Source organism: Vibrio sp. TRT 29B02, assembly GCF_050113655.1.
In the GTDB taxonomy this organism is placed as follows: domain Bacteria; phylum Pseudomonadota; class Gammaproteobacteria; order Enterobacterales; family Vibrionaceae; genus Vibrio.
This window is the reverse complement of the sequence record NZ_JBNJOJ010000004.1, coordinates 57,672-173,014: the sequence shown is the minus strand read 5'-3', so window position 1 is coordinate 173,014 and position 115,343 is coordinate 57,672. Positions and strand designations below refer to the sequence as shown.

97 protein-coding genes, 2 tRNA genes, 1 other RNA gene and 1 other annotated feature (2 of these 101 cut by a window edge) are annotated in these 115,343 nt (G+C 45.5%); of the genes, 27 read left to right on the top strand and 73 right to left on the bottom strand.

Features of this window, described 5'->3' with window-relative positions:
* Together deoA and deoC are read right to left on the bottom strand one after the other, a co-directional pair.
* A protein-coding gene (deoA, locus tag ACQEXT_RS04345; RefSeq protein WP_426950768.1) for a thymidine phosphorylase crosses the window boundary here: on the bottom strand, positions 1 to 1,176 show its 5' portion. It extends 153 nt beyond the left edge of the window; only the first 1,176 of its 1,329 coding nucleotides appear in the window; the start codon lies at positions 1,174 to 1,176; the stop codon falls past the left edge of the window.
* Positions 1,177 to 1,269: 93 nt separating this feature from the next.
* Positions 1,270 to 2,046, bottom strand: coding sequence for a deoxyribose-phosphate aldolase (gene deoC / locus ACQEXT_RS04340; RefSeq protein WP_426950767.1), 777 nt, complete (start codon positions 2,044 to 2,046; stop codon positions 1,270 to 1,272).
* Positions 2,047 to 2,161: 115 nt separating this feature from the next.
* Here deoC and ACQEXT_RS04335 point away from each other — a divergent pair, with 115 nt between their 5' ends.
* The gene (locus ACQEXT_RS04335; protein WP_331418456.1) at positions 2,162 to 2,317 is read left to right on the top strand and encodes a hypothetical protein; all 156 of its coding nucleotides are present in this window, start codon (positions 2,162 to 2,164) and stop codon (positions 2,315 to 2,317) included.
* Here the strand turns inward: ACQEXT_RS04335 and ACQEXT_RS04330 are convergent.
* The 6 genes from ACQEXT_RS04330 to ACQEXT_RS04305 all read right to left on the bottom strand — a co-directional run bounded on the left by ACQEXT_RS04330 (position 2,310) and on the right by ACQEXT_RS04305 (position 7,574).
* Positions 2,310 to 2,480, bottom strand: coding sequence for a XapX domain-containing protein (locus ACQEXT_RS04330; RefSeq protein WP_138973512.1), 171 nt, complete (start codon positions 2,478 to 2,480; stop codon positions 2,310 to 2,312). The genes ACQEXT_RS04335 and ACQEXT_RS04330 overlap by 8 nt on opposite strands.
* A 372-nt stretch (positions 2,481 to 2,852) precedes the next feature.
* Positions 2,853 to 4,115: a NupC/NupG family nucleoside CNT transporter gene (locus ACQEXT_RS04325; protein WP_426950766.1), complete on the bottom strand. Its 1,263-nt coding sequence runs from the start codon at positions 4,113 to 4,115 to the stop codon at positions 2,853 to 2,855.
* A 203-nt stretch (positions 4,116 to 4,318) separates the two neighbouring features.
* Positions 4,319 to 5,092, bottom strand: coding sequence for a TatD family hydrolase (locus ACQEXT_RS04320; RefSeq protein WP_426950776.1), 774 nt, complete (start codon positions 5,090 to 5,092; stop codon positions 4,319 to 4,321).
* Positions 5,092 to 5,241 carry a DUF5363 family protein gene (locus ACQEXT_RS04315; RefSeq protein ID WP_331428432.1) on the bottom strand — a complete coding sequence of 50 codons (150 nt, stop codon included), beginning with the start codon at positions 5,239 to 5,241 and terminating at the stop codon, positions 5,092 to 5,094. Before ACQEXT_RS04315 ends, ACQEXT_RS04320 begins: the two co-directional genes overlap by 1 nt.
* A gap of 14 nt (positions 5,242 to 5,255) precedes the next feature.
* On the bottom strand, positions 5,256 to 6,029 hold the full coding sequence (gene yaaA, locus ACQEXT_RS04310) for a peroxide stress protein YaaA (protein WP_426950765.1): 774 nt from the start codon (positions 6,027 to 6,029) through the stop codon (positions 5,256 to 5,258).
* A 114-nt stretch (positions 6,030 to 6,143) separates the two neighbouring features.
* Entirely contained in the window at positions 6,144 to 7,574 is a 1,431-nt protein-coding gene (locus tag ACQEXT_RS04305; RefSeq protein WP_426950763.1) for an alanine/glycine:cation symporter family protein, read from the bottom strand.
* Positions 7,575 to 8,271: 697 nt separating this feature from the next.
* Between ACQEXT_RS04305 and ACQEXT_RS04300 the strand changes: the two genes are divergently transcribed.
* Entirely contained in the window at positions 8,272 to 8,454 is a 183-nt protein-coding gene (locus tag ACQEXT_RS04300; protein WP_269376620.1) for a DUF3545 family protein, read from the top strand.
* Between the two features lie 38 nt (positions 8,455 to 8,492).
* Here the strand turns inward: ACQEXT_RS04300 and ACQEXT_RS04295 are convergent, their stop codons facing one another.
* From ACQEXT_RS04295 to nfo, 3 genes are all read right to left on the bottom strand, one after another.
* Positions 8,493 to 9,044 carry a hemerythrin domain-containing protein gene (locus ACQEXT_RS04295; protein ID WP_138972498.1) on the bottom strand — a complete coding sequence of 184 codons (552 nt, stop codon included), beginning with the start codon at positions 9,042 to 9,044 and terminating at the stop codon, positions 8,493 to 8,495.
* 104 nt (positions 9,045 to 9,148) lie between these two features.
* On the bottom strand, positions 9,149 to 9,832 hold the full coding sequence (ung, locus tag ACQEXT_RS04290; protein WP_426950762.1) for a uracil-DNA glycosylase: 684 nt from the start codon (positions 9,830 to 9,832) through the stop codon (positions 9,149 to 9,151).
* 237 nt (positions 9,833 to 10,069) lie between these two features.
* Complete coding sequence (gene nfo / locus ACQEXT_RS04285) at positions 10,070 to 10,954, bottom strand: deoxyribonuclease IV (protein ID WP_426950774.1); 885 nt, start codon at positions 10,952 to 10,954, stop codon at positions 10,070 to 10,072.
* A gap of 328 nt (positions 10,955 to 11,282) precedes the next feature.
* On the opposite strand from nfo, the gene grcA reads away from it, so the two are divergent.
* Positions 11,283 to 11,660 (top strand): autonomous glycyl radical cofactor GrcA, encoded by a 378-nt coding sequence (gene grcA, locus ACQEXT_RS04280; RefSeq protein ID WP_138972501.1) that lies wholly within the window; start codon positions 11,283 to 11,285, stop codon positions 11,658 to 11,660.
* Positions 11,661 to 11,776: 116 nt separating this feature from the next.
* Positions 11,777 to 12,637, top strand: a complete 861-nt coding sequence (locus ACQEXT_RS04275; RefSeq protein WP_138972502.1) for a LysR family transcriptional regulator — start codon at positions 11,777 to 11,779, stop codon at positions 12,635 to 12,637.
* Here ACQEXT_RS04275 and ACQEXT_RS04270 read toward each other — a convergent pair.
* The 6 genes from ACQEXT_RS04270 to secA form a co-directional block, all read right to left on the bottom strand.
* Positions 12,573 to 13,352, bottom strand: a complete 780-nt coding sequence (locus tag ACQEXT_RS04270) for a TSUP family transporter (RefSeq protein WP_138972503.1) — start codon at positions 13,350 to 13,352, stop codon at positions 12,573 to 12,575. The genes ACQEXT_RS04275 and ACQEXT_RS04270 overlap by 65 nt on opposite strands.
* Positions 13,353 to 13,532: 180 nt before the next feature.
* Positions 13,533 to 16,766 (bottom strand): carbamoyl-phosphate synthase large subunit, encoded by a 3,234-nt coding sequence (gene carB / locus ACQEXT_RS04265; RefSeq protein ID WP_138972504.1) that lies wholly within the window; start codon positions 16,764 to 16,766, stop codon positions 13,533 to 13,535.
* A gap of 16 nt (positions 16,767 to 16,782) precedes the next feature.
* Positions 16,783 to 17,922 (bottom strand): glutamine-hydrolyzing carbamoyl-phosphate synthase small subunit, encoded by a 1,140-nt coding sequence (carA, locus tag ACQEXT_RS04260; RefSeq protein WP_138972505.1) that lies wholly within the window; start codon positions 17,920 to 17,922, stop codon positions 16,783 to 16,785.
* A 525-nt stretch (positions 17,923 to 18,447) separates the two neighbouring features.
* Positions 18,448 to 19,257, bottom strand: coding sequence for a 4-hydroxy-tetrahydrodipicolinate reductase (gene dapB, locus ACQEXT_RS04255; protein ID WP_138972506.1), 810 nt, complete (start codon positions 19,255 to 19,257; stop codon positions 18,448 to 18,450).
* Positions 19,258 to 19,353: 96 nt separating this feature from the next.
* Positions 19,354 to 19,752 (bottom strand): 8-oxo-dGTP diphosphatase MutT, encoded by a 399-nt coding sequence (gene mutT, locus ACQEXT_RS04250; RefSeq protein ID WP_426950760.1) that lies wholly within the window; start codon positions 19,750 to 19,752, stop codon positions 19,354 to 19,356.
* Between the two features lie 198 nt (positions 19,753 to 19,950).
* On the bottom strand, positions 19,951 to 22,677 hold the full coding sequence (gene secA / locus ACQEXT_RS04245) for a preprotein translocase subunit SecA (RefSeq protein ID WP_426950758.1): 2,727 nt from the start codon (positions 22,675 to 22,677) through the stop codon (positions 19,951 to 19,953).
* A gap of 319 nt (positions 22,678 to 22,996) precedes the next feature.
* Here secA and ACQEXT_RS04240 point away from each other — a divergent pair, with 319 nt between their 5' ends.
* Positions 22,997 to 23,449, top strand: coding sequence for a DUF721 domain-containing protein (locus ACQEXT_RS04240; RefSeq protein WP_426950757.1), 453 nt, complete (start codon positions 22,997 to 22,999; stop codon positions 23,447 to 23,449).
* A 57-nt stretch (positions 23,450 to 23,506) separates the two neighbouring features.
* On the opposite strand, the gene lpxC is transcribed toward ACQEXT_RS04240, so the two are convergent.
* From lpxC to rsmI, 16 genes are all read right to left on the bottom strand, one after another.
* A complete protein-coding gene (gene lpxC / locus ACQEXT_RS04235; RefSeq protein ID WP_138972510.1) occupies positions 23,507 to 24,424 on the bottom strand; it encodes a UDP-3-O-acyl-N-acetylglucosamine deacetylase in 918 nt (305 codons plus the stop codon).
* A 97-nt stretch (positions 24,425 to 24,521) separates the two neighbouring features.
* Entirely contained in the window at positions 24,522 to 25,757 is a 1,236-nt protein-coding gene (gene ftsZ / locus ACQEXT_RS04230; protein ID WP_331416232.1) for a cell division protein FtsZ, read from the bottom strand.
* 30 nt (positions 25,758 to 25,787) lie between these two features.
* Entirely contained in the window at positions 25,788 to 27,050 is a 1,263-nt protein-coding gene (gene ftsA, locus ACQEXT_RS04225) for a cell division protein FtsA (protein ID WP_138972512.1), read from the bottom strand.
* Entirely contained in the window at positions 27,043 to 27,825 is a 783-nt protein-coding gene (locus tag ACQEXT_RS04220; protein ID WP_331416231.1) for a cell division protein FtsQ/DivIB, read from the bottom strand. Before ACQEXT_RS04220 ends, ftsA begins: the two co-directional genes overlap by 8 nt.
* 183 nt (positions 27,826 to 28,008) lie before the next feature.
* Complete coding sequence (gene murC, locus ACQEXT_RS04215; RefSeq protein ID WP_426950756.1) at positions 28,009 to 29,469, bottom strand: UDP-N-acetylmuramate--L-alanine ligase; 1,461 nt, start codon at positions 29,467 to 29,469, stop codon at positions 28,009 to 28,011.
* A gap of 12 nt (positions 29,470 to 29,481) precedes the next feature.
* Positions 29,482 to 30,543 carry an undecaprenyldiphospho-muramoylpentapeptide beta-N-acetylglucosaminyltransferase gene (murG, locus tag ACQEXT_RS04210; RefSeq protein ID WP_426950754.1) on the bottom strand — a complete coding sequence of 354 codons (1,062 nt, stop codon included), beginning with the start codon at positions 30,541 to 30,543 and terminating at the stop codon, positions 29,482 to 29,484.
* A complete protein-coding gene (gene ftsW, locus ACQEXT_RS04205; RefSeq protein ID WP_138972516.1) occupies positions 30,530 to 31,729 on the bottom strand; it encodes a cell division protein FtsW in 1,200 nt (399 codons plus the stop codon). The genes murG and ftsW overlap by 14 nt, the downstream gene beginning before the upstream one ends.
* A gap of 15 nt (positions 31,730 to 31,744) precedes the next feature.
* Positions 31,745 to 33,070, bottom strand: a complete 1,326-nt coding sequence (murD, locus tag ACQEXT_RS04200; RefSeq protein WP_426950753.1) for a UDP-N-acetylmuramoyl-L-alanine--D-glutamate ligase — start codon at positions 33,068 to 33,070, stop codon at positions 31,745 to 31,747.
* 13 nt (positions 33,071 to 33,083) lie between these two features.
* On the bottom strand, positions 33,084 to 34,166 hold the full coding sequence (gene mraY / locus ACQEXT_RS04195; RefSeq protein ID WP_426950752.1) for a phospho-N-acetylmuramoyl-pentapeptide-transferase: 1,083 nt from the start codon (positions 34,164 to 34,166) through the stop codon (positions 33,084 to 33,086).
* On the bottom strand, positions 34,163 to 35,521 hold the full coding sequence (locus ACQEXT_RS04190) for a UDP-N-acetylmuramoyl-tripeptide--D-alanyl-D-alanine ligase (protein WP_426950751.1): 1,359 nt from the start codon (positions 35,519 to 35,521) through the stop codon (positions 34,163 to 34,165). The genes mraY and ACQEXT_RS04190 overlap by 4 nt, the downstream gene beginning before the upstream one ends.
* Positions 35,518 to 36,996: a UDP-N-acetylmuramoyl-L-alanyl-D-glutamate--2,6-diaminopimelate ligase gene (gene murE, locus ACQEXT_RS04185; protein ID WP_426950749.1), complete on the bottom strand. Its 1,479-nt coding sequence runs from the start codon at positions 36,994 to 36,996 to the stop codon at positions 35,518 to 35,520. Before murE ends, ACQEXT_RS04190 begins: the two co-directional genes overlap by 4 nt.
* Positions 36,997 to 37,056: 60 nt before the next feature.
* Positions 37,057 to 38,778 carry a penicillin-binding transpeptidase domain-containing protein gene (locus ACQEXT_RS04180; RefSeq protein WP_426950748.1) on the bottom strand — a complete coding sequence of 574 codons (1,722 nt, stop codon included), beginning with the start codon at positions 38,776 to 38,778 and terminating at the stop codon, positions 37,057 to 37,059.
* Positions 38,775 to 39,092, bottom strand: a complete 318-nt coding sequence (gene ftsL, locus ACQEXT_RS04175; protein WP_138972522.1) for a cell division protein FtsL — start codon at positions 39,090 to 39,092, stop codon at positions 38,775 to 38,777. Before ftsL ends, ACQEXT_RS04180 begins: the two co-directional genes overlap by 4 nt.
* A 6-nt stretch (positions 39,093 to 39,098) precedes the next feature.
* Positions 39,099 to 40,049, bottom strand: a complete 951-nt coding sequence (gene rsmH / locus ACQEXT_RS04170) for a 16S rRNA (cytosine(1402)-N(4))-methyltransferase RsmH (protein WP_138972523.1) — start codon at positions 40,047 to 40,049, stop codon at positions 39,099 to 39,101.
* A gap of 186 nt (positions 40,050 to 40,235) precedes the next feature.
* An RNA gene (gene rnpB / locus ACQEXT_RS04165) (RNase P RNA component class A) lies at positions 40,236 to 40,615 on the bottom strand.
* Between the two features lie 197 nt (positions 40,616 to 40,812).
* A complete protein-coding gene (gene rsmI, locus ACQEXT_RS04160; RefSeq protein ID WP_138972524.1) occupies positions 40,813 to 41,676 on the bottom strand; it encodes a 16S rRNA (cytidine(1402)-2'-O)-methyltransferase in 864 nt (287 codons plus the stop codon).
* A gap of 63 nt (positions 41,677 to 41,739) precedes the next feature.
* Here rsmI and ACQEXT_RS04155 point away from each other — a divergent pair, with 63 nt between their 5' ends.
* Genes ACQEXT_RS04155 through ACQEXT_RS04140 form a run of 4 tightly spaced genes read left to right on the top strand, consistent with a single transcriptional unit; the run spans position 41,740 to position 45,073 of the window.
* Complete coding sequence (locus ACQEXT_RS04155) at positions 41,740 to 43,554, top strand: penicillin-binding protein activator (RefSeq protein ID WP_426950746.1); 1,815 nt, start codon at positions 41,740 to 41,742, stop codon at positions 43,552 to 43,554.
* Positions 43,541 to 43,906, top strand: coding sequence for a YraN family protein (locus tag ACQEXT_RS04150; protein ID WP_426950745.1), 366 nt, complete (start codon positions 43,541 to 43,543; stop codon positions 43,904 to 43,906). The genes ACQEXT_RS04155 and ACQEXT_RS04150 overlap by 14 nt, the downstream gene beginning before the upstream one ends.
* A 3-nt stretch (positions 43,907 to 43,909) precedes the next feature.
* On the top strand, positions 43,910 to 44,500 hold the full coding sequence (locus tag ACQEXT_RS04145) for a phosphoheptose isomerase (protein ID WP_138972527.1): 591 nt from the start codon (positions 43,910 to 43,912) through the stop codon (positions 44,498 to 44,500).
* Positions 44,501 to 44,503: 3 nt separating this feature from the next.
* Positions 44,504 to 45,073, top strand: coding sequence for a BON domain-containing protein (locus tag ACQEXT_RS04140; protein WP_331416246.1), 570 nt, complete (start codon positions 44,504 to 44,506; stop codon positions 45,071 to 45,073).
* Between the two features lie 46 nt (positions 45,074 to 45,119).
* Here the strand turns inward: ACQEXT_RS04140 and sspB are convergent, their stop codons facing one another.
* From sspB to zapE, 8 genes are all read right to left on the bottom strand, one after another.
* A complete protein-coding gene (gene sspB / locus ACQEXT_RS04135) occupies positions 45,120 to 45,605 on the bottom strand; it encodes a ClpXP protease specificity-enhancing factor (RefSeq protein WP_138972528.1) in 486 nt (161 codons plus the stop codon).
* A gap of 11 nt (positions 45,606 to 45,616) precedes the next feature.
* Complete coding sequence (gene sspA, locus ACQEXT_RS04130; RefSeq protein ID WP_138972529.1) at positions 45,617 to 46,252, bottom strand: stringent starvation protein SspA; 636 nt, start codon at positions 46,250 to 46,252, stop codon at positions 45,617 to 45,619.
* 96 nt (positions 46,253 to 46,348) lie between these two features.
* Positions 46,349 to 47,086, bottom strand: a complete 738-nt coding sequence (locus ACQEXT_RS04125) for a cytochrome c1 (protein ID WP_138972530.1) — start codon at positions 47,084 to 47,086, stop codon at positions 46,349 to 46,351.
* A complete protein-coding gene (locus tag ACQEXT_RS04120) occupies positions 47,083 to 48,348 on the bottom strand; it encodes a cytochrome b (RefSeq protein ID WP_006877361.1) in 1,266 nt (421 codons plus the stop codon). Before ACQEXT_RS04120 ends, ACQEXT_RS04125 begins: the two co-directional genes overlap by 4 nt.
* Entirely contained in the window at positions 48,348 to 48,941 is a 594-nt protein-coding gene (gene petA / locus ACQEXT_RS04115) for a ubiquinol-cytochrome c reductase iron-sulfur subunit (RefSeq protein ID WP_138972531.1), read from the bottom strand. Before petA ends, ACQEXT_RS04120 begins: the two co-directional genes overlap by 1 nt.
* A 329-nt stretch (positions 48,942 to 49,270) precedes the next feature.
* Positions 49,271 to 49,663 carry a 30S ribosomal protein S9 gene (gene rpsI, locus ACQEXT_RS04110; protein WP_005436094.1) on the bottom strand — a complete coding sequence of 131 codons (393 nt, stop codon included), beginning with the start codon at positions 49,661 to 49,663 and terminating at the stop codon, positions 49,271 to 49,273.
* A 15-nt stretch (positions 49,664 to 49,678) separates the two neighbouring features.
* A complete protein-coding gene (gene rplM / locus ACQEXT_RS04105; protein ID WP_138972532.1) occupies positions 49,679 to 50,107 on the bottom strand; it encodes a 50S ribosomal protein L13 in 429 nt (142 codons plus the stop codon).
* Positions 50,108 to 50,356: 249 nt separating this feature from the next.
* Positions 50,357 to 51,463: a cell division protein ZapE gene (gene zapE, locus ACQEXT_RS04100; RefSeq protein ID WP_426950743.1), complete on the bottom strand. Its 1,107-nt coding sequence runs from the start codon at positions 51,461 to 51,463 to the stop codon at positions 50,357 to 50,359.
* Between the two features lie 152 nt (positions 51,464 to 51,615).
* Between zapE and zapG the strand changes: the two genes are divergently transcribed.
* From zapG to degS, 3 genes are all read left to right on the top strand, one after another.
* Complete coding sequence (zapG, locus tag ACQEXT_RS04095; protein ID WP_138972534.1) at positions 51,616 to 52,077, top strand: Z-ring associated protein ZapG; 462 nt, start codon at positions 51,616 to 51,618, stop codon at positions 52,075 to 52,077.
* A 128-nt stretch (positions 52,078 to 52,205) separates the two neighbouring features.
* On the top strand, positions 52,206 to 53,573 hold the full coding sequence (locus tag ACQEXT_RS04090; protein WP_426950742.1) for a DegQ family serine endoprotease: 1,368 nt from the start codon (positions 52,206 to 52,208) through the stop codon (positions 53,571 to 53,573).
* Between the two features lie 130 nt (positions 53,574 to 53,703).
* On the top strand, positions 53,704 to 54,768 hold the full coding sequence (gene degS / locus ACQEXT_RS04085; RefSeq protein ID WP_426950741.1) for an outer membrane-stress sensor serine endopeptidase DegS: 1,065 nt from the start codon (positions 53,704 to 53,706) through the stop codon (positions 54,766 to 54,768).
* A gap of 57 nt (positions 54,769 to 54,825) precedes the next feature.
* Here the strand turns inward: degS and parC are convergent, their stop codons facing one another.
* The 6 genes from parC to nudF all read right to left on the bottom strand — a co-directional run bounded on the left by parC (position 54,826) and on the right by nudF (position 61,744).
* Complete coding sequence (parC, locus tag ACQEXT_RS04080; protein ID WP_426950740.1) at positions 54,826 to 57,108, bottom strand: DNA topoisomerase IV subunit A; 2,283 nt, start codon at positions 57,106 to 57,108, stop codon at positions 54,826 to 54,828.
* A 3-nt stretch (positions 57,109 to 57,111) separates the two neighbouring features.
* On the bottom strand, positions 57,112 to 58,992 hold the full coding sequence (gene parE, locus ACQEXT_RS04075; protein ID WP_426950738.1) for a DNA topoisomerase IV subunit B: 1,881 nt from the start codon (positions 58,990 to 58,992) through the stop codon (positions 57,112 to 57,114).
* A 272-nt stretch (positions 58,993 to 59,264) separates the two neighbouring features.
* Positions 59,265 to 59,846, bottom strand: a complete 582-nt coding sequence (gene yqiA, locus ACQEXT_RS04070; protein WP_138972539.1) for an esterase YqiA — start codon at positions 59,844 to 59,846, stop codon at positions 59,265 to 59,267.
* Between the two features lie 9 nt (positions 59,847 to 59,855).
* Positions 59,856 to 60,677, bottom strand: a complete 822-nt coding sequence (gene cpdA, locus ACQEXT_RS04065) for a 3',5'-cyclic-AMP phosphodiesterase (protein WP_331427063.1) — start codon at positions 60,675 to 60,677, stop codon at positions 59,856 to 59,858.
* Positions 60,678 to 60,686: 9 nt separating this feature from the next.
* Positions 60,687 to 61,127, bottom strand: coding sequence for a DUF1249 family protein (locus ACQEXT_RS04060; RefSeq protein WP_138972541.1), 441 nt, complete (start codon positions 61,125 to 61,127; stop codon positions 60,687 to 60,689).
* The gene (gene nudF / locus ACQEXT_RS04055; protein ID WP_138972542.1) at positions 61,115 to 61,744 is read right to left on the bottom strand and encodes an ADP-ribose diphosphatase; all 630 of its coding nucleotides are present in this window, start codon (positions 61,742 to 61,744) and stop codon (positions 61,115 to 61,117) included. The genes ACQEXT_RS04060 and nudF overlap by 13 nt, the downstream gene beginning before the upstream one ends.
* Before the next feature lie 233 nt (positions 61,745 to 61,977).
* On the opposite strand from nudF, the gene tolC reads away from it, so the two are divergent.
* Complete coding sequence (tolC, locus tag ACQEXT_RS04050; RefSeq protein ID WP_426950736.1) at positions 61,978 to 63,306, top strand: outer membrane channel protein TolC; 1,329 nt, start codon at positions 61,978 to 61,980, stop codon at positions 63,304 to 63,306.
* 68 nt (positions 63,307 to 63,374) lie between these two features.
* Here tolC and ACQEXT_RS04045 read toward each other — a convergent pair whose 3' ends face one another.
* The 4 genes from ACQEXT_RS04045 to ACQEXT_RS04030 all read right to left on the bottom strand — a co-directional run bounded on the left by ACQEXT_RS04045 (position 63,375) and on the right by ACQEXT_RS04030 (position 69,022).
* Entirely contained in the window at positions 63,375 to 63,821 is a 447-nt protein-coding gene (locus ACQEXT_RS04045; RefSeq protein WP_269376574.1) for a hypothetical protein, read from the bottom strand.
* 5 nt (positions 63,822 to 63,826) lie between these two features.
* Positions 63,827 to 66,184, bottom strand: a complete 2,358-nt coding sequence (gene arcB, locus ACQEXT_RS04040) for an aerobic respiration two-component sensor histidine kinase ArcB (RefSeq protein ID WP_426950734.1) — start codon at positions 66,182 to 66,184, stop codon at positions 63,827 to 63,829.
* Between the two features lie 82 nt (positions 66,185 to 66,266).
* The gene (locus ACQEXT_RS04035) at positions 66,267 to 68,015 is read right to left on the bottom strand and encodes a diguanylate cyclase domain-containing protein (protein WP_426950733.1); all 1,749 of its coding nucleotides are present in this window, start codon (positions 68,013 to 68,015) and stop codon (positions 66,267 to 66,269) included.
* Positions 68,016 to 68,074: 59 nt separating this feature from the next.
* Entirely contained in the window at positions 68,075 to 69,022 is a 948-nt protein-coding gene (locus ACQEXT_RS04030) for a TIGR01212 family radical SAM protein (protein WP_331416207.1), read from the bottom strand.
* A gap of 531 nt (positions 69,023 to 69,553) precedes the next feature.
* On the opposite strand from ACQEXT_RS04030, the gene gltB (ACQEXT_RS04025) reads away from it, so the two are divergent.
* The 5 genes from gltB (ACQEXT_RS04025) to ACQEXT_RS04005 all read left to right on the top strand — a co-directional run bounded on the left by gltB (ACQEXT_RS04025) (position 69,554) and on the right by ACQEXT_RS04005 (position 82,419).
* Positions 69,554 to 74,101: a glutamate synthase large subunit gene (gltB, locus tag ACQEXT_RS04025; protein WP_426950731.1), complete on the top strand. Its 4,548-nt coding sequence runs from the start codon at positions 69,554 to 69,556 to the stop codon at positions 74,099 to 74,101.
* Positions 74,101 to 75,570, top strand: coding sequence for a glutamate synthase subunit beta (locus tag ACQEXT_RS04020; RefSeq protein WP_426950729.1), 1,470 nt, complete (start codon positions 74,101 to 74,103; stop codon positions 75,568 to 75,570). Before gltB (ACQEXT_RS04025) ends, ACQEXT_RS04020 begins: the two co-directional genes overlap by 1 nt.
* Positions 75,571 to 75,998: 428 nt before the next feature.
* Positions 75,999 to 80,462, top strand: coding sequence for a glutamate synthase large subunit (gene gltB / locus ACQEXT_RS04015; RefSeq protein ID WP_426950728.1), 4,464 nt, complete (start codon positions 75,999 to 76,001; stop codon positions 80,460 to 80,462).
* A 20-nt stretch (positions 80,463 to 80,482) separates the two neighbouring features.
* Positions 80,483 to 81,895 (top strand): FAD-dependent oxidoreductase, encoded by a 1,413-nt coding sequence (locus ACQEXT_RS04010; RefSeq protein WP_331427072.1) that lies wholly within the window; start codon positions 80,483 to 80,485, stop codon positions 81,893 to 81,895.
* A gap of 95 nt (positions 81,896 to 81,990) precedes the next feature.
* Positions 81,991 to 82,419 carry a DUF1499 domain-containing protein gene (locus ACQEXT_RS04005; RefSeq protein ID WP_331416202.1) on the top strand — a complete coding sequence of 143 codons (429 nt, stop codon included), beginning with the start codon at positions 81,991 to 81,993 and terminating at the stop codon, positions 82,417 to 82,419.
* Positions 82,420 to 82,480: 61 nt separating this feature from the next.
* Here the strand turns inward: ACQEXT_RS04005 and truB are convergent, their stop codons facing one another.
* The 10 genes from truB to ubiT all read right to left on the bottom strand — a co-directional run bounded on the left by truB (position 82,481) and on the right by ubiT (position 90,660).
* Positions 82,481 to 83,431 carry a tRNA pseudouridine(55) synthase TruB gene (gene truB / locus ACQEXT_RS04000; RefSeq protein ID WP_426950726.1) on the bottom strand — a complete coding sequence of 317 codons (951 nt, stop codon included), beginning with the start codon at positions 83,429 to 83,431 and terminating at the stop codon, positions 82,481 to 82,483.
* A complete protein-coding gene (gene rbfA / locus ACQEXT_RS03995) occupies positions 83,431 to 83,841 on the bottom strand; it encodes a 30S ribosome-binding factor RbfA (RefSeq protein WP_138972553.1) in 411 nt (136 codons plus the stop codon). The genes truB and rbfA overlap by 1 nt, the downstream gene beginning before the upstream one ends.
* A 113-nt stretch (positions 83,842 to 83,954) precedes the next feature.
* On the bottom strand, positions 83,955 to 86,642 hold the full coding sequence (gene infB / locus ACQEXT_RS03990; RefSeq protein WP_426950725.1) for a translation initiation factor IF-2: 2,688 nt from the start codon (positions 86,640 to 86,642) through the stop codon (positions 83,955 to 83,957).
* Positions 86,643 to 86,664: 22 nt separating this feature from the next.
* A complete protein-coding gene (gene nusA / locus ACQEXT_RS03985) occupies positions 86,665 to 88,152 on the bottom strand; it encodes a transcription termination factor NusA (protein ID WP_138972555.1) in 1,488 nt (495 codons plus the stop codon).
* Between the two features lie 24 nt (positions 88,153 to 88,176).
* Positions 88,177 to 88,632: a ribosome maturation factor RimP gene (gene rimP, locus ACQEXT_RS03980; RefSeq protein ID WP_269376563.1), complete on the bottom strand. Its 456-nt coding sequence runs from the start codon at positions 88,630 to 88,632 to the stop codon at positions 88,177 to 88,179.
* 206 nt (positions 88,633 to 88,838) lie between these two features.
* Positions 88,839 to 88,915 (bottom strand) — tRNA-Met (locus tag ACQEXT_RS03975).
* A 56-nt stretch (positions 88,916 to 88,971) separates the two neighbouring features.
* Positions 88,972 to 89,055 (bottom strand) — tRNA-Leu (locus ACQEXT_RS03970).
* A gap of 31 nt (positions 89,056 to 89,086) precedes the next feature.
* The gene (gene secG / locus ACQEXT_RS03965; protein ID WP_138972557.1) at positions 89,087 to 89,419 is read right to left on the bottom strand and encodes a preprotein translocase subunit SecG; all 333 of its coding nucleotides are present in this window, start codon (positions 89,417 to 89,419) and stop codon (positions 89,087 to 89,089) included.
* Between the two features lie 226 nt (positions 89,420 to 89,645).
* On the bottom strand, positions 89,646 to 90,149 hold the full coding sequence (locus tag ACQEXT_RS03960) for an N-acetyltransferase (protein ID WP_331416198.1): 504 nt from the start codon (positions 90,147 to 90,149) through the stop codon (positions 89,646 to 89,648).
* Positions 90,133 to 90,660, bottom strand: a complete 528-nt coding sequence (gene ubiT, locus ACQEXT_RS03955) for a ubiquinone anaerobic biosynthesis accessory factor UbiT (protein ID WP_138972559.1) — start codon at positions 90,658 to 90,660, stop codon at positions 90,133 to 90,135. The genes ACQEXT_RS03960 and ubiT overlap by 17 nt, the downstream gene beginning before the upstream one ends.
* Before the next feature lie 198 nt (positions 90,661 to 90,858).
* Here ubiT and ACQEXT_RS03950 point away from each other — a divergent pair, with 198 nt between their 5' ends.
* From ACQEXT_RS03950 to ACQEXT_RS03940, 3 genes are all read left to right on the top strand, one after another.
* Entirely contained in the window at positions 90,859 to 92,898 is a 2,040-nt protein-coding gene (locus ACQEXT_RS03950; protein ID WP_426950723.1) for a sensor domain-containing protein, read from the top strand.
* 114 nt (positions 92,899 to 93,012) lie between these two features.
* Positions 93,013 to 94,026, top strand: coding sequence for a ubiquinone anaerobic biosynthesis protein UbiU (ubiU, locus tag ACQEXT_RS03945; protein ID WP_331416196.1), 1,014 nt, complete (start codon positions 93,013 to 93,015; stop codon positions 94,024 to 94,026).
* Positions 94,027 to 94,046: 20 nt separating this feature from the next.
* A complete protein-coding gene (locus tag ACQEXT_RS03940) occupies positions 94,047 to 94,925 on the top strand; it encodes a U32 family peptidase (RefSeq protein ID WP_426950722.1) in 879 nt (292 codons plus the stop codon).
* A gap of 45 nt (positions 94,926 to 94,970) precedes the next feature.
* Here ACQEXT_RS03940 and ACQEXT_RS03935 read toward each other — a convergent pair whose 3' ends face one another.
* From ACQEXT_RS03935 to rpsO, 5 genes are all read right to left on the bottom strand, one after another.
* The gene (locus tag ACQEXT_RS03935) at positions 94,971 to 96,308 is read right to left on the bottom strand and encodes an MATE family efflux transporter (protein WP_426950721.1); all 1,338 of its coding nucleotides are present in this window, start codon (positions 96,306 to 96,308) and stop codon (positions 94,971 to 94,973) included.
* A 60-nt stretch (positions 96,309 to 96,368) separates the two neighbouring features.
* Positions 96,369 to 96,779, bottom strand: a complete 411-nt coding sequence (locus ACQEXT_RS03930) for a MarR family winged helix-turn-helix transcriptional regulator (protein ID WP_331416193.1) — start codon at positions 96,777 to 96,779, stop codon at positions 96,369 to 96,371.
* A gap of 109 nt (positions 96,780 to 96,888) precedes the next feature.
* Entirely contained in the window at positions 96,889 to 97,803 is a 915-nt protein-coding gene (nlpI, locus tag ACQEXT_RS03925; protein ID WP_426950719.1) for a lipoprotein NlpI, read from the bottom strand.
* Between the two features lie 120 nt (positions 97,804 to 97,923).
* Positions 97,924 to 100,056, bottom strand: coding sequence for a polyribonucleotide nucleotidyltransferase (gene pnp, locus ACQEXT_RS03920; RefSeq protein WP_426950717.1), 2,133 nt, complete (start codon positions 100,054 to 100,056; stop codon positions 97,924 to 97,926).
* A gap of 288 nt (positions 100,057 to 100,344) precedes the next feature.
* Positions 100,345 to 100,614: a 30S ribosomal protein S15 gene (gene rpsO, locus ACQEXT_RS03915; protein ID WP_005472830.1), complete on the bottom strand. Its 270-nt coding sequence runs from the start codon at positions 100,612 to 100,614 to the stop codon at positions 100,345 to 100,347.
* A 323-nt stretch (positions 100,615 to 100,937) separates the two neighbouring features.
* Between rpsO and mtnN the strand changes: the two genes are divergently transcribed.
* The 4 genes from mtnN to ACQEXT_RS03895 all read left to right on the top strand — a co-directional run bounded on the left by mtnN (position 100,938) and on the right by ACQEXT_RS03895 (position 104,117).
* Positions 100,938 to 101,633, top strand: a complete 696-nt coding sequence (gene mtnN, locus ACQEXT_RS03910; protein WP_138972566.1) for a 5'-methylthioadenosine/S-adenosylhomocysteine nucleosidase — start codon at positions 100,938 to 100,940, stop codon at positions 101,631 to 101,633.
* 14 nt (positions 101,634 to 101,647) lie between these two features.
* Complete coding sequence (locus ACQEXT_RS03905; RefSeq protein ID WP_138972567.1) at positions 101,648 to 102,601, top strand: cobalamin biosynthesis family protein; 954 nt, start codon at positions 101,648 to 101,650, stop codon at positions 102,599 to 102,601.
* Complete coding sequence (gene btuF / locus ACQEXT_RS03900) at positions 102,602 to 103,423, top strand: vitamin B12 ABC transporter substrate-binding protein BtuF (protein ID WP_426950716.1); 822 nt, start codon at positions 102,602 to 102,604, stop codon at positions 103,421 to 103,423.
* 73 nt (positions 103,424 to 103,496) lie between these two features.
* Positions 103,497 to 104,117, top strand: a complete 621-nt coding sequence (locus ACQEXT_RS03895) for a TRIC cation channel family protein (protein WP_426950714.1) — start codon at positions 103,497 to 103,499, stop codon at positions 104,115 to 104,117.
* A gap of 199 nt (positions 104,118 to 104,316) precedes the next feature.
* Here the strand turns inward: ACQEXT_RS03895 and thrC are convergent, their stop codons facing one another.
* Genes thrC through thrA form a run of 3 tightly spaced genes read right to left on the bottom strand, consistent with a single transcriptional unit; the run spans position 104,317 to position 109,029 of the window.
* Positions 104,317 to 105,600 carry a threonine synthase gene (thrC, locus tag ACQEXT_RS03890; RefSeq protein ID WP_331416188.1) on the bottom strand — a complete coding sequence of 428 codons (1,284 nt, stop codon included), beginning with the start codon at positions 105,598 to 105,600 and terminating at the stop codon, positions 104,317 to 104,319.
* Entirely contained in the window at positions 105,597 to 106,553 is a 957-nt protein-coding gene (gene thrB / locus ACQEXT_RS03885; RefSeq protein WP_138971879.1) for a homoserine kinase, read from the bottom strand. Before thrB ends, thrC begins: the two co-directional genes overlap by 4 nt.
* A 16-nt stretch (positions 106,554 to 106,569) precedes the next feature.
* Positions 106,570 to 109,029, bottom strand: a complete 2,460-nt coding sequence (gene thrA, locus ACQEXT_RS03880; RefSeq protein ID WP_331427092.1) for a bifunctional aspartate kinase/homoserine dehydrogenase I — start codon at positions 109,027 to 109,029, stop codon at positions 106,570 to 106,572.
* Between the two features lie 28 nt (positions 109,030 to 109,057).
* Positions 109,058 to 109,177, bottom strand: a sequence feature (Thr leader region).
* A gap of 284 nt (positions 109,178 to 109,461) precedes the next feature.
* Here thrA and ACQEXT_RS03875 point away from each other — a divergent pair.
* Positions 109,462 to 109,923, top strand: a complete 462-nt coding sequence (locus ACQEXT_RS03875; RefSeq protein ID WP_426950712.1) for a hypothetical protein — start codon at positions 109,462 to 109,464, stop codon at positions 109,921 to 109,923.
* Here the strand turns inward: ACQEXT_RS03875 and ACQEXT_RS03870 are convergent.
* Positions 109,920 to 110,405 (bottom strand): putative 4-hydroxy-4-methyl-2-oxoglutarate aldolase, encoded by a 486-nt coding sequence (locus tag ACQEXT_RS03870; protein WP_138971824.1) that lies wholly within the window; start codon positions 110,403 to 110,405, stop codon positions 109,920 to 109,922. The genes ACQEXT_RS03875 and ACQEXT_RS03870 overlap by 4 nt on opposite strands.
* A 33-nt stretch (positions 110,406 to 110,438) precedes the next feature.
* Positions 110,439 to 110,831: a DUF3293 domain-containing protein gene (locus ACQEXT_RS03865; protein ID WP_426950711.1), complete on the bottom strand. Its 393-nt coding sequence runs from the start codon at positions 110,829 to 110,831 to the stop codon at positions 110,439 to 110,441.
* Positions 110,832 to 111,156: 325 nt separating this feature from the next.
* On the opposite strand from ACQEXT_RS03865, the gene arcA reads away from it, so the two are divergent.
* Positions 111,157 to 111,873, top strand: coding sequence for a two-component system response regulator ArcA (gene arcA, locus ACQEXT_RS03860; RefSeq protein WP_138971825.1), 717 nt, complete (start codon positions 111,157 to 111,159; stop codon positions 111,871 to 111,873).
* A gap of 108 nt (positions 111,874 to 111,981) precedes the next feature.
* Here arcA and hldE read toward each other — a convergent pair whose 3' ends face one another.
* Both hldE and glnE read right to left on the bottom strand, forming a co-directional pair.
* Positions 111,982 to 113,412: a bifunctional D-glycero-beta-D-manno-heptose-7-phosphate kinase/D-glycero-beta-D-manno-heptose 1-phosphate adenylyltransferase HldE gene (gene hldE, locus ACQEXT_RS03855; RefSeq protein ID WP_138971826.1), complete on the bottom strand. Its 1,431-nt coding sequence runs from the start codon at positions 113,410 to 113,412 to the stop codon at positions 111,982 to 111,984.
* Positions 113,413 to 113,472: 60 nt separating this feature from the next.
* A protein-coding gene (gene glnE / locus ACQEXT_RS03850; RefSeq protein ID WP_426950709.1) for a bifunctional [glutamate--ammonia ligase]-adenylyl-L-tyrosine phosphorylase/[glutamate--ammonia-ligase] adenylyltransferase crosses the window boundary here: on the bottom strand, positions 113,473 to 115,343 show its 3' portion. It continues 970 nt past the right edge of the window; 1,871 of the gene's 2,841 nt are visible here — the last part of the coding sequence; the start codon falls outside the window, past its right edge — the gene reads right to left on this strand; it ends in the stop codon at positions 113,473 to 113,475.

Sequence of the window (115,343 nt, the reverse complement as noted above, 5' to 3'; positions counted from 1 at the left end):
TTGTTCGCCTAAACGAATAAAATGATCGAAACCGACAGCATAATCAATCGTATCAGTTGCAACTCGGCGTCCACCGCCCATCGCAACCACGGCCATACCAATTGCTCGAGTATCCATAGCAGAGACTACGCCCGATTGTTCCGCATAAACCGGCTTAATAATTTCTGCTTTATCTAGGTAGCTATCATAGTTTTCTACGAAGTCAGCAGGACCACCAAGACCAGCGACCATTTTACCGAAGCATTCCGCCGCTTTACCGTTATCAAGTACTTCCATCAGTTTAGCGCGTGCTTGTTCCGTATTGTCAGCGAGTTTAGCTAACACCAACATTTCAGCACATGACGCCATCGTCACTTCAAGAAGACGCGGGTTACGATACTCGCCAGTCAGGAACTGAACAGCTTCACGCACTTCTACTGCGTTACCAGCAGAGGAGGCTAGAACTTGGTTCATATCCGTTAAGATTGCCGTTGTCTTAGTACCCGCACCGTTTGCAACCGCTACAATAGATTTAGCTAATTCTTCAGATGCTTCATAAGTTGGCATAAAAGCGCCAGAACCCACTTTGACATCCATAACAAGCGACTCTAGACCAGCAGCAAGTTTCTTCGAAAGAATCGATGCTGTGATCAGAGAAATGTTGTCAACGGTTGCTGTGATATCGCGAGTGGCGTATACACGTTTATCGGCAGGAGCGAGATCACCCGTCTGGCCAATAATCGCCACACCAGCATCTTTAGTAACATCACCAAACACTTCATTGGTCGGCGTGATATTGTAGCCAGGAATCGATTCAAGCTTATCGAGAGTTCCCCCCGTATGACCAAGACCACGGCCTGAGATCATCGGAACGAAACCACCACATGCAGCAACCATAGGACCTAGCATAAGCGAGGTCACATCACCGACACCACCGGTTGAGTGTTTATCAACAATCGGGCCGCCAAACTCTTTGTCGCTCCAATCGATAACCATACCAGAGTCACGCATTGCACAAGTGAGTGCGATACGTTCTGGCATAGTCATTTCGTTGAAAAAGATAGCCATAGCAAACGCTGCGATCTGACCTTCAGATACAGTGTTCTTCGCTACACCTTGGATAAAGAAGTTAATTTCGTCGGCAGTAAGAATTTCGCCGTCGCGTTTTTTACGAATGATTTCTTGAGGTAAATACATTAGATCCTCCCATGCTTTTTTAGCAATGGTTGTAAGGTAAAGAGGTAATGGGGAGCAGCATCAATACTGCTCCACCTGACAGACTATTTAGAATTAGTAAGCTGCAGGATCTGCAGTTTCGTCTGTTACTTCTAATGTATTAAGTAGGTTCGTCAGCAAGCTTGACGCACCAAAACGGTAGTGACGAGCATCTACCCAGTTGTCACCAAGGATTTCGTCAGCCATTGCTAAGTATGCTTGCGCATCTTCCGCAGTACGCACACCACCCGCTGGTTTGAAACCAACAGTTTGTGCAACGCCCATGTCACGAATCACTTCTAACATCATGCGAGCGTACTCTGGAGTTGCATTTACTGGCACTTTACCCGTTGAAGTTTTAATGAAATCTGCACCCGCTTTGATACAAATTTCTGATGCTTTCTTGATAAGTGCTTCTTCTTTCAGCTCACCCGTTTCGATGATAACTTTTAGAAGGATATCGCCACACGCTTCTTTACATTGCTTAACCAGCTCGAAACCCACTTCTTCGTTACCCGCCATTAGGGCACGGTATGGGAATACTACGTCAACTTCATCAGCACCGTAAGCAACGGCGGCTTTTGTTTCAGCAACTGCGATTTCGATATCGTCATTACCGTGAGGGAAGTTTGTTACTGTTGCAATGCGAACGTCTGGCGTACCTTGCTCACGAAGCGTCTTCTTAGCAATAGGAATAAAGCGAGGGTAAATACAAATTGCAGCCGTGTTACCTACTGCTGATTTTGCGTCATGACATAGAGAAATAACTTTCGCATCAGTGTCATCATCATTCAGCGTAGTTAGGTCCATTAGTTTAAGTGCACATAGTGCTGCTGCTTTTAAATCGCTCATTTCTATCTCCGATCAATATTCAAAAAAGTTACTGCTCTGCATCGTTTGCAGAACTGCAGTCATTTATGAACGGACTTGGTTCCTTGAAGACTCGGCATATACAGCGAATTTTAATATGCCAATTGCTATCCTTGTCACCGCACAGTACCAGTTTGGTCTATGGCACAACAATCTACGATTGCGGTGTCTAACGTATATGGGCTTTAACCCAAGCAACGGTCAGTTGCTGCCAGCGCCAATCATACTCCTTGTATTAATTATCGCTAGCTAAAAAACCTTTCAATAATCCATTGATAGGCTACACCACCTAAGTACACTCCGACGATGCCCATAACGCCTGCCAAAACAGGTGGCGCAGGTACCGGAAGCTTGATGGCGGAAAACAGGACTCCAACGACAAAACCCGCTAAGGTTGCGAGGATAACTTCGTTCATAAGTTTAACCCTACTTTCTATAGATACCTACATTATAGCTATTTGTCGTAGAACTGTAGTGGCTCATAGAGCGCAAACGGTTTGTATCTCAAAAAAGATTCTGCTTAACGTTTGCTCAGTATCAAACACTGGCAAACTCAGCGAATCCCCTAGCCTAAATCAACCCTAGGCTTGTGGCTCATTCCGCTCATACCGTCGGTAATCACAGTGTGCCAAGGTCTATATTCTCCAGTACAGTGGTCGCGATACGCACTCGCTGATAGCTGATGCCTTTGACGCTTTCACTATGCCGAAAAATAAAAAAGCCCCGCAGTAACAGAGTTACTACGGGGCTTGATAAAACGGCGTCTATATAATCTTTCGCTTACTAAATTAGAAAGATAGGAAGAAGCCAGCGATTGTCGCTGCCATTAGGTTAGATAGCGTACCAGCACAAACCGCTTTAACACCCATACGAGCGATGTCGTGACGACGGTTTGGAGCTAGACCACCTAGACCACCTAGTAGGATCGCGATAGAAGAAAGGTTCGCGAAACCACATAGAGCAAATGCGATGATAGCTTGAGTCTTCTCAGACATTACTGCACCTGTTGCTGCAACAACTTGAGCATTCTCGCCAACATAAGGTACGAAGTTTAGGTAAGCTACGAATTCGTTAACAACCAGTTTCTGACCGATGAACGAACCAGCAACTGTTGCTTCAGCCCATGGCACACCGATTAGGAATGCTAGAGGAGCGAATAGCCAACCTAGAAGAAGTTCTAGAGTTAGGTTTTCCATACCGAACCAACCGCCAACGCCACCTAGGATACCGTTGATTAGAGCGATTAGACCGATGAATGCTAGTAGCATTGCACCTACGTTTAGAGCAAGTTGTAGACCAACTGATGCGCCGCCTGCTGCTGCGTCGATAACGTTAGCTGGCTTGTCCTCACCACCGTCGATGTCATCACCTAGATTCTCATCTGGCGTGTCAGTTTCAGGTTTAATGATTTTAGCGAATAGTAGACCACCAGGTGCTGCCATGAATGATGCTGCTACAAGGTACTCTAGAGGTACACCCATAGATGCGTAACCTGCTAGTACACCACCAGCAACAGACGCTAGACCACCACACATTACTGCAAATAGCTCAGACTGAGTCATTTTTGGTACAAACGGACGTACCACTAGAGGTGCTTCAGTTTGACCAACGAAGATGTTAGCTGCTGCAGACATTGACTCGGCACGTGAAGTACCTAGTGCTTTTTGTAGACCGCCACCAAGAATCTTGATAACCCATTGCATTACACCAATGTAGTAAAGTACAGAGATAAGCGCAGAGAAGAAGATTAGCGTTGGAAGTACTTGGAAAGCAAAGATGAAACCGATACCGTCAACAGAGAAGTTAACTAGGCTGCCGAATAGGAAACCAGTACCGTCTTTACCGTAGTCGATAACGTTCTGTACACCAGCAGAGAAGCCAGCTAGTAGGTCACGACCCCATGGTACGTAAAGAACGAAACCACCGATGATGAATTGGATAGCAAAAGCGCCACCCACAGTTCTTAGATTGATAGCTTTGCGGTTATCAGACAGTAGTAATGCAATTCCTAGCAATACTGCCATACCGACTAGGCTCATAAACAGGCTCATAGTTTATGACTTCCTTATATGTTATTTGTTGGCGTGTTACAAAATGGAGCTCAAAAGCGGGGCAATTATACTCATCCGTCCATTGATAAAGTAATGCCGTCCTCACAGTTTCTAATAAGATTCATCATGCGTTCACTCATTAACGTGAACAAGATCACCATTCAAGCGTTCTACAATCACCAAATGAACAATTTCTTTCGAAATTATTCACAAATGTTGAAGGCAAAATTGCTGTTTTTCCAAACGATTTCAGCAATCGTTTGCTCTGGCAATCCTTTCAAGCTTGCGAGACAGGACAATATTTCACCTAACATCTTAGGATGATTGTTCTTGCCTTGGTGCCCATTTAATGGCATGTCCGGAGAATCCGTTTCCAAGACGATATGTTCAACAGCCAACTGCGCAACAGCCTGCCTAGTTTTCATCGCTCTCGGATACGTAATAACGCCACCCACACCAATGTAAAAACCGCACTCGACAAATTGCATTGCTTGCTGATAGCTACCAGAAAAACCGTGCAATACACCGCCAAGCTTGAACTGCTTCTGCTTAAGAATCTGTAGCAAACGGTTATGCGTTTTGCGGCTATGTAAAATGAGAGGTAGCTTAAACTCGATAGCCAGTTCGACTTGCTGAACGAAAAGCCGCTCTTGCAGTTCCATGTCGACATCAATCATGGCATCTAAACCACACTCTCCTACCGCGACACATAAATCCTGTTGCCGTTCTAATAGTAGACGCAATTCGGTAACTTGATGCTCACTTTGCTGATTTAAAAATAAAGGGTGCATTCCAAGCGCGTAGTAGACACCGGTGTGGTGCTCTGCAAGAGATATCACTTTTTGCCAGTTAGACATGCCGATTGAAGGCAATAAGACGCGCTCGACTTGATGCCTTCGAGCCGTTTCTAAATGGTCAGCAAAGTGTTCAGAAAAGCACTCAAAATCAAGGTGGCAATGCGTATCAAAAAGGCGCATCATCGCTGCGCCTTTTTGGTAGTTTCTACTGAAGACTGTTCTGGTTCACTTCGGTAAGGAACACAGCTACGTTTATGCTCTGGTGTCAATCCCAATGACAAACACCACTGATCATACTTGGCTAACCATCGCTTAAACCAGTTCAACATTTCAGTGCCTTCTATTACTGTTCTTCTCGTTTGAAAACTAACTCTGTTGGTGTTGACTCATCTTCAACGAAGTAATAGCCCGCAGTGTCAAATTTCGTTAAATCAGCCACACTAGAGATACGTTGCTCAATAATATAACGCGCCATCATGCCCCGTGCTTTTTTGGCGTAAAAACTGATCACTTTATACTGGCCGTTTTTACAATCTTTAAAGACAGGCGTGATCACCTGCGCGTCCAACAACTTAGGTTTTACTGCTTTAAAATATTCATTTGATGCTAAGTTGATAAGTACATTGTCACCTTGGGCAGTAATCGCCTCATTGAGCTTATCGGTAATCACATTACCCCAAAACTGGTACAAATTGCTCCCTTTACCATTGGCGAGTTTGGTGCCCATCTCTAAACGGTAGGGTTGCATCAAATCAAGTGGTTTTAACAAACCATAGAGACCCGATAGCATACGCAGATGTTTTTGCGCGTATTCAAAGTCCTCTTCACTTAGTGACTCCGCATCCAATCCCGTGTACACATCCCCTTTAAACGCGAGAATTGCTTGGCGTGCGTTGTCAGTCGTGAACTCTTCACTCCACTCTTGAAAACGGCCTACATTCAAATCAGCAATCTTATCGCTGACCTTCATTAAGCTGGCGACATCTGCAGGAGTCAGCTTGCGACAAACATCAATTAACTCTTTGGAATATTCAACTAACTCCGGCTGAGTAAACTTCTCAATCGCCAGAGGAGATTCATAATCTAACGTTTTCGCAGGAGAAACGACAATTAACATGACTTTATACTCTATCCATTTATCTGTTTTATTGAGTTTAGGGTACAAAAAAAGCCATGCGATGTCTGCATGGCTTTTTGAATCGTTTTAATAGGCAAATCTGATAACTATCGATTAGCTCTTTTTGCTCTGATCCCAGATACCATCTTCAAGTTGAGACTTTAGCTCAGGGAAGTCGTTTGAATCAAACGTAGGAACTTTGCCTTCACCAAGTTGACGATTGTAATCTTTAGCAAGTTTGATCACGATGCCAGACAACAGAAGAATAGCAATCAAGTTGACTATCGCCATCAAGCCCATTGAAACATCAGCAAGCGACCACACAACAGGTAGAGAGGCGACTGCACCAAACATCACCATACCAAGCACGATAATACGGAAAATGCCAAGACCTGCTTTATGGTTGTGCTCTAAGAAAATCAAGTTAGTTTCAGCGTAAGAGTAGTTAGCAATAATAGAGGTAAAGGCGAAGAAGAAAATCGCTACCGCAACAAAGATACTACCCCAGTCACCGACCTGAGAACTCAACGCCGTTTGAGTTAGCTCGATACCGGTAATTTCACCGTGAGGAACATACTCACCAGACATCAGGATAATGGCAACTGTAGCTGAACAGATAACGATCGTGTCCATAAATACGCCCAACATCTGTACATAACCTTGAGAGGCTGGGTGTGGCGGATATGGTGTCGCGGATGCTGCAGCGTTAGGTGCTGAACCCATACCAGCTTCATTTGAAAATAGACCGCGTTTAACACCGTTAATCATCGCCTGAGCAATAGCATAGCCTAAACCACCTGCAGCCGCTTCCTGTAAGCCAAACGCGCTCTTAAAGATCAACGTCAGAACCGCTGGAAGCTTTTCGATGTTAATCACCATGACAAACATAGCAAGAAGTAGGTAAGCCAATGCCATAACTGGAACAATCAGTTCAGCGACACGAGCGATACGCTTGATACCACCAAAAATAACAATCGAAGATAGCAGGACAACCACAATACCAACGTAAGTATCATCCCAACCGAATGCATTATGCATTGCATTGGCAATAGAGTTGGCTTGTACCGCGTTGAAAACCAAACCAAACGCAATGATCAAGAATACCGAGAAGAGAACTCCCATCCAGCGCATACCTAGGCCTTTTTCCATGTAGTATGCTGGGCCACCGCGGTAGTTACCGTCATCATCTTTGGTTTTGTATAGCTGAGCTAGGGTACTTTCTGCAAACGAAGTTGCCATACCCAGCATTGCGATTAGCCACATCCAGAAGATAGCGCCAGGGCCACCAGCGGTTAGAGCAACGGCAACCCCCGCCATGTTACCCGTGCCAACACGCGCCGCTAAACTCGTACAAAGTGCTTGGAAAGATGAGATACCTGCTTTATCAGCTTTACGGCTGTTTTTCAGTACCGAGAACATGTGACCGAAGTGGCGAAACTGGATGAAGCCCAAGCGGACTGTAAAATAAATTCCCACACCGACCAGAAGATAAACAAGAATTGAACCCCAAAGCAGGTCATTCATTAAATTAATTAAGTCTGTCATAACATCCTCATATTGAGATTTCGCTGATCTCCGCTTCCCAGCCATCCATCTAACTGCCCCACTAAGTGTCAATATTGCTTAGCGTTGATATAGTTGTTCTATGCAGTTTAGATCTGTAAAACTCGCCTCATGCTTCCATTTTACGTATCAGCGTATTTTTTGACGGGCGGATAATGCAGCGAAGAAGAACAAAAATCAATATGCAAACAGATGTATTTATTTGTTATTTTTCACCATATAGTTACCAACAATTAACACATAACAATGCAATTAGCCCACAAAAGCAAAACAATTACTCTAAAAAATTACAACAACCAGCATATTCCGAAACATATTATTTTGATGAGCATGTCATCATTAAGATTCCTTACCACGCAAGGCATTGAGTTAATGTAATAAGGTATAAATCACCAAGACCTCTTCTGCTCATAGACACATAGCCAATTGACTCTCACCAAGATGAAGTGTTGTACAGCGAGTTAACAACCTAGCGATGGCAAATTAGCGCCAATTTGCCACCCAACCGAACAAAAAACAACCAATCACACCCTGTCAATTTGTGACTCGCTAGCACAATATCAGCAAAAACTTCATTGAAACGTAACAAATGAGAAACGAATCAAGGTTACGGTTGATTTAGATATGGTATTAAAAAATGCCCCCATTTAGAGGGACAAAAATCATAACGAGGTAGCTTATGGAAGGCTTAAACTTTGAAGAAATGTATGAACAGGATTTTCCAAAAGGACGAGTTGGCCGTTCAAAACCGGTTAAGCGTAAATGGCGAGAAATCGAAGCGATAAAAGATCGCCAGCGACTACAAAGAGAGTTAATGGATATGGATATCGGCTTTGATGATTTAGAGAAAGTTGAATTATAAAAAAGAGGCGTTTTCGCCTCTTTTTTTACTTTTTTATATTAAATGCATTCGTGTTCGGTTTGATGAACACGTTCGGCCAACTCTTTGTACTGCTCAGCAATCGTAGTGCCAAAGACAGGATCATCTTCACACACACTCCATTGCTGTTCTACAGCCTGCCAATCCTGTACCGTAAACTTATCGATCAGATAAGGGAATATCGACTTCTCTTCTATTTCTAGATGCGCTTTCTGTGAATCAAGAAAACCCTCGAGTTGCTCGATAAACATATCTTGTGGAATCACGGCGTCCTGCAACACCATATCGACAACACCAAGAAAATCATGGGTCTTCTTGGACAAGGTCTCGTGCTCTAACTCCAAATTATCAATTTGGTGGTGATGACCATAATGCTCTGTGTAGTAGTGATACAGAATGTCTTCTTTAGGGTGGTGAACTTTTTCTGAATGGTTAGCGAGGTAATCAACTAACTCTCTTAATACACGATAATTCACCGGGCGCTCACTTTTCAACTGCGTTAACTTATGACGTAGCAGAGCAAGTAAACGAACCATATAGCCATGCTCTCGACGTATCCTTTCAATCATCATAGCGACTCTCCTTAACACCTATATTTAATAAGTGTATAAGAGGACCGCTCTTCCCGCTTTGATCATGACCAAAATTTAGACAAACATCGAACAATAGGAGACGTTCAGTCCACTTGCAACGGCAAGCGCCATTCAATCGGCGTCAATCCTTGCTGAATCAATATCTGGTTTGCTTGTGAAAAATGGCGACAGCCAAAAAAGCCTCGATGAGCAGAAAGCGGAGAGGGATGCGGACCTGCCAAGACAAAATGCTTATTGCGATCAATAAATCGACCTTTTTTCTGCGCATGCGCTCCCCAGAGAAGGAAGACAACACCACTCTGATGTTGATTAACGGCTTCTATCACTCTGTCTGTGAACGTTTCCCATCCTGACTTAGCGTGAGAGTGTGCCTTTCCTTGCTCTACCGTTAATACAGTATTCAATAATAAGACACCTTGCTCAGCCCAGCTTTGCAAATAGCCATGGGTTGGCACTTCAAACCCTTCGATATCTTGTGCGAGTTCTTTATACATATTGACAAGTGAAGGCGGTGTTTTTACACCAGGAAGAACAGAAAAACATAATCCGTGAGCTTGATTGGGGCCATGGTAAGGATCTTGACCCAAAATCACCACTTTCACATCGCCAAATTCAGTCGATTTAAACGCGTTGAACACATCTTTTGCTGGAGGATAAACCACTTTGCCCAATGCCCTTTCACTTTCTACAAACGCTAAAGTCTGTTTAAAGTAATCTTGCTGTTTTTCAGCTCCGATAACATCGTGCCATGTGAGTTGAGACTTCATCCTCTATTCCTTCTACCTAAAACTTGCGCTTCAATTGTCGCAAAATAAGTAGAAGGAACAAAGATAAGATTACTGCTTCTGTGGTGTACGGTAGTGACCTTGTCCCGTAATGTGACGATTTGGCATAGGGTAACGAACAGGACGCGCAGCAGTATAAAAAGAAGAATAAGGCATAATGACCTCTCCATTGCATTGAACACAGAACAAGCCATGAAAAATTAATGCCAACATTTTCTTTTATTCAGTTTCATTTAATGCCTGATGATGAAACTCTCTTAATTTGGCGATTTCTTGCGACCAAATATCGGGGTCAATGGTCTCTAGAATCAAAGGTATGCCATCAAATCTTGCATCTTTGGCAATATATTCAAAACAGTGCCAGCCTATCTCCCCAACTCCTAAAGAGTGATGGCGGTCTACTTTGCCGCCTAACGCTATTTTTGAGTCATTAATGTGCATTGCCTTTAAATAGCGCATACCAACGATAGAATCGAACTCAGCAAACGTTGCGTCACAAGCAGCAAAACTGCTCAAATCGTAACCAGCCGCAAATGTATGACAGGTATCAATACAGACTCCCACACGTGATTTATCCTCCACCTGCTCAATAATCTCTGCGAGATGTTCAAATCGCCATCCCAAGTTGGTTCCTTGACCCGCTGTATTTTCGATAACGGCAACGACGTCTGGAACCGCTTGGTGAGCAAGATTAATAGACTCGGCAATACGAGATAAACACTCTTCTTCTGAAATTTTCTTTAAGTGACTCCCTGGGTGGAAGTTGAGCAGTGTTAGACCAAGCTGATGACAGCGCTCCATTTCATCAATAAACGCAGCCCGAGACTTAGCGAGTTTGTCCTCTTCAGGCGCGCCCAAATTAATCAGGTATGAATCATGTGGCAATATCTGCTGCGCAGAAAAACCCAACATTTTGCAGTTTGCTTTAAAGGCCGAGATGGTTTTCTGATCCAATGGCTTGGCCACCCACTGCCTCTGATTTTTCGTAAACAGAGCAAAGGCATTGGCCCCGATTTCACGAGCTCTGAGTGGAGCTTGATCAACACCACCCGCGGCTGAGACATGAGCACCAATAAATTTCTTTCCGTCGCTAATTTTTATCATTGTCATTTAATCACTTTACACTTTCAGAATGGCTACCAATTAACAGGTATTTAGTGCACTAGGTTCAATTTTTCAGCTAATTTTGTAGTAAATTTACAACAAAATGGCCATTTAAATATTTTTTATACATTCAAATTTATTGTAAATACATTGTTTTTAAAGATTTTATTGATTTAGGACAATAAAATAACCTTCATTTATTTAATGTTTTTAGTTGTTATTTGACATAAATCAATACTATCATAGTGGATATTGGCTATATAATACGTAGCTCAACAAAATTCGAAAGTTAACACCAATTAACCACTAAGTGGACTAGGAGATAGTAATGATCCAAGGTATTCAAATCACTAAAGCAGCAAACGACGATCTACTTAACTCAATCTGGCTACTAGACAGCGAGAAAAACGAAGCACGCTGTGTTGCAGCAAACGCAGGCTTTGAAGCAGATCAAGTTGTTGCGATCAACGAACTTGGCGAGTACGAAAGCCGCGAAGTTGCTATCGAAACAGCACCACGCATCGAAGGTGGTCAACACCTAAACGTTAACGTTCTTAAGCGTGAAACTCTTGAAGATGCTGTTGCTCACCCAGAAAAGTACCCACAATTGACTATCCGCGTTTCTGGCTACGCAGTTCGTTTTAACTCACTAACAGTTGAACAGCAACGTGACGTAATCGCACGTACTTTCACTGAGTCTCTATAATCTCAGTTTATGAACTCGAAAAGGCGCTCATTGAGCGCCTTTTTTATGTTTGCTCTTTCTTAGCCACACGAGTGTAAGATACATTAACCCTATTCTTCCGCTACAGAATTGACAAGATGCTATTAGAAGGTATCGAAACCTTACTCGTTTTAAGCAAAGCGAAAACCATGAGCCGCACTGGCAGTCTGCTCTACATTAGCCAATCGGCCGTCAGTAAACGTATTGCCAATTTAGAAAGCAAGCTCGGTAAAAAGCTGATCGTGCCAGATGGACGAAATGTTCAACTCACTCAGGATGCCCTCAATCTTATCAATAGTATTGGGCCCGCTTTTAACGAGCTACAGGGACTGATCAATGATCAACAGGTCATGGCGGATCAAAGCATTTTAAAACTCGATTGCTCGGAAACCTTGGTTGCAGGCTATTTATCGACGGTTATCGCGGACTACTTTCAAATTGATCCCTATCTGACTCTAACCACTAATCACACACCAAGAATCGTTGAACACGTTCAATCCGGTAAAGCACACATTGGTGTATGTGCCGGTCATCTTTCCAAGCAGAACAATCTTATGCAGTTTCACTTGATTGATGAAGCCTTCTATATCGTATCGGATCAAAAGCTTGCCGCCCTACCCAATACGATCATTACCAATGATCTGAATAATCCAGCGAACAGTTACCAACTCGATATTTTAACCCGTCTTAATATCAAGCCGATCATGCAGATGGACTCCTATTCAGCCGCAGCTCAACTAGCAATGCAAGGAATAGCGCCAGCTTTAGTACCAATCTCGGTGATCAAGGCGATGAAAATTGAGCCCAAATACTGTTCTCATTTCGAACAATTGAGCTCTCTATACCGCCCGATTCATATTTGTTGTCGAACGTCTTCTTATCAAAACCCAAGGATCAGAACATTGATAACAACCATTGCTGATGCTGTTCCCAAAGCAGCTTCAGTGCCATTAGCATAGACATGGTAATCACCAGAGGGCGGATCCACTTTTGCCCTTTAGTCACCACGACCTTTGCGCCTAGTTGTGCTCCGATAAATCCTCCTACTGCCATGACTAAACCGATCTCCCAAACAGGCAAGCCAGCGAGAACAAAAAATAGTAATGCGGCGATATTAGATGTGAAGTTAAGTACCTTGGTTCGAGCGGTCGCATCCACCAGCGAAAAGTGACCTAAAGCCACAAAACAAACGGTAAAGATAGAACCAGTTCCCGGACCAAAAAATCCATCATAGAATCCCACACCTCCGCCAACGGAAAAGGCAAACATGGCTTCAGAGATCTTTGCCTGCCCTGAATACTGCTTGGTTTTTGGGGTAAGAAGAAAGTAGAGTGAGATAGCAACCAGCAAAATCGGTATTAGGCTTGTTAAGACGCCAGCGTCGATATATTGCACCGCCTCAGCACCAACGGCTGAACCGATAAACGTACATGCTATCGCCAAACGCATTTCTTTAATGCTCACTAAGCCATTACGCACGAAATACCAGCTTGCGGAAAAGCTGCCAAACGAACTTTGTAGTTTGTTGGTTGCCAGCGCTTGCGTAGGCGGAACACCAGCAGCAAGAAGTGCAGGCAGCGTAATTAAACCACCGCCTCCAGCCATTGCGTCAATAAAGCCAGCAGTGGTCGCTGCGATGAAAAGAATCGTCAGAATTTCGAGTGTTAGTTCCATTCTCAATCAATTGGTTATCAGCTATCTGTTAATCAAAATATCATCAAGTTAACAATTCACTTAGAGAAAGATTCGACTATAACTCATTCCATATTTTCAACAATATCGAGATAAAAAAGCCCGCTCAAATGAGCGGGCAATGAGGTTGTCATATAAGCTCTGTTGCGAGCCTACTGATTTTTATTTCGCTTCGTTCGCCGCGACTCTTGCGTGCAGCTCTTGAACTGAAGTTACCGACGTTTTCGCGTCTGCAGTGTGTGCCATACACACAGCAAAAGCTGCGTTTAGCGTCGTTGTGTAGTTTACTTTCTCTGCCAGTGCGCCACGACGTAGTACTTTAGAATCCTCAATCGCTTGACGACCAGAAGCCGTATTGACGATATAGGTGTACTCATTGTTCTTGATACGGTCAAGAATGTGTGGACGACCTTCGTGTACCTTGTTCACTAGACGAGGGTTAATGCCCGCTTCACCTAGAATTACCGCTGTACCATGCGTTGCATCTAGTTGGTAACCAAGCTTAGTTAGTTTAGAAGCAAGGTCCACTACACGCTGTTTATCGCCTTCACGAACAGACAGTAGCGCACGACCACCTTCTGGGTAAACCGCGCCACAACCAAGTTCTGCTTTAGCGTAAGCTTCAGCAAACGTTGCGCCGACACCCATCACTTCACCAGTAGAGCGCATTTCAGGGCCTAACAGTGGGTCAACACCTGGGAATTTGTTGAATGGTAGTACAACTTCTTTCACTGAGTAGTATGGTGGGATGATCTCTTTAGTGAAGCCCTGAGACTCTAGCGATTGACCCGCCATAACACGTGCAGCAATTTTCGCTAGTGGTGCACCTGTTGCTTTCGATACGAATGGAACCGTACGTGCAGCACGTGGGTTGACTTCGATTAGGTAAACTTCGTTATCTTTCACTGCGAACTGAGTGTTCATTAGACCACGTACACCAAGTTCGAAGGCTAGCTTCTCAACTTGCTCGCGCATCTTGTCTTGGATTTCTTGGCTTAGCGTATAAGCAGGAAGTGAACATGCCGAGTCACCTGAGTGAACGCCCGCTTGCTCGATATGCTCCATGATACCGCCGATAACCACACGCTCACCGTCACAGATAGCATCGATATCAACTTCCGTTGCATCATCTAGGAAACGGTCAAGAAGAACTGGCGACTCGTTCGATACGCTAACCGCTTCATTGAAGTAACGACGTAGGTCTTGCTCATCGTATACGATTTCCATCGCACGACCACCAAGTACATAGGAAGGACGTACAACAAGTGGGAAGCCAATTTCTTTCGACTTCTCAACCGCTTGTTCCATAGTGGTTACGGTCGCGTTTTCTGGCTGTAACAGGCCTAAACGCTCAACTGCTGCTTGGAAACGCTCACGATCTTCGGCACGGTCGATTGCATCTGGGCTAGTACCGATGATTGGTACACCCGCGGCTTCAAGCGCACGAGCCAGTTTAAGTGGAGTCTGACCACCGTACTGAACGATAACGCCTTTTGGCTTCTCAACACGCACGATTGAAAGTACATCTTCCAGTGTTACAGGTTCGAAGTACAGACGGTCAGACGTATCGTAATCGGTAGAAACGGTCTCTGGGTTACAGTTGACCATGATAGTTTCGTAACCATCTTCACGTAGAGCGAGTGATGCGTGAACACAACAGTAGTCAAATTCAATACCTTGGCCGATACGGTTTGGACCTCCGCCAAGAACCATGATCTTATCTCTATCTGTCGGTTGAGCTTCACATTCGTCATCGTAAGATGAGTACATGTAAGCCGTATCAGATGAAAATTCAGCTGCACACGTATCAACACGTTTGTATACCGGATGAATATCATACTGGTCACGCAGACGACGGATTTCGCTTTCCGATACACCTAGGATTGAAGATAGACGAGCATCAGAGAAACCTTTGCGCTTCATCTTACGCAGAACATCTTCCGTTAGACCAGCAAAGCCACCCGCTTTAACTTGGTTTTCTAGGCTAACAAGTTCTTCAATTTGAACAAGGAACCAGCGGTCAATTTGCGTTAGGTTGAATACGCCATCGACTGACATACCAGCACGGAATGCATCAGCGATGTACCAAATACGCTCGGCACCGGCTTCTTTCAGCTCATGGCGAATAGTTGTTAGTGCGTCTGGCGCATCTAGGTCAACCATCTCGTCAAAACCATTCGCACCAACTTCTAGACCACGAAGTGCTTTTTGTAGAGATTCTTGTTGGTTACGACCAATCGCCATAACCTCACCAACGGACTTCATCTGAGTTGTTAGACGATCGTTAGCACCTGCGAATTTCTCGAAGTTAAAACGAGGAATCTTTGTTACTACATAGTCGATAGTTGGTTCGAATGATGCTGGAGTTGCACCACCCGTGATGTCATTTTGTAGCTCATCAAGCGTAAAACCAACAGCCAGTTTCGCTGCAATCTTCGCGATTGGGAAACCTGTTGCTTTAGAAGCTAGAGCAGAAGAGCGAGATACACGAGGGTTCATCTCGATGATAACCATACGGCCATCTTTCGGGTTGATACCAAACTGTACGTTAGAACCACCTGTTTCAACACCAATTTCGCGCAGTACCGCTAGAGATGCGTTACGCATCAGTTGGTATTCTTTGTCGGTCAACGTTTGAGCTGGAGCAACTGTAATTGAGTCACCCGTGTGAATACCCATTGGGTCAAAGTTCTCGATAGAACATACGATGATACAGTTGTCCGCTTTATCACGAACCACTTCCATCTCGTACTCTTTCCAACCGATTAGAGATTCATCGATTAGCAGTTCGTTTGTTGGAGAAAGGTCAAGACCACGACGACAGATCTCTTCGAACTCTTCTTTGTTATACGCGATACCACCACCGGTACCACCCATAGTGAATGAAGGACGAATAATACAAGGGAAGCCAACCATATCCAGAACAGCGTAAGCTTGTTCCATTGTTTTCGCCGTATCAGCACGTGGACACTCAAGGCCGATAGACTTCATCGCTTTATCGAAACGAGAACGGTCTTCTGCTTTATCGATAGCATCAGCCGTTGCACCAATCATCTCTACACCGAATTCGGCAAGGACGCCGTGCTTCTCTAGGTCTAGTGCACAGTTAAGCGCTGTCTGACCACCCATCGTTGGGAGAACCGCATCTGGACGCTCTTTTTCGATGATCTTACGCACGACTTCCCATTGAATTGGTTCAATGTAAGTGGCATCCGCCATGTCTGGGTCAGTCATGATGGTTGCTGGGTTCGAGTTAACAAGAATTACTCGGTAACCCTCTTCACGCAGTGCTTTACATGCTTGAGCACCAGAGTAGTCAAACTCACATGCCTGACCGATAACAATCGGGCCTGCACCTAGAATTAGAATACTTTTTATGTCAGTACGTTTTGGCATTCTCTACTACTCCGAATTAAGCGCTGTGTTGTTTGATTAGTTCGATAAAGTGGTCAAATAGCGGAGCCGCGTCATGTGGACCTGGGCTTGCTTCAGGGTGACCTTGAAAGCTAAATGCTGGCTTATCCGTACGGTGGATACCTTGAAGAGAGCCATCAAATAGTGACACGTGAGTTGCACGCAAGTTCTCAGGTAGCGTTGCTTCATCCGCCGCAAAACCGTGGTTCTGAGAAGTAATCATCACAACATTGCGGTCTAGGTCTTTAACTGGGTGGTTAGCACCATGGTGACCGAACTTCATCTTCACAGTCTTCGCACCAGAAGCTAGTGCTAGGATTTGGTGGCCAAGACAGATACCAAAGACTGGCAAACCTTTTTCTAGGAATACTTTTGTCGCTTCAATTGCGTAAGTACATGGTTCAGGATCGCCAGGGCCGTTCGATAAGAATACGCCATCTGGATTCAGAGCTAAGACTTCTTCCGCTGAAGTTTCAGCAGGCACAACGGTTAGGCGGCAGCCTCGGTCAACAAGCATACGCAGGATGTTGCGTTTTGCACCGAAGTCGTAGGCAACAACATGATATGGCAGCTCGCTATCGTCTTGCGCTTCAGGAAGTCCACCCTCAAGCGTCCACGAGCCCTGTTTCCATTGGTACGCTTCTTTTGTTGTAACTTCTTTCGCAAGGTCCATACCTTTTAGGCCAGGGAATTCTTTCGCTTTAGCAAGAGCTAGAGCCTCGTCTAAGTTGTTACCAGCGACGATACAACCGTTCTGTGCACCTTTTTCACGCAAAATACGAGTAAGTTTACGCGTATCGATATCAGCAATGCCGACGATATTTTGCGATTTAAGGTAGTCAGAAAGGGATTGTTGGTTACGGAAGTTAGAAGCGATAAGAGGAAGATCGCGAATCACAAGGCCTTGTGCGTGGATTGAAGAAGATTCTTCGTCTTCGGTATTAGTACCGGTATTGCCAATGTGAGGATAAGTAAGGGTGACGATCTGTTGGGAATAGGAAGGATCAGTGAGGATTTCTTGGTACCCCGTCATCGAGGTATTAAAAACAACTTCACCAACGGATAAACCATCTGCTCCAATGGAAACACCGCGGAACACTGTCCCATCTTCTAGGACTAACAGTGCTGATTTACTCAAGACAACCTCCAGAATAAAAATGCAAAAATAATAAATTTAACTGCAAATTTGCCTTCCTTGGCGCAATAAAAAAGCGCAAATAGGTATTTTAGACAAATTGGCGGTATTCTAAAGACGCTTGCGGTTCGTGTCAACATAGACATGAAAATAAATTTACTATTTAAAGCAGTTAAAACAAAAAATGGTTTTAGACCCCCAAAAAAACAAGTTTACTCGCGATTAGCAATCGTGTTCATGAAAATACGATGAATCTCACTAACCATAACAGATTTCAGATCACACTTTTTTAGCCGTGATTTACGCAAACGTTGCACCACCAAAGTTAACTATCACTTTTAAGCATTTAATACCAATAAGTGGCAATAGCCTCCAAAAATACAACTAAACTTAACTAGTCACTGCGCCTTAATAAAGAGGATGGCAGCCCCTAACTATGGGCAGATACAAAAAGCGCCGGGACAACCCAGCGCATAATTATTTAATATTGCTTTAATGATTTGATCGTATAGACCCATTCACCCCAAATTAGAGTTCATTAAGTCCAAGTACATCTGTCATTGTATAAAAACCGGCTGGCTTCTCTTTTAGCCACACCGCGGCTTTCACAGCACCGTTGGCAAACGTCATTCTATCGGTCGCCTTGTGTGTAATCTCAACACGCTCACCAATATCAGCAAACATAGCGGTATGTTCGCCAATGATGTCGCCTGCACGAATGGTTGCGAAGCCGATTTCATCTTTTGTACGTTCACCCGTAATCCCCTCACGTGCGTATACGGCGACGTCATTGAGCTTATTGCCCATAGCTTCAGCAATCGCTTCGCCCATACCAATAGCAGTCCCTGAAGGAGCATCAACTTTATGTCTGTGGTGAGCTTCTACAATTTCGATATCGCAGTAATCACCCATTACTTTGGCGGCTTTCTCTAGAAGTTTAAATACTAGGTTAACGCCAACCGAGTAATTTGGCGCCATTACTACAGGGATCGCTTTAGCATGTTGATCAATCATTTCACGTTCTTGATCTGAAAATCCGGTTGTCCCGATCACAATGCACTTTCCGTGTTGCTTACAAAGCTCAATATTCGCCAACGTGCTCGCGGGGGCGGTAAAGTCAATGATCACATCAAAGTTATCAACCTCTTTTGCTAGGTCATCAGTCAGAAAAACGTCGAGCTTCCCTTCACCGCATAATTCGCCGATATCCACACCCACTAATGATGATTCAGGGCGTTCTGAGCCAGCTGCCACTTGAGCTTGCTGGTTTAAGTAAGTCGCTTTAACTAGATTGCGGCCCATGCGACCCGCTGCTCCTGCAATTGCAATACGTACCATTGCATTTTCTCCATTCTTCGAATAGTTGTTCTTATAGCCAATTGGATAAAACTAACAGTATTAATAGGCGATGGCTAGTCGGCTATAGAGTGCAAGTTAGCAAAACTCTTTTACTACTCGCTCTAGAATCGGCACATTGGCTTCAGGAAAGGTGTAATTAACAAGTTCATCTATCGCAACCCACAAACCCTGTTGCCCTTCTTTACCGTAGGGTTCACCTTCAAATTGAGTCACTGTCATGAAATCAAATTTGAGTGACTTATCTGGATAATCAAACTCCAAGTGTTCAAAAGGTTGCTGCTCGGTAGTCGTAATACCAATTTCTTCTTCAAGCTCTCGAATCATGGCCTGTTCAATGGTTTCACCCTGCTCAACTTTACCGCCAGGAAACTCCCAGAAGCCCCCTTTATGCTTGTCATCTGGACGTTTTGTAATGAATACCTGTGATTTATCGAGGTTAAAAATAATACCTGCGACAATATGGATTCTTTTCATCTGACTTCCTAATTACTTTGGTTGCCATACCCTGCAACGGGGCAGACTGTTCTAATTACAAACATTAGATACAAAAAGAGCCGCAAACGCGACTCTTTATATTATCAATTTTCCATAGCAGCACGCGTTAAGGACAACCAGGCAATGCGGAGTTTACGTGAGTAAATAGGCACTGCCGACGCTGTCCTCAGCCAGACATTAGTTTATTTGTCCGTGGCACTGCTTGTATTTTTTACCACTACCACATGGGCATGGTTCGTTACGTCCCACTTTACGTTCATCACGAACGACCGGTTGGTGAGCACCCTGCGATTCATCACTATCAGACAACTGATTATCAGCAGACGCATGTTGAGCTTGCGCACGTCGAGCCGCTTCTTCAGCTTGAGCAAGACGCTGAGCTTCCATACGTTCTACTTCTTCCTGCTGTTGAACGCGGACCTTAGAAAGAATCGTGATCACGTCAGCTTTTAGAGAATCAAGAAGACCTTCAAACAGTTCAAATGACTCACGTTTGTATTCTTGCTTAGGGTTCTTCTGTGCATAACCACGTAAGTGAATACCTTGACGAAGGTGATCCATCGCAGCTAGGTGTTCTTTCCACAATGTATCTAGCGTTTGTAGCATGACAGATTTTTCAAAGTTACGGAGTACTTGCGCACCGACCACTTCTTCTTTCTGTTTGTAAACGGCTACCGCGGTATCTAGGATCTTCTCGCGCAATGCTTCTTCGTATAGCTTGTCGTCTTCCTCAAGCCACTGTTTGATTGGGGCATTGAGGTCAAAGTCATTTTTAAGACGCTCTTGAAGGCCTTCAATATCCCACATATCTTCCAGAGATTGTGGTGGGATGTACTCATCAATCGTTGCAGACAGAACATCAACGCGGTTTTGTTCGATCATTTCGCTGATGTCTTCAACATTCATCAGTTCATCACGAAGTTCGTAAACAACCTTACGCTGGTCATTCGCCACGTCATCGTATTCGAGCAACTGCTTACGAATATCGAAGTTGCGACCTTCTACTTTACGCTGAGCTTTCTCGATCGAACGAGATAACATCTTAGATTCAATCGCTTCACCCTCATCCATACCACTTTGGATCAGGCTTGCCATACGATCAGAGGTGAAGATACGCAGCAGTGAGTCTTCCATCGATAGGTAGAAACGAGAAGAACCTGCATCACCTTGACGACCAGAACGACCACGTAACTGGTTGTCGATACGGCGAGATTCATGGCGCTCTGTACCAATAATATGCAAACCACCCGCTTGCAGAACTTGGTCGTGAACCACTTTCCATTCAGCTTTAATTGCATCAATCTGCTCTTGTGAAGGATTTTGCAATGCCTCCACTTTCGCTTGCCAGCTACCACCCAACACGATGTCGGTACCACGACCAGCCATGTTAGTAGCGATAGTGACCGCGCCAGGAATACCTGCTTCTGCAACGATCTCAGCTTCTCGCTCGTGGAACTTGGCGTTAAGAACATTGTGCTTGATTTTGGCTTTCTTCAATGCATTAGAAAGAAGCTCAGATTTTTCAATCGAAACCGTACCCACTAGAGATGGCTGACCTTTCTCAACACGTTTTTTAATGTCTTCGATGATCGCGTTGAATTTTTCAGCCTCGGTACGATAAACCACATCTGGCATATCGTTACGAATCATTGGCTTGTTGGTTGGAATAACAACCGTTTCAAGACCATAGATAGACTGGAATTCGAACGCTTCTGTATCTGCGGTACCTGTCATACCTGACAGTTTTTCGTATAGACGGAAATAGTTCTGGAAAGTGATCGATGCCAGAGTCTGGTTTTCATTCTGGATCTTCACGCCTTCTTTTGCTTCTACCGCTTGGTGTAGCCCTTCTGACCAACGACGTCCCGGCATTGTACGGCCAGTGTGTTCATCAACAATAACCACTTCACCATCTTCGGTAACGATGTAATCGACGTTTTTCTCAAACAATACGTGAGCGCGCAGAGCGGCATTCACGTGATGTAGTAGACTGATATTGGTTGGTGAATAAAGTGTGTCACCCTCTTCCATCAGTCCATTTTTAATCATTAGCTCTTCAACAAATTCTTGACCCGTTTCAGTCAAGTGAACTTGCTTAGACTTCTCATCTACAGTGTAGTGACCGTCACCGCGGTACTCTTCTGAATCTTCTTTATCTTGTTTTTGTAGATGTGGGATCAGGGTATTAATGCGAGTGTAGAGCTCTGAGCTATCTTCAGCAGGGCCTGAAATGATCAGCGGCGTACGCGCTTCATCAATCAGAATCGAGTCCACCTCATCGACAACAGCAAAGAAGCGTTCACGCTGTACGCGGTCTTCGGCACGGAAAGCCATATTATCGCGTAAGTAGTCGAAACCAAATTCGTTGTTTGTGCCGTACAGAATATCGGCTAGATAAGCTTGCTTCTTCTCTGGTGGCGCCATGTTAGGCACGTTCACACCAACAGTCATACCTAGGAATTCAAATAACGGACGGTTTGTTTCTGCATCACGTTTGGCTAGATAGTCATTCACCGTAACAACGTGGACACCTTTACCTGGAAGGGCATTTAAGTAGGCAGGCAAGGTTGCTGTTAATGTTTTACCTTCACCTGTACGCATTTCTGCGATTTGGCCTGCGTTCAGTACCATACCACCGATAAGCTGAACGTCGAAATGGCGCATGCCATAAACACGCTTAGATGCTTCACGTACCGTTGCAAAAGCTTCTGGCAGTAATTTATCTAACGTTTCACCCTGTTCTAAACGCTGACGGAACTCAACCGTTTTAGCTTTTAACTCTTCGTCAGATAGAGCTTCAAACGTTGGTTCGTAATTATTAATCTCTTTTACAATTTTTCTCAGGCGTCGCAGTGTTCTGTCATTGCGACTGCCAATTACCTTTGTCAGTAGCTTAGTTATCATTTGCTATGAATCTCTCTTTATTTAGATCGGGCCCGATCTATTTCAATGCCTTCAGTCTCTAACAGTTTTTTACTAAGAATACTGAGATAAATCACGTAACTCAGATATTGAGATGAGAACTCTAGATTTCAAGGCTTATATCACTATAAGTGGCGCATAGTTTATGAAATTTTGCCTCCGACAACCAATAACAAGGTGATTTGTTTGAAGCATTCTTTATTTTTTGACGTTATATGATGGAAGTTTATTCGTTATCTGCCCTATCTTCGTACCAATCCTTTGACTAAAATAGGGCTGACTATGGAACTTGAGGCTCATTATGAGAGACCATCGCCCGACGTTAGGTGACGAGATCATTGCCGATTCACGACTTTCGCAGCTCCAACAGCACGCAAAAGAGATCATGACGATCAACAAAGAATTAAAGGCAATTCTGCCCAGAGGCGCGGAAGATCATTGCCGGGTGGCAAACATTCGCGATAATCAACTGATCCTCGAAGTGGCCAGTGCAGCGATCAAAATGAAGATCGACTATGAGCGTTTGCATATCCTTAATCAATTACGAGCAAAAGGTTTTGCCCGCCTCATTGGCGTAACGGTGCAGATCAACCCAGATCTTTATCGAAGTCGTGAAGAGAAAAAAGAGAGCTCTAAGCCTCGTGACCCTATTTCTGAAACAGCCGCTCAGTACTTAGAAATGATTGCCAGTGGTGCATCACCTAAAGTTAAGGCTCGTTTGGAAAGCTTAGCGAAGCTTGCTAATAAAGATTAGTTTTATTGTAGGCATAAAAAAGCCAGACTCTCGTCTGGCTTTTTTAATTCAATCTACTTATGCCAATACTACATTTGGCTCGGCAAATGCTACCGGAGACGTTGATTCTTCTTCGAAAGTCACCCACTCCCACGCTTCTTGATCAGCAAGTACTGAACGAAGTAGCTGGTTGTTTAGGCCATGGCCTGATTTGAACGCACGGAACTCACCAATAATTGGATGACCACACATGTAAAGATCACCAATTGCATCAAGCACTTTATGCGTCACAAATTCATTTTCGAAACGAAGGCCTTCTTCATTCAAGATACGGTACTCATCAAGCACGATAGCGTTATCGAAGCTACCACCTAGAACTAGGTTCTGTGATTGAAGGTATTCAATATCGCGCATGAAACCAAACGTACGTGCACGAGAGATTTCTTTCACGAAGCCTTGAGAAGAGAAGTCAAACAACAAGTGTTGCTCATCTGCATCAATCGCTGGGTGATTAAACTCAATTTCGAAATCCATGCGGAAGCCATTGAAAGGAACAAACTCAGCCCACTTATCGCCATCTTCAAAGCGTACTGGCTTTTTAATGCGAATAAAGCGTTTCGCCGCGTTTTGCTCTTCAATACCAGCCTGTTGCAACAAGAATACGAACGGGCTCGCACTGCCATCCATAATTGGAATTTCTGGCGCATCGACTTCAACAACGATGTTGTCAATGCCCATACCAGCAAGAGCCGCATTTAAGTGCTCTACTGTAGAGATACGTACACCTTGATCATTCACCAGCGCTGTACATAGCATTGTATCGCGCACAGATTCTGGATCCGCAGGAAAATCAACCGGTGGATTTACATCGGTACGGCGGTAAATAATGCCTGTATTTGCAGCTGCTGGGCGAAGAGTAAGTGTGACTTTACGACCAGAGTGGAGACCCACACCAGTTGTTTTCACTATTTCTTTCAGAGTACGTTGTCTGATCATCTACTTTGCCTCAGTAAAAATGCTACAAATCACGGTCAATGGTGATATTGACCGTGCATGCTACCACAAAATTGAACAGTGTCAAATTGCGATTGTATTAGTCAGCTTGACGACGTAAGAAGGCTGGAATATCTAAGTAGCCGCTTTCTTTGTCCGCTTTCGGCGCTGCACTTTGGCTTGCACTCGAACCAGACGACGCAGATGTCGTTGGCTGAGGAGTTACCTGTGGCTTGTCTTGCAAAGTTGATGCCGTTTTCTCTTCCACTTTATTGACGGTTGCATGCTGAGATGTCACCGCTTGTGGTTGAGTCTGTGGCTGAGCAACTGGCGCAACTTTCGCCTTACCGCCCGCAACTAGCGTGATGTCAGGTTTCTTCTCGTTACCAATACCCGTAGCAACAACTGTTACACGAATTTCATCTGCCATATCAGGATCAAGTGAAGTACCGATAACAACCGTAGCGTTATCTGATGCGAAAGCTTTTACTGTATTACCTACAGTTTCAAACTCGTCTAGACGCATATCTAGACCCGCAGTGATGTTCACAAGTACACCACGTGCGCCAGCAAGATCGATATCTTCAAGCAGCGGGCTTGAAATCGCCATTTCAGCCGCTTCTTCTGCACGGTCTTCACCTTTTGCAACACCGCTACCCATCATCGCATGACCCATTTCCGACATAACTGTACGTACGTCAGCAAAGTCGACGTTAATCATGCCAGGACGAGTAATCAGCTCTGCAATACCCTGTACTGCATTCTTCAATACATCGTTAGCACTCGCAAAGGCTTCAAGTAGTGTAATACCACGACCAAGTACTTTGAGAAGCTTTTCATTAGGAATCGTGATTAATGAATCCACATGTTTAGAAAGCTCTTCAATACCTTGTTCAGCAAACGCTAGGCGTTTCTTGCCTTCAAAGCTAAATGGCTTAGTCACTACAGCAACAGTCAAGATATTGAGCTCTCTTGCTACTTCTGCAATTACTGGGGCTGCACCTGTACCAGTACCACCACCCATACCAGCTGCGATAAATACCATATCGGCACCACTCAGCTCTTCTTTAATTCGATCACGATCTTCGAGAGCTGCGTCACGCCCAACTTGTGGGTTTGCACCTGCGCCAAGTCCTTTTGTGATATCACCACCAATCTGAATAACGCTATTCACGCTGGTTTTACGAAGTGCCTGAGCATCAGTATTAATACTAATAAACTCAACACCTTCGATGGATTCACGTACCATGTGTTCAACGGCGTTACCGCCACCGCCACCAACCCCAACGACTTTAATTACTGCATCGTCAGACATTTCCATCATCGGTTCAAACATGTGTTATCTCCGTTTTTCCTGCTGCTCAGGTTAAAACTCTTTTTGTATCCAATTACGCAAACGACCAAATAAACCCGTTACAGAGGCACGAGAGGGCTCGTTATACTCAGTATCATCATTTACTCGTGCATCTCTTGCGTAATGAAGTAAACCAACTGCCGTAGAATGATACGGCTCTTTAACGTAATCAGTTAAGCCACTCACCTCTAAGGGTTTGCCGACTCTAACTTGGTTGCGGAATACACGTTCCGCACATTCTACCAAACCTTCAATCTGTGACGCTCCTCCTGTGAGCACCACTCCTGCGGCTAGGTGATGTTTAATCCCTTCTTCGCGCAGTTTTTCTTGTACGGTATCGATAGTTTGGTTAACCAGTCCCATCAACTCAGTATAACGAGGCTCAATCACTTCAGACAAAGTCTGTCTTTGTAAACTGCGTGATGGGCGTCCGCCTACACTTGGAACGTTAACTGTATCATCTTTACTGACTAACTCACTTAGAGCACAGCCATATTTCACTTTAATTTCTTCAGCATCACTAACTGGGGTACCGAAGGCAAAAGCGATATCACTTGTCACTGCATTGCCAGCGTATGAAAACACTTCGGTATGACGCAATGCGCCGCCAGTCCAAATGGATACATCCATCGTACCAGCACCGATGTCTACAACACAAACACCAAGCTCTCGTTCATCTTCAGTGATCACAGCATTACTCGCTGCTAACCCTGAATAAACCAGATGCTCAACTTTGAGTCCACAACGCTCGACTGCTTTTATGATATTTCTCGCCATATCATTGTGACAAGAGATCAGGTGCACGCTAACTTCCATGCGCACTCCTGATAAACCTAGCGGATTTTTTATCCCTTCTTGATAGTCAATCGTAAATTCTTGAGGGATAACGTGCAGAATGCGCTGTTCGTCACCAATCTTAATTGATTTGGCAGTATGAATCGCACGATCCATATCTTCTTGAGAGACCTCTTCATCCGAAATGGTTCCCATGCCTTTCTCAATTCGGCTAGCAATGTGACGCCCTGAAAGGGAGATAAACACATTCGTGATATCGCATTCTGCCATCAGCTCTGCTTGATCGACCGCTCGCTGAACCGATTTTACAACCGATTCAAGGTCATTCACGCCACCTTTATCCATCCCGCGGGAAGGACTGCTGCCTGCGCCAATAATATTGATTTGACCGTCAGGCAATACTTCACCCACGAGAGCCGATACGGTTGCAGTGCCTATATCAAGACCAACAATAATGCTGTCATCAGCGGTCTTAGTCATCTGTATTCTCTTGCTCTAACTCTTGTTCTGGGAACCATCCAATTGAGGCTCCCGTATCATACCTGAGGTCGATGTAGCTTACTCGCTGAGCATCGCTACCCAAATTCTGATAAAGCGAAACAAAGCGCTCTATCCGTTCCTGTAGTGACTCTTTGCCTAGCTCGAGGCGAATTCCGTTATCTAGGATAATCTGCCAAGCTCGGCGTTCATTCAACACCAAGGAAGTAATCGTTAAGTTAAGTGACTGAAACTTTGGACTGATCTCACGCCACACTCGCAACACTTCTTCGCTACTGTTTTGCGGTCCATAAAGTTTTACTCGCTCTTCATCCAATTTGGCTATGTCACCGTCGAAAACTTGCCCATCTTCATTGAGTAGTGCATTGCCATTCCAGATAGCCTCTGCATGAAACTCAGTAAGAAAGACTTTAACCGTGTCAGGCCATTGTTTACGAATTGAGGCATGTGATACCCAGGGGATAGACTCGGCCATATTTTGTAGCACGTTAATATCCTGCGACATAAACGTTCCAACATGATCAAGCTGAGCAAATGCTCGCTGTACATCAGCTGCTGAAACGTAATGTAATTCACCCTGAAGCACGATTTTAGATAGCGGAAGACGCTGGTCATCCCACATCCAAGAGATCGTAGAGTAAAGGAGAGAGCCTATTAACAACAATACCACCAGCAAGAATGCGCCACCTAGAGCGTGTTCTTTAACTAGTGGTTTAGAGGTTAAACGACGGCCTTCATTAAAAGCACTTTTAATCAAAGTCCATAGTCCTTGCCAATTAGCTCGCTTATTTTCCCTATCTCAATTCGTATATAGAGGCAAAAGCACTTACTTTAACCTTCGGATTATACTGGCGTCATAGAAAGTATCAAACACTGATGTTAAGAAATCGCCACTTAAAACCGAATAAGTGACGCAATTAGTCAAAATTCAATGTTTAAATCAAGCTTGAGACATCTTATCGATATTTAACTCAAGAGCTTCGAGCTGTTTCGCTACCTTACCAACATCACCCGCACCTTGAGTTAGTACTAAGTCACCATCTTGTAAAACATTAGCGAGAACTGAAGGTAACGCCTTGCTATCTGGAACAAAAATCGGATCAATCTTACCGCGACTACGAATAGTCCTACATAAAGAGCGTCCATCGGCTCCCGAGATAGGTTTCTCACCTGCAGAATAAACATCCAACATGATCAGAACATCAACTTGTTCGAGTACATTGGCGAAATCATCGTAAAGATCTCGTGTTCGGCTATAACGGTGAGGCTGAAAAATCATAACGAGACGTTTATCCTGCCAACCATTGCGTGCAGCTTGAATGGTCACATCAACTTCCGTTGGATGATGTCCATAATCATCGACCAGCATGGCCTGACCATTACCGGTATTGAACTCACCAAGGTGTTCAAATCGGCGTCCTGTACCTTGAGTTCCGGCCATGGCTTTTAGAATGGCCTCATCACTGATGTCATCCTCAGTAGCAACCGCGATTGCCGCAGACGCATTCAGTGCGTTGTGCCTACCAGGAATATTGAGAGTAATATCTAAATCCGGTTTGCCATGGCGAATAACGGTGAATTTGCCTTGTTGCCCTTCTTGTCGGTAATGAGCAATGCGTACATCCGCATCCTCAGAGAAACCATAGGTGATCACCTGACGGCTAATGATTGGAACCAATTCTCGTACCACAGGATCATCAATGCATACGATCGCTTGACCGTAAAATGGAAGGTTGTGAAGAAAATCGATAAATGTCTGCTTTAGAGTCTCAAAATCACCACCATAGGTATCCATATGATCAGCTTCGATATTGGTGACGATGCTGACCATTGGCTGAAGGTGTAGGAATGAAGCATCACTTTCATCCGCTTCTGCAATTAAGATACGGCTCGAACCGAGACGAGCATTAGTTCCGACACTCTTAACAAGACCGCCATTAACGAACGTTGGATCTAAGCCAGCTTCTGAGTAAATTTGTGTGACAAGTGCAGTGGTTGTGGTTTTACCATGTGTACCAGCAACCGCAATGCCGTGGCGGAAGCGCATTAACTCAGCAAGCATTTCAGCACGACGAACGACCGGAATACGTGCTGCGCGCGCCGCTATTATCTCTGGGTTTTCTTCATTGATGGCAGTTGAAACAACGACAACACTCGCCTCTGAAACATTTTCTTTTGCATGACCAATAAATACTGTCGCGCCTTTCTTAATCAGACGTTCTGTCGTCACATTAGCCGCAATGTCTGATCCAGAAATTTGATATCCTTCATTCAGTAATACTTCGGCAATACCGCTCATACCTGCACCACCAATACCGATGAAGTGAATGCATTTTACGCGGCGCATCTCTGGCACCATAGCTCTAATCTGAGCCAAATCTTGAGTATGTTTAACTGTCATGATTCTTTCTCGTTATTTCGTCAGTGCAATAATGGCTTCAGAGACCACACTATCTGCATCTAACTTAGCAGCGTCTCGTGCTTTCTTTGCCATATCAAGCAAAGCCGCGCGATCTAGCTGTTGAATTTCGTTCGCAAGTTTCTCTACGGTGAGGTCACGCTGCTCAATCATTTTTGCTGCGCCACACTCTACCAAATGGTCAGCATTCAAGGCCTGCTGTCTATCTTTATGCATAAACGGGATAAAGATAGCCCCGACACCCGCAGCGGATACTTCAGATACGGTCAGCGCACCTGAGCGACACACAAGTAGATCGGCCCATTGATAAGCCGCGGCTACATCATCGATAAACTCGACCACTTCCGCGGCCTCGACTTGATGCTCGGCGTATGCTTGCGCCACTTCCTGCTGGTTGTTTTTACCAGCCTGGTGGCGAATCTGATAGCCACTGCCAAGCTTAGCCATCACTTCAGGTAACGTTCGGTTAAGGATCTGAGCACCTTGGCTGCCTCCCATAACCAAAATTCTGATATCACCATCACGCTGACTCATCCGGCTAGTTGGCGGTTCAATGGCCACCACATCTTCACGCACAGGGTTACCAACAACTGGAGCCGCTGGGAAAGCCCCTGGGAAAGCCTGAAAAACCTGACGAGCTATCTTAGATAGCCATTGATTTGTCAGGCCCGCGACTGCGTTTTGTTCATGCAAAACAACAGGGATACCAAGTGACCATGCAGCGATTCCGCCCGGTCCACTTACGTAGCCACCCATACCAAGAACTGCATCTGGCTTCCAACGCTTCATATGAGCTCTCGCCTGAAACACAGCATTGATAATCTGCAATGGTGCGGCAATTAATCGACCAATGCCTTGACCGCGTAGACCTTTTACTTTGATAAAATCGATCTCGATACCGTGTTTCGGCACCAAATCCGCTTCCATACGATCAGCAGTACCCAACCAGCGAATATCCCAACCTTGCGACTGAAGCTTTTTCGCTACGGCAAGTCCCGGGAAAACATGGCCACCTGTCCCGCCAGCCATAACCATTAATCTTTTATTCGTTTTCATCTGTATTTAACTTTTGTTCTTGTGTTTCTGCACTACCCAATCGGCACTCATGATCGATACGCAGTAAAATGGAAACGGCAACAGCCATGACGATCAAACTCGAACCACCATAACTGATCAGAGGTAACGTCAAACCTTTGGTGGGTACCATACCCGCAGCAGCACCGACGTTGACTAGAGTTTGGAAAGCAAACCAAATCCCGATACCAAATGCTAAATAGCCACCAAAGAGTTGGTTGTTTTCAAATGCCTTACGTCCAATATAAATCGCTTTTAACACCAAACTAAAAATCAGCATCAATACCAGTACAACCCCCACATAACCTAACTCTTCGGCTAGCACGGCGAAGACAAAGTCAGTATGCGCTTCTGGTAGATATTCCAATTTTTGAATTGAGTTGCCTAACCCTTGGCCGAACCACTCGCCACGGCCAAATGCCATCAAAGATTGAGTTAACTGATATCCACTACCAAATGGGTCATCCCACGGGTCCATGAAAGAGGTAACACGGCGCATGCGGTAAGGTTCGATATAGATAAGCGTTGCAACCGCAACCAAGCCTACGACCATTAAAGCGAGAAACTGAGTCAGCTTGGCTCCAGCAATAAACAACATACCAAACAGAGTAACCAACATCACGATGACGGTCCCTAAGTCAGGCTGGAGCAACAGTAAACTCGCCAGCGTTGCGAAGACAATAATCGGCTTGATAAAACCGCCGAAAAAGCTGGACCGAACTTCTTCACTCTTTCGCACTAAATAACCAGACATGAAGATGAACAACGACAGTTTGGCGACTTCTGCTGGCTGTAAGTTAAACAAGCCTAATGGAATCCATCGCGAAGCACCGTTCACCGATTTACCCGCAACGAGCACGACGATGAGTAGTCCGATTGAAAGCAACAAAAGCCAAGTACTGAACTCTAACCAACGCTTGATCGGGACTTGAAGGATAACGGCCGAGGTGGAGATGGCCAGCACCAAAAAAATAGCGTGGCGAAACATAAAGTGAAAAGGTTGGTCAGTTAACCGAGAACTGATTGGAAACGAAGCAGAGGTCACCATCACCAACCCAGTCAGCATCAACCCCAAAGAGATCCATACTAACTGTCGGTCATACAGGGCTTCGGGTGACGATGTAGTCACCCAACGTTTGATGCTGCCAAAAACGTTTCGAATTTGCATAGTTCCCTACGTTATTTATGCGTAAGCTTTCGCTAGCTCGGTGAATGAATCTCCACGAGCCATAAAATTACTGAACTGGTCAAAGCTGGCACAGGCTGGAGAAAGTAATACCATATCTCCGGCAATCACATTGGGTGCTAACCACTGAATGATCTCTTCCATATCGTCAAAACGCTGAGCGCTTGGGTGGAGCGGCATAAACTGGTCACCGTCCTCACCAAAACAGCACAATTGCAGCTTCAAAGGCTTGAGTATCGGTTCTAACTGAGAGAAATCAGCACCTTTACCGACACCACCCACTAAAAGATACAGGGTGCCTTCCAGCTCAAGACCCGCCAAGGCTGCCATAGTGCTGGCGACATTCGTCGCTTTCGAATCATTGACCCACTTAACACCACGATTATCGGCAACCACTTGGCAGCGATGTGTCAAACCGCGGTAAGATTTCAACGCAGCTAAGCCTTTTTCGATATCAACGCCGACTTGCGCTAACAAGGCTAATACCACTAATGCGTTGGCAACATTATGACGACCAACAAGTGAGAGTTCCGATGTAGGACAAATAAGCGTGCCATTGACTGAAATATACTCGATACCATGCTGCGCAGTAACGGCAAACTGGGTTGGCTCAACCAGACTAAACTCGATCAGGTTATGCCCATCATGGTCTGGGTAGGTTTGTTTATCGTCAGCATTGACCACACAAGCTTCAGCATGCTCAAAGATGCGCAACTTCGCTTGGCGATAATCTTCCATACCTTGGTAACGATCCATATGGTCTTCAGATAGATTCAAAAACGCCGCCGCTTTTGGCGCTAATGAGCGCGTCGTTTCTAACTGGAAGCTGGACAGTTCTAGAACATATAAGTCCGCATCCAACGCAAGAAGATCTAACGCAGGCACACCAATGTTGCCGCCAACACCGACTGTAAGACCGGCCGCTTTAGCAACCTGCCCCGTCCAATCTGTGACGGTACTCTTACCATTTGAGCCAGTAATGGCGATCACTGGTTTATCGACTTGCCACGCAAACAGCTCAATATCGCCAACAACAGGGATACTCTTGGCGAGCACCTGCTGAATTTCGGGCGTCGCTAAAGCAATTCCGGGATTAGTCACAACCAGATCAGCTTCAAGTAACCAGTTCAGATTCCAACTTCCACTATGTAGAGCAATCCCCTGTGGTAAGGCTTCACTGCCTGGTGGGTTTTCACGCGTATCGATAACGCGAACATCTAGCGTTTTCTGCAATGAGGTTAAGTACTTAACGACAGAGAGCCCGGTGATACCGAGCCCTACAACAACGACTTTCTCAATACCTTGCCAACGATCCGTGGTCATGGTGTGAACTTCCTTATCGAACTTTAAGCGTCGCTAAACCGACAAGAACAAGCACAATAGAGATGATCCAGAAACGAACGATCACTCGTGGTTCAGGCCAACCTTTTAGCTCGTAATGATGGTGAATTGGTGCCATACGGAAAATACGTTGACCACGCAACTTATAGGAACCGACCTGTAAGATTACAGAAAGCGTTTCCATTACAAAAACACCCCCCATAATCACTAAAACAAACTCCTGACGAACCAACACGGCAATGGTACCAAGCGCACCACCTAAGGCGAGTGAGCCCACATCACCCATAAACACTTGTGCTGGGTAAGTGTTGAACCATAGGAAACCAAGTCCTGCGCCCACTATTGCGGTACAAACGACCACTAGCTCCGACGCTTGCGGAATGTATGGAATATGTAGGTAATTAGCAAAGTTGACGTTGCCCGTCGCCCAAGCAATAGCCGCAAAACCAGCTGAAACTAATACCGTTGGCATAATCGCTAGGCCATCCAGGCCATCGGTCAAGTTCACCGCATTACTGGTGCCGACAATAACGAAGTAAGTCAGTACAATGTACATCAAGCCAAGTTGAGGCATGATCTCTTTAAAAAACGGTACCACTAGCTGAGTGGCCGCGGTGTCTTTACCATGAGCGTATAGCGCGAAAGCGACAACCAGCGCAATGGCAGACTGCCAAAAGTACTTCCAGCGAGCAATCAAACCATCGGTGTTTTTACGTACCACCTTGCGGTAGTCATCAACAAACCCGACTGCACCGTAACCAATAAGAACGGCCAGAACTGACCATACATAAGGGTTTGAGAGATCCGTCCATAACAGAACCGTCGTTACAATGGCCGTCAGAATCATTATCCCACCCATTGTAGGCGTACCGCGTTTACTGAAGTGAGACTCAGGACCTTCATTTCGAACCACCTGACCGATCTGCAATAACTGCAAACGGCGGATCATGATTGGTCCCATCCACAATGAAATGCCTAACGCGGTAAGTACACTCACAATCGCACGAAACGACAGGTACTCAAATAATCGGAAGAATGAAAAATATGGCTGTAGTAGCTCCGCGAGCCAAATAATCATGTATACATCTCCTTGACAGCAGTAGCGACTTTACTCATTCCAGCACTATTTGCCCCTTTGACTAGCAGTGTTTGTGGTTCTTGATGCTGTACTATCTGCTGTTTAATATAATCAATCATGCTCTGATGGCTATCAAAATGAAGACCATCACACTCATTGCTGATCGCTTTTGCATCAGCGCCATATGTGAGCACGTGTTCGAATTCGAATGGGGCTGCATGTTCTCCGACTTGACGGTGAAGTGCAAGACTTTCATCGCCTAACTCAGCCATATTACCCAAAATTAACCAACGAATTCCCTTGAAGCTCGCCAACAGATCCGCCGCGGCTTTCATCGCGGGTACGCTGGCATTATAACTATCGTCAATAAGCTTGATCTTGTCGTTGAGTTCAATCACCTCAACTCGACCTTTAACCTTGCTTAAATGAGCCAAGCCGGTTTGTACCATTTCTAGATTGGCGCCCAGTTCTAACGCCAATGCTGTCGCCGCCAATGCGTTAGCAACGTTGTGTTGACCAACAATGCCAAGTTTGACTGCAATCTCGCCAAACGGTGAAACCAGAGTAAAACTGGCCTCACCACACGCATTGAGACCGATCTCTTTGGCAAAGTAGTCGGCATCTGAATCAACAACTGAAAAACTTTTTACCTGTTTGTCAGCGAGAACATCTTGCCAGTAATCTCCACCATGACTGTCTAAATTGATAATCGCGACCGAGCCAGGTTTTAATCCCTGATAGATTTCACCTTTCGCTTGTTTTACGCCATCAAGAGAGCCAAAACCTTCTAAGTGCGCCGCAGCAACATTATTGACTAACGCAACGTCTGCTTTGACCAGATTGGTCGTGTAAGCAATTTCTCCGATGTGGTTCGCGCCCATCTCAATAACGGCATAGTCATCTTCAGGCGTTGAACGCAGCAATGTTAGTGGAACACCGATGTCGTTATTGAAATTCCCAGCGGTAAACAAAACTCGTCCTCGCTGCGCCATAATGCTCGCAACCATCTCTTTAACGGTTGTTTTACCGGCACTGCCCGTGATCGCAACAGTAGGGGTCTGACAAGCATGATGAACCAGTGAACCAAGCTGACCCAAAGCCAGTTTAGTATCTTTGACCAACAGTTGCGGGACATCACTGTCCACGACTCTACTGACCAACAGAGCACCAGCACCTGACTCAACCGCTTGTGCAACGAAGTCATGGGCATCAAAACGTTCGCCAACCAGTGCAACAAAAAGAGCACCAGTTTCAATCACTCGTGTATCCGTTGATACAGATTCTATTGCCGTGTCATTACCAATTAGCTCAGCGTCTAATGCTTGTGCGATTTGGCTTAACATCAAGGTAATCATAACGACACCTCCAAAAGTTGTAGCGCAGACTCTCGGTCTGAATATTGGATAGTTTTGTCCGCCATCACTTGATAATCTTCATGCCCTTTGCCAGCAAGTAAGATAATGTCCAACTCACTGCTATGAGCGAGGGCATGCTTGAGCGCATTAAATCGATTGTGCTCAATAATGGCTTGTTGGGGATTCTGCATTCCTTCCAGCATGTCCTCTACGATTGCTGCCGGAGATTCACTACGTGGGTTATCATCGGTCAATATCACTTTGTCAGCCAGACTTTCACCAATCGCAGCCATCATTGGACGCTTACCCTTATCTCGATCACCACCACAACCAAAGATTGCCCATAGCTTGCCATGGCAATGAACACGAAGCGCTTGTAATGCTTTTTCTAATGCATCTGGGGTGTGGGCATAATCGACCACGACTTTCGCTTTGCCATTTGCTGTAAATAGCTCCATTCGACCGAGTACTGGTTTTAAGGAACCAGCCACATCAAACAACGCTTGTTTGTCGATACCAAGTGCGAGTAGTGCGGTTAATGCCACTAAGACATTACTTGCATTGAACTCACCGATAAGTGCGACCGTAAATTCTCCACGCCCAAACATCCCATCAATGGATAACGTTATTCCTGCTTCGCTATAACTTACACTTTGAGCCCATACTGCATTTGGGTAATCCGTTGGCTGAAGAGAAACCGCAATGGCCGAATCTAGGCGTTGAATCCAACAAGCCCCGACTTCATCATCAACGTTAATCACCGCCGCTTTGCACTGATGTTGGCTAAATAGCGAAAACTTGGCATTGGCATACTCTTCCATCGTGCCATGGTAATCGAGATGGTCACGACTCAGGTTAGTAAACACACCAGCAGCAAAAGACAGCGCTTTAACGCGACCTTGAATCAAACCATGAGAAGACACTTCAAGCGCTGTGTATTGCGCTTTTTGTTCCGCTAAAGACGATAGTGTCTTTTGGATTTCAACCGCATTACCCGTGGTATTCGCAGCTTCTTGTAGATTATCTAGAAAGCCATTCCCTGTCGTACCCATGACCGCTGCTTTTGAGCCGACTAAATCAATCCATTGAGCGATGAGCTGAGTGATGGTGGTTTTGCCGTTGGTGCCAGTGACACCAATCAAATCCATCGTTGGGTAGGTATACAAATGACCCGCAATTTCAGATAGGCACTTATCCAGCGCATCAAGATAAATCACTGGAACATCATCAACAATCTCAATCTCGCCATGTGCTTTTTGCTCACAAGCTTGAGCAATCACCGCATTCGCACCTTGCTCAATCGCGGTTGGGATAAATTTACGCCCATCCACAACATGGCCAATGATAGCTACAAAGGTTGTTCCAGATTGAACTCGTCGACTGTCGAGCTCTAATTCAGAAACAAGAATGGACGACAAACTCGGGCAATCGACCCAAGTGGAAAGCAGCGTGTCCATACTGATGGCTTTAGTCATATTTATTCTCCGAGCATTAGCTCAGCTTTCTTCATTTTGTTTCTCAGTACGCTTATAAGCCTACTGTTGGAATTTATTTTCGTCAGGGGCAACGTTCAGAATTTGCAGTGCGCCTTTCATGATTTCAGAGAAAACTGGCGAGGCTACCGAACCACCGTAGTAGTCGTCACCTTGTGGTTCATTAACCACAACCACAAGCGCTAAACGTGGGTCACTTACTGGCGCAACACCTGCTGTATAGTTGATGTACTCATCACTATAGCCACCTGCACTTGCCTTACGCGCAGTACCTGTTTTGGCACCGACTCGGTAACCAGGAACCGCAGCACGACGAGCAGAGCCACCTTTTTGCGTTACCGTTTCAAGCATGTCTAAGACGAGACGAGCATTCTCTTTGCTCACGACTTGGCGTGCCATATCATTGTCGTTACTTTCGATGATATGAATCGGCTCATATTTACCCAAGTTACCCAACGTCGCATAGGCATGCGCTAACTGGATTGGCGTAACTGACAAACCATAACCAAACGAGATGGTTGCGCGCTCAATTGGAGACCAACGCGAGCGGCTCGGGAAAATACCAACTACTTCACCAACCAAGTTCAAACCTGACAACTCGCCAAGACCAACAGAACTGTACAATCCAAGTAAAGCTTCAACCGGCATTTGCATCGCCAGCTTGGTCACACCGATGTTACTCGATTTCTTTAGAATGGTAGTTAGGCTCGCTTTGCCGACTTTTGGCGCATCACGAACGCGGCTACCACCGAGTTGAAGAATACCGTTACCCGTATCAACGATCGTATCTTTGTCTGCCACCCCATTTTCTAATGCGGCCAAAACAACAAAAGGCTTAATGGTTGAGCCAGGTTCCAATGAGTCAGTAATCACACGGTTACGCATTTTGTAACTTTGCCAATCACTGCGGTTATTCGGGTTGTAAGAAGGTGCATTCACCATCGCCAAGACGGCTCCCGTTTTCACATCAAGGATAACGGCAGAACCCGAGGTTGCACGATAGTCAGCAACTGCCTGCTTAATGGCTCGGAACGCGATCGCTTGAATACGTTGATCAATCGTCAGCTCTAACGGCTTGCCTTCTTCACGTTCTTCCAAAGAGATGTTTTCTACCACGCGTCCATAACGGTCTTTACGAATAATCCGTTTGCCGGCTTCACCAGTCAGCCATTTGTCATAGCTGCGCTCAACACCTTCAAGACCATGACCATCAATCCCAGTCACCCCCACTAAGTGGGCACTTACCTCACCTGCTGGATAGTAACGTCTTGACTCAGCCTTTAGTCCGATGCCTGAAAGTTTCAATTCGCGAATGTAGTGCGCCATTGCAGGACTAACCTGACGCTGAAGATAGATAAAGCGACGGTCTTTGTTGTCATTAATCTTATCGATCAGGCTTTGACGCTTAACGCCTAACACGTCAGCGAGTGCATACCAACGGTTTATATCATCTAGACCACCGGCTTTGAAAATGGCCACTGGATCAGCCCAAACCGCCTCAACAGGAACACTTACCGCTAAAGGTTCACCATTGCGATCAGAAATGATGCCGCGAGCTGAATGCAGCGTTTTGGCTCGAACCGAACGTAAATCCCCCTGCTTGATCAAGTTATCAGGTTCAATAATTTGGATATAAGCGATACGACCAGCAAGTGCTGCAAAGGCACAAAAAACAAAAAATAGCACTACATAGAATCGCCAACGGATAAGATGAGTTGGCTGCGGCTCGGCTTTAGGCTCAGCGTGTTTTTCTTTCTTGCTCATGGGAGGTTAATAATGACTTCTTTATCGGAATCTGGACGCTTCATTTCCAGCTCTTGTTTTGCCACGGCTTGTACGCGGCTGTGCTCGGCTAATGCAGTTTCTTCAAGTAACAAATTACGCCATTCATTATCAAGCCTCTCACGTTCAACTAAGGCCTGATCTTTTTCGGTAATGGCTTGGCGTGTGTGGTGAGTCGTAAATACCACCCCCATCGCACTAGCAAAAATCATCAAGAGGAAGATTAGCGGTACACGACCAACACTCAACAGATCGAGTGCAATCAGCTTAGCGAGATTGGGCGTTGACTTACTCATTGTTTGTTATAGCTTTTCTGCAATACGTAGCACTGAACTGCGTGAACGTGCATTGTGTTCAACTTCTTGTTTTGACGGCTTGATTGCCTTACCAACCGCTTTTAAGTTCGCACTGCCTAAAGCTTTGATCTGCTCTTCAGTCATTGGAATACCGTGAGGCACTTCTGGTCCTTTACTCTCTTTACGAATAAAGCGTTTTACCATGCGGTCTTCCAGAGAGTGGAAGCTAATCACTGATAGGCGACCTTGTGGCGCAAGAATCTTCGCTGCACCTTTTAGCGCCGTATCGATTTCTTCTAACTCACTGTTGATGTAAATACGGAAGGCTTGGAAAGCACGTGTGGCGGGATGCTTTTTCTCTTTGAAACTTTTTGGTGCTGCGTCTGAAATCAATTTGGCTAGCTGACTGGTGCGCGTCAGAGGCTCGTTCTCTTCGTTCTCACGGTAAGCAACGATCGCTTTAGCAATGCGACGCGCATGCTTATCTTCACCGAACTCGCGGATAACCCAAGTAATATCATCCAAGTCAGCTTCCAGCAGCCATTGTGAAACCGGGATACCAGACGTTGGATCCATTCGCATATCCAGCGGACCATCTTTCATAAAGCTGAAACCACGCTCAGCGTCATCAAGTTGAGGAGAAGAAACACCCAGATCCAGCAGAACACCATCCACTTTACCAACCAATCCATACTCTTCGGCATAGTCCGCCATACCAGAGAAAGGACCATGAATAATGGTAAAACGAGGATCGTCAATTTTGTTTGCTTCAGCGATAGCTTGTGGGTCACGGTCGATACTGTAAAGGCGACCATTTTCGCCCAACTTAGACAATATCGTACGGCTATGACCGCCACGACCGAATGTACCATCGATATAGATACCGTCAGGCTTTATTGCTAAGCCATCAATCGATTCATGCAGGAGTACGGATATGTGTTTAAATGCTTCGGTCATAGTTATCTCATGTGGCTGTCGCATTGACGGATTCAGATTCTCCAGTGTACTGATTTAGCGGCGTATCGCCACTATTAGCACATGAGAACTCGTGATTTAGCGCCAAGTTTAATGGTTCGGAAATAAATTTGGTCAATTAAAAGCAAAAAACCCATCATAACAACAAAGTTACGATGGGTCTCGAATAGGTGGAGCCGACACATAAGCCGGGTTCTGTTCCGCTTGCGCGGCGGTAGCCATTCGTCTAGGCCAGCAATCGCTCACTGGCTCGAGCAACCTACCCGCCTCCTTACGCGAGCAACGCAATGTGGAGGCCTATTTGGTCTTGCTTCAGGTGGAGTTTACCCTGCTACGAACTATTACTAGTCGTCCGGTGCGCTCTTACCGCACCCTTTCACCCTTACCTGTGCCCTAGGGCCATCGGCGGTCTTCTCTCTGCTGCACTTGTCGTAGGCTTGCGCCCCCCAGGCGTTACCTGGCACCTTGCTCTATGAAGCCCGGACTTTCCTCCCCTCTGTCAGTCTCCCGAAGGACATCAACAAAGCAGCGACTACCCAGTCAGCTCCGAGGGCGGATTGTATAGACTAATCCACTAAGTGTCTAGCGAGATCACAAATATGATGCAAACGAGGCGTTAAGTGGTCAAGGAACAGACAGAATACGTTGCTTCGCGAGGCAAGAACGCTGCCCTTCGAGAGTCGAGCAATGGAAAGCTAGAGCTAAAGCGGCTTCTTCTTGATTCTCGACTCCAATGTCTCAACTCTTAACTCAAGTTCTCCAACCCCCACTTATACAGCGCATTTTTCTTCAGGTTGTATATTTCTGCGGCCAATGCGGCGGCTTTTTTAAGGGGTAACTCTTTGGTCAAAATCGCCAGTGTGCGAGTCGCTTCCTCTGGCAAAGTCTCTTCTTCACTCGAACGGTAACCATGAATCAACAGCGCCATTTCACCACGCTGCTGATTCTCATCAGCTTTAACCCATTCCACCAATTCACCCAGTGGCATGCCTTGAATAGTCTCAAAGGTTTTGGTCAGTTCACGGGCAAGAACAACTTCTCGCTCAGGCCCCAAAATGTCTAGCATATCCGCAAGTGAATCTAGGATGCGGTGAGGGGATTCGTAGAATACACATGTACGTTCTACTTTGGCGATTTCTAGGAACTTATCTTTTCGTCCCTTGCTTTTCGCAGGTAAGAACCCTTCAAAGCTGAATCTGTCAGAAGGTAACCCCGATGCGCTGAGCGCGGTAATCACTGCGCAAGCCCCTGGCAGTGGGACAACTTTAACGCCCGCCTGACGACATTGCGTGACAAGATGGTATCCTGGATCACTAATTAATGGGGTGCCGGCATCAGAAACGAGTGCAATTGAGTGCCCAGCTAACAATTTGTCGACTAAGACTTGCGCTTTTTGCTGTTCGTTATGATCATGGAGAGCATAAGTTTTAGTTTGAATATTGAAGTGAGAAAGCAACTTACCGGTATGACGTGTATCTTCTGCGGCAATAAGATCGACATTAGATAGCACTTCAATCGCTCGCTGAGTAATATCGCCCAGATTGCCAATGGGTGTAGGTACGATATAAAGGGTAGGAACCTCAGTTAGTAAGGTTTTGTTATCTGTCATTTGTTTACCATCACTTCAACGATTAATATAGACACAATTTTATACGGAATTAACAAAGAGCTCATGGCCATGAAAAACCACAAGCGTCTCAGTGTAACACGCTTACTGACTCCTGTAGCACTTGCTGTCACATTGGCAGCGTGTTCTTCTGCTCCAAAGGCGCCAACAAGTGTCGATATTACCCTCGACCCAAATCAGCCAATCCAGACCTATCTGATGCGTGCTGATAGCAGCCAAGGAAGCCTACAAAATGATTGGCTAATCATGGCACTGAAAGCCTCTATCGATGCTGGAGACGCAACTCAAGCAGAGCTATTGATGAAGCGTTTAGCTCGTCAATCCTTAACCGATATGCAGCAAGCCGAATGGCAACTCGCTCGTGCAGAACTACTTGTTGCTCAAAATCAGCCCCAAGAAGCGCTCTCACAACTTAATTTCAGACCATCGTGGCAACTTGCCGATGAGCAGTGGCTAAGCTACCACCAACTTCGCGCCTCCCTATTCACAAAACAAGGTGATTTTTTCAATGCCACTCGTGAACTATCGTTAAGCAGCGGTTACTTACCTGAAAGTGAGCAAGCTTTTGTGGCACAAAGTATCTGGAACAATTTAGGCCAATACACCGGAACTCAACTTGACACCTTCAAGCAACAAGAGACTGACCCTGTTATCGCTGGCTGGCTTGAAGTGACTGGCTTCACCAAGAACTATGCGAGCAACCTACCGCAGTTGAAAAGCAGCTTAGAACAGTGGTTAGCGGCTAATCCAACTCACCCTGCATCGCTATACACTCCGCAGGCAATTAATGAAATTTTGTCTCTTGAACTCATTAAACCCGTCAACACAGCGCTACTGCTACCACTTAGTGGCAAGTTTGCTCAACAAGCTAAGCTAATTCGTGACGGCTTCATCCTAGAGATGATGAATGATAAGGAACGAGATCCTAACGCAACGCTCACCGTGATCGATACCAATGCAACAAGCGTAGCTGAATTAGAGTCGACCTTAGTTGAAAAGCAAATTGATTCAGTTGTAGGTCCGTTACTTAAAGAGAACATTGAGAAACTGCAACAAGCTCAAGCAAGCTTTACTTCAAGTTTACCGATGCTTGCGCTTAACATCCCTGATAATGTTGAAGCGGGAAACAACACTTGCTACCTCGCCCTTTCGCCTGAGCAAGAAGTTGCTCAAGCTGCAAAACATTTAGCTAAACAAGGCTACCAATACCCGCTCATCCTTGCTCCTAATGGACGTTTAGGCTCACGTGTCGTGGATGCGTTTAAGCAAGAGTGGAGCAAATACAGTGATAACAAGGTGGCGGTAAACCTCTTTGGTGATAAACGCCAACTACAACGTGACATCAATAAAGTATTCGGTTTGCAAGATAGCCAGCAGCACATTGCTCAGATGGAATCTTTACTTAGTATCCCGCTGGAAAGCCAACCACGCAGTCGCCGCGATGTCGATGCAGTCTACATCGTTGCAAGCAGTGCTGAGTTAACATTAATCAAACCATTTATTGAAGTAGCGATTAACCCAGATACGATCCCACCGAAGCTCTATTCTAACTCACGCAGCAATAGTGGCCGTCAGCAGTACGAAGATCTAACCGGTGTGATGTACAGTGATATTCCACTATTAATTCAACCAGATGCAAGCCTGAAAGCTCAAATGGATAAATTGTGGCCGAAAGATTCTAACGCAGAGAAGCGCCTGCAAGCCCTAGGTATGGATGCTTACCGTTTGATGGAACATCTCCCTCAAATGAAAGTCGTTCAAGGCTACTCTATCGAGGGAAATACTGGCTTGCTAAGTATCGACGATAATTGCGTCGTACAGCGCGAGATCAGTTGGGCGGAGCATAGTGCCAACCAATAAAAGAGAGCACGGACAACACTACGAAGCCGCAGCACAAAAGTATCTTACTGGTTGCGGCCTCTCATTAATTGAGCGAAACTTCCTAGCCAAAGCTGGCGAGATAGACCTCATTATGCGCGATGGTACAACTATCGTCTTCGTTGAGGTACGCTATCGTAAAAGCCAATCGTTCGGACATGCTGCGGAGACCGTCACGTCTAGCAAAATACGCAAGCTAATAAAAACCGCAAATGTATGGCTAATGAAGAACGGCTTATCCGTTTACTCGACAGATTTTCGCTTTGACTTGGTGGCGATTCATAACCATGGCCACCAAATCGAATGGCTCAAAAACGTAATAACTCAAGGATAATCGATGCTAGACAGCATTAAAGACAGTTTTACTGAAAGTATTCAAATTCAAATTGCCGCAGCAGAAGCATTGCCTGATGCCATTACACATGCCGCACAAGCTATGGTTGCTAGTCTTCTTAATGGCAACAAGATCCTGTGTTGTGGCAACGGTGGCTCATCCTCGAACGCACAACAGTTTGTTTCTTGCCTTTTAAACCGTTTTGAAACTGAGCGCCCTAGCCTACCTGCAATGGCCTTAACCGCCGATAACACGACTCTTACCGCAGTCGCAAACGACTATCACTACGAAGAGATTTTCTCTAAGCAAGTTCGCGCCTTTGGTCAGACTGGTGACATTCTGCTGGCTATTTCCACCAGCGGGAATAGCAAAAATATCATCAAGGCGATGGAAGCTGCGGTGACAAGAGACATGACTATCATCGCCTTAACAGGCAAAGATGGCGGTGAAATGGCAGGGTTATTGGGTGAGAACGATGTGGAGATTCGGATCCCATCTCACAGAACAGCAAGAATTCACGAAGTTCATATGGTGACGCTACACTGCTTATGCGATCTTATCGACCAAGTATTGTTTCCTGCACACGAAGACTAAATGATGAATTGGTTTAAACCTCTACTGTTATCTCTATTGCTACTCAATCTCACCGGATGCGCTGGTCTATTTGTTGCTGGCGCAGCAACGACAGCCGCAATCGTTATTGACCCTCGAACAACGCAAGAGATCTGGAACGATAATAATATTGAGTTTGAAGTCGCGGGTATTGGTAACAAGCCCCCATTCAGAGGCAATGCCCGTATTACTGCCAGTTCATACAACGGCACCGTAGTTTTGATGGGACAGGCAAACAGCGATCAACTCAAGCAAGAGTTTGAATCGCAAGCACGTAAAATCAAAGGCGTTAAAAACATTCACAATCAACTGCGTGTTAAAGCACCGTTGTCTGTGGGCGAGATTAGCCACGATAGTTGGATAACGACGAAAGTGAAATCCGCTTTACTGGCGAACTCGGAGCTTAACGGCGTAAAAATTAAAGTGATCACCGAAGACAAAGAAGTATTCTTACTCGGTTATGTTTCTCAACAACATGCTGACATTGCAACCGAGTTAGCGCGCAACATATCTGGTGTAAAACAGGTGGTACGTGCCTTTCACCAACAGGGCTAAGCACAACAAATTGAGATAAAAAAAGCAGCGCATTAGCGCTGCTTTTTTATTTGACTACTCTTAGGCTTGGACGCCCTTTGGTCGGTCTTGGAGGCTCATCATCAGAGTTGAGGGACTCTCGTTCCGCACTCTCGTCAGCAACAGACAAAGAGTTCTCTTCATCTTGTTCCTCATAAATCCCTTCTTCTTCATATTCGCCCATGTAAGCTTCTTCGGGTTCAAACATGGTACCTGCGCCATTTTCACGGGCATAAATAGCTTGAACAGCATACAAAGGGACGATAACAGAATGAGGACGACCACTAAAACGAGCATTAAAGGTGATCGCTTCGTTTCCTAGTTCCAAGTTACCCACCGCTCTAGGAGCAATATTTAGGATGATTTGTCCATCTTGAACAAACTCCATCGGCACTCGGACACCAGGCAATTCGGCTGCCACTACGACATGCGGCGTTAAATCGTTATCCACCAACCAATCATAAAACGCACGAAGCATATATGGTCGGCGTGGTGTCATATTGACAATATCCATCTTCTCGCCAATTAACGAGTTAGACGCATTTCACGTTCAGCTTCCGTTAGAGAAGCTAGGAATGAATCACGCTCAAATACACGATTCATGTAAACTTTAAGCTCTTTCGAACCTGGACCAACTAGTTCAATACCAAGTTGAGGCAGACGCCATAGCAATGGTGCTAGGTAGCAGTCGATTAGGCTGAATTCTTCGCTCATGAAGTACTCATACTCAGCGAAAACAGGGCCTAGAGTTAGCAGGTCGTTGCGCAGTTTGTTGCGGGCAGCTTCTGCTTCATCAGCAGTGCCTTTTACAATCTTTTCAGCAAGCGTGTACCAGTTTTTCTCGATACGGAAGATCATTAGACGGCTGTTACCACGAGCTACTGGGTATACAGGCATCAATGGTGGATGAGGGAAACGCTCATCTAAGTATTCCATGATGATCTTTGAGTCGTAAAGCGCTAGTTCACGGTCAACAAGTGTTGGTACTGTCTTATATGGATTAAGTTCGATAAGTTCAGCAGGTAGATTTGCTTCATCAACAAGCTCTACTTCTACACTTACACCTTTCTCTGCTAGAACAATACGAACCTGATGGCTATACATATCAGATGCACTTGAAAATAGAGTCATCACAGAACGTTTATTGGCAGCTACAGCCATGGAGCCCTCCAGCACACTTACAAAATAAAAACAATGGAGGCTAAGCCTCCATTGTTAAGTTAAAAATTTGGGAATTAGCACAGTATCGTAGCACAATTAGTGCACATCACGCCAATACTCTTTCTTCAGCAATACAACAACGATTGTAAAGATGATTAAGAAGCCCATAACCCACCAGCCAAGAGCGTGACGCTCAAGCTTCACTGGGTCACCTGAGTACTCAAGGAAGTTCACCAAATCGCGAACTGCATTGTCGTACTCTTCACGGTTAAGCTCACCGCTGCCATCAGCTTCTACACCAACAACTTTCGTCACTTCTTTACCATCAACTACGTGCGTTTCATACACTGGCTTAGGAATACCTTGTAGCTCTTCAAGCACGTGAGGCATACCAACGCTTGGGAAAACAATGTTGTTCACGCCAAACGGACGGCTTGGATCCTCGTAGAAAGCACGTAGGTAAGTGTATAGCCAATCTGTACCACGAACACGAGCAACAAGTGTTAGATCTGGCGGTGGAGCACCGAACCATTTCGCCGCTGACTTATCTGGAATTGCGTTCTCCATCAAGTCACCCACTTTTGCTTCCGAGTCGAAGATTAAATTGTCTTTTAGCAAATCTAGAGGAATACCGATGTCACGACCAACTCGCTCGTAACGTTGGTATTGAGCTGAGTGACAGCCAAAACAGTAGTTCATAAACAGCTTTGCACCGTTTTGCAATGAAGCTTGGTCACTCAGATCGTTGTTTGCTTTATCTAGTGGTACGTTCGCACCCGCTGCCATTGCCAATGAAGGCAGCATTGCAAATAAAATTACAATCCATTTTTTCATTTGAATGTCACCCTTTCTGGTAGTGGCTTAGTCGCTTCGTTCTTACTGTAGAAGTACAGCAGTACGAAGAACATGAAGTAAGCTAAGCTGAAGATCTGAGCTAGTAGCGTGTACGTTGGTGTTGCTGGAAGCGCACCAAGAATACCCAACGCGATAAAGCTGATCGTGAACTGGATGATGTTGAATAAATGGAACTTACTGCGGTAGCGGTAAGAACGCACGCGACAACGGTCTAGCCAAGGTAGTACAAATAGAACCGCAATCGACGCACCCATTGCAATAACACCTAATAGCTTGTCTGGAACCGCACGCAGAATCGCGTAGAACGGAGTGAAGTACCATACAGGAGCAATGTGCTCAGGTGTTTTCAGTGGGTTCGCTGCTTCAAAGTTAGGTGGCTCAAGGAAGTAACCGCCCATTTCTGGGTTGAAGAACAACACGTAACAGAATAGGAACAAGAATCCTGCTACACCGACCATATCCTTAACCGTACCGTATGGGTGGAAAGGAATAGAGTCGATGATATCGTACTTCTTAGTGTAGTAGTCGTGGAACTTAAACTGTGTCTGGTAATCGTCGCCCATCGTGCCTTTTGGTAGCTTAGTTTCAATACCATCAGGGTTGTTTGAACCCACTTCGTGCAGAGCTAGAACGTGTAGAACGATCAACAGCAATAGTACGATTGGTAGTGCGATAACGTGTAGAGCGAAGAAACGGTTAAGCGTCGCACCAGAGATTACGTAGTCACCACGAATCCAAAGTGTTAGATCATCACCGATAACAGGAATGGCACCAAACAGAGAAATGATTACCTGTGCACCCCAGTAAGACATCTGACCCCATGGTAGTAGGTAGCCCATGAATGCTTCTGCCATCAACACGAGGAAGATTAGCATACCGAAGATCCATAGTAGCTCACGAGGCTTCTGGTAAGAACCGTAGATTAAGCCACGGAACATGTGTAGGTAAACAACAACGAAGAATGCCGAAGCACCCGTTGAGTGCATGTAACGTAACAACCAACCGTACTCAACATCACGCATGATGTATTCGATTGACGCAAACGCGCCATCACCAGACGGTACGTAGTTCATTGTTAACCAAATACCCGTTAGGATTTGGTTGACCAATACAAGCATCGCTAGCGAGCCAAATAGATACCAAAAGTTAAAGTTCTTTGGCATCGGGTACTCAGAAAGGTGCTTCTTGTACGCATTCATTGCGGGTATGCGTTTTTCTACCCAATCAAGTAGAGCTTGCATTATGCCTCCCCTTCTTCGTCAACACCGATAAGGATTCTGGTATCACTTAGGTACATGTGTTTTGGAACAACTAGGTTAAGTGGTGCTGGTACACCTTGGAATACACGACCAGCCATGTCGAACTTAGAGCCGTGACATGGACAGAAGAAACCAGACTTAACACCCTGAACTTGTTCAGCAAAACTGTCAGGTAAATAGGTTGGAGAACAACCAAGGTGCGTACAGATACCAACAGCGACAAAATACTCAGGCTTAATTGAGCGGTAAGCGTTTTGAGCATAAGTTGGCTGCTGTTCTTCTCCAGATGCAGGGTCACGTAGTTGACCATCAATTGCTTTCAGTCCATCGACTACGGTTTGTGCACGACGTACAACCCATACAGGTTTACCACGCCACTCGACACGTACCATCTGCCCTTCTTCAAGTTTACCGATATCAACTTCAACAGGGGCACCCGCAGCTTTGGCTTTTTCACTTGGGTTCCAAGATTTAATAAAAGGAACGGCGACAGCAGCTGCTCCTAAACCACCAACAACAGCTGTTGTAGCAGTTAAGAAACGTCTGCGACCGTTATTTAAAGGCGCATTGCTCATCCAAACATTCTCCCATTTGCTCCTTGTGGATTATTGTTATTCCGCTTAAAGAGCATGGCTAACAAAATACGAATTTAGTTGTATTTATTTGATGGGAAATGATAAATAAAACCCTACTTTTTGACAAGATAAAGCTACCTTTTTGTAACATTTGTGAGGCGAATCGCCAGTGACGTCACAAAAGCTGCGTAAGTACGACAAATCAAACAGTAAGTACGGGTGACAAAGGATTTTTTTGGAGCGGAAAAACAAAAAAGCCTGACATAATGCCAGGCTTTTTGGTGCCACATCCAATGCAAGCATTGGAAGCGAATCTTTTCGAAAAAAGATTAACGCTTAGAGAACTGTGGACGACGACGTGCTTTACGTAGACCAACTTTCTTACGTTCAACGCAACGAGCGTCACGAGTAACGTAACCAGCTGCACGTAGAGTAGGACGTAGAGACTCATCGTATTCCATTAGAGCGCGAGTGATACCGTGACGGATAGCACCAGCTTGACCAGAAATACCGCCACCTTTAACAGTAACGTATAGGTCTAGTTTCTCAGTTAGTTCAACTAGCTCAAGAGGTTGTTTAACAACCATGCGAGAAGTTGGACGACCGAAGTACTCATCAAGACTACGCTTGTTGATTACGATGTTGCCGCTGCCTGGTTTGATGAAAACACGCGCAGCTGAGCTTTTGCGACGGCCAGTGCCGTAGTATTGATTCTCTGCCATTTCCGAAATCCCCGATTAGATGTCTAGTACTTGTGGTTGTTGAGCAACATGGTTGTGCTCAGCGCCAGCGTAAACTTTAAGCTTACGGTACATAGCACGGCCAAGAGGACCACGTGGTAGCATACCTTTAACCGCTAGCTCAAGAGCCATCTCTGGCTTACGATCAATTAGCTTCTCGAAGCTGATTGATTTTAGGCCGCCTGGGAATTCAGAGTGACGGTAGTAAATCTTACCTTTAGCCTTGTTACCAGTTACAGTAACTTTCTCCGCGTTTACAACGATGATGTAATCACCAGTGTCAACGTGTGGAGTGTATTCAGCTTTGTGTTTGCCACGTAGGCGAGATGCAATTTCACTTGCTAGACGACCAAGAGTTTTACCTTCAGCGTCTACAACGTACCAGTCGCGTTTTACAGTTTCTGGTTTAGCAACGAAAGTTTTCATGCTAATAATAACCCGTTCAATATTTAAATTTACACTTAAGGAGCAAGCTTGCTCCCACTGACTAAGAGTCCAGTCAACACCCCTTCGAGTGGTTGGCACTCTCGACCCGTTATGTCGAAATACCTTCGATAATCAAGGTCTGCAGTAACGGTGGGTCGCAGGATTATAGAGAAGTCAGTTGAAAAAATCACCTTTTTTTGGATAAAAATTTCATTTTTTTTCAAGCTCAACCCTTTAACCACAAGCTCGCTAAGCTAAATGCTCTTTCGCCAAATAATCATGGCTTTGCATTTCAATCAATCTCGACTGACAACGTTTGAACTCAAATTCAAGTAAACCACCCGCATAAAGAGCCTCCAATTCTACTTCAGCCGAGATGATAAGCTTAACGTTACGCTCGTAGAACTCATCGACTAAGGCGATAAAGCGGCGAGCTGCATCATCAATGCTCGCGTTCATCTGCTGAACATCAGCCAATAGCACGGTGTGGTAAATACGCGATAGCTCTATATAGTCATTCTGGCTACGCGCAGATTTACATAACTGAGCAAAGGTGGCGTGAAGCACACCTTCCGACGCTTGCACCACCTCAATCTGACGGTGGTTTATGTCTATGACACTCACCCCCTTTTTACCTTCACCAACCAGTTGTTCATAGTAGTGACAAAGGTTCTTACTGGCTTGCTCATCAAGGGGGGAGTGATAGATTTCTGCTTGTTCTAGCGTTCTCAAGCGATAATCAATACCACTATCTACGTTGAGTACTACGCAATTGGCCTGAATCAGTGCAATCGCAGGGAGAAATCGAGCTCTCTGTAATCCGTTTCGGTAAAGGTCTTGTGGCGGAATGTTTGATGTCGCAACCAGAATGACACCACGCTTAAACAGCGCCTGAAACAGAGTCCCCAAAATCATGGCATCGGTAATATCTGAAACAAAAAACTCATCAAAACAGATGATCTCGGTTTCTGCCTTGAATTTATCAGCAACCAACTCAAGTGGATCATTGACATCCCCAAGTGCGTTCAACTCATCATGTACGCGGTACATAAAACGGTGAAAGTGAACTCGCATTTTTTTTTCGGTTGGAAGTGCATCGAAAAAGGTATCAACTAGATAGGTTTTACCACGCCCAACCCCACCCCAGAAATAAAGACCTTTAGGCGATTCTGGAAGCTTAGGCTGTTTACTACTGAACCAAGTTTTCCACCCTGATGGTTTTTCTATCGGGGTTTCTAGGTACTCAATGAATTCATGATAGAGCTTATCTAAGGCGGTTACCGCTTGTAACTGAGCAGCATCTTTCTGAAAACCGTGTTCTTTTATATCTTTATTATAGATTTCTAGTGGCGTCATCGCTTCGATACCTAATGAAGAAGACTGTTAAACTGCTATGTAGAGCACATGCATTTTTCTTTATTGGCTTAAGCACTCATAGTACCATGTGATTTGAACATGTGTAACTAACCAGTAAAAAACATGTTAAATAACAATGATAAGGAGCAATTATGCCTTGGATTTACGCCCTTGTAGGCTTGCTTGTTGGGATGCTTTTAGGCGCTGTCATTTCACGTCTTACGACGCCCGGATATAAGAAGCAGAAGAACGTTCAGAAAGATTTGGATAAGGCCAAATTTGAATTAGAGCAACAAAAACAAGATCTTGCTGATCATTTTGCACAGTCTGCTGAAATGCTCGACTCACTAGGTAAAGAGTACACTAAGCTTTATCAACACATGGCTAAAACCTCTGCGGAGTTACTGCCTAATCTTCCTGAACAAGACAATCCGTTTATCAAGAAGATTAGTCAACAATCAGAGGTCGATTCTCACGTTTTCGATTCTGATTCTACGGTTCAACCTCTTAGCGAAGCTCCAAAAGACTACGCAGCAGGTTCAACTGGATTACTAAAAGACCAGAAAAAAGAAATTCTAGACTCACAAGACGTGGTCTCCGCTAAAGCGTCATAACCCAATCTTTCTTTTGTGATGAACTTTACATCGTTTTTTGAGTCTTAAATTCCGATAAGTGCCCCTTTAATTCTTCTTCAACGTATAAACGTTTGAATTTTTGGGGCTTAACTATATAGGAGTATCCGATGAAAAAACCTTTGCTTGCCTTAACCGTTCTCTCTCTAAGCCTAAGTTCAATCATCACGCCAATGCAAGCGACTGCTGCTTTACCGTTTACGGTTGATGGTGAACAACTGCCAAGCCTCGCTCCGATGCTTGAGAAAGTCACTCCCGCGGTAGTCAGTATCTCAGTTGAAGGCACTCAAGTGTCTCGCCAACAAATTCCTGAACAGTTTCGCTTTTTCTTCGGTCCTGATTTTCCAACTGAACAACTGCAAGAAAGGCCATTCCGTGGTTTAGGTTCTGGTGTGATTATCGATGCCAAGCAAGGTCATGTAGTGACTAACTACCACGTGATTAATGGTGCAGAAAAAATTCGCGTCAAACTTCACGATGGCAGAGAATATGACGCAGAGTTGGTCGGTGGTGACCAGATGTCTGATGTTGCCCTGTTAAAGCTCGAAAAAGCGAAAAATCTTACCGAAATCAAGATTGCAGATTCAGACAAGTTGCGAGTCGGCGATTTCACTGTTGCGATTGGTAATCCATTTGGTCTTGGTCAAACCGTGACGTCTGGTATTGTCTCTGCTCTGGGTCGCAGTGGTCTAAACATTGAGAACTTCGAAAACTTTATCCAAACCGATGCGGCGATCAATAGTGGTAACTCAGGTGGTGCTTTGGTCAACCTGAAGGGTGAGTTGATTGGTATCAACACCGCAATTCTTGGACCAAATGGTGGTAACGTTGGGATAGGTTTCGCGATTCCTTCCAATATGATGAATAACCTCACTGACCAAATCTTAGAATTTGGTGAAGTGAAGCGCGGTATGCTTGGTGTGCAAGGCGGTGAGATTACCTCTGAACTTGCAGAAGCCTTAGGCTATGAATCAAGTAAAGGTGCGTTTGTTAGCCAAGTGGTACCAGACAGTGCAGCCGATAAAGCCGGCATTGAGGCTGGCGATGTGATCGTTTCGGTAAATGACAAGGCAATTAACTCATTTAGTGAACTTCGAGCTAAAGTCGCCACCCTGGGTGCTGGTAAAAAGGTAACGCTAGGTGTCGTCAGAGATGGTAAGCAGAAGTCTTTTGATGTCACTCTTGGTGCGCAAACCAATGTTAAAACCACAGCCGACAAACTTCATGAAGGTTTGGCAGGGGCAGAGCTCACCAACACAACGGCCAGTGATAAAGTGCAGGGTGTTAAGGTGTCAACCGTCGAAAAAGGCTCCAACGCGGAAGCTTATCAGCTGCAAAAGGATGACATTATCATCGGTGTAAACCGTCAAAGAGTGAAGAACTTAGCCGAGTTTAGAAAAATAGTTGAGAAACAGTCAGGTGTTCTTGCACTCAACATTCAGCGTGGTGAACGAAGCATTTACCTTGTTATTCGTTAAATAACATTTCACTCAAAACGCGATATCGCTTTGAAAGGACAGCAGCTCAACCCGCTGTCCTTTTGTTATTTTCTCATCTAATGCTATTCTTCACCGACTAAAACACTTTATGACTATTGATGAGGAAAGCATGCTGCAATTCGTATTGCGTTCTGTAGGTTTGGGACTCGCTACCGCTGTCCTGCTATTGCTCGCGGTTCCATCCTTGCGTTCCAACCTTGTCCCTGCGACGGTACAAACCAGCAATATTGATAGCACTCAGGTACAGATTTCATTCAATCAAGCCGTCCGTAAAGCGGCTCCTGCCGTGGTCAATATCTATAGCCGTAAGTACACCGAAGAAGACCGTTCGAAATTACTCACACAAGGACTTGGATCGGGAGTCATTGTTAGTGAAAAAGGCTACATCATTACTAACTATCATGTTGTTGCTCAAGCAGACCAAATCATTGTGGCTTTACAAGACGGTCGGATAGCCGCGGCACAGCTGGTTGGTAAAGACAGACGTACAGACATTGCCGTACTTCGTGTCGAAGGCGAAAACCTACCCGTCATTCCTTTAAATCCAGACTACTCGCCAAAAGTCGGTGATGTTGTTTTAGCTATTGGAAATCCATATAACCTCGGCCAAACAACCACATTCGGCATTATTTCAGCGACAGGTCGTTCTTCAATTAGTGCCGACGGACATCAAGCCTTTATTCAAACAGATGCCGCGATCAACGAGGGTAACTCTGGGGGGGCCTTGGTCAATACTCAAGGTGAATTGGTCGGTATCAATACTGCTTCATTCCAGCAGGCAACGGAGTTGGAAACCTACGGTATCTCTTTTGCGATTCCTTTTTCACTCGCCAATAAAATAATGCAGAAAATTATTGCTGACGGTCGCGTTATTCGCGGCTATATCGGCATTGATGGGCAAGATATTAACTCGGTGACCTCTCGCCTGCTAGGTAGCGAACATCTCGGTGGCATTGTGGTTCTTGGGGTTGATCCTAACGGCCCAGCAGCGGAAGCTGGTTTTGAAGAACAAGACATCATTCTCAAGATTGACGGACAAAAAATTAATGGCCGCCAGAGCGTCATGGACATAGTCACCGAACTTCGTCCTGGTACTGTCGTTGATGTGCTGATCCTGCATAAAGGGCAAGAGAAGACACTTAAAGTGACGATAAAAGAAGATACCCGCGAATAACCTTGATGGTCATTCTAATTGGATAACAAAAAACCCATGCAATGCATGGGTTTTTTATCACTCTTGAACATCAGGCTCTATGTCGCTAGAGCCAGCGGTTTCAATTTCAATCCGCGTCACTCTTTGTAACCCACGAGGTAGTAAACCACCACGTCGTCCTCTTTCACCACGGAAGTTTTCAAGATCCGATGGGCGAAGACCGAGCTTGCGTTTACCTGCATAAAGCGTAACGGTGCTCTGTTGTGGTAGAGCAATCAAGTGAGAAACAAACTCTTCACGATCTTTGGCTTTTGCCGCCGGTATGTTGATGATCTTGTTACCTTTACCTTTGCCAAGCTGAGGAAGATCTTTGATCGGGAACAGCAGCATGCGCCCTTGGTTCGTGATGGCTAAGATCTCATCACTATCCAGATCTCCAATCGCTTTTGGTAATAGTACCTCTGAGTTTTGAGGTAAGCTCACTAATGCTTTACCACTGCGGTTCTTCGACAATAGGTCACTGCCTTTACACACAAAGCCATATCCGGCATCCGAACCAACTAACCACAGTTGATCTTCTTCACCCATCACAACGTGACGAATACTCGTCCCTGCGTTGACGTTCAAGCGTCCTGTAATTGGCTCACCTTGAGTTCGTGCAGATGGTAGCGAGTGTGACTCTAGTGAGTAGCTACGTCCATCACTGCCTAAGAATACCGCTTGCTGGTTACTCTTACCGCGCGCATGGGCAAGGTAATTATCACCAGACTTGTAGTTCAGTGTGCCCGCATCAACATCGTGACCTTTCGCGTGACGAATCCAGCCTTTTTCAGAAAGAACAACCGTGATTAGTTCACTAGGCACAAGATCTCTTTCAGTCAACGCTTTCGCTTCAGCGCGTTCAACCATAGGTGAACGACGGTCATCGCCGTATTTTTCAGCGTCAGCTTGAATCTCTTTCTTAAGTAGCGTGTTAAGACGACGCTCAGAACCTAGCAGTAACTCTAGCTTGTCACGCTCTTTTTCGAGCTCTTCTTGTTCACCACGGATCTTCATTTCTTCTAGCTTGGCTAGGTGACGAAGTTTGGTATCTAGAATCGCATCGGCTTGAATATCAGTGATGCCAAAACGTGCCATCAGCACGGCTTTTGGATCATCTTCAGTACGGATAATCTCAATCACTTCATCAAGGTTTAGATAGGCAATCAACAAACCTTCTAAGATGTGTAGTCGAGCAAGAACTTTATCTAATCGATACTGTAGACGGCGACGAACAGTTGTACGGCGGAACTCGATCCACTCAGAGAGAATCTGAACTAATCCTTTAACCTGAGGACGGTTATCAAGACCAATCATGTTTAGGTTAACACGGAAGTTCTTTTCTAGATCCGTCGATGCAAACAAGTGATTCATCAACTGTTCGCTATCCACTCGGTTGGAACGCGGTACAATAACAATTCGTGTCGGGTTTTCATGATCAGATTCATCGCGAAGATCATCAACCATCGGCAGTTTTTTCGCACGCATCTGGCCAGCGATTTGCTCTAGAAGCTTGGCACCTGACACTTGGTGAGGAAGAGAGGTAATGACAATCTCATTGCCCTCTTTGTGCCAGACCGCACGCATCTTAATGCTGCCTCGTCCAGTACGATAAATCTTATCTAGATCTGCCTTTGGAGAAATGATCTCTGCTTCAGTCGGATAGTCAGGACCTTTAACAAAGTTCATGATATCGGCAAGTTCTGACTTTGGATTGTCGATCAAATGGATCGTTGCATCCGCCACTTCACGTACGTTGTGAGGTGGAATATCCGTTGCCATACCAACCGCAATACCTGTCACGCCATTGAGTAGAATGTGAGGCAAACGCGCTGGTAACATTTGCGGCTCTTTCATTGTGCCGTCAAAGTTAGGCTGCCATTCAACCGTACCCTGCCCTAGTTCTCCTAGCAGTACCTCAGCAAACTTAGATAGTTTAGCTTCGGTATAACGCATCGCAGCGAACGATTTAGGATCATCTGGCGCACCCCAGTTACCTTGACCATCCACTAATGGGTAGCGGTAAGAGAATGGCTGAGCCATAAGAACCATAGCTTCATAACATGCTAAATCACCATGTGGGTGATATTTACCTAACACGTCACCAACGGTACGGGCTGACTTTTTGTACTTAGCAGAGGCTGAGAGACCCAGCTCTGACATTGCGTAAATGATACGTCTCTGAACCGGCTTTAAACCATCACCAATGTATGGCAAAGCACGATCCATGATTACGTACATTGAGTAATTTAGATAAGCGTCTTCAGTGAACTTGCGCATTGGCAACTGTTCAACGCCATCATATGTAATTTCTGTCGACATTCGTTAAACCTCTGCCATATCGCCGTTGCTTTGCAACCAAGAGCGACGGTCATCCGCTCGCTTCTTACCTAGCAGCATATCCATCATTTCCATCGTTGCTTCGCTATCGTCAATCGTTAACTGAACCAAACGACGAGTGTTGGGATCCATGGTCGTTTCACGTAGCTGAAGTGGGTTCATTTCACCCAGACCTTTGAATCGCTGCACGTTGATCTTGGCTTTCTTCTTCGACAAACGCTCTAAAATGCCTTCTTTCTCATCATCATCAAGCGCATAGAAAACCTCTTTACCACAGTCGATACGATAGAGTGGAGGCATCGCGACATAGATGTGCCCCGCTTCAACTAGCGAACGGAAATGGCGTGTAAACAATGCACATAGCAAAGTTGCGATATGAAGACCATCCGAGTCCGCATCGGCAAGGATACAAATTTTACCGTAGCGAAGACCGTCTAAGTTCTCGGTATCAGGATCGATACCTAATGCCACAGAGATGTCATGAACCTCCTGAGACGCTAAAACCTGATCAGGCGAGACTTCCCAAGTATTCAGGATCTTACCTCGTAGCGGCATTACCGCTTGAAACTCACGATCACGCGCCTGTTTAGCAGAACCACCTGCCGAGTCACCTTCGACAAAGAAGATTTCAGTGCGGTTTAAGTCCTGAACGGAACAGTCCGTCAACTTACCTGGCAAAGCAGGGCCTGAAGCGACTTTCTTACGCACAACCTTTTTACTCGCACGCATACGACGATGTGCGTTGGCGATACAGACTTCCGCCAGTTGCTCAGCTAACTGAGGCTTTTCATTCAACCACAGGCTAAATGAGTCTTTAACGACGCCAGAAACGAATGCCGCCGTCTGACGTGAAGAGAGTCGTTCTTTAGTTTGACCAGCAAACTGCGGATCTTGCATTTTCACCGACAACACGTAAGAACAACGATCGAAAACGTCATCCCCCGTCAGTTTCACGCCACGCGGTAACAGATTACGGAACTCGCAAAATTCACGCATTGCATCGAGCAAGCCTTGGCGTAGACCGTTAACGTGAGTACCGCCTTGTGCCGTTGGAATCAAGTTAACGTAACTTTCGGTGATCAGCTCACCACCTTCTGGTTGCCAGATCACGGCCCAGTTAGCAGCCTCTGTTTCAGCAGAAAACTCACCGGTATAAGGTTCTTCTGGTAGAACCGTGTACCCTTTGACACCTTCAGCTAGGTAGTCTTTCAGGCCATCTTCGTATAACCAACTGTAATCTTTGCCATTTACCTTATCGCTAAAGGTAATTTCTAAGCCAGGACAAAGAACCGCTTTTGCTCGTAGGTTATTGACTAGACGTGTAACAGAAAAATTTGCTGAATCGAAATACTTCGTGTCCGGCCAGAAGTGAACGCTGGTACCTTTGTTGCGACGACCACAAGTGCCAGTCACCGTTAAGTCAGATACTTTCTCGCCATGTTCAAATGCAATTTCATACACTTGCCCATCACGACGAACGGTCACTTCAACACGCTTGGACAGCGCGTTTACTACCGAGATACCAACACCGTGTAAGCCACCTGAAAATTGGTAGTTTTTATTGGAAAACTTACCACCAGCGTGCAGCTTACATAGTATCAGTTCAACCCCTGAAACTTTTTCTTCAGGGTGGATATCTACAGGCATGCCACGACCATCATCGATCACTTCAAGTGATTGGTCGGCATGTAAAATTACTTGAACCTTTGAAGCGTGTCCGGCTAGCGCTTCATCGACACTGTTGTCGATGACTTCTTGGCCCAAGTGGTTTGGGCGCGCTGTATCCGTATACATCCCTGGTCGGCGACGTACTGGCTCCAAACCATTAAGAACCTCAATGGCCCCAGCATTATATTGTTCAGTCATAATACGGAATTTCGTCTTAGGTAATAAAAGGTTTACTTGGCAGGCGATTTAAATGTGTCGGCTTAAATGGCAACCTTGTCGGGTATCCACAAGGTTAACGACGAAAATCCAAACACTTCAAATCCACACAAGTACTGGTGAGACATAGTCTGGAACAGACCCAATTATGTCAAGAGAGATAAGTAAGTAACAAGTAAAATTATGACTCTTCCCTCAATGAATATGTCATTGAGAGCGAAAGACGTTAGGTTCATCAACACTAAGCAGGCAGATTAAAGCGCCAAGAATTCGATGATCTTAGCCGGATAACGCTCGAAGTTGACGAAGCTGTGATCACCACCTTGCTCGACAGTCTGCTTAGCTCCACAAAAATGTTGCACTGCTTGACGATAATCGAGAACTTCATCCTCGGTTTGCTGTAGCAACCAAAAGTCCGACGGCGTGTTAATAACCGGAGTGTCGAGTTGCTTGAGTTCAACAATATGGTGATGCTCTAAAACATAACGCTCTTGAGTGTACGGGTTTTCTTGCTCACCAAGAAAATCCGCAAGCAGCTCATAAGGCTTGACCGCAGGGTTAACCACTACCGCTTTAAAGGCAAACTGCGCATTGAGCCACATCGAAAAATAACCACCAAGCGAACTTCCGACCAAGCCAATCTGATAATCATCTTTGTATTGATTGACAATATCCAACAGATGCTGTGCAGCTTGCTCAGGAAAACAAGGTAAACGCGGTATCACTACCTTAATATCTGGACGATACTGTTCACAGTACTCTCGCATTAGATTTGCTTTGAGTGACAATGGTGAACTATTAAAACCGTGAATATAAAGTAGTAAAGACGGTTTCATTTCCTTTCCTCAATAGCCAGCAGAAGTGAAATCAGGCTGGAAACTGCCAGCTGGTAAGCGTTTTACTTCTGTCGACACACTGCCATCGGCATGTAACTCTAGTTCACGCCAGCCTGGGGAAAGCGTATCCAACGCAAAGTCATCGCTATTAGGTTTAAACTGAACACAAGTCGATGGCGTGGCCATCACTCTCGCACCTTTATACACAACGTTCATATCTTGATGCACATGCCCACATAACACCGCTTTAACGCTGCTGTGTTTGTCTACCACTTGCCAAAAATCTTCAGCATCTTTCAGTGCATGCTGATCTAACCAACGGCTACCAACCAACAGGGGATGATGGTGCATTAAAACAAGCGTATAACGCTCTGGATATTCGGTGAGCTTTTCATCAAGCAGTGTCAGTTGTTGATCGCTCAAGCGACCATGAGGTACACCGACAACCTGAGAATCAAGCAATATCATTTGCCACTTTTCACCGAGCAAGACATGTTCAACCTGTTGAATCTGAGGTGAAGGTAAGACCGAACCCATGGCCGGTTTAAAGTCATGATTGCCCGGTAACCAGAAACATGTTTTCTCAAGTGGTGCAATGCCTTGCTCGAATCTTTGATAGGAGCCAGCAGAGTGATCCTGAGAGATATCACCCGTTGAGAGAATCGCATCGAACGATCGCTTCTCCTGCACAATAGCGGCAATAACTGCACTAAAACTATCGAGAGTTTTAACACTGAGCAGACTACCATCCGCTGGCTCAAATAAATGAGTATCAGTAATCTGGAGTAGCTTTATACTGCCGCTATCTAAGGAACTTGACGTTACTTTCAAAACTAAAACCTAAATATTCAATGGAGTGCGACTGATACCCTGTTTCAAACAAAATGACAGCCAATCACCGAGAAAACGATTGAGTTGTACCTTTTCATCTTGTTGCAGCATCTTATCATTCGGGTAGTCGTATCGCGCATTCACACGTTTAAGATGTTCACAGCTACAAACTTCTGCTACGCGAGCATCGTGGTAGAGCCTGACAGACATTGTTGGCAATGGAAATACTGGAACGTCATCACTTTGACAAATGTCGACCAAAGTTGTGTACTTTGTGACTTCGACCACTTGAATCTGATACGTCATATAAGCAGCTTGATAGCAGCGTACATCACCGACACTCGGCTGATAAGGCAGCAAAGCGTTCAGTTTTGCGTAATTTGTCTCATATGTGCGCATCAGGTCAGATAAATCAACATGATACGGTTTCTTTAGTGCTACGTGCGCCATTGTCTCTTCAAACGTTGCTGGTTAAGCTCCAACCATTGCAATGCAATAATGGAGGCACCATTTTCAAATTTCCCATCAATAACCCATTGGTAGGCTTGCTGGCGGGATACCACATGAACTCGAATATCCTCACCTTCATAGTCTAAACCATGAATCCCATTCGCTGTACTCGCATCAACTTGACCGACATACACATCAAGTTTTTCGGAACAACCGCCTGATGAAGGGTAATACGAGGTTACTTTCTCTAACTGACCTACTTCAATACCGGCTTCTTCTACTGCTTCACGTCGAACAACACTTTCAGCGTCTTCTTCACGATCTATCATGCCTGCGACGATTTCCAGCTGCCAAGGGCTGTCATGTTCAAGAGCGCCAACGCGGATCTGTTCAATCAATACCACCTCGTCTCTAATTGGATCGTAAGGTAGCATAGCCGCTGCGTGTCCACGCTCGAACATTTCGCGTTCGATAGTTTCACTCCACCCACCTTCAAACAACTTATGTTTGAAGCGGTACTTAATCATTTTAAAAAATCCCTGAAACAGTGTTTCTTTTGAGATTATTTCCACATCTTGGCGAGTAAACTGCTTATGTTGCTGGTCAGACTGTTGCATTTGGCACCTCTCTGAGTGAATCTTATAGTTTACTCAGACCTAAGCGTAACTTCCAAGGACGTGGCTCAACTTTTCATACAATTTTTGCAGTTTAATTTAAATTGATGAATTATATTTATTGCACAGCTGGATAGTTAAGTGTAAAACTTTGCAAAGTTTTCGAGTGAATTGCCATCAATTGAGTTAAACTCTTGATGACTAATATTTTTCGTTTTTTGGCAGGAATTGAACCTATGAAGAAACTGCTTCCACTAGTTATCAGTGCAGCACTAGGCAGCCTAAGTACTCACGCTTTCGCTGATACTCTGGCAGACATTTACAATCAAGCAAAAGAGAATGACCCAACGCTACTTAGTGCCGCAGCCCAGCGTGATGCTGCCTTTGAAGCCGTGACCTCTAGCCGTGCAACACTTCTACCACAAATTAATTTGACTGCTGGTTACAACCTAACACGTGGCGACACGGATTTGGACGCGGGTAGTACTATTGACAACGATAAGAATGCGCTAACAGCTGGCATCAACTTCTCGCAAGAACTTTACCAACGTTCTAGCTGGGTTGCTCTGGATGTGTCTGAAAAATCAGCACGCCAAGCAGATGCGTCTTATGCCGCAGCACAACAAGCTTTGATTCTGCGTGTTTCGACCGCGTACTTTGATGTATTGCGTGCACAAGACAACCTAGAGTTTGTTCAGGCAGAGAAAGCAGCGGTTGGCCGTCAGTTAGAGCAAACGAAGCAACGTTTTGAGGTTGGGCTTTCAGCAATCACTGACGTACATGACGCTCAAGCACAGTACGACGCAGTACTCGCTGATGAAGTATTGGCACAAAACAGCCTAGTCAACAGCTACGAAGGTCTGCGTGAAATTACCGGTCAAGAGCACTCGAATCTTGATGTTCTTGATACTAAGCGTTTCTCAGCAAGTAAGACATCTACGGCAATTGATGCACTAGTGAACGAAGCCCAAGAGAAAAACTTAAGCTTGCTATCTGCACGTATCGCGCAAGACGTAGCCAAAGACAACATTTCGCTAGCCAGTTCAGGACACCTACCATCGCTAACACTTGATGGTGGATACAACTACGGCGATATTTCAGACAGCATCAGCTCAAACGGCACAACCAATAACTTCAACATTGGCGTCAATCTGAATGTGCCACTATACACAGGTGGCAACATTAGCTCGCAAACTAAACAGGCTGAATACAGCTATGTTGCAGCAAGCCAAGATCTTGAAGCTGCTTACCGTAGTGTTGTGAAAGATGTTCGCGCATTCAACAACAACATCAGCGCATCAATTGGTGCTCTACGTGCTTACGAGCAGACCGTTGTCTCGGCACAATCAGCCCTTGAAGCAACAGAAGCGGGGTTTGATGTTGGTACACGTACCATTGTTGACGTTCTAGATTCTACTCGTCGTCTATATGATGCCAATAAGAGCCTATCTAACGCTCGTTACGATTACATTCTAAGTGTGCTTCAGCTACGTCAAGCCGTTGGTACACTGAGTGAGCAAGACATCCTCGATGTTAATGCTGGTCTCAAGACGGCGAGCAAATAACATACTAATCATTCGATAAAAAAGGCTTGCTCCCTTGGAGCAAGCCTTTTTATTTCTATCTGTCTGCGTTAGTAGACGGTATCTATCTTGACGTTTTTCTCGACTAACCAATCCACTTTGTCTTCGCGTTTGATATGCAATGCCACGTCAACTGGTTGGTCCAAATCGAGGGGAATTTGCCATACAAACACCACTTCCCACTGGTTCTGATTATGGGTGCGAAGTTCGAGTAAATCCCCGTCGATAATCCAGCTCTGATCACCTTGCTGAATAGACACGCTTTCAACATCTAGCTCCGCTGGTAACGGTTTGTCAGATTCTAAATAGAGCGCACCATGTAGAGTACTGTCTTGCACTTCGCCAATGGTGGGCATCTTATTGATCCAAAGATTACTTTTGAGTACTACAGTGGTATCGGCGAATTCCAACTGGTTGCCTTGCTCCCAGCCTACAGGTTGTGAAGTACAGCCCACCATTAACGCCACACCAAGTGAGAGTGCTGCTAACTTTTTCATTTGATTCACCTTTGTCGTTCCGAGTGGTGTTGTAACCATTCTTTCAAGATATGAATATCATTGTCATACTCATTCTTTATTTCTTCAACCCAATCGTCGATGTTTTCCCACCAAGTTGGAAAATCTGGCGACTGCGCTTTCTGCGCCACGCTCTGAATATGCTTTAATCCAATAGAGCCTGCGGCTCCTTTAATTTTGTGAGCCTCTGAAACTATACCTTCCTGATGCTTGGCGACCATGTTTGAGTCCAACACTTGCAAGTACTCTGGCATCATCTCTTCAAACATCTCAATGCTGCTAAGTACAGGCTCTGGCCCAACAATACTGACATAGGACTCAAGCATATCTAGGTCAAGTATACGAGAATAGATCTCCCCACCTTCGGCGATCACTTCGGGCTCGACGGTTTGATACTTGGTTTGCTCCACCTCTCCTTGAGTAAACTTAGCCAGAACCTCTTGCACCGCAGTCACTGAAAGAGGTTTACTGATCGCATCATCCATCCCTTTATCAAGGTACTCTTGTTTGTTCTTGAGGACATTGGCCGTCAAGGCTACCAATGGCGGCAGATCCGAGTATGTGCGTCTAAAGTATTCTGCAACATCAAACCCGGTCATGTCTGGTAGCTGGATATCTAGGAACACCAAGTCGTAAATTTCAGGATCAAACATTTCCATCGCTTCCATACCTGTCATGGCAACTGAAACTTCATGTCCCATACTCTCTAGCAGTGAACGAGCAACCGTAATATTGAGCTCAATATCCTCAACCATAAAGATATTGAGTTCTTGCGATGGTGCAGCCACTGATGATAAAGACTCTTCAACTTCTGCCAATGGCACACTGATAGTGACGGTGAAAGTACTGCCAAATCCCTCTTCACTCGAGACGGTAATATCGCCGTTCATCATATTGATTAGCTGCTTTGACACAGCAAGACCGATACCTGTTCCGACTGCATGGAGGTTGTCTTTCCCAGACTTGACCTGATAGTACATGGCAAAGATTTTTTCGAGCTCAGCATCTGGGATACCGATACCGCTATCCTCTATCTCCATCGTAATATGAGCGTGTTGGTCTTCTATCTCAGAGCTGACCGTCATCACCACCCCTCCCTCTTTGGTAAACTTCATCGCATTGCTGACGAGGTTCCAAAGTACCTGACGGAGACGAGTCGCATCGACTTCAATCGCACTAGGCAGTTCGCTCAGACGTTCCAGATCAAAGCGCAGCCCTTTCTGCGACGCCATCAATGCAGAGATGCTCTCCATCTCTGCGACAAATTCTTCAAAATTAAGTGTCGATGGATAAAGTTCGAGTTTGCGGCGGTCGAACTTGTCCATATCAATAATGTCGTTGAAGATGTTACCCAAGGTAATTGCACTGACATTAATGGTCTGCATATGGTTACGCTGCTCTTCGGTAAGCTGAGTATCAAGCAGCATTCGACTCAAACCAACGATACCGTTAAGGGGGGTGCGCAGCTCATGACTGATCGTCGATATAAATGTTGTTTTATCTCGGCTGGCTTTTTCTAGCGATTCTTCATGGCGCTTACGCTCTGTGATATCACGACCAAAGCCCACCAGACCTAAGTGACGGCCCTCTTTGCTGTAGAAAGGAACTTTACGCAATTCGAAATAGTTTTTACGTCCATCAGGATACTCAAGCCACTGCTCATAAGTTAGTGCTTGATTATCAGAGAAAACTTTCTGGTCTGTATCAACAATTTGTTGAGCGACTTCCTTGCTGTAAACATCCCAAGGTGTCAGACCGACCAGTTGACTCTCTTTCTTACCCGTCAGCTCTTCCATTGCTCGGTTACAGCCGGAGAAAACGCCCTCTGCGTTGCGGTAGTAAATAAGGTCAGGAGAAGCATCAATAAACGAACGTAGCAGTGCGGTTCTCTCCGCCAATTCGACCTGTGTTTTCTCACGCTGGTAGACCTCATTCTCAAGGTCTTTCATCGCTTCTTCACGCGCTTCTTCAGCTTTAATACGCTCTTCAATTTCTTGATTAAGCTTGGCAATGTTTTGTTGAAGCTTGTGGTTGAGTTCCTGATCTCGTGAACGCATATCTTTCAATTTCGAGACAAGCTTGGAGAGACGTTGGCGCGATTCTTCCAATTGATCGACAACCACCGATAGAAAATACACCGCCCAAGGAGTAATTAATAAGCCAAAGAAAACTGAGCGTACGATGTCGATGTCATCGACGTGCCCACTTAAAACAAGAGTAATTCCGACTTGGACAACAACAGCAAGTGCCACCAAGGCCAAAGCAAGAAGAATAGAAAAACGCAGGATGCCCAGTTTGACTAACAAATCGACATAATACTGAGCAAGATTTTTAATCGGCTTCATCGAGAACTCCGCACGGTAACAGTCGTTAAATATTACCTGTTTTCACTACCGACAGCTAAAGGAATCCTTACAACAAAAAGTGCTAATTCTCTGATGTGTGATGCACACAGGTCTGATTGCGACCGTTGGCTTTTGCTTGGTACAAAGCACTGTCAGCCAAAGCGATAATCGTTTCGCTGCTGGTCATCGGTTTAGGCACAATCGAAACAAGACCAATACTGGTCGTGATCTGGTTGGATACCTCAGATTTCTGATGCTCTAGAGCAAGTTCAGCCACACCTTCATGAATACGCTGAGCCACTAACAGTGCGCCTTCTGTGGTGGTATTTGGCAAGATGAAGCCGAACTCTTCTCCGCCATAACGAGCCACACAATCACTTGAGCGGGTAAGCACTTTCTTAAAGACTTCCCCCACTTTGATCAGTGCTTCATCACCGCGTTGATGACCATAAAAGTCGTTGTAACCTTTAAAGTAATCAATATCACACAAGATAATCGTAAGTGGCTGCTGCTCGCGGATATGGAGATACCAAAGTGTTTCAAGTTGTTCATCAAAGCGACGACGGTTTGAAATCTGAGTCAATCCATCAATAAAGCTCAGACGCTCTAACTCTTGATTGGCCTCTTCCAGTTTTTGTTCCGCTAAGTAACGCTCTGAAACATCACGAGCCATGATCAGTACGCCATTGGTTCCAGAAGCAGGGTCTCTGAATGGAGATTTCACCACGTCGTACCAAATATATGCACCGTTACTGCTGATCATGCGATCGATATAGCGCAACGACTTACCTTCATAAAGCACCTTTTTATCCGTTTCTGATAGTCGTTCGTAGCTATCATTAGGGATTACATCCTGCAGACGCTTACCAATCAAATCATCAACGTCAGCAATTCCTAACGCTTTCACAAACGGCTGATTACATGCTTGATAGACCATGTTTTCATTAAAGATACCGATAGAATCCGGGCTTGATTCGAGGATGTTTTGTAAGATCGTGTCGCGTTGTGCTAGCGCGACTTCAGTATCTCGGCGCTTCTCCATCTCGTCGCGCAAGTTTTTCTGCATATCGTGCCAATCCGTCACATCGTGGCTAATACACAGTGTGCCTAGCTTTTCTCCATCAGATGACAGCAAGATATTCTGGTAACTTTCGAGCAGGCAGCTACGGCCATCTGGAGTCACTGTCCAACGCCTTTGACTTGCCCGCCCCTTAATCACACCTTGGATATCGGCAGTTCCCTCTTCTTCGCGATTATGCCAAAAGCGCTGAAACGCTCGGTTAGTTGAGATGATCTGGCCGTCATTGTTCTTGATAAAGACCAACTCAGACAAGTTGTCGAACGCACTTTTGATCATTGAAAGTGAATTGATCTCTTTCTTTAGTTCTTGATCGGTCAAATGATGCGGAGAGAAATAGAGTAACCAAGTTGCACGGCGGCGAAACAGAGTTTTATGCCCAGAGACATCAAGTTTAATCGCTCTGGTTTGCGAAATAGGCCAGCTCAACATATGTGAAGAGAAACGCGAACCGGTAAACGACGAGGGAATAGAAAGCAGAAACTGAGGTGTCACTAAATCTGGTAACATAAAGCTCTTACCCACTTTACGCACCCCTAAAACTTGGGTCGCGGCTGGGTTAGCAAGCATTAATTCACCAGTTTTACTGTCAATTAACAGTAATGCGTTGGGCGTTGTCTCAAGTAGTTCAATCAGGTGCGCCTGATTTTTCGCATAAATAGCTATTGCTGCAAAAATAGCAAGTAGGATGACAACAAAGTCAAAACCGTGCCCGCGGGTAGAGTCCCACAACCAAACTAATACTTGCTCCATTTATAACTCTGACTCAATGAATAATCTTTATAAGGGTACAAAAGATATCAGCTTATTGCTTAATTATCAGCCTTTAATATCGGCCTTGTGTATTCAAATGGTTGATTTATCAAAGAGCCTTGCGCCCCTAACTGGTGTAGAGAACGACCGATTTGAGTCATGGCTAACCAACGGTTTTCACACCATAAAGGTGCCAATAACGTAGGTCTACGTGCTGCTGAAGAGACACGGTGATACACCACTTCGGGAGGTGTCATACGTATTAGCTCACTGGCAATCGACACGTATTCTTGGAGCTCTGGAGCTGACAACTTGCCCGCTTTCCATGCTTTCGCCATGGTGCTGCCTTCAACAATATGAAGACCATGAAGTTTAATGCCGTCCGTGCCAACCGCCAATACTTGCTTCATTGTCGCGATATTGTCTTCACGTGTTTCTCTGGGTAAGCCCACAATCAGGTGCGTACAAACTTTGATGCCAAGTGCGCGTGCACGTCGAGTAATCTCAGCATAACATTCGAAATCATGGCCTCGGTTGATGCGCTTTAGCGTCTGATTGTTTGCCGTTTGTAAACCGAGCTCCAGCCAGATTTCGTACCCTTGTTCGACGTAATTTGCCAACAGTTCTAGGACGGCATCAGGAACACAGTCAGGACGAGTCCCTACGCACAATCCCACAATGTCAGCCGCTTTCAATGCTTGCTCGTACATGTTTTTAAGAACCTGTACTTCGGCATAAGTACTTGTATAAGCCTGAAAATAGGCAAGGTAGCGCTTGGCTCGAGCAATCTCTCCAGCTCGATCGATTAACTGCTCATGGATAGTTTTTATTTGCGCGGCTTCATCAGCGAACGAAGCGACATTGCAAAATGTGCATCCACCACGGCCAATCGTGCCGTCTCGATTTGGGCAGCTGAACCCACCATGCAGTGTCAGTTTATGAACTTTTTCCCCGTACCTTCTCTGTAAGTCTTGTCCAATAGTGTTGACCAGCTCGTGAAGTTGCATTTTTACCCTTGCCTAAAACGAAATAAATATCATTAAGATCTATGTAATTTAATTACAATATTGAAAGCAATTTGGGAATAAATGTAACGTTTTCAAACGGGGTTGTTGTTATGCAAAGTCAATAAACATGCAGAAATAATGTGCCTCAAGCCAATTGTTAAGCAAAAGTTAAACATAATATCAATTTATAACGCAAAAAATCTGGGCAACAAGCACGACTTTTGATTGCATTTTGTGCTGAGTAAATTGTAGGATACTTACAGATTTTGCTGCATTTTGTGTTTTTTATTACATTAAAATTTGGCAAAACATCGGTGAACTCCTACTCCTACCTATATAAATCACTAGATTGTGATACAAAAAAACTGGATTTCACCAAGGATTGTTTTTCTCGCCATATTTTTCAGCGAGAGACGGAATGGAATCAAAGTCGCCAGCTAGGCTGACTTCGAATCATAAAAATAAAGGACAGGACGTAGAACTAGTTTCGACTAGCCCAATTGCGCCTATTTGAACTGGAAGGATGTATCCATGGTAGATAGAGAGCAAACTTCACAAGGTCTGTACACTCCTGAATTGGAGCATGACGCTTGTGGTATCGGTTTTGTTGCTCACTTAAAAAACCGTAAATCGCACGAAGTAGTTACGCAAGCTCTTGATATGCTTGCAAGGATGGAGCACCGTGGTGGTCAAGGATGTGATCCTTGCTCAGGTGATGGCGCTGGTATCTTGCTACAAAAACCACACGAATTTCTGTTAGAAGAAGCCGTTAAGCTTGGTATCAAGCTGCCTTCTTTCGAGAAATACGGCGTTGGTGTGGTGCTTTTCCCAAAAGACGAACACAAACGCGCGCAATGTCGCGATATCCTAGAACGTAATGCTAAACGTCTAGAGCTCGATGTTATCGGCTATCGTGTCTTGCCGACAGACAACTCAATGATCGGTGCTGACCCTTTAAGCACTGAACCGCAATTCGAACACGTATTCATCTCTGGTGGTCCTGGCATCACGCCTGAAGAGCTAGAGCGTAAGTTGTACGTACTGCGTAACTACACAGTTCGAGTCTGTCTAGAAAGTGTCTCTAACATTGGTGATGATTTCTACATCAACTCAATGTCATACAAAACACTTGTCTACAAAGGTCAGTTGACAACAGAGCAAGTACCACAGTACTTCCTCGATCTACAGAATCCAACGATGGTGACAGCACTTGCGCTGGTTCACTCTCGTTTCTCAACCAACACTTTCCCGAAATGGCGCTTAGCTCAACCTTTCCGTTACATCGCTCACAATGGTGAAATCAACACCGTTCGCGGTAACCTGAACTGGATGAAAGCACGCGAGGCGATCATCGAATCAGACCTGTTTACTCAAGCTGAAATCGATATGTTATTGCCTATCTGTCAGGAAGGTGCTTCCGACTCATCTAACTTCGACATGGCGCTAGAACTTCTGGTTCTTTCGGGTCGTAGCCTGCCACACGCATTGATGATGATGATTCCAGAAGCGTGGCAAGAAAACAAAAACATGGATCCAACTCGTCGTGCGTTTTACCAATACCATGCCAACGTCATGGAACCATGGGACGGCCCAGCTTCAGTCTGTTTCACAGACGGTGTTCAGGTAGGTGCAACTCTTGACCGTAACGGCCTTCGCCCTTCTCGCTACACAGTGACAAAAGATGATTTCTTAGTCATGGCGTCTGAGTCTGGTGTTGTGGATATTGCACCAGAAAACGTCGAATTCCGTGGTCGCCTACAACCGGGTCGTATCTTCGTTGCTGACCTAGAGCAAGGGCGTATTATTTCTGATGAAGAAGTAAAAGACGGCATTGCATCAGCACAGCCTTACGAGAAATGGGTAGCAGAGAATCTGCTCAGCCTGAAGAAACTGCCGGATGCGAGCAACGAATTCAGCCAACCGTCACCGGAAAAGCTTCTGCACAAGCAGCAAGCATTTGGCGTGAGCTCAGAAGAAGTGAACGAGATTATCGTTCCTATGGCTCGTGATGGTAAAGAGCCACTTTCGGCTATGGGTGCCGACTGGCCACTTGCGATCCTTTCGCACCAGTCGCAACACCTCTCAAACTACTTTAAACAGTTATTTGCTCAGGTAACTAACCCGCCTATCGACCCGATTCGTGAGCGTATGGTTATGTCTCTGAATACTTACCTAGGTAAGGATCAGAACCTTCTTGCCGAGTCACCACTGCACTGTCAAAAAGTTGAGCTTGAATCGCCAGTACTTTCAAACTCTGAGCTTGAAAAACTTCGTGCTATCGATAACGAGCACTTACAGGCTAAGACGTTAGATATCGTATTCCAAGCAAGTGAAGATGAAGGCAAGCTAGAGCGTGCACTGAAGCGTATCTGTCAATATGCAGAAGATGCCGTGATCGATGGTTACTCAATCATCTTGCTAACAGACCGCGCAGTAAACTCTAACCACGCAGCTATTCCAGCAATGCTCGCCGTTGGCGCTGTACACCATCACCTGATCCGTAAAGGTCTCCGTGCTAAGTGTGACATAGTTATCGAGACTGGTGATGCTCGTGAGACGCACCACTTTGCGACTCTGATTGGCTACGGTGCAAACGCAATCAACCCATACCTAGTTATTGAGACTATGGTTGAACTGCAACGCATCAAAAAACTGGATCCTGAAACCAACATTCGAGAACTGTTCGAGAACTACCGCAAATCGATCAACGGCGGTCTATTGAAGATCTTCTCGAAAATGGGTATTTCAACCTTGCAGTCGTACCACGGTGCACAAATATTTGAAGCTCTGGGTATCAGCAAGTCTGTTGTCGACAAGTACTTCACTGGTACGGTTTCGCGTATCCAAGGTCTTACTATTGATGACATCGCCAAAGAAGTGCTTGTACGTCATCGTATTGGCTTCCCAACACGTGAAATCCCTGTTCAAGTACTGGATGTTGGTGGTGTTTATCAGTGGAAACAGCGTGGTGAAAAACACCTGTTTAACCCTGAAACTATTTCACTGCTTCAACAATCAACTCGTAACAAAGACTATGTTCAGTTTAAGCAATATGCGAAAGCGGTTGATGATCAAGGCGATAACGCAGCAACGCTACGTAGCCAGCTCGATTTCGTTAAGAATCCAGCAGGTTCTATCCCGCTAGAAGAAGTGGAGCCGATTGAAAACATCCTTAAACGTTTTGCTACCGGTGCAATGTCATTTGGTTCGATCTCTTACGAGGCACACTCTACTCTCGCAGTCGCGATGAACCGCATTGGTGCTAAATCGAACTCAGGTGAAGGTGGTGAAGACCCTTCTCGTTTCGAGCGTAAAGAGAATGGTGATTGGGAGCGTTCAGCAATCAAACAGGTTGCTTCAGGTCGTTTCGGTGTGACGTCTTACTACCTAACTAACGCCGATGAGCTACAAATCAAGATGGCTCAAGGTGCTAAGCCGGGTGAAGGTGGTCAGCTACCAGGTGATAAGGTTGATGACTGGATTGGTGCGACTCGTCACTCCACACCAGGTGTTGGTCTAATCTCGCCACCTCCTCACCACGACATCTACTCAATTGAGGATTTGGCTCAGCTAATCTTTGATTTGAAAAACGCCAACCGTGCTGGCCGAGTTAACGTCAAGCTGGTATCAGAAGCCGGTGTAGGTACGATTGCCTCTGGTGTAGCGAAAGCGAAGGCGGATGTGGTTCTTATCGCTGGTTTTGACGGTGGTACAGGTGCATCACCAATGTCTTCGATTCGCCATACAGGTCTGCCTTGGGAACTGGGTCTAGCAGAAACACACCAGACACTGCTGAAAAACGGCCTACGTAACCGTATCGTAGTTCAGTCAGATGGTCAGATGAAAACACCTCGTGACCTAGCGGTAGCAACACTGCTTGGTGCTGAAGAATGGGGTATCGCGACAGCGGCACTGGTTGTTGAAGGTTGTATCATGATGCGTAAGTGTCATAAAAACACCTGTCCTGTTGGTATCGCAACTCAGAACAAGACCCTACGTGAACGTTTTGATGGTCGTGTTGAAGACGTCGTAACCTTCTTCCAATACATGGCAGAAGGCCTACGTGAAATCATGGCAGAGCTCGGTTTCCGCACCATCGATGAGATGGTTGGTCAATCTCACAAATTGAAAGTTCGCGAAGATATTGGTCACTGGAAATACAAGAACCTTGATCTATCTCCAGTACTGCACATTGAGCATGCGCGTGAAAACGATGGTGTCTTTAATCAGACTGAACAGAACCACAATTTAGAACAGGTTCTTGACCGCAAACTGATTCAAGCTGCAATCCCTGCGCTTGAGAAAGGCGAAGCCGTTAACGCTGAGTTCCCGATCATTAACACTGACCGTTCTGCTGGTACCATGCTATCGAATGAAATTTCGAAAGTGTACAAAGACCAAGGTTTACCAAAACCAATGAACGTTAAGTTCACCGGTTCTGCTGGCCAATCATTTGGTGCATTCCTAGCAAAAGGCGTGAAATTCGAGGTTGAAGGCGATGCGAACGACTACTGGGGTAAAGGCCTATCAGGCGGTACGCTGGTTCTTTACCCAGACTCGAAGTCAACCATCGTCGCTGAAGACAACATTGTAGTAGGTAACGTATGTTTCTACGGTGCAACTTCAGGTGAGTCATACATTCGTGGTATGGCTGGTGAACGTTTCTGTGTTCGTAACTCAGGTGCAAAAGTCGTTGTTGAAGGTATCGGTGACCACGGTTGTGAATACATGACTGGCGGTGTTGCTGTCATCCTAGGTTCAACAGGTCGTAACTTTGCAGCGGGTATGAGTGGCGGTGTCGCTTACGTTTGGGATAAGTCTGGTGACTTTGAAACTAAGCTGAACCCTGAACTTGTCGATCTAGATCCAATCGAAGCTGAAGATCGTGAACTACTAAAAGAGATGCTCACTAAGCAGGTTCAATTCACAGGAAGTGAAGTAGCGAAGTCTTTCCTCGACAACTTTGAAGCAAGCCTAGAAACCATGGTTAAGGTTATGCCGCGCGACTACAAAGCGGTACTTCAAAAGCGTAAGGCAGCCGCTGAACAAGCACAAACGGAACAAGTGGAGGCAGTATAATGGGTAAGCCTACTGGATTTTTAGAACATGGTCGTGAGCTTCCAAAGAAGCTCGACCCATCAGTTCGTATTGAAAACAACAAAGAATTCGTTCTAAACGAAGAGTTTGGCGACAAAATCAATACTCAGGCTTCTCGTTGTATGGATTGTGGTGTGCCTTTCTGTCACAACGGTTGTCCGATTGGTAACATCATCCCTGAGTTCAACGATGCGGTATACCGTGATAGCTGGGAAGAAGCATGGAACATCCTAAGTTCAACCAACAACTTCCCAGAGTTCACAGGTCGAGTATGTCCTGCCCCGTGTGAAAGTGCTTGTGTACTAGGTATCAACCAAGATCCAATCACTATCTGTAACATTGAGAAAACCATCGTCGAAACTGCGTACCGTGAAGGGTACGCAAAACCTAAAACGCCTCGTTCTCGCACTGGTAAAACGATCGCCATCATCGGTTCAGGCCCTGCAGGTCTAGCCGCAGCCGAGCAGCTCAACAGCGCAGGTCACTCTGTTACTGTATTTGAGCGTGATGAGAAAGTTGGTGGACTACTGCGTTTTGGTATCCCAGACTTCAAACTGGGTATGGATGTGATTGATCGCAAGATCAACCTGATGGCCGACGCAGGCGTTGAGTTCAAGGTCAATCAACATATCGGTGTTGACGTTAACGCTCAGCAACTACGTCAGGAGTTTGATGTTGTTCTGCTTACTGGCGGTTCAACGGTTCCTCGTGATTTGCCAGTACCAGGCCGTGAACTAAAAGGCGTTCACTTCGCGATGGAGTTCCTAGCTCAGAATAACCGCCGTGCTAACGACATGGATCTGAAAGGTGAAGAGATTCACGCTAAAGACAAGCATGTTGTCGTCATCGGTGGTGGTGATACCGGTTCTGACTGCGTGGGTACCTCAAACCGTCACAAAGCCGCGAGCGTAACTCAGGTAGAGATCATGCCGATCCCACCAGAAAAGCGCCCTGCAAATATGCCTTGGCCACAATACCCAATGATCATGAAAACAACCACTTCGCACGAAGAGGGCTGTCAACGTCATTGGAACATTTTGACCAAGGAATTTATTGGCAACGATAAAGGTGAAGTGACGGGTCTGCGTATTGCTGACATCGTGTGGCAAGATGCACAACCGGGTCAACGCCCAGAGTTTAAAGAAATTGCTAACTCAGAGCGTATCATCCCATGCGACATGGCATTCTTGGCTATGGGCTTCTTACATCCAGAGCCAAACGGTGTTTTGGCGCAGCTAGATGTTAAGCTAGATGAACGTGGTAACGTGGCGACCGACGGTTTTGCAACGAACCAAAAAGGTGTGTTTGCTGCCGGTGATATGCGTACAGGCCAATCTCTGGTTGTTCGCTGTATCAATGAAGGTCGTGAGTGTGCAATCGCTATTGATAGTTATCTAATGGGTAACTCAAATCTTGAAGCGAAAGCCGACTCACTAATGCTTTCCGCATAAAGCGAGCCACCTAGATGAAGAATTTTATTAGATTCTAGGTGGTTTAGAATAACCAATCATTCCTTCCAAACTTTTCCATTTGACCAGTACATTGTGCTGGTCTTTTTTATTTCCCTGACATTCAAATGTTGCAAACTTGTAACAATCAAAATTCTAACCAACTGAATTCTATAGATAATTACAGCGTATTCCGTGGTAAATTGTATATTAGCGTGATTTTCCACCAAGAACTTGACCTTTTTCATAATAACCTATACGTTGTGAAGTCGATGAAAATGAATTCGTCAAATTTTGTTAAATGTTTTAAGAACATTTACTGCATATCTATACGATATATAACAATTAAAATGAATAGTTAGTCATAAATACCAACCCTTTAAATGTTGGTAGTTCTGTCGGGATGACAGAAAAGCAAAGGGAGAATTGCAATGGCTCTATACGATCCTAGTCTCGAGAAAGACAACTGTGGATTTGGCTTAATTGCACATATGGAAGGTGAGCCAAGCCATAAACTGGTACGTACCGCAATTTCAGCACTTGATCGCATGACCCACCGTGGCGGCATCGCGGCTGATGGAAAAACGGGTGACGGATGTGGTCTATTACTGCAAAAGCCCGATTCATATCTACGTCTTATTGCCGAAGAAAATGGCTTTAAGCTTGGTAAACAATATGCCGTTGGCATGATTTTCTTTAACCAAGACCCAGCCAAAGCACAGCAAGCAAAAGACATTATCAATCAAGAACTTGCCCAAGAAACTCTGACTGTATCTGGCTGGCGTGACGTGCCAACCAACCCAACAGTACTCGGACCAATTGCCGCAGATTCTTTACCAAACATTCAGCAAGTTTTTATTTCAGCGCCTGCTGGCTGGCGTGAACGCGATATTGAACGTCGCCTATATATCGCCCGCCGCCGTATTGAAAAACGCATTGTTGATGATAGTGAGTTCTACGTCTGTAGCCTGTCGACACAAGTCATAGTGTACAAAGGTCTATGCATGCCAGCCGACCTACCAAGGTTTTATCTCGACTTGGCAGACCTGCGTATGGAATCTGCTATCTGTTTGTTCCACCAGCGTTTCTCGACGAATACTCAGCCTCGTTGGCCACTCGCTCAGCCATTCAGATATCTGGCTCACAATGGTGAAATCAATACGATTCAAGGCAACCGACAATGGGCTCGAGCACGAGCGTACAAATTCGCGTCACCACTGCTACCTGACCTGCAAACAGCTGCACCCTTCGTTAACGAGACAGGTTCAGACTCATCAAGCTTAGACAACATGCTCGATCTGTTTTTAGCTGGGGGTATGGATATCTTCCGTGCGATGCGAATGCTCGTTCCGCCAGCGTGGCAAAACCACCCTGATATGGATCCTGACTTACGTGCCTTCTATGATTTCAACTCCAAACACATGGAACCGTGGGATGGCCCTGCTGGTATCGTCTTATCAGATGGTCGTTACGCCGCATGTAACCTTGACCGTAATGGCTTACGTCCTGCTCGTTATGTCATAACAAAAGATAAGTTAATTACGTTAGCGTCTGAGGTTGGTATCTGGGACTACGCTCCCGATGAAGTCGCAGAAAAAGGACGAGTGGGTCCAGGCGAGCTTTTAGTTATTGATACTCGCCGTGGAAAGCTTTGGCAATCAAGTGAGATCGATAATGACCTCAAAGATCGCCACCCATACCGTGAATGGATGGAAAATAATGTCCATAAACTGACACCATTCTCTAAGTTGCCAGAAGACCAAGTGGGCGAACGTAGCTTCGATGAAGATGAACTAAAGACCTATCAAAAGCAGTTTGCGATGAGCAACGAAGAGGTTGATCAGGTATTGCGTGTTCTTGGCGATATGGGACAAGAAGCAGTCGGCTCAATGGGTGACGATACGCCAATGGCAGTGTTGTCGTCTAAAGAGAGATTGATTACTGATTATTTCCGTCAGAAATTCGCTCAGGTAACCAATCCACCGATCGATCCACTTCGTGAAAAACACGTCATGTCATTGGCGACCAGTGTCGGCCAAGAGATGAACGTATTCTGCGAGACCGACGGTCACGCTCATCGTGTAACCTTTGATTCACCGGTTCTGCTTTACTCAGACATGCAGCAACTACTTGAGTTAAGTGATGAGCACTACCGTAGTACGGTACTAGACATCAACTACAATCCCGACGACAAAGACCTTGAGCAAGCGATTCTTGATCTTTGTGATCAGGCAGAGCAAGCGGTTCGCGAAGGAACCGTTCTCGTGGTTCTCTCAGACAAAGTACTACAAAAAGGCCGATTACCGATCCCAGCAGCCATGGCTGTAGGGGCAGTACAAAGCCGATTGATCGATGCAAACCTTCGCTGTGACGCCAACATCATCGCCGAAACAGGCACTGTGCGAGACCCTCACCAATTTGCAGTACTGCTTGGTTTCGGTGCAACAGCGGTTTATCCATATCTGGCTTATGAAACCTTAGCGAAAGTCATTGATGATGGTGCTATCGCCAAGAGCTATCGACAGGTGATGCAAAACTACCAGAGTGGCATCAACAAAGGTCTATACAAGATCATGTCGAAAATGGGCATATCAACCGTTGCCTCATATCGTTGCTCTCAACTATTTGAAGCAGTAGGTCTAAGCCAAGATGTCGTCGATCTCTGCTTCAAGGGAGTCACAACCCGAATTCAAGGGGCGAACTTCGAAGACTTCGAGCAAGATCTTTACAATCTGTCTCGCAAAGCATGGACGAAACGTAAGCCAATTGAACATGGTGGATTGTTGAAATACGTTCACGGCGGCGAATACCACGCCTACAACCCAGATGTCGTAGGTACGCTACAACAAGCGGTAAAATCTGGTGACACTTCTGATTACCGAAGCTTTGCTAAGCAGGTAAACGAACGTCCCGTTGCTATGCTGCGCGACTTAATGCACCTGAAGACATCGTCAACGCCGCTGCCATTAGAAAAAATTGAACCGAGTACAGAACTCTTCAAACGTTTTGACTCGGCGGCGATGTCAATCGGTGCATTGAGCCCAGAAGCTCATGAAGCCCTAGCAACCGCGATGAACCGTTTAGGCGGTTACTCAAACTCAGGCGAAGGTGGTGAAGATCCAAGACGTTTTGGTACAGAGCGCAACTCACGCATTAAACAGATTGCTTCTGGTCGTTTTGGTGTGACACCACACTATCTGACCAACGCAGATGTACTGCAAATCAAAGTAGCGCAAGGAGCAAAACCGGGTGAAGGTGGACAGTTACCGGGACATAAAGTCACCGCTGAGATCGCGAAACTACGTTACTCAGTACAAGGGGTAACACTGATTTCTCCGCCACCACACCACGATATTTACTCTATCGAGGATCTCGCTCAGCTGATTTTCGACCTAAAACAGGTCAACCCAGAAGCACTGATTTCGGTCAAACTGGTTTCTGAGCCGGGCGTTGGCACTATTGCGACGGGTGTTGCCAAGGCATACGCCGATTTAATTACCATCTCAGGTTATGACGGTGGTACTGCGGCTAGCCCATTAACGTCGGTCAAATATGCTGGCAGCCCTTGGGAACTGGGTCTTGCAGAAACTCAGCAAGCGTTAGTCGCCAATGGTCTACGCCATAAGATTCGTCTTCAAGTCGATGGTGGCTTGAAAACTGGACTTGATGTCGTTAAAGCTGCGATTCTTGGTGCAGAAAGCTTCGGTTTCGGTACGGCGCCTATGGTTGCTATGGGTTGTAAGTTCTTACGTATCTGCCACTTAAATAACTGCGCGACTGGCGTTGCGACTCAAGATGACACCTTACGCAAACAGTACTTCAAAGGCCTGCCGGAAATGGTGATGAACTACTTTATCGGCCTCGCTGATGAAGTGCGTGAGTTACTTTCACAACTTGGGGTTGAGAAACTGACTGACTTAATCGGTCGCACCGATCTCTTAGAAGCCGTTGAGGGGCTAACAGCGAAACAGAGCAAGCTAGATCTTTCGGGTATTCTTGAATCACCAATATCGCCACAAGGCCACCCTCTTTACTGGACGGAATCAAATGCTCCATTTGATAAAGCTGAATTGAACCAAAAGATTGTCTCGGATGCGCTTGAATCTATTGAGGCATGTCAGTCTAAAGACTTGTTCTACAAAGTAATTAACACTGACCGTTCTATTGGCGCTCGTTTATCTGGTGAAATCGCGAAACGCTATGGCAATCAAGGTATGGCAGCAAGCCCGATTAGGCTTCACCTAGATGGTACTGCTGGTCAGTCATTTGGTGTCTGGAATGCTGGCGGTGTTGAACTTTACCTGACAGGCGATGCGAACGACTACGTGGGTAAAGGTATGGCTGGAGGCAAAATTAGCATCAAGCCTCACCAAGGCACTGCCTTCCAGTGTAATGAAGCAACGATTATTGGTAATACCTGTTTGTATGGCGCGACTGGCGGAAAACTTTTCGCAGCAGGTACGGCAGGAGAGCGATTTGGTGTCCGTAACTCAGGTACGATTGCCGTGATTGAAGGTGCAGGTGACAACGCTTGTGAATACATGACGGGTGGTATTGTCGCTATCCTTGGTGCGACCGGAGTTAACTTTGGTGCGGGTATGACAGGCGGTTTCGCTTACGTGCTTGATGAGAACGAAGAGTTCCAAGGACGAGTAAACCAAGAATCTGTCGAAGCGATTGCGCTATCGGATCTTTATATCCACCAAGAACACCTGCGCGGTTTGATCGCTGAGCACCTAGAAGAAACAGGCTCAGTCCACGCAGAAAACATCCTAGCGAACTTTGATGAATGGATTCCGAAGTTCTACTTGGTTAAACCGCAGGCAGCAGATTTAAGTACTCTGCTTGGTCATCAAAGTCGCAGTGCCGCAGAACTTCGCGTTCAAGCGCAGTAATCATGGAGGATGTTTGAATCATGAGTCAGAACGTATACCAATTTATCGATGTTCAGCGCGTCGATCCTGCGAAAAAACCAATTAAAATTCGTAAGATCGAGTTCGTTGAAATCTATGAACCCTTTACTAATCAGCAAGCTACCGCTCAGGCAGATCGCTGTTTAGACTGTGGTAACCCTTACTGTGAATGGAAGTGTCCGGTTCACAACTACATTCCTCAGTGGCTAAAGTTAGCGAATGAGGGGCGAATTCTGGAAGCGGTAGAACTCTCTCACCAGACCAACAGTCTTCCAGAAGTTTGTGGACGCGTCTGTCCGCAAGATCGTCTTTGTGAAGGTTCTTGTACCCTAAACGAAGACTTTGGTGCGGTCACTATCGGTAATATCGAAAAGTACATCACCGACAAAGCCTTTGAAATGGGCTGGAAACCGGACATGTCTAAAGTGGTTTGGACAGATAAAAAAGTCGCGATTATCGGTGCAGGTCCTGCTGGCCTTGCCGCTGCGGATATCTTGGTCCGAAACGGTGTGAAGCCGGTTGTCTTCGACCGCTACCCTGAAATTGGCGGCCTACTTACGTTTGGTATTCCATCGTTTAAACTTGAAAAAGGCGTGATGGAAAACCGTCGTCGAGTATTCACTGAAATGGGCGTTGAGTTCCGTTTGGGTGTAGAAGTCGGTAAAGACATTGAGATGCAGCAGCTTGTCGATGAATATGATGCCGTCTTCCTAGGTGTAGGAACCTACAAGAATATGCGTGCCGGACTTGAGAATGAAGATGCTCAAGGCGTCTACGATGCCTTGCCTTTCCTTATCTCCAATACTTATAAAGTAATGGAGTTACCGAGTGAAGAAGCATTTATCGATATGGCAGGAAAAAAGGTCGTTGTCCTAGGTGGTGGTGATACTGCGATGGACTGTGTTCGAACTTCGATTCGTCAAGGCGCCTCCAACGTTATCTGTGCGTATCGTCGTGATGAAGAAAACATGCCTGGCTCACGTCGAGAAGTGAAAAACGCTAAAGAGGAAGGCGTCGACTTCATGTTTAACTTACAGCCTCTCGGTGTCGAAGTTGATGCCAGTGGTAAAGTCTCTGGTGTTAAAGTCGTTAAAACTGCGCTGGGTGAACCCGATGATGCTGGACGACGTCGTCCTCAACCCGTAAAAGGCAGTGAACACGTGCTTGCTGCTGACGCTGTCATCATGGCGTTTGGCTTCCAGCCTCATCAAATGTCATGGCTAACACCTTTTGGCGTCGAGCTCGATGAGTGGGGGCGTATTAAAGCGCCGTCGGATCAGGAGTTTATGTTCCAAACCAGCAATAAGAAAATCTTTGCTGGTGGTGACGCGGTTCGTGGATCTGACTTGGTTGTAACAGCCATCGATGAAGGACGTAAAGCGGCTGAAGGTATTCTCGACTTCCTAGAAGTTTAACCTCTCATAACCACGAAAAAGGATCCTATTTTTGGATCCTTTTTTTATTTAAAACATATAATTATCTGACCAGTTCCAATACTAAGGAATCCAAGATGAAAAAAGGGGCTCTCCTTTCTCTGACCCTACTCACCTTAACGGCATGTAGCCAAGGAGTCACAACCATGACAGATCGCACTTCGCTCCCTTGTGGTGACAAACCTAACTGTGTCTCGACTCAAGATGCACGAGAGAAGCATCAGCTTGCACCCTTTACTTTGGCGAGCAGCACCAGTATTGATGCCATCGAAGCTGCCGCGCTGCAATTACCCGGAGCTAAAACAGCCGTGAAGGAGCAGGATTATCTTCGTATTGAATGCACCTCAAAGATCATGCGATTTGTTGATGACCTCGAATTACGCATTGAAGGTGAACAGCTGTTGGTACGTTCTGAGTCTAGAATGGGTTACTCCGACTTTGGCGTTAACCGTAAACGCGCGGATCAACTTCGTACCCTTCTGAGTGAAAAAGGGCTCATCCAATAGCATTTAGAATGTGGTGTAATATAAAGCCGAAGCAAGTGCTTCGGCTTTTCTCTAGATGGTATTACTGCTGAGTCTCATCTCGGAAGACAACCAGTCGCTTCGGAGCGACTTTGCCATCTGCGTTGACTTCAGCCACACCGATGAAGAGTTTCTCTTCTCCAGATGTCATGCGAAGTGGGGTACCTTCTGGCGCACCAAACACTTGGACTGGCATACCGTGCTGAACAAGATCGGTAAGCTCTGCGTTAAGGTTAACTTCCGGCAGATCTTCTACTGCGGTATCCATTGGTAATAGCAGTGGATCAAGTAGATCTTTCGGTGCAATCTCCTCACGTTGAGCTTGCTCAAGCAACTCATTCAGTTGCTCTAACGTCACCATCTTCTCGTAAGGGTAATTTGCAACCGCGGTACGACGCAGCATAGTGACATGAGCACCACAACCAAGCATTTCACCTAGGTCATCAACGATTGTGCGAATGTAAGTACCTTTCGAACAGTGTACTTCCATTTCCACTTCATCGCCTTCAAAGCGATGCAAGATGATTTCATAAACCGTGATCTTGCGTGATTCTCTCGGTACTTCAATACCTTGACGCGCATACTCGTACAAAGGCTTACCTTGGTACTTGAGCGCAGAGAACATTGAAGGCACTTGATCAGATTCACCGCGAAACTTATCGATACAAGCGAGCAGCTTATCCATATCAACATTGATAGGACGCGTCTCTACCACTTCACCATCAGAATCAGAGGTATCGGTTCTCTCACCAAGCTTAGCAATCACACGGTAGCGCTTGTCGGAATCAAGCAAAAACTGCGAGAACTTGGTTGCTTCACCGAGGCAGATCGGCAGCATACCTGTCGCTAGGGGATCCAGTGCACCCGTATGACCTGCTTTCTCAGCAAAATAGATTCGCTTTACTTTCTGCAGTGCATCGTTCGATGAAATTCCCGTTGGTTTATCCAACAGAATCACACCGTTAATTGGACGACCTTTACGACGACGAGCCATTAGCTGTCTTCCCCAGTCTGTTCTTCTTCACGACCTGAGTCTCTTTGCTTACGCTTATCTTCGCTAACGACTTCAGAAACAAGGTTCGACATACGCATACCTTCAACCAAGGTGTTGTCATAGTAGAAACGAACTTCTGGCGTTAAACGCAGACGGATACGCTTGCCTAGCATCATGCGGATATGAACTTCATGCTCACGTAATGCTTCAAGGCATGACTCTGGTGTTTGCTCACCAACACAAAGGAAGGTAACAAATACTTTTGCATACGCTAGATCACGTGACACTTCTACATCAGAAATCGTCACCATGCCTAGGCGTGAATCGCGAACTTCGCGCTGAAGGATCAGAGCGAGCTCTTTTTGCAGCTGCTGTGACACTCGCTGCGTGCGGCTAAATTCTTTTGACATATCTTTTCTCTTATTAGAAAGAATGGGGGGATGGTCGTAACCAGCCCCCCATGGCGTATTCAACAACCAATTACAGCTTATCTTAAGAAGATCTTGCTCGTAATTTTAGTCAATTAATCAAGAGTACGTTTAATCTCTACGATTTCGAATACTTCGATCTGGTCACCAACGCGAACATCATTGTAGTTCTTAACGCCGATACCACACTCGTAGCCATTCTTAACTTCTTGAACGTCATCTTTAAAGCGACGTAGTGATTCTAGCTCACCTTCGTAGATAACAACGTTATCACGTAGTACACGGATAGGGTTGCTACGCTTAATTAGACCTTCAGTAACCATACAACCAGCGATTGCACCCAGTTTCGGTGACTTAAACACGTCACGTACTTCAGCAAGACCAATGATCTCTTGCTTGAATTCTGGAGCAAGCATACCGCCCATTGCTTGTTTCACTTCATCAATTAATTGGTAAATGATTGAGTAGTAACGTAGGTCAACACTTGCCGCTTCAACCGCACGACGCGCAGAAGCGTCAGCACGAACGTTAAAGCCAAGGATGATAGCGTTTGAAGCTTCAGCTAGAACTGCGTCAGTTTCTGTAATACCACCAACACCAGAACCCACGATGTTTACTTTCACTTCGTCAGTCGATAGTTTCAGTAGTGAGTCTGCAATCGCTTCAACAGAACCTTGAACGTCAGCCTTCAGTACTACGTTCAGTTCAGCAACTTCACCAGCCGTCATGTTCGAGAACATGTTCTCTAGTTTAGATTTCTGCTGACGTGCAAGTTTCACTTCACGGAACTTACCAGCACGGTAGTTAGCAACTTCACGCGCTTTACGCTCATCACGTACTACAGTCGCTTCGTCACCTGAAGAAGGCACGCCTGAAAGACCTAAGATCTCTACAGGGATAGAAGGACCCGCTTCTGTGATTTCTTTACCAAGCTCATCACGCATCGCACGAACACGGCCGTACTCTTGACCACAAAGAACGATATCGCCTTTGTTTAGTGTGCCTGACTGAACAAGTACTGTAGCAACTGGACCACGACCTTTATCTAGTCGAGATTCAACAACTACACCAGACGCCATACCTTCTTTAACAGCTTTAAGTTCAAGAACTTCAGACTGAAGAAGGATTGCTTCTAGAAGACCGTCAATGTTAGTACCCTGTTTCGCAGAGATGTGAACGAACATGTTCTCACCACCCCACTCCTCAGGAATTACGTCGTACTGAGCTAGCTCATTCTTAACGTTGTCTGGGTTTGCGTCTTCTTTATCGATCTTGTTAACCGCAACAATCAGTGGAACGCCTGCCGCTTTCGCGTGCTGAATCGCTTCAACTGTTTGTGGCATAACGCCATCGTCCGCTGCAACAACAAGAACAACGATATCCGTCGCTTGAGCACCACGAGCACGCATAGCGGTAAACGCCGCGTGTCCAGGAGTATCAAGGAAGGTGATCATGCCGTTGTCTGTTTCTACGTGGTATGCACCAATGTGCTGTGTAATACCACCTGCTTCACCAGACGCAACGTGTGTGCGACGAATGTAGTCAAGCGTAGACGTTTTACCATGGTCAACGTGACCCATGATAGTAACAACAGGTGCGCGAGGAACGGCTTCAGCGTTGTTGTCACGATCTGACAGTACCGCTTCTTCCAGCTCATTCTCTTTACGCAGAATAACTTTGTGGCCCATTTCTTCAGCAACTAGCTGAGCCGTCTCTTGGTCGATAACTTGGTTGATAGTCGCCATAGCGCCCATCTTCATCATCACCTTGATAACTTCTGTGCCTTTAACCGACATCTTGCTAGCAAGTTCAGATACAACGATTGTTTCGCCGATCACAACGTCTGCTTTAGCAACAGTAGCGGTCTTATCGAAGCCTTGCTGCATTGAAGCTGGCTTAGAAAGTCTGCCTTGCTTACGGCCTTTACCACCACGTTGGTTGCGGCTAGGGCGAGGTGGCTCTTCATCTAGAGAAGATTTCTTTTTCTTCCTGCGACGAGCGCCTTCTTCTTTGCGGTCAGCAGCATCTTCTGCTTCACGTGCATACGAAGAAGTAGTCACATGGTAGTCAGAGTTTTCAAGCTCTTTCTTCTTCTGTTCTTCTTCATTCCAACGAGCTTCATTTTCTTCAGCTAGTTTACGAGCTTCTTCAACAAGCTTTGCAGCTTCTTGTTCAGCTTTACGTTGGGCTTCTTCTTCCTGACGACGTTTTAGTTCGTCAGCTTCTTTTTTCGCTTGCGCATTCGCGTCCGCATTTTTTGCATTCATGTCTTTCTTAGCCTTATCAGCTTGTACGCGCTTTGCCTTTTCTTCTGCGTCACGTTTTGCATCCGCTTCTCGCTTCGCTTTCTCATCGGCCTCGCGTTGTGCTTTCTCTGCAGCTTCACGTTTTGCTAGCTCTTCAGCCTCACGCTTCGCAAGCTCTTCAGCTTCACGCTTTGCTGCTTCCTCAGCCTCACGTTTTGCGTCGTCTTCGATAATGCTGCGCTTAACATAAGTTCGCTTCTTGCGTACTTCTACTTGAACATCCTTACTCTTGCCGCCACCAGCATTTACGCTAAGTGTGCTGCGAGTTTTACGCTGTAGAGTTAAACGAGTTGGCTCAGATTCACCCGTAGTGTCACCGTGCTCTTTCTTTAAGTGAGTCAAAAGTTTCTGCTTTTCTTCATCAGAAACCTGATCACTGCTCGCTTTGTTCATACCAGCATCAGCAAGTTGTTCAATTAAGCGGTCCACTGGAGTTCCAATTTCTTCACTCAGTGCCTTAACAGTAATTTGTGTCATGCCGCTTTCTCCTTGCTGAAAATTATGCTTCGTCGCCGAACCAACAGATGTTACGAGCTGCCATAATTAGCTCACCCGCACGCTCTTCGGTCAGGCCTTCAATACCTTCAAGATCATCGATGCCCTGATCAGCTAGGTCTTCTAGTGTTGATACACCTTTAGCTGCCAGTTTAAATGCCATCTCACGCTCAAGACCTTCAAGGCCTAGTAGGTCTTCTGCTGGCTCAACGCCTTCGAAAGACTCTTCTTGTGCTAGCGCAAGAGTCGTTAGTGCATTCTTAGCACGATTACGTAGTTCTTCGACTAGATCTTCATCTAGACCATCAACTTCAAGTAGTTCGTTAACTGGAACGTAAGCAACTTCTTCTAGAGTTGAGAAGCCTTCTTCAACAAGCAGTTGAGCAAAGTCTTCTTCGATATCTAGGTGCTTCATGAAGCTATCAATAGCAGCTTGAGACTCTTCAGCATGTTTCTTGTGAAGATCTTCTACTGTCATTACGTTAAGTTCCCAACCAGTCAGTTGAGACGCAAGACGTACGTTCTGACCGTTACGGCCGATAGCTTGTGCTAGGTTGTCCGCTTCAACTGCGATATCCATAGCATTCGCATCTTCATCTACGATGATAGAAGCAACGTCTGCAGGCGCCATTGCGTTAATTACAAATTGCGCTGGGTTATCGTCCCAAAGAACGATATCGATACGCTCACCACCAAGCTCACCAGAAACGGCTTGTACACGTGCACCACGCATGCCAACACACGCACCCACTGGGTCAATACGTTTGTCGTTTGTTTTCACTGCGATTTTTGCACGAGAACCTGGATCGCGAGCTGCCCCTTTAAGCTCAATGATCTCTTCCGCAATTTCAGGAACTTCAACACGGAATAGCTCAGCAAGCATTTCAGGCTTAGAGCGAGTAACAAATAGCTGGAAGCCACGCGCTTCTGGAGCCACTTTGTATAGTAGACCACGCACACGGTCACCTGGGCGGAAGTTTTCACGAGGAAGTTGGTCATCACGTAGGATTACCGCTTCCGCGTTGTTACCTAAGTCAAGAACAACCGTTTCACGGTTTACTTTCTTAACTACGCCAGTAACAAGTTCACCTTCATTGTCGATGAACTGTTCAACGATTTGTGCACGCTCTGCTTCACGTACTTTTTGTACGATAACTTGTTTAGCAGTTTGAGTCGTAATACGGTCAAATGTTACAGACTCAATATCATCTTCAACGTAATCACCTAGTTGAACTTCAGCATCATCGTACTGAGCAGCTTCTAGAGAGATTTCCTTCGTTGGATGTTCAACGTTTTCTACTACTAACCAACGACGGAAAGTTTCGAACTCGCCCGTTTTACGGTCAATTTGAACACGAACGTCAATTTCGATTTCGTGTTTTTTCTTAGTAGAAGTTGCTAGAGCAATTTCAAGGGCTTCAAAGATACGCTCACGAGGTACCGCTTTCTCATTCGATACCGCTTCTACTACCGCTAAAATTTCTTTACTCATTTTAAATAGCCTCTAAGACTTTAATTAAAATTTAGGGATCAGGTTAGCTTTTGAGATATTGCTTAGTGCAAACTCTTCTTCATTACCATCAACAGTAACAGAGATAGTTTCACCATCCACTGAGTGGATTACACCTTTCCACTTGCGACGGTTGCCTACAGCCATCTTCAAAACGATGCTTACCTCGTGACCAATAAATTGTTCATAGTGTGCAGCTTTGAAAAGTGGTCTTTCTAAACCTGGTGAAGACACTTCAAGGTTGTAAGCCACTGTGATTGGATCTTCAACGTCCATAACCGCACTTACTTGACGGCTAACTTCCGCACAATCTTCGACAGTAATGCCGTTTTCGTGGTCGATAAAAATACGCAACGTTGAATGCTCGCCTGCGCGAATAAATTCTAATCCAACTAACTCATAACCTGATGCAGCTACAGGAGCTTCAAGCATTTCAGTAAGTTGTCTTTCTAAACCAGTCATTTTAACCACTCCAGAAACAAAAAAAGGGCTCACAGCCCAATTTAAATTCCAAGCAAAGCTCTAAATTTCTCTTCAGAAATTTAGATAACAAAAAACCCCGAAAAGTCGGGGTTTTTTGTTGCTGGACCCTGATACGTTAAGCAAAATCATTGTCGCTTAACTCGCAGTATCGCTACTGCGCAAACTTGTCCAAATCCTAACAGGATTGGTTGCGGGGGCCGGATTTGAACCGACGACCTTCGGGTTATGAGCCCGACGAGCTACCAAGCTGCTCCACCCCGCGTCCGACTTGTCGAGCATTATACGCTCTCCAAGGTGTTTTACAAGTTTGTAAATCAATGGTGCCGAGAGAGGGACTCGAACCCTCACACCTAAGGCACTAGCACCTCATGCTAGCGTGTCTACCAATTTCACCATCTCGGCAGCTAATTCTATTTCTCAGCTAGAAAATAGCTTATTGAGGAATTTCACTACCTTGAGGGGCAGGAATTTCACTCGCATCGTCAGCTTGCTGGATAACTTGACCTTGTGTTGGGTCAACCCACTGAGATTCAGTTTTGTGTGTAGACATATTGCCTAGCACCAAGCTGAGGACGAAAAATACTGTTGCAAAAATTGCAGTCATTCGGGTTAGGAAATTACCTGAGCCGCTTGCGCCAAACACTGTGTTTGATGCGCCTGCACCGAATGAGGCTCCCATATCTGCGCCTTTACCTTGTTGAATCAACACTAGGCCGATTACACCAACCGCTGCCAACAGGTAAATCACAAGTAGAACTGTAAACATTGTTTCCACCTATGTTCCAAATTGTTGAGCCAGCGCCGCTCGAAAACATTACTTTTCAATAGGTTTTTGAACAAGGCTAGCGACCTCCTTATCGAAGGCCGAGCAATACTAGCGAAACACGCTATTGCTGACAAGTAGATTTTTGCAAAAAATTAGCTACTGGCCGCCAAGCGGTCAAAAAAAGGACAAAACGATAATTTTTCATCCTTTTCTGCGGCGAACAAAGCTAAAGTTCTGAAAATTCTCTGCTGTATTCGATCAAACCTGTGCGCTGATTTAGCTCTCCTTCCACTAAACCTAGCACCTGAAATGCACCTTGAGGGACATCCCACTGACAACGCATATTATGCTTTTCGCTTGCTTCAAAGCCAAATCGAGCATAATAAGCAGGATCACCAAGTACCACGCAAGCTGGGTAGTCAAACTCCAGTAAAGAAGCTAATCCTTCTTTAACGAGATCGGCGGCAATTCCCTTGTTTCGGTAATCGTGACGAACAGCTAGTGGCGCTAATCCCTGCCAGTTTAGGTCTTCACCGTCTAATGTGACCGGACTAAACAGTACATAACCCACGACTTCACCTTCATCGTTGCAAGCAACAAGCGACAATGTACGGCGACCATTTTCTCTTAGTGTCATGACTAAGTTCGCTTCTGCTTCTGTGTCGAAGGCTCCTTTTAGAAGTCTATCGACCGCCAGAATATCTGCTGGTGCTTCAGTTCGAATAAGCATTTACAACCTCTTTGTGTGTTGAAGGCGATTGTAAGCCTTTTTGCACAAATTCGGCTAGCTGATTTAACAAGGTCTGAACAGCTTTCGGCAATGAATCAAGATCGACACTGTCCATCAAGTTTTTGACTTCCAAACCCAATTCCGTATCACCTTCTATGGTTAGGCGACGTTGGAAAAACAGGGTATCAGGATCTTCTTTGCGTCCGGCAATCAAAACTAAGTCATTCAGATTCCCTCCAAACAACACATCTTCCTTCACACTTTTATCACCAACGACAAGCTGTTCGTCTTGATAGCTAATCAGCCAACTCAGCTGCATATCTTTTACTTCAACTTTTAACCACTTATCTTCAAGGAATTCGAAATCCCCATCTTCAAGAGCCTCTTTGAACACCGTTTTTAGCCCTTCAAGCAAGGCTTTTTTTTGTACAGATTGAGGCAATAAGTGGACTGGAGATCGCAAAATTGATGCAGCGTTTTGAACTAGTTGAGTGCGAATCTTGTTAATCACGCGAATTATCCGTTACTTTGTGGGTTGGAATTGCTCATCATAAAGTATGTTTAACTAACGATTCCTGTTATTTGTCAAAGAATCTGCGTGATGCCTGAAACTCTTTAAACTACAGGCAATGACAGTTATAGTTATTACATCATTCATATTCACAACCGATGTGAATCACAAGCTCTGTTGGAGAGTTGGAAAAACTTGATGCTATCGCAACAATTACAGCACTGGTTTAAAGAAATAACGGCTAACAGCCCGTTTTTTTTCGCTATCTTAGATAACCAGCATAATTATGCCGTGGTTAACGGGCGCTATTGTGATATCGCAGGTCTTACTCCTCCTGAAATGGTCGGTATGAGTGACAGCCAGATCATGGGGCAACAGTTTTATAATCATCTCAAGCCTTATTATGATCGCGCTTTTAAAGGTGAATCGATCGAAGCTGAGATGACGATGGGTGATCTCGACTTAGAGACCAGCCTGCATTTCAATATCTCGCCACTGAATACCGATGGTAAGATCGAGCACATCATCTTTCATGCTCTCGACACCTCTGAAAAACAGATCCTCATTCGCTCTTTGGAAGAGTCAGAAGGTAAGTTTTCGACTTTGACCTCTCTCGTTCCTGAGGGAATCATGTTAGTGGAAGACGATTGCATCATTTCAGCAAATCCTGCTGCGTTAAGATTACTTGGTTTTGAGTCGGTACAAGATCTACTCGGAGAAAACCTTTCACGGCTATTTGTCGATGAAAAAACAAAAACGGTTTTTTCTAGCTCATTAGTCAACTCGCTCGGTGAAGCACCATTAACGTGTTTGACTGGTCCTCGCTGTGGATTTGAGCGCAAAGTCCAGCTGTTAGCTGACGCGACAATGATTCTCGGTAGTGATTCTCAGCTGGTTTTGATCCAAGATGCAGATTCGACACCTAAGAAGCTCTCTCCAACACAACATGAAGATGCGCATGTTGACTCACTCACTGGCTTGTATAACCGTTTCGGATTCACCAAACGTTTAGAGCAACTGATCCACAACGATACACCGTTGATCATGCTCTATCTTGATATCGATAACTTCAAAAATATCAACGACTCACTTGGCCACCATATTGGGGACAAAGTGATCAAGGAAGTCTCTTCTCGTCTTAAGCGTCTTTTACCTCCACATGCGGTTTTAGGGCATTTAGGAGGAGATGAGTTCGGCATCATACTGCCTGAACCTGATAATAATCGCATGGCAGAAATGCTGTCAGAACGCATTATCTCTCTCGTGAATCAACCGTTTGATCTACACCACTTCAGCAAGCGACTTGCGTGCTCTATTGGTAGTGTTGCCTACCCTGGAGATGGCAACGATGCTCGTATCTTGCTACAAAACGCTGACACAGCAATGTATGAGGCCAAGGATCGTGGTCGCAACCGACTGATCAAATTCAACGATCAGATGAACAAAGAAGCTCGTATGCGCTTATGGCTGGAAATCGAATTACAGAAAGCGCTGCAACAAAATGGACTTGAGGTGTGGTATCAACCTAAAGTCAATGCGCGAGACTTCAGTATCAATGGCGCAGAAGCACTGATTCGTTGGAAACATCCCGTAGAAGGCTATATTAGCCCTGGTGCATTTATTCCTGTTGCGGAACGAGCTGGCTTGATCGAACATCTAGGTCGAGTGGTCATGCGCGAGGTCTTTGCCACAGTCAAACGCTGGAAGCTGCAAGGTATTTTACCGGGTCGAGTGGCGATCAACCTCTCCCCTGAACAATTTGGCAACCCTAAGTTAATCGACTACATGGAGAAGTTGCTGCGCACAACAGAATTAGATCCAAGCTGTATTACTTTTGAGCTGACAGAAAGTGCGGTGATGAGTGATAGTGAGCACACTCTTCAAATGTTGAATGCGATTAAGCGACTAGGTTTTGCTCTATCAATCGATGACTTCGGAACGGGCTATTCATCGCTCTCCTACTTAGCGAGATTTCCAATCGATGAACTCAAAATTGACCGAGCATTTATCTCTGATATTGATACGCTGCCTAAACAAATCACAGTCATAGAAAATATCATCAATCTAGGCAAATCACTCAATTTGACTGTCGTCGCCGAAGGTGTAGAGACACAGCAACAAGCGACTCTGCTGTCTAATCTAAACTGTAACTCAATTCAAGGCTTCCACTTCCATCGCCCTCAGCCAAGACAAGAGGTTGAAGAGCTATTTGCACAAAATCGTCGCCACAAAAACTAACCCTAAGTAATTATTTCACTTAGAAACTCACTCAAACCTGCCTTATATCAAATTTGCCATTCATAATTCTTCATAAAATGCTCAACAATTTTATGAGACAGTCTGGTAAGAGCAATGGAACTCCTATGCCCTGCAGGTAACTTGCCTGCACTAAAAACTGCAATTGATTGTGGCGCTGATGCGGTTTACATCGGTTTTAAAGATGATACCAATGCCCGTCACTTTGCGGGTTTAAACTTTACAGGTAAGAAACTGGAAAAAGCCGTTCAGTACGTTCATGACCATAAGAAGAAGATTCATGTCGCTCTCAACACTTTCGCTCATCCAGACGGCTTTAGCCGTTGGACCGATGCGGTCGACCGTGCAGCGGATAATGGCGTAGATGCTCTGATTGTGGCAGATATCGCGGTACTTGATTACGCATCGCAAAAGTACCCTGACTTAGAACTTCACTTATCAGTACAGGCCTCGGCAACAAACGTCGCGGCTATCGATTTCTACAAGAACAACTTTAACGTCAAGCGCGTTGTTCTGCCTCGTGTTCTTTCGATTCATCAGGTGAAACAGCTATCACGTAATATCACCAGCGATGTCGAACTTGAAGTGTTTGCGTTTGGCAGCCTATGCATCATGTCTGAAGGACGCTGCTATCTCTCCTCATACATGACTGGCGAATCACCAAACACAGTGGGGGCATGCTCGCCTGCCAAATATGTTCGTTGGCAAGAAACCGAGAAAGGGCTTGAGTCTCGCCTCAACAACATTCTTATTGACCGTTACAGCGAAGGTGAAAATGCAGGTTATCCGACCTTATGTAAAGGCCGTTTCACCGCCGATCTAGAAGAGCAAACCAAGGCTTATCATGCTTTGGAAGAGCCAACCAGTTTGAACACCCTCTCTATGCTCCCTGAGCTGTTTGCCGCGAACGTAGCCTCGGTAAAAATCGAAGGACGCCAACGCAGCCCTGCCTACGTGGAGCAGGTGACACGTACTTGGCGAGCCGCTATTGATCGCTATCTCGCAAACCCTGAAGGCTACCAAGTCGAAGCGGCTTGGGATGCGACTCTAGCAAACGTGTCAGAAGGTAAGCAAACAACACTCGGTGCATACCACCGCAAGTGGCAGTAGAGGTCAATATGGAAAAAAACATGAAATACGCGCTTGGCCCACTACTCTATTTCTGGCCAAAGCAGGATGTCGAAGCTTTTTATAATCAGGCTAAAAGCAGTTCAGCAGATATCATTTATTTGGGTGAAAGTGTTTGCTCTAAACGACGTGAAATGAAACCAAATCATTGGTTTGATATTGCCAAAGAGCTTAATTCTGCTGGCAAACAAGTTGTCCTTTCGACCATGGCTCTTCTCGAAGCGCCGAGCGAAGTCAACATCATGAAGAAGTACATCGATAATGGTGACTTCGCGATTGAAGCCAATGACGTTTCTGCAATCCAGCTAGCCTCTGAGCGTAAGGTACCGTTTGTGGTTGGCCCTGCGGTCAATACTTACAATGCCCACACACTGAACCTATTTCTTAAACAGGGCATGATCCGTTGGTGCATGCCTGTCGAGCTGTCTCGTGAGTGGCTGAGCAAAGTATTAACCCAATGTGATGAGATTGGTATTAAGGATAAGTTCGAGGTCGAAGTCTTCAGTCATGGCTACCTACCTTTGGCTTACTCAGCTCGATGCTTTACCGCAAGAGCAGAGAATCGTGCCAAAGACGATTGTGAGACCTGCTGTATTAAATACCCAACAGGCATTCAAGTAAGCAGCCAAGAAGGCCAGCAAGTGTTCAACCTGAACGGCATCCAGACTCAATCAGGCTATTGCTATAACCTGATCAACGATCTGCCAAGTATGCAAGGATTGGTCGATGTCGTACGCCTGAGTCCACTTGGCCTCGATACCTTCTCGCAAGTTGAAAAATTCCGCGCCAACGAGAGTGGTCATAGCCCAGATCAAATCGATAACCGTCAGTGCAACGGTTACTGGCATCAACTGGCCGGTCTAGAAGTGAAGAACGTCTAGTTAAATTTATGACACATGATAAAGGGCTCAAATGAGCCCTTTTCTCTATGCGATGACCTGTTCGGTCGATGTCACTTTTATGCGCTTGATATCTTTCCACAGCATCGTCATCACCACCAAGCTGAGTGCAATGTTAGACAATGGGTACGCAATCCAGATACCCGGCACACCAAACAACTTAGGCATCAGGTACAAGAAAGGCAATTGCACCAACATATTGCCAACAGTGACAAACAGCGCTTTACTCCCCTTGTTGATCGCTTGGTAGTAAGCACCAGCAACCACTAAGAAGCCGTCGAGTGCCATAGAAAACATGTGCAGACGAATTCCCATCACCGTATGTTCCATCAACTGTGCGTCATCCTTGTTAAAGACAGAGACAAATTTAGTTGGGAATAGATTGAGTAATACCACAAATACACTACCCACTATCACCGCTGAATACATCGCAACTTTTAGAAGTTTACGGATGTTTTGTTGGTTTCTCGCCCCATGATTGTAGCTGACCAAAGGCTGCATACCGTTTGCAATACCTTCTGCTGTGAGATAGTAGACGGTGACGATATAACCTAGTATGGCGTAAGCGCCAATCATCAACTGATCGCCATATTGAGCAAATAGTGCGTTGTGCAGTGCAACCATCATAGAACCATAGGCATACATAAAGAAACTGGATGCGCCAATCGCAAAGATGTTGGGGATGATAGCCAGCTTTAAACGCAAATCAGCCCACTTCAAACGCAATCTCGCATGAGATGAAAAAAAGTAAGCCAAACCCGATACGGTGACCACACCTTGTGCAATAGCGGTAGCTATCGCGGCACCGGTTAACTCCCAGCCCAACACAGCAATTAAGAGGTAATCTAAGGCGATGTTAACGAATGCACCAATGACCATAAGCATGGTCGCAATATTTGGGCTTTCATCATTACGCAGCAAAAAAGGCATCGCAATCGAGCCCAAAGTAAAAATACAGGCCCCAATCAAGATATGTAAATATTGTAACCCCAGCTCAAATACTCGGCCTTCAGCTCCCTGCCAACGAAGAAAATCATCTGCGAACAGATAAAGAACAACCGAGACCACAGGCACCAAAGCGATAAGTAGCACTAATCCCGTCGCGAGGATCTGTTTTGCACCTTGGTTGTCTTTTTTTCCTTGTTGTATTGAAACGAGTGCTCCGGTTCCGACACCAACCAGCATACCTAGCCCAAGAATCGAACCAATCATAGGCCAAGCGACGTTAATGCCCGCTAAGCCATCAGCACCAACATAGCGACCAATGAAGACGCCATCAACGACTTGATATAGACCGTTGACCAGCATTGCTGCCACGGTAGGTATCGTGTATTTCCAAAACTGTTTATAAATGGATGTTTGCATTTTCTCACCACTAGTTAGCATAGCTAACTAAATAGATAAATTTTTCTGACTTCGAGTTAATTATTTAAGTGCTTTTTCTAACAAGCTGATCAAATGGCTGTTTTCAACCTCAGTCAGTTTGTTGCCAATAGACTCCGCGATCCTGCGGTAAACCACTTGTTCAAGCGAAAGGTCTTTAATGACCTGCTCCGTTAGAATCACTCGCTTAGCGCGTCCATCTTCATTACATGATATCCGTGAAACTAAGCCTTTATTCTGCAATCGTGCCACCATATTCGAGGCGGAAGGCTTACTCACTTTCATCTCTTGAGCTAAATCGGTGATGCGAATCCCCTGAGCGTGTTCTTGTATCACTCGAAGATAATCGTATTCATTAAAACTCAAGTTTGATAAAGCATCTTCTTTGGCATGAACTCGCCACGCTTTGGAACAGAATCGTTCCAGTTCCATTAAGCTATTTTCTAGAGTCATTGTCTGCACATTTAGTTAGCAAGGCTAACTATTTTAGTCTTCATTTTTCCATCTGGCAATAAAAAAGCCGCTGCAAAGCAGCGGCTATCCGAACTCACATCATCAATGTTTATTCTGTCTCAAGCGCTTTGGCTTTATTCTTGGCAAGATGTTCAGCTTTAACTTGATTGTAGATTCGGCTAAGTTCCAAGAACGAATAACGATGTTCTACATACTCAAAGACGTTGAACGAAATCGCCAGTTTGTATAACGATATGGCGCTCGCAAAGTCACCTTCAGCTTGATAGCGCTTACCCAAGTAGAAATAAGCCTCTGTTAGACGCTGAGCCAAAACAGTATTGTCTCGGGTTCCGGCTAAAATGGCTTTAAAGGCCTGATCTTCAGACACTTCTCCAAGCGTAATGGCAACCAGTACCCAACCCCATTGCTCATCACGAGTCTGGTAGACTTTGAGTAGCTCTTCACGAGCAACATCCGGTTGCTTTTCCTGCTTAATGATATAGCGCCACAAAGCACGAAATGGATCGCTTGGGTCCTCATCATAATGCTTTTGCATATCTTCTAAAGCGAGGTCAATCCGATCACCATAGTAAAGCGCAATGGCACGGTTGCGTGCGGCATAAGAATTATCCGGATCTAACTCTAAGGTAGAATCAAAGGCATCGTACGCAGCATCAAACTCACCTACCTGGGTAAAATAAACGCCAAGTAAATTAAACAGATCTGGCTGAGCAGGATTAAGAGCAAGTGACTGATTGTAATCTAAACGAGCGAGATCTCTCAGACCAACACTGTCATAGTAGTTACCGCGTTCATAAAGCATTTTGGCTCGAACATCATTCGAAAGATCGGGTCTTTGTAAGAGTTGAGATAAACGCGCAATCTGAACTTCTTGCTGCACACTGGCTTGCAAAGGAACCGCCATTGGTGGATATAGCCACTGAGCGTTGTTGCTTGAGGTCGATGCGCAGCCTGCCGTAATCGCTAAAGCGAGACTAAGCGTAGCGGTTTGAAACCATTTCACAGATCGATACTCCTGTTACTGAGTTTTCACTCAGAGTAATCCGCAATAAAAAAGGGAGCGTAATGCTCCCTTTATAACATGCTTTTAGCGTAATAAGCTAATTAGCCTATCAAGCTCGCATTATGCGTCTGTAGCAGGTTTTTCTTCAGCAACGACTTCTTCAGTCTGTTCTACCGCTTCTTTCATGCTTAGACGAACGCGGCCCTGACGGTCGATTTCAAGAACTTTAACTTGAACTTCTTGACCTTCAGCAAGGTAGTCAGACACTTTTTCTACACGCTTGTCTGCGATTTGAGAAATGTGTACAAGACCATCTTTACCAGGAAGAATCGTAACGAAAGCACCAAAGTCAGCTAGACGTGCAACTTTACCTGTGTAGATACGGCCTACTTCAACTTCAGCAGTGATCTCTTCGATACGGCGAATCGCTTCTTTTGCTGCTGCGCCTTCAGTTGCAGCAATCTTGATTGTACCGTCATCTTCGATTTCGATAGTTGTACCCGTCTCTTCAGTTAGAGCACGGATAACTGCACCACCTTTACCGATAACATCTTTGATCTTCTCTGCGCTGATCTTCATTGTGTGAATACGCGGAGCGAACTCAGAGATATCTTCACGAGCACCAGAAATCGCTTCATCCATTACAGATAGGATGTGCTTACGTGCACCTTGCGCTTGGTTAAGAGCAATTTGCATGATCTCTTTAGTGATACCTTCGATCTTGATATCCATCTGAAGTGCAGTGATACCTTCGTTAGTACCTGCTACTTTAAAGTCCATGTCACCTAGGTGGTCTTCGTCACCAAGGATGTCAGAAAGAACAACGAAATCATCGCCTTCTTTCACTAGACCCATTGCGATGCCCGCAACAGACGCTTTGATTGGAACACCAGCATCCATAAGTGCTAGAGACGTACCACATACAGAAGCCATTGAAGATGAACCGTTAGATTCAGTGATTTCCGATACAACACGTACTGTGTATGGGAACTCATCGATAGATGGCATTACAGCTGCAATACCACGCTTAGCCAGTTTACCGTGGCCGATTTCACGACGCTTAGGAGAACCTACAAAACCCGTTTCGCCAACACAGTATGGAGGGAAGTTGTAGTGTAGTAGGAAGTGATCTTTACGCTCACCAGTTAACTCATCGATGATTTGAGCATCGCGCTGCGTACCTAGAGTCGCAGTTACTAGTGCCTGAGTCTCACCACGAGTGAATAGTGAAGAACCGTGAGTACGTGGAAGAACGCCAGTACGAACGTCTAGAGCACGAACCATGTCTTTCTCACGACCGTCGATACGTGGGTTACCAGCAATGATGCTGCGACGTACAACTGTCTTCTCTAGATCGTGGAAGATAGTGTGGATTTCTTTGGTGTTTGCTTCTGGATCTTCAGCAAGCAGCACTTCATTAACTTCTGCCGCGATCTCGTGGATACGACCGTAACGAGCCATCTTCTCAGTGATTTGGTACGCTTCAACAAGCTTAGCTTCTGCAAGTTCTGCAATCTTAGCTACAAGTGCTGTGTTCTCTTCTGGAGCAACCCAATCCCAAGCTGGAGTAGCAACTTCTGCTGCGAACTCGTTGATTGCGTTGATAACAGCTTGCTGTTGATCGTGGCCGTAAACAACTGCTGCAAGCATCTCTTCTTCAGTTAGGTTGTCAGCTTCTGACTCAACCATTAGAACTGCAGATTCCGTACCCGCAACAACAAGGTCAAGCTTAGATGTTTCTAGCTCAGTGTTGCTTGGGTTTAGTACTAGTTGACCGTCAATGTGACCAACACGTGCAGCACCAATAGGACCATTGAATGGGATACCAGAGATAGCTAGCGCTGCTGAAGTACCAATCATAGTTACGATATCAGGTTGAACGTCTGGGTTAACAGACATAACCGTAGCGATTACTTGAACTTCGTTTTTAAACGCATCTGGGAATAGAGGGCGAATTGGACGGTCGATTAGACGAGCAGTCAGAGTTTCACCTTCAGATGGGCGACCTTCACGCTTGAAGAAACCACCAGGGATTTTACCTGCAGCGTAAGTACGCTCTTGGTAGTTAACTGTTAGAGGGAAGAAGTCTTGACCTTCAACCGCTTCTTTTTTACCAACAACAGAAACAAATACTGCTGTGTCATCCATAGTTACCATAACGGCAGCTGTAGCTTGACGAGCGATAACGCCAGTTTCTAGAGTAACTGTGTGGTTACCGTACTGGAACGTTTTAACAACTGGTTTTTCGAACATTGTTATTCCTTTCTCTAAGCACGTGCTTAGATTGAGTTAATTAAATTACTCAAGGCATTACGAATCGCGACTAGTAAAAGAATACTGCGGGGCAATAGCCTTTTAATAGTCGCGACCTTTTGGCCGACATCGGTGACTGTAATGCAAAAAGTATTGTGGAGATAAAACCACTAAGGTGGTTATAGCCGGAGGTAGTATAAACTACTTAGCAGAGGTTTGGCACAATTTAGGCCACAAAAAAGGGGCGTATAGCCCCTTTTTCGACAAACTGTTCTATGCAGCCGCTGATTAGCGACGTAGGCCTAGACGCTTGATTAGATCTTGGTAACGAGAAAGGTTTTTGCCTTTCAAGTAGTCAAGAAGCTTACGACGGCGAGAAACCATACGTAGAAGACCACGACGGCTGTGGTGATCGCCTTTGTGCGCTTTGAAGTGACCTTGTAGGTGGTTGATAGAAGCTGTAAGTAGAGCTACTTGAACTTCTGGTGAACCTGTATCGCCTTCAGTTTGAGCGTATTCTGCAACGATTGCTGCTTTAGTTTCTGCATTCAGAGACATAATTCTCTCCTAATAAGAGTAAGTTTAAATTTGTAGCAGCCAATCTCTGATTCAGCCGCTACGCGAAGCGCGGATTATATGAGATGTATATGGGTTAAGCAATAGGTAATTGATCGAGAATCGAGAACATGATGTCTTATTTAAGGAGTAGTTCTGTCAATACCTTTCACACTATAGGTTTTATCAACTTACTGCCCGGCCCCACTTCCAGCAGGGCAAAGTCCGATCCAGTTATCCATAGGGCGCAACCCGTTCCCATCTAGCCCTTTTCTGTTACACTTAGCACCATTCGATTAGACCCATGTCAATTAACAGGATTCATTATGAAAATCGGCATCATCGGTGCAATGGAACAAGAAGTTTCCATCCTTAAACAAGCAATTGAAAACCGCCAAGAAGTAAGCAAAGCAGGCTGTACTTACTTCTCTGGACAGATCAACGGTGTGGATGTCGTTTTGCTTCAATCCGGCATTGGCAAAGTATCAGCAGCGGTTGGCACCACAATTTTACTGGACGAGTACCAACCTGACGTGATCATTAACACTGGCTCTGCGGGTGGTTTTGATTCTAGCCTCAACGTTGGTGATGTTGTGATTTCAACTGAAGTTCGCCACCACGATGCCGATGTGACGGCATTTGGCTACGAAATGGGGCAAATGGCACAACAACCAGCGGCATTCATTGCAGATGAAAAACTGATGGATGTAGCAGAGAAAGCGCTGTCACAAATGGAAGATAAGCACGCAGTTCGCGGCCTAATATGTACTGGTGACGCTTTTGTATGTAGTGCGGAACGTCAGGCATTTATCCGCAAACACTTCCCATCGGTTGTCGCGGTAGAAATGGAAGCCGCAGCGATCGCTCAAACTTGTCACCAGTTCAAAGTTCCTTTCGTTGTAGTGCGCGCAATCTCTGATGTGGCTGACAAAGAAGCAGGTATGAGCTTTGATGAGTTTCTTCCGCTAGCCGCTCAAAGCTCATCTGAAATGGTTATCAAGATGGTTGAACTTCTAAAGTAAGTTAAAGAGACATCATGGAAGATCTGTTTCAGCAACTCTACTCAAATGGTGCGCTCCTCGTGTTGTGGGGCGCTTTATTATGCCATCTGATATTGCCCTTTCCCCGCGAAGCTCATCCAGCCATTTTGTGGCATAAATTCGCCGAGCAATTGGCCGATAAAGTCAACGTAAACAACAGCTACCAGCAAAGTATCATTTCAGGCAGCTTAGCTTGGCTACTAATGATTCTGCCTATGCTCGCCGTTTTAATCGCGTTAAAGCCATTGGTTTGGCAACCGCAACTTTTTGAGCTGGCCTTTCTCCTTCTTGCCATTGATTGGCGCAATACAGATAAATTTACCGCTCAATTCGTTGCCGCTCTCGCCCGCGAGGACAAAGAGCAAGCAAAGATGCTAATTAAGCCGCTGATAAATCGCTCCACCGATCCTTTATCGCTACTTGGACTTGGCAAAGCCGGCTCTGAAACCTTAATTATGTCTTACGGACGTAATGTCGTTGGAGTACTGTTTTGGTATGCCATTGCTGGCGGTATTGGGGCTTTTGGCTATCGAATGTCGGTAGAACTGGCTCGTGCTTGGTCCCCTTCAAGACAAAAGTTCTCGCCGTTTGGATTGACTGCTGTGCGTGCTGTCGCCGTCCTCGATTTTATCCCTTTGCGCCTGTTTGCGCTCATGATCGCCGTCGGTCACCGAGCAAAAGCCTCTGTCCAACTCATTCAACAGCAAGCAAGTTCTTGGCCTCTTCCTGGACCGGCTTGGCTGATCGTCGCTGTGGGCGGTAAGTTGGAGCTATCTTTGGGTGGCCCTGCCATCTACGACGGTAAAAAATCCGTACGCGCTAAGCTCGGCGGTCGTATTGCACCATCTGCCATACATGTGGCTCAAGTTCAGAAGATGTTGGCTTGGCGCATGTTCATTTGGATCATTATTCAAAGCCTGCTTATGGGCCTATTCTATCAAGGTATTTAGATGCGCCTTATCGTTGCCAGTTTAGCTGCTCTGGTTATTCCCAGCCTTTTCGCAGCCCCCGTCGAGCGAATCATTAGTTTAGCGCCACATGCGACAGAGATTGCTTTCGCTGCGGGACTGGGTGACAAGCTTGTTGCGGTCAGTGAGCGTAGCGACTATCCAGAACAGGCAAAAACGCTGGAAAAAGTGTCCAATTATCAGGGCATAAAAATCGAGCGAATCATTGCACTTCAACCAGACCTAGTCATCGCTTGGCCCGCAGGTAACCCAAACGGTGAGCTGGAGAAGCTAAAGCAGTTTGGCATCAATATTTATTACTCACAAACCTCGTCTCTTAGCGATATCGCTAATAATCTCGAACAGTTAAGTGAATACTCAGACGATCCCAATATAGGCAAACGAGCCGCAGCCGACTTTAGACAACAGTTAGAAAAGCTTAAAAACGAGTACCACACAGAAACACCTGTTCGCTACTTCTATCAATTAAGCGCCCAACCCATCATCACCCTCGCCCAAGAGAAATGGCCAAGTGAGGTATTTACATTCTGCGGGGGCGTCAACGTCTTCGCCGACAGTGCCGCGCCTTATCCTCAAGTTGGGCTGGAACAAGTTATCATCAGTAACCCAGATGTCATTTTCTCTTCTGAACATGCTATTGCCGATGGCAATATGTGGCACAAATGGGCAAACCAACTTGATGCTGTTCAAAATAAACATGTCTGGTCATTAAACTCAGACTGGCTAAACCGACCGACGCCGAGAACACTCTTAGCGGTCAAACAAGTTTGCGAGTATTTTGATAACGTTAGGCGAAAACACTAACGGTCAATGGTGATATCTCGTACAATCCAGTCTCACTTTTATTCGCAACTTTTTAGTAAGAGATTTTAGTAACATGGACTCCATGCTGCTTTATTTGATCGACTTGTTCGGTACAGCTATTTTTGCCATTTCAGGCGTTCTACTTGCAGGCCGCTTAAAGATGGATCCATTTGGTGTCACCGTTTTGGGCAGTGTCACTGCTATCGGTGGCGGTACGATTCGTGATATGGCTCTTGGAGCAACCCCGGTATTCTGGATCACTGACACCAACTACTTATGGACTATCCTAATTACCTGTTTGATCACTATGCTCATCGTTCGACGACCAAAACGCCTAGCGTGGTGGGTTTTACCAGTGTGTGATGCGATTGGATTAGCCGTCTTTGTCGGTATTGGTGTAGACAAAGCGATGCATTATCAAGATTCAGCGTTGGTCGCTATCATCATGGGTGTAATAACGGGTTGTGGCGGCGGCATCATTCGCGATGTATTAGCGCGTGAAGTCCCAATGGTACTAAGAAGTGAAGTCTATGCGACTGCGTGTTTGATTGGTGGGGTATTCCATACCACAGCCTTAGCGATTGGCTATGATAACGATACAGCTTTCCTCGCAGGTGTCGCTTCTACACTGATTATTCGCTTAGGCGCTATTCGCTGGCACCTTTCGTTACCGACATTTGCTTTGAACAGATAAGAGAAACGACAAAATGTTGAAGGGTTGACACACAGTGTCAACCCTTTTCTTTTAAATTCAGACAATTAAACTCAAATCTTAGCCAGCGCTGCCTGCAACTTTCGACTCGCTCTTCACAAGCTCCTCTCGCAGGGCGAAGTCCGTTCTCGATTCGAAGCGCTCTAAAAAAACAAAGGCCGCCTGAGCGACCTTTGCTAACTTATTTCTGCACTCGACGCAGGACTTCTTTCAATGCATCGAAATCATTGGCGAGGTCTTCAGACAGCAAATCCATCACTGCATGTTTTGCTAGCGGGCCTGGCAGGTCAATATCTGTACCTAAAATATCGTCAACCACTTCCTTGAACTTCGCTGGATGTGCTGTACATAGGAATAACCCTGTCTCACCTTCTTGAAGCTGCTCTTGCAGCACTCGGTAGGCGATCGCACCGTGCGGTTCACACAGATAACCTTGTTGGTACAGCTCTTTTACTGATGCCGCGCTTTGCTCATCACTCACCGCACCTTTACCTAACGTCTCTAAGCCCCAATCTTTCACTTGGCATAGCTCTTCGATACGCGGCCAGTTGTTTGGCTGACTCACATCCATCGCGTTTGAAGTGGTTGCAACCGTTGGTTTTGGATCCCACTTACCCGTTTCTAAGTAACGTGGCACGGTATCGTTCGCGTTAGTCGCAGCAATGAAACGCTTAATCGGCAAACCTAGAGCTTTTGCTAACAAACCGGCTGTCAGGTTCCCAAAGTTACCACTTGGTACCGATACCACGAGGTTTTCACGCTGCTCTTTGCTTAGTTGAGAAGCGGCCTCAAAGTAGTAGCAGATCTGAGCCATTAGGCGGCTAATGTTAATTGAGTTAGCGGAATTTAAGCCAATCTCTTCACGCAGAGCGGCGTCATCGAAAGCTTGCTTAACGAGCGCTTGGCAAGCATCAAAATCACCATCGATAGCAACCGTGTGGATATTGTTGCCAAGCGTACAGAATAGCTTTTCTTGCAGAGGGCTGATTTTGCCTTTCGGGTAAAGGATAACAACGTTGATATCTTCCATCCCATAAAAAGCGTGTGCCACTGCCGCACCAGTATCGCCGGACGTTGCTGTCAGAATGGTGATTTTACCACCATTAGAAACAGCAGCTAACGACTGAGCCATAAAGCGGCCGCCGAAATCTTTAAACGCTAGAGTTGGACCGTGAAACAGTTCAAGGGCATAAACACCCTCTTTTACTTGCTTGATTGGTGCAGGAAATTGGAACGCTGCATCAACCATTGAATTTACTTTTTCTTCTGCTAACTCATCACCAATAAGTGCTGAGAGAATCTTAGTACTACGTGAAACAAAGTCTTCAGCTAAAAGCGCATCTACATCGTCAAACTTAGGCAGTTCTGATGGAAAAAAAAGGCCTTGGTTACGACCTAACCCTTGGCGCACGGCTTGGCCAAAGGATACTTGTTCGTCATTTTCTTTTATGTTGTACAGCTTCATAGCTCACTTCCTGTTACGTTCGAACCTTGCTTGTTGAGACGACAAACATGGACGAATCCTTCTTCATTTTGTACGTAGTTTTGTTCAAGCCAGCGTGCCACACGCTCAGCGACATCTTTATCTTTACAAATACTAAATAGCGTTGGACCACTACCCGAAATCCCCGTCGCCAAAGCGCCGGCTGCTACAGCGTATTTACGCGCTTCAGCAAAACCAGGTAACAGTTTCTCACGATACGGTTCAGCGATCACGTCTTTGATCATTTTCGCTGCCAGTTCAGGCTGATTAGAGTGGCAAGCATGTATAAAGCCAGCGAGATGACGACCGTGGGCGATAATGTCCTGACGGCGATATTGTGATGGCAGAATTGCACGCGCTTCGGCAGTCGAGACCTTGATTCCCGGATAAGCCATTACCCAATACCAATTGTCAAAACATGGCACTTCTTGACTGATAATGCCTAACTCTTCCAACATCAACTGTACGCCGCCAAGGTAACATGGTGCGACATTATCGTAGTGAACACCACCAGATATCTGTCCTTCCATTTCCCCCATTAACGCAAGCAACTCAGTTTCGTTGAGAGGTTCGCCATGGAAACGGTTGAGCGCATCCAAAGCAGCCACAATGGAACAAGCACTTGAACCTAATCCTGAGCCAATAGGCATATTCTTTTCTAGAGTCATCTCTAGGGGCAAAAGCGCTTGACCTTTCTTGTCTAGCTCGCGAGCAAATACACGCCAGCAGTCATAAACAATATTCTCTTTCGGGTTTTCAGGTAGTTTTGAGACAAAGCTACCTGCTGTTTTTAGGCTAAACGGCTCATCGCCTGATTTAACCATAACTCGGTCACCCAGTAGCGTGCCATCAATGGGGGACACGGCCGCCCCCAAAACATCGAAACCAACGCTCACATTACCGATTGACGCAGGAGCATAAACAACGACATCCATACCTCGACTCATTTCTTTATACTCCTAATTTCCAACCTAATGTACGCATCACATCAGCAAACACACCTGCCGCTGTCACTTCAGTACCCGCACCGTAACCTCGTAATACTAATGGAATTGGCTGGTAGTAACGGCTGTAAAACGCCAACGCATTTTCACCATCTTTAATCTTAAACATTGGGTCGTTTTCATTGACCGCCGCAATGCTTACTCGACATTCACCATCCGAGATTTCACCCACGTAGCGTAGCACTTTTCCTTCTTCGGCTGCTTGCGCAGAAAGTTGTTGGAAATAAGCGTCTGCTTGAGGTAAACGCTGCATAAACTCTTCTATAGTGCCTGAGTCATCAAAGCCTGGTGGCAGTGCTTGATCAACAATGACATCTTCCAGTTCTAAGTTCATACCGGCTTCACGAGCAAGAATCAGTAGTTTACGTGCTACGTCCATACCCGACAGGTCATCACGTGGATCTGGCTCTGTAAAACCACTCTCTTTAGCAATATTCGTCGCTTGGCTAAGTGTCATACCTTCATCCAACTTACCGAATATAAATGATAGTGAACCAGACAAGATGCCACTGAAACGTTCCAGTTCGTCACCCGCTGAGATAAGATTCTGTAGGTTTTCAATAACAGGCAGACCCGCACCAACGGTTGTTTCGTACATCAATTTGCGGCGTGAGCTACGCGCAACATCACGCAATTGATGGTAGTAAGACATACTCGCGGTGTTCGCTTTTTTGTTCGGCGTAACCACGTGGAAACCAGCAGCTAAGAAGTCAGCATATTGATTCGCGATTAATTCACTAGAAGTACAGTCAACCAATACTGGGTTGATAATGTGGTTGCGTTGCACCAGTGAGATTAAGCGTGCCAGACTGAACTCTTCTGACGCATCTTTCATACGATCACGCCAGTGTTCAAGTGGAAGCCCTTCGCTATCCAACAGAAGACCTTTACTGTTTGCCAAACCACAAACTCGTAAGATGATGCCTTTTTCAGCCAGTTTCGCTTGCTGACGATCAATCTGATCCACCAGTTCGCCACCCACACCACCAACACCAACCACAAACACATCGAGGAAGTGTTTTGAATTGAATAGGTTTTCATGACAGGCTTTGATGGCTTCTGAAATCTTATCTTCTGGGATCACTGCTGAGATAGCACGCTCAGATGAGCCTTGAGCAATCGCAACAATATTAACGTTAACTTCGGCTAACGAAGAGAAGAATTGAGACGCAACACCACGAGAAGTGCGCATTCCATCACCCACTAACGTTACGATCGCAACATCATTAAGGAACTCAACAGGCTCCAACAGACCATCTTTCAGTTCAAGCTCAAAAGCATCACCAAGCGCTTGCTCTGCGATTGCCTGATCTTGAGCTTCTATACAGAAACTGATGCTGTACTCTGAGGAAGACTGAGTAATCAAAACGATCGATACCCCCGCTGAGGACATCGCACCAAATACGCGGCTAGCCATGCCAACCATGCCTTTCATACCAGGGCCAGACACGTTAACCATCGTCAGGTCGCTGAGTGTGGTAATACCCTTGATCGCTAGGTTATCTTCACCCGTGTCTTGGCCAATGAGCGTCCCCGCACCTTGTGGGTTAAAACTGTTTTTGATCAGACAAGGAATATGGAATTGGGCAATCGGCGCGATGGTCTTAGGATGCAGTACAGACGCACCAAAATACGAAAGCTCCATCGCCTCTTGGTAGCTGAGAGATTTTAATAAACGCGCATCCGCTACTAAACGAGGGTCACAGTTATAAACGCCATCAACATCAGTCCAGATTTCACAACAATCGGCACGAAGACACGCGGCCAAAACCGCTGCTGAGTAGTCCGAACCATTACGTCCTAGCGTCACTAACTCGCCTTCATCATTACCAGCAGTAAAGCCAGGCATGATGTTTACATGGCCTTGTGGAAGAGGATTCTGACGGAAGTTTTGAGTAGAGATTTCAACATCAACCATCGCTTCAAGATGATCACCACGAGCAAATAAGTATTGCACTGGGTCGATCAGACTGGCTGGTTGGCCTTTCGCCTCTAATACCGCTTTCATAAGCTGAATAGAAACTCGTTCACCTTTACTAATGATACGTGCGTTGACGTTGTCAGGGCACATACCCAGCAAGTTTATGCCATGAACGAATTGGCGCAGCTGAGATAGCGATGTTTTAACTTGATTGTCGTAAGCACTGCCATTGATGTTCGGCAGCACTTGTTTGATGTCTTGGTAAAGGTCGCGGAAAGAATCCTCAAGCTCGGCGATTTGCAATTCTGCTTCGCCATTTTTTAACGCCCCTTCAATGACAGAAACTAATTTATTGGTCGTCTTACCTGGTGCTGAAAGCACGACTGCGACTTCTTCTTGTTGAGCATTATTAGCAATGATATCTGCCGCTCGTAAAAAACGATCAGCATCGGCTAATGATGATCCTCCAAACTTTAAAACTCGCATCCCTTCCTCCAAATGTCTTAAATTGACATAAAAAAAGGCCTGTATCTTGTGGGATACAGGCCTTATTTATGATTTTCTTTCGCTTAGCAGCCTGCCCCAACAATAGCGATGTCGGTAATAATAATGGTAGTGGTCATTACTAGGCTTTGGTGCTGCATAAAATTAGTTTTCTATAACAATGTGTGTTTGCTTACCCATACGTTTAACCTATTTTTCATCTTCACGTCAATGAAAAGTTACTATTTTTTGTTCACACTCCGACTCTGCAGTCTTTACACAATGTGACCAACTTTCTCATAATTCCAACAACCAATGAAACCATAGGCACATATCATAATAACTAATTGCTATATAAAAGTTGCATCTAGTCCGGAAGTTTTATGCTTTAATTAATTTTGCAGTGGAATGCAGACAACAGCAAAGGAGTGGCGTATGAAAACAATATTTAGCCTATCAGTGCTACTTTGCGCCTGCTCGTCATTTGCTGCTGACTTGCCCGTACTCCCTTCCCAACAAAGCGTTTCACCACACAAGCTTTTTATTTCCAGTACAAATGACAACAATGACTTTGATTCATGGAAAATAGACGGTGGTTATTCTTATAACATTTTCAGCAAGGTCGACCTGTACGTAGGTGCTCGTTTAAACAATAGCGAACGAGCAAACGAGACCGGTTTTTTGAGTGGCGTAAGTTACCAATTGACACCAAGATTCTCAGTAAAAAGTACCCTTCACTCCTACAGTGATGACACTCTGAATGATGGTAAAGAATCGACAATTGCAGCAGAAGTTTCGAGTCATATGAAGCTGACTGAGAATCTAGATATTCATGCCACTCTCGACTATCAAGAGTGGCAGAAAGGGATTGAAGTTGGTCTTGGATTTCGCTTCTAGATCCAATCTAACAATTCAGTAGACATTAAAACACCATTCCAATCGGCGTAGATGTAATCACCTGGCTGAATCATTTGGTTGTGTATTGTTAAAGTGACATTGATTTCACCGACATCGCGTTTTTCTGTCTTAAACGGGCAAGCACCCAAGGCTTTAACCCCAAGATCCATTTCGGCCATTGCAGCAACATCACGTACAGCACCATTAACGATGACACCTTCCCAATTATTATCAATCGCAAGAATAGCTAATTGATCACCAAGCAAAGCTCTTTGACATGAGCCATGCCCATCGACCACCAACACTTTGCCTGTACCATCCTGACTGAGCATTTCACGAACCTTGGAATTATCGTGATAGCAACGAACAGTGACAATTTCGCCAAAGAATGCATCCTTGCGACCGAAGCTATGCAATGGCAGCTCGAGCAAGGTGACTTTATCCGCATGTTTATCACAAATATCAGGGGTAATATCTTTCATTTTTCCTCCTTGAACTTCTAAAAAGTAAATCCTTTATCTGCAACGGGATCGCCAGTCACCAAGCAACACCGTTGTCTGTTTTTGTTCTAGGCACGAGATAAGGTAAAGCTTATCTCGTTGCACAAAATAGATGGCATTTTGGCCGTACTTACGCCCTAGCTCGATGGCTCGAGATGGGCTTACAGCGATGACGAAACTCTCTTCGCACCACGAGAAATCCTCATTGCCAACATTGACCGACATACAGCAAGTATGGCCTATTTCTGCTGCTAAGTACTGATTATTTCGATAATTCTCGTCCGGTGAGAGCCAAACGCTACTCGGATTCCAAGCTGTTATGATGGCAAAATTTTCGTACTTGATCTTACCTTCGAAACGAAAATAAGGATCACAATAGGCTTGCCATAGCTTTGCATCAATTATCATAAAACCAACAGTTTTACATTTACTGGACACTATTAATATTTGTTACATTCTAACTCTTGATATAAATCAACAAAGTGATTGGAATTAACACTTCTACGTTGTTAGCATGCTGTTAACATTATAGAATCCGCCTCAAAGACTAGTAGGATTCAGAGGATAAAGGACCTCTAAGGGTAGAAAAGAAGTACCACGGATGGCGGGCAATCAAAGAGAGTGTATTTTTACAGTCTTTGGTTTATTATCAACATCACATTACCTGTATGTTATGTTTTTGCCTAGAATTTATTCTATTAGCACAAATTTTTCACAAGTTTAGGTACCGCCAATGCAAACCCCGCACATTCTTATTGTCGAAGATGAGCAAGTAACTCGTAACACTCTTAAGAGTATTTTTGAAGCAGAGGGATACGCTGTTTTTGAGGCCAGTGACGGTGAAGAGATGCACCAGGTGCTGTCTGATAACCAAGTTAACTTGGTCATTATGGACATTAACCTACCAGGCAAAAATGGTCTATTGCTAGCTCGTGAGCTACGTGAGCAAGCTAACGTTGCGCTAATGTTCTTAACAGGCCGCGACAACGAAGTTGATAAGATCCTTGGCCTAGAAATTGGTGCTGACGATTACATCACTAAGCCATTCAACCCGCGTGAATTGACTATCCGTGCTCGTAACCTACTAAGTCGTTCGATGAATTCAAGCGTCGTTAGTGAAGAGAAGCGTAGTGTAGATAAATACGTTTTCAACGGTTGGGTTCTGGATATCAATAGCCGCTCACTTGTTAGTCCAAGTGGTGATGGTTACAAACTACCTCGCTCAGAGTTCCGTGCACTACTGCACTTCTGTGAGAACCCAGGTAAGATCCAGACTCGCGCTGACCTGCTTAAGAAGATGACTGGCCGTGAGCTTAAGCCACACGACCGTACTGTTGACGTAACCATTCGTCGCATCCGTAAGCACTTCGAATCTGTTTCAGGTACACCTGAAATCATCGCAACCATTCATGGTGAAGGCTACCGCTTCTGTGGTGACCTAGAGGACTAATTCACCTCTGAATCAATTAGTAAAATGGAGCCAAATGGCTCCATTTTTCTTTGTTATAAAAAATGCTCACCGGACTGGTGAGCATTTTGTTAGCAATGGATAGTAAGGTTAGCCCCTACCACCTTTAATCGCATCGATGATTTCAGTGGTTGAACAGCCATCTTCGAAGTTAAGTACTTTCACCTCACCGCCGTTGGCAATTACTTCCTTACCACCAGCAATATCTTCGGGTTTGTAATCACCACCTTTCACCAGCAGATCTGGAAGCACTTCTGAAATTAAGCGCTGTGGAGTATCTTCACCAAATGGCACAACCCAGTCCACTGCACCTAAACCTGCAAGTACAGCCATACGGCGATCCGTTGGGTTCACAGGACGACCTGGGCCTTTTAGGCGTTTTACTGACTCATCCGTGTTAACCGCAACAATAAGACGATCACCCAATTGTGCTGCATGGTTAAGGTAAGAGACGTGACCTGCATGAAGAATATCGAAACAACCATTGGTCATCACAACCTTCTCACCACATGCTTGAGCCTTTTTAACCGCTTCAATGAGGGCATGCTCAGAGATAACACCAAAATCGGTGTCTTGACTTCCATGAACGGCTTCAGCCAATTCAATAGTCGAAACGGTTGAAGTGCCGAGTTTACCAACAACTACGCCCGCAGCAGCGTTTGCAAGCGCACACGCTTCATCTAGAGGCTTACCAGCTGCAACAGAGGCAGCGAGAACAGAAATAACCGTATCTCCCGCACCTGTCACGTCGTACACTTCTTTTGCTTGTGTTGGTAAATGGAACGGCTCTTGACCACGACGAAGCAGCGTCATGCCATGCTCACTGCGAGTAACAAGCAGGGCTTCAAAATCAAACTGTTCAATTAGCGCTAAGCCCTTCTCAACCAACTCATCATTCGACTTAACTTTACCGACGACATGCTCAAATTCCGCCATGTTTGGAGTCAGTAGAGTCGCGCCACGATAGCGTTCGAAGTCCGCCCCTTTTGGGTCGATGAATACTGGCACGTTTGCAGCGCGCGCTTTTTGAATAAACTGCTGTACGTGTTCCAAAGCACCTTTAGCGTAGTCAGACAAGACAACTGACTTCACTTTTGGTAGCGCTTGCTCCATACGATCCAGAATAAGCTCAGCATCAACATTTTCAAACTTGTCTTCAAAGTCGAGACGGATAAGTTGCTGACCACGGCTAAGAACGCGGAGTTTAGTGATAGTTGGGTAGTTTGGCAGTCCCACAAAATCACATTTCACTTTCAATGCAGAGAGAGTTTCGTTGAGAACTTTGGCAGGTTCATCAATCCCTGTTAAACCAACGATATGAGCATGTCCACCAAGTGAGGCAATATTCATCGCTACGTTAGCAGCACCACCTGGTCGCTCTTCGTTATTTTCTACTTTAACTACAGGTACTGGAGCTTCAGGTGAAATACGGCCTGTAGGGCCATACCAATAACGATCTAGCATTACATCGCCGATAATTAGCACACCAGAATCACTGTAGTTCGGTAGGATTGGCTTCATTGTGGATCTCCAAATTCTAATTCGGGCAAGAGTTTAACATAGTGTTTTAGTGGTCAAAACCTATTCGAGCCACTCGTGCCATAGTTTAGTCACCAATTCACGTTCATTGATGAATTTATCTTCAGCAACATCTGCATCAAGGTTCAAAAGATTACGATGATGGATTTGGTCACGCATGGTGGTATAAGCACAGGTCAATGCCATCGCATCCTGCTCCTCCATGATGCCTTGTGCCATCATACTCTCAAAGATTCGAACGTTATCACTCCAGCGGGTCAGTTTTGGTTTTTGCTGACTAAAGCGCAGTACAAGGTACTGAGCGAGAAATTCGACATCGGTGATGCCTCCTGGATCTTGCTTGAGCATAAAGCGACCTGCCTTTTTCCCCCCCAGATGGTCACGCATCTTCACTCGCATCTCAGACACTTCTTTCCTCAAAGTGGCTTCGTCTCGTTGAAGTGAAAGAATTTCATGGCGGGTCTTTGCAAATGCCTGCTGTAATAATTCGTCACCATATATCATTCGTGCACGAACGAGCGCCTGATGTTCCCACGTCCAAGCTTCTTCTCGTTGATATAGGTCGAACGCATCACTAGGACTGACCAGCAAACCAGATGCACCAGAAGGACGTAAGCGAGTGTCCACTTCGTACAAGATCCCTGAAGCGGTTCGGGTTGAGAATATATGAATGATTCGTTGTGCCAGTCTGAGATAAAACTGGCGGCCATCGATTTCTTTCTTACCATCGGTATATACAGTAGCCGGGCAGTCATGCATAAAGACGATATCTAAATCTGAGTTGTAGCCTAGCTCCCAACCACCAACCTTGCCATAGCCAATGACGGCAAAGCCTTTTCCACTCCGTTCTTTAAGATGAGTCGGCTCTCCATACTTTTCAGCCATCTGCAACCACGCCTGCCCAACCACCGACTCAACAATCGCTTCCGCCAAATAGGTTAAGTGGTCACTTACTTTCATTACCGGCAGTGCACCCGCGATATCGGCTGCGGCGATACGCAAGATACAAATCTGCTTAAACTGGCGCAAAGCTTCCATCTGTTGCTCCATATCATCTTCAGGGATACGGGCCAAAAAGTCTCGCAACTCAGTGCGGTAACTCTCCAGTGGAATCGGGTTATACAATTGTTGTGGGTCAATCAACTCATCAAGCAAAATCGGGTAGCGCCCCAACTGCTCGGAAATCATTGGACTGGCCGTACATAAACGGACTAACTGGGTTAACGCAGCATTGTGCTCATCTAACAGTTCAAGGTACGTTGTTCGCGTAACAATGTTATGCAATAAGTGCAGCACTCGAGGCAAACCAAACTTGGCGTCTTGATGAGAGTAAATAGCAGCGAACACTTTTGGCATCAAGCGATTAAGAACTTCACGACCACGTGGCCCGAGGGTCTTTTTCGCTAAATCTTGCTTGAATTGCATGATGGTACTGGCCATAGTCTGAGGCGATTCAACGGCCATATCCTGTTCAAGAATATTCTCGATAACATCTTGTTTTGCCGCCATATCCCACAGTTCAACAAAATGCTGAGCAATGTCTTGCTGTTCTTCTTCATCGTCTCCGATCAGCGCAGCAAACACGCCATGTACATTCGCCATGTGCGTTTCTACATCCGCGATAAGATCTGCCCAAGCGCCGTACCCCATGGCAACCGCAAGCTGCAATCGCTCAGTTTCACATTCAGGAAGAGTCTGAGTTTGTTTGTCTGCCATCGCTTGAAGCAGGTTTTCCAATCGACGTAAGAATTTGTAGGCCTCTCTTAAAGCCTGCGTTTCTGGTTTCGTAAGTAACTCTAACGCTTCAACGGCATCAATCGTGACGAGCAGTCCGCGCTGACGTAGACTTGGCTCTCGGCCACCTCTTATCAACTGAAATACCTGGGCAATAAACTCAATCTCACGTATACCAC

Excerpts from the sequence above, each read along its gene's own strand:
- deoC (WP_426950767.1), bottom strand. The coding sequence starts at position 2,046 with ATGAGCGATTTAAAAGCAGCAGCACTATGTGCACTTAAACTAATGGAC.
- ACQEXT_RS04335 (WP_331418456.1), top strand. The coding sequence starts at position 2,162 with ATGCCAATTGCTATCCTTGTCACCGCACAGTACCAGTTTGGTCTATGG.
- ACQEXT_RS04330 (WP_138973512.1), bottom strand. The coding sequence starts at position 2,480 with ATGAACGAAGTTATCCTCGCAACCTTAGCGGGTTTTGTCGTTGGAGTC.
- ACQEXT_RS04325 (WP_426950766.1), bottom strand. The coding sequence starts at position 4,115 with ATGAGCCTGTTTATGAGCCTAGTCGGTATGGCAGTATTGCTAGGAATT.
- ACQEXT_RS04320 (WP_426950776.1), bottom strand. The coding sequence starts at position 5,092 with ATGCGCCTTTTTGATACGCATTGCCACCTTGATTTTGAGTGCTTTTCT.
- ACQEXT_RS04315 (WP_331428432.1), bottom strand. The coding sequence starts at position 5,241 with ATGTTGAACTGGTTTAAGCGATGGTTAGCCAAGTATGATCAGTGGTGT.
- yaaA (WP_426950765.1), bottom strand. The coding sequence starts at position 6,029 with ATGTTAATTGTCGTTTCTCCTGCGAAAACGTTAGATTATGAATCTCCT.
- ACQEXT_RS04305 (WP_426950763.1), bottom strand. The coding sequence starts at position 7,574 with ATGACAGACTTAATTAATTTAATGAATGACCTGCTTTGGGGTTCAATT.
- ACQEXT_RS04300 (WP_269376620.1), top strand. The coding sequence starts at position 8,272 with ATGGAAGGCTTAAACTTTGAAGAAATGTATGAACAGGATTTTCCAAAA.
- ACQEXT_RS04295 (WP_138972498.1), bottom strand. The coding sequence starts at position 9,044 with ATGATGATTGAAAGGATACGTCGAGAGCATGGCTATATGGTTCGTTTA.
- ung (WP_426950762.1), bottom strand. The coding sequence starts at position 9,832 with ATGAAGTCTCAACTCACATGGCACGATGTTATCGGAGCTGAAAAACAG.
- nfo (WP_426950774.1), bottom strand. The coding sequence starts at position 10,954 with ATGATAAAAATTAGCGACGGAAAGAAATTTATTGGTGCTCATGTCTCA.
- grcA (WP_138972501.1), top strand. The coding sequence starts at position 11,283 with ATGATCCAAGGTATTCAAATCACTAAAGCAGCAAACGACGATCTACTT.
- ACQEXT_RS04275 (WP_138972502.1), top strand. The coding sequence starts at position 11,777 with ATGCTATTAGAAGGTATCGAAACCTTACTCGTTTTAAGCAAAGCGAAA.
- ACQEXT_RS04270 (WP_138972503.1), bottom strand. The coding sequence starts at position 13,352 with ATGGAACTAACACTCGAAATTCTGACGATTCTTTTCATCGCAGCGACC.
- carB (WP_138972504.1), bottom strand. The coding sequence starts at position 16,766 with ATGCCAAAACGTACTGACATAAAAAGTATTCTAATTCTAGGTGCAGGC.
- dapB (WP_138972506.1), bottom strand. The coding sequence starts at position 19,257 with ATGGTACGTATTGCAATTGCAGGAGCAGCGGGTCGCATGGGCCGCAAT.
- mutT (WP_426950760.1), bottom strand. The coding sequence starts at position 19,752 with ATGAAAAGAATCCATATTGTCGCAGGTATTATTTTTAACCTCGATAAA.
- secA (WP_426950758.1), bottom strand. The coding sequence starts at position 22,677 with ATGATAACTAAGCTACTGACAAAGGTAATTGGCAGTCGCAATGACAGA.
- ACQEXT_RS04240 (WP_426950757.1), top strand. The coding sequence starts at position 22,997 with ATGAGAGACCATCGCCCGACGTTAGGTGACGAGATCATTGCCGATTCA.
- lpxC (WP_138972510.1), bottom strand. The coding sequence starts at position 24,424 with ATGATCAGACAACGTACTCTGAAAGAAATAGTGAAAACAACTGGTGTG.
- ftsZ (WP_331416232.1), bottom strand. The coding sequence starts at position 25,757 with ATGTTTGAACCGATGATGGAAATGTCTGACGATGCAGTAATTAAAGTC.
- ftsA (WP_138972512.1), bottom strand. The coding sequence starts at position 27,050 with ATGACTAAGACCGCTGATGACAGCATTATTGTTGGTCTTGATATAGGC.
- murC (WP_426950756.1), bottom strand. The coding sequence starts at position 29,469 with ATGACAGTTAAACATACTCAAGATTTGGCTCAGATTAGAGCTATGGTG.
- murG (WP_426950754.1), bottom strand. The coding sequence starts at position 30,543 with ATGAAAACGAATAAAAGATTAATGGTTATGGCTGGCGGGACAGGTGGC.
- ftsW (WP_138972516.1), bottom strand. The coding sequence starts at position 31,729 with ATGCAAATTCGAAACGTTTTTGGCAGCATCAAACGTTGGGTGACTACA.
- murD (WP_426950753.1), bottom strand. The coding sequence starts at position 33,070 with ATGACCACGGATCGTTGGCAAGGTATTGAGAAAGTCGTTGTTGTAGGG.
- mraY (WP_426950752.1), bottom strand. The coding sequence starts at position 34,166 with ATGATTATTTGGCTCGCGGAGCTACTACAGCCATATTTTTCATTCTTC.
- ACQEXT_RS04190 (WP_426950751.1), bottom strand. The coding sequence starts at position 35,521 with ATGATTACCTTGATGTTAAGCCAAATCGCACAAGCATTAGACGCTGAG.
- murE (WP_426950749.1), bottom strand. The coding sequence starts at position 36,996 with ATGACTAAAGCCATCAGTATGGACACGCTGCTTTCCACTTGGGTCGAT.
- ACQEXT_RS04180 (WP_426950748.1), bottom strand. The coding sequence starts at position 38,778 with ATGAGCAAGAAAGAAAAACACGCTGAGCCTAAAGCCGAGCCGCAGCCA.
- ftsL (WP_138972522.1), bottom strand. The coding sequence starts at position 39,092 with ATGAGTAAGTCAACGCCCAATCTCGCTAAGCTGATTGCACTCGATCTG.
- rsmH (WP_138972523.1), bottom strand. The coding sequence starts at position 40,049 with ATGACCGAAGCATTTAAACACATATCCGTACTCCTGCATGAATCGATT.
- rsmI (WP_138972524.1), bottom strand. The coding sequence starts at position 41,676 with ATGACAGATAACAAAACCTTACTAACTGAGGTTCCTACCCTTTATATC.
- ACQEXT_RS04155 (WP_426950746.1), top strand. The coding sequence starts at position 41,740 with ATGGCCATGAAAAACCACAAGCGTCTCAGTGTAACACGCTTACTGACT.
- ACQEXT_RS04145 (WP_138972527.1), top strand. The coding sequence starts at position 43,910 with ATGCTAGACAGCATTAAAGACAGTTTTACTGAAAGTATTCAAATTCAA.
- ACQEXT_RS04140 (WP_331416246.1), top strand. The coding sequence starts at position 44,504 with ATGAATTGGTTTAAACCTCTACTGTTATCTCTATTGCTACTCAATCTC.
- sspB (WP_138972528.1), bottom strand. The coding sequence starts at position 45,605 with ATGGATATTGTCAATATGACACCACGCCGACCATATATGCTTCGTGCG.
- sspA (WP_138972529.1), bottom strand. The coding sequence starts at position 46,252 with ATGGCTGTAGCTGCCAATAAACGTTCTGTGATGACTCTATTTTCAAGT.
- ACQEXT_RS04125 (WP_138972530.1), bottom strand. The coding sequence starts at position 47,086 with ATGAAAAAATGGATTGTAATTTTATTTGCAATGCTGCCTTCATTGGCA.
- ACQEXT_RS04120 (WP_006877361.1), bottom strand. The coding sequence starts at position 48,348 with ATGCAAGCTCTACTTGATTGGGTAGAAAAACGCATACCCGCAATGAAT.
- petA (WP_138972531.1), bottom strand. The coding sequence starts at position 48,941 with ATGAGCAATGCGCCTTTAAATAACGGTCGCAGACGTTTCTTAACTGCT.
- rpsI (WP_005436094.1), bottom strand. The coding sequence starts at position 49,663 with ATGGCAGAGAATCAATACTACGGCACTGGCCGTCGCAAAAGCTCAGCT.
- rplM (WP_138972532.1), bottom strand. The coding sequence starts at position 50,107 with ATGAAAACTTTCGTTGCTAAACCAGAAACTGTAAAACGCGACTGGTAC.
- zapE (WP_426950743.1), bottom strand. The coding sequence starts at position 51,463 with ATGACGCCACTAGAAATCTATAATAAAGATATAAAAGAACACGGTTTT.
- zapG (WP_138972534.1), top strand. The coding sequence starts at position 51,616 with ATGCCTTGGATTTACGCCCTTGTAGGCTTGCTTGTTGGGATGCTTTTA.
- ACQEXT_RS04090 (WP_426950742.1), top strand. The coding sequence starts at position 52,206 with ATGAAAAAACCTTTGCTTGCCTTAACCGTTCTCTCTCTAAGCCTAAGT.
- degS (WP_426950741.1), top strand. The coding sequence starts at position 53,704 with ATGCTGCAATTCGTATTGCGTTCTGTAGGTTTGGGACTCGCTACCGCT.
- parC (WP_426950740.1), bottom strand. The coding sequence starts at position 57,108 with ATGTCGACAGAAATTACATATGATGGCGTTGAACAGTTGCCAATGCGC.
- parE (WP_426950738.1), bottom strand. The coding sequence starts at position 58,992 with ATGACTGAACAATATAATGCTGGGGCCATTGAGGTTCTTAATGGTTTG.
- yqiA (WP_138972539.1), bottom strand. The coding sequence starts at position 59,846 with ATGAAACCGTCTTTACTACTTTATATTCACGGTTTTAATAGTTCACCA.
- ACQEXT_RS04060 (WP_138972541.1), bottom strand. The coding sequence starts at position 61,127 with ATGGCGCACGTAGCACTAAAGAAACCGTATCATGTTGATTTATCTGAC.
- nudF (WP_138972542.1), bottom strand. The coding sequence starts at position 61,744 with ATGCAACAGTCTGACCAGCAACATAAGCAGTTTACTCGCCAAGATGTG.
- tolC (WP_426950736.1), top strand. The coding sequence starts at position 61,978 with ATGAAGAAACTGCTTCCACTAGTTATCAGTGCAGCACTAGGCAGCCTA.
- ACQEXT_RS04045 (WP_269376574.1), bottom strand. The coding sequence starts at position 63,821 with ATGAAAAAGTTAGCAGCACTCTCACTTGGTGTGGCGTTAATGGTGGGC.
- arcB (WP_426950734.1), bottom strand. The coding sequence starts at position 66,184 with ATGAAGCCGATTAAAAATCTTGCTCAGTATTATGTCGATTTGTTAGTC.
- ACQEXT_RS04035 (WP_426950733.1), bottom strand. The coding sequence starts at position 68,015 with ATGGAGCAAGTATTAGTTTGGTTGTGGGACTCTACCCGCGGGCACGGT.
- ACQEXT_RS04030 (WP_331416207.1), bottom strand. The coding sequence starts at position 69,022 with ATGCAACTTCACGAGCTGGTCAACACTATTGGACAAGACTTACAGAGA.
- gltB (WP_426950731.1), top strand. The coding sequence starts at position 69,554 with ATGGTAGATAGAGAGCAAACTTCACAAGGTCTGTACACTCCTGAATTG.
- ACQEXT_RS04020 (WP_426950729.1), top strand. The coding sequence starts at position 74,101 with ATGGGTAAGCCTACTGGATTTTTAGAACATGGTCGTGAGCTTCCAAAG.
- gltB (WP_426950728.1), top strand. The coding sequence starts at position 75,999 with ATGGCTCTATACGATCCTAGTCTCGAGAAAGACAACTGTGGATTTGGC.
- ACQEXT_RS04010 (WP_331427072.1), top strand. The coding sequence starts at position 80,483 with ATGAGTCAGAACGTATACCAATTTATCGATGTTCAGCGCGTCGATCCT.
- ACQEXT_RS04005 (WP_331416202.1), top strand. The coding sequence starts at position 81,991 with ATGAAAAAAGGGGCTCTCCTTTCTCTGACCCTACTCACCTTAACGGCA.
- truB (WP_426950726.1), bottom strand. The coding sequence starts at position 83,431 with ATGGCTCGTCGTCGTAAAGGTCGTCCAATTAACGGTGTGATTCTGTTG.
- rbfA (WP_138972553.1), bottom strand. The coding sequence starts at position 83,841 with ATGTCAAAAGAATTTAGCCGCACGCAGCGAGTGTCACAGCAGCTGCAA.
- infB (WP_426950725.1), bottom strand. The coding sequence starts at position 86,642 with ATGACACAAATTACTGTTAAGGCACTGAGTGAAGAAATTGGAACTCCA.
- nusA (WP_138972555.1), bottom strand. The coding sequence starts at position 88,152 with ATGAGTAAAGAAATTTTAGCGGTAGTAGAAGCGGTATCGAATGAGAAA.
- rimP (WP_269376563.1), bottom strand. The coding sequence starts at position 88,632 with ATGACTGGTTTAGAAAGACAACTTACTGAAATGCTTGAAGCTCCTGTA.
- secG (WP_138972557.1), bottom strand. The coding sequence starts at position 89,419 with ATGTTTACAGTTCTACTTGTGATTTACCTGTTGGCAGCGGTTGGTGTA.
- ACQEXT_RS03960 (WP_331416198.1), bottom strand. The coding sequence starts at position 90,149 with ATGCTTATTCGAACTGAAGCACCAGCAGATATTCTGGCGGTCGATAGA.
- ACQEXT_RS03950 (WP_426950723.1), top strand. The coding sequence starts at position 90,859 with ATGCTATCGCAACAATTACAGCACTGGTTTAAAGAAATAACGGCTAAC.
- ubiU (WP_331416196.1), top strand. The coding sequence starts at position 93,013 with ATGGAACTCCTATGCCCTGCAGGTAACTTGCCTGCACTAAAAACTGCA.
- ACQEXT_RS03940 (WP_426950722.1), top strand. The coding sequence starts at position 94,047 with ATGAAATACGCGCTTGGCCCACTACTCTATTTCTGGCCAAAGCAGGAT.
- ACQEXT_RS03935 (WP_426950721.1), bottom strand. The coding sequence starts at position 96,308 with ATGCAAACATCCATTTATAAACAGTTTTGGAAATACACGATACCTACC.
- ACQEXT_RS03930 (WP_331416193.1), bottom strand. The coding sequence starts at position 96,779 with ATGACTCTAGAAAATAGCTTAATGGAACTGGAACGATTCTGTTCCAAA.
- pnp (WP_426950717.1), bottom strand. The coding sequence starts at position 100,056 with ATGTTCGAAAAACCAGTTGTTAAAACGTTCCAGTACGGTAACCACACA.
- rpsO (WP_005472830.1), bottom strand. The coding sequence starts at position 100,614 with ATGTCTCTGAATGCAGAAACTAAAGCAGCAATCGTTGCAGAATACGCT.
- mtnN (WP_138972566.1), top strand. The coding sequence starts at position 100,938 with ATGAAAATCGGCATCATCGGTGCAATGGAACAAGAAGTTTCCATCCTT.
- ACQEXT_RS03905 (WP_138972567.1), top strand. The coding sequence starts at position 101,648 with ATGGAAGATCTGTTTCAGCAACTCTACTCAAATGGTGCGCTCCTCGTG.
- btuF (WP_426950716.1), top strand. The coding sequence starts at position 102,602 with ATGCGCCTTATCGTTGCCAGTTTAGCTGCTCTGGTTATTCCCAGCCTT.
- ACQEXT_RS03895 (WP_426950714.1), top strand. The coding sequence starts at position 103,497 with ATGGACTCCATGCTGCTTTATTTGATCGACTTGTTCGGTACAGCTATT.
- thrC (WP_331416188.1), bottom strand. The coding sequence starts at position 105,600 with ATGAAGCTGTACAACATAAAAGAAAATGACGAACAAGTATCCTTTGGC.
- thrB (WP_138971879.1), bottom strand. The coding sequence starts at position 106,553 with ATGGATGTCGTTGTTTATGCTCCTGCGTCAATCGGTAATGTGAGCGTT.
- thrA (WP_331427092.1), bottom strand. The coding sequence starts at position 109,029 with ATGCGAGTTTTAAAGTTTGGAGGATCATCATTAGCCGATGCTGATCGT.
- ACQEXT_RS03875 (WP_426950712.1), top strand. The coding sequence starts at position 109,462 with ATGAAAACAATATTTAGCCTATCAGTGCTACTTTGCGCCTGCTCGTCA.
- ACQEXT_RS03870 (WP_138971824.1), bottom strand. The coding sequence starts at position 110,405 with ATGAAAGATATTACCCCTGATATTTGTGATAAACATGCGGATAAAGTC.
- ACQEXT_RS03865 (WP_426950711.1), bottom strand. The coding sequence starts at position 110,831 with ATGATAATTGATGCAAAGCTATGGCAAGCCTATTGTGATCCTTATTTT.
- arcA (WP_138971825.1), top strand. The coding sequence starts at position 111,157 with ATGCAAACCCCGCACATTCTTATTGTCGAAGATGAGCAAGTAACTCGT.
- hldE (WP_138971826.1), bottom strand. The coding sequence starts at position 113,412 with ATGAAGCCAATCCTACCGAACTACAGTGATTCTGGTGTGCTAATTATC.